Source organism: Vibrio metschnikovii CIP 69.14, from assembly GCF_000176155.1.
Lineage (GTDB): Bacteria > Pseudomonadota > Gammaproteobacteria > Enterobacterales > Vibrionaceae > Vibrio > Vibrio metschnikovii.
On sequence record NZ_ACZO01000004.1, the window covers coordinates 115,343 to 230,685 of the forward strand.

97 protein-coding genes, 1 other RNA gene and 2 pseudogenes (2 of these 100 running past the window's edge) are annotated in these 115,343 nt (G+C 45.2%); 34 read left to right on the forward strand and 66 right to left on the reverse strand.

What is annotated here, in order from left to right:
• A protein-coding gene (locus VIB_RS01645; protein ID WP_004394215.1) for a glycerate kinase crosses the window boundary here: on the forward strand, window positions 1–534 show its 3' portion. The gene continues 612 nt to the left of window position 1, outside the view; only the last 534 of its 1,146 coding nucleotides appear in the window; its start codon lies beyond the left edge, outside the window; its stop codon occupies window positions 532–534.
• A 125-nt stretch (window positions 535–659) separates the two neighbouring features.
• On the opposite strand, the gene VIB_RS01650 is transcribed toward VIB_RS01645, so the two are convergent.
• From VIB_RS01650 to hrpB, 16 genes are all read right to left on the reverse strand, one after another.
• Window positions 660–2,855 carry a TonB-dependent receptor domain-containing protein gene (locus tag VIB_RS01650; protein WP_004394216.1) on the reverse strand — a complete coding sequence of 732 codons (2,196 nt, stop codon included), beginning with the start codon at window positions 2,853–2,855 and terminating at the stop codon, window positions 660–662.
• A 289-nt stretch (window positions 2,856–3,144) separates the two neighbouring features.
• A complete protein-coding gene (locus VIB_RS01655) occupies window positions 3,145–4,539 on the reverse strand; it encodes a HAMP domain-containing sensor histidine kinase (protein ID WP_004394217.1) in 1,395 nt (464 codons plus the stop codon).
• Window positions 4,529–5,212, reverse strand: a complete 684-nt coding sequence (locus VIB_RS01660) for a response regulator transcription factor (RefSeq protein ID WP_040903799.1) — start codon at window positions 5,210–5,212, stop codon at window positions 4,529–4,531. The genes VIB_RS01655 and VIB_RS01660 overlap by 11 nt, the downstream gene beginning before the upstream one ends.
• Before the next feature lie 88 nt (window positions 5,213–5,300).
• Window positions 5,301–6,194 (reverse strand): metal ABC transporter solute-binding protein, Zn/Mn family, encoded by an 894-nt coding sequence (locus VIB_RS01665; RefSeq protein WP_004394219.1) that lies wholly within the window; start codon window positions 6,192–6,194, stop codon window positions 5,301–5,303.
• Between the two features lie 4 nt (window positions 6,195–6,198).
• The gene (locus VIB_RS01670; RefSeq protein WP_004394220.1) at window positions 6,199–7,077 is read right to left on the reverse strand and encodes a metal ABC transporter permease; all 879 of its coding nucleotides are present in this window, start codon (window positions 7,075–7,077) and stop codon (window positions 6,199–6,201) included.
• Window positions 7,077–7,844: a metal ABC transporter ATP-binding protein gene (locus VIB_RS01675; protein ID WP_115152532.1), complete on the reverse strand. Its 768-nt coding sequence runs from the start codon at window positions 7,842–7,844 to the stop codon at window positions 7,077–7,079. The genes VIB_RS01670 and VIB_RS01675 overlap by 1 nt, the downstream gene beginning before the upstream one ends.
• Window positions 7,844–8,776, reverse strand: coding sequence for a metal ABC transporter solute-binding protein, Zn/Mn family (locus VIB_RS01680; RefSeq protein ID WP_040903802.1), 933 nt, complete (start codon window positions 8,774–8,776; stop codon window positions 7,844–7,846). Before VIB_RS01680 ends, VIB_RS01675 begins: the two co-directional genes overlap by 1 nt.
• Before the next feature lie 16 nt (window positions 8,777–8,792).
• Window positions 8,793–9,386: a DUF6162 family protein gene (locus tag VIB_RS17020; protein WP_004394223.1), complete on the reverse strand. Its 594-nt coding sequence runs from the start codon at window positions 9,384–9,386 to the stop codon at window positions 8,793–8,795.
• Complete coding sequence (locus tag VIB_RS01690) at window positions 9,370–9,672, reverse strand: hypothetical protein (protein ID WP_040903804.1); 303 nt, start codon at window positions 9,670–9,672, stop codon at window positions 9,370–9,372. Before VIB_RS01690 ends, VIB_RS17020 begins: the two co-directional genes overlap by 17 nt.
• A gap of 10 nt (window positions 9,673–9,682) precedes the next feature.
• Window positions 9,683–10,504, reverse strand: coding sequence for a DUF4198 domain-containing protein (locus tag VIB_RS01695; protein WP_040903864.1), 822 nt, complete (start codon window positions 10,502–10,504; stop codon window positions 9,683–9,685).
• An 81-nt stretch (window positions 10,505–10,585) separates the two neighbouring features.
• On the reverse strand, window positions 10,586–11,098 hold the full coding sequence (locus VIB_RS01700) for a DUF2271 domain-containing protein (protein ID WP_040903805.1): 513 nt from the start codon (window positions 11,096–11,098) through the stop codon (window positions 10,586–10,588).
• 67 nt (window positions 11,099–11,165) lie between these two features.
• Window positions 11,166–11,792 carry a PepSY-associated TM helix domain-containing protein gene (locus VIB_RS01705; protein ID WP_004394227.1) on the reverse strand — a complete coding sequence of 209 codons (627 nt, stop codon included), beginning with the start codon at window positions 11,790–11,792 and terminating at the stop codon, window positions 11,166–11,168.
• A gap of 237 nt (window positions 11,793–12,029) precedes the next feature.
• The gene (gene acnB / locus VIB_RS01710) at window positions 12,030–14,627 is read right to left on the reverse strand and encodes a bifunctional aconitate hydratase 2/2-methylisocitrate dehydratase (protein WP_004394228.1); all 2,598 of its coding nucleotides are present in this window, start codon (window positions 14,625–14,627) and stop codon (window positions 12,030–12,032) included.
• A gap of 230 nt (window positions 14,628–14,857) precedes the next feature.
• On the reverse strand, window positions 14,858–17,167 hold the full coding sequence (locus VIB_RS01715; protein WP_256593185.1) for a patatin-like phospholipase family protein: 2,310 nt from the start codon (window positions 17,165–17,167) through the stop codon (window positions 14,858–14,860).
• 55 nt (window positions 17,168–17,222) lie between these two features.
• Window positions 17,223–19,604, reverse strand: coding sequence for a penicillin-binding protein 1B (gene mrcB, locus VIB_RS01720; RefSeq protein WP_004394230.1), 2,382 nt, complete (start codon window positions 19,602–19,604; stop codon window positions 17,223–17,225).
• Window positions 19,601–22,063, reverse strand: a complete 2,463-nt coding sequence (gene hrpB, locus VIB_RS01725) for an ATP-dependent helicase HrpB (RefSeq protein ID WP_040903809.1) — start codon at window positions 22,061–22,063, stop codon at window positions 19,601–19,603. Before hrpB ends, mrcB begins: the two co-directional genes overlap by 4 nt.
• Window positions 22,064–22,292: 229 nt before the next feature.
• Here hrpB and sfsA point away from each other — a divergent pair, with 229 nt between their 5' ends.
• From sfsA to panC, 7 genes and pseudogenes are all read left to right on the forward strand, one after another.
• Window positions 22,293–23,039 (forward strand): DNA/RNA nuclease SfsA, encoded by a 747-nt coding sequence (sfsA, locus tag VIB_RS01730; protein ID WP_004394232.1) that lies wholly within the window; start codon window positions 22,293–22,295, stop codon window positions 23,037–23,039.
• A gap of 134 nt (window positions 23,040–23,173) precedes the next feature.
• Window positions 23,174–23,620, forward strand: coding sequence for an RNA polymerase-binding protein DksA (gene dksA / locus VIB_RS01735; protein ID WP_004394233.1), 447 nt, complete (start codon window positions 23,174–23,176; stop codon window positions 23,618–23,620).
• Window positions 23,621–23,777: 157 nt separating this feature from the next.
• On the forward strand, window positions 23,778–24,647 hold the full coding sequence (gluQRS, locus tag VIB_RS01740) for a tRNA glutamyl-Q(34) synthetase GluQRS (RefSeq protein WP_004394234.1): 870 nt from the start codon (window positions 23,778–23,780) through the stop codon (window positions 24,645–24,647).
• A gap of 110 nt (window positions 24,648–24,757) precedes the next feature.
• Window positions 24,758–26,127: pseudogene (pcnB, locus tag VIB_RS01745) on the forward strand (polynucleotide adenylyltransferase PcnB).
• A complete protein-coding gene (gene folK / locus VIB_RS01750) occupies window positions 26,124–26,615 on the forward strand; it encodes a 2-amino-4-hydroxy-6-hydroxymethyldihydropteridine diphosphokinase (RefSeq protein ID WP_004394235.1) in 492 nt (163 codons plus the stop codon). Before pcnB ends, folK begins: the two are co-directional and overlap by 4 nt.
• A gap of 15 nt (window positions 26,616–26,630) precedes the next feature.
• Window positions 26,631–27,425, forward strand: coding sequence for a 3-methyl-2-oxobutanoate hydroxymethyltransferase (gene panB / locus VIB_RS01755; protein ID WP_040903811.1), 795 nt, complete (start codon window positions 26,631–26,633; stop codon window positions 27,423–27,425).
• An 11-nt stretch (window positions 27,426–27,436) separates the two neighbouring features.
• Window positions 27,437–28,318 carry a pantoate--beta-alanine ligase gene (gene panC / locus VIB_RS01760; RefSeq protein WP_004394237.1) on the forward strand — a complete coding sequence of 294 codons (882 nt, stop codon included), beginning with the start codon at window positions 27,437–27,439 and terminating at the stop codon, window positions 28,316–28,318.
• A 126-nt stretch (window positions 28,319–28,444) separates the two neighbouring features.
• On the opposite strand, the gene VIB_RS01765 is transcribed toward panC, so the two are convergent.
• Both VIB_RS01765 and VIB_RS01770 read right to left on the reverse strand, forming a co-directional pair.
• Window positions 28,445–29,215 carry an ABC transporter permease gene (locus tag VIB_RS01765; protein ID WP_004394238.1) on the reverse strand — a complete coding sequence of 257 codons (771 nt, stop codon included), beginning with the start codon at window positions 29,213–29,215 and terminating at the stop codon, window positions 28,445–28,447.
• Entirely contained in the window at window positions 29,215–30,138 is a 924-nt protein-coding gene (locus VIB_RS01770; protein ID WP_004394239.1) for an ABC transporter ATP-binding protein, read from the reverse strand. Before VIB_RS01770 ends, VIB_RS01765 begins: the two co-directional genes overlap by 1 nt.
• Before the next feature lie 263 nt (window positions 30,139–30,401).
• On the opposite strand from VIB_RS01770, the gene can reads away from it, so the two are divergent.
• Window positions 30,402–31,070, forward strand: coding sequence for a carbonate dehydratase (gene can / locus VIB_RS01775; protein ID WP_004394240.1), 669 nt, complete (start codon window positions 30,402–30,404; stop codon window positions 31,068–31,070).
• A 77-nt stretch (window positions 31,071–31,147) separates the two neighbouring features.
• Here the strand turns inward: can and hpt are convergent, their stop codons facing one another.
• Window positions 31,148–31,678: a hypoxanthine phosphoribosyltransferase gene (hpt, locus tag VIB_RS01780; protein ID WP_004394241.1), complete on the reverse strand. Its 531-nt coding sequence runs from the start codon at window positions 31,676–31,678 to the stop codon at window positions 31,148–31,150.
• 386 nt (window positions 31,679–32,064) lie between these two features.
• Here hpt and VIB_RS01785 point away from each other — a divergent pair.
• Window positions 32,065–32,685, forward strand: a pseudogene (locus VIB_RS01785) (LuxR/HapR/OpaR family quorum-sensing transcriptional regulator).
• 104 nt (window positions 32,686–32,789) lie between these two features.
• On the opposite strand, the gene lpdA reads toward VIB_RS01785, so the two are convergent.
• The 7 genes from lpdA to xerD form a co-directional block, all read right to left on the reverse strand.
• Window positions 32,790–34,217: a dihydrolipoyl dehydrogenase gene (gene lpdA / locus VIB_RS01790; RefSeq protein WP_004394244.1), complete on the reverse strand. Its 1,428-nt coding sequence runs from the start codon at window positions 34,215–34,217 to the stop codon at window positions 32,790–32,792.
• A gap of 266 nt (window positions 34,218–34,483) precedes the next feature.
• Entirely contained in the window at window positions 34,484–36,370 is a 1,887-nt protein-coding gene (gene aceF, locus VIB_RS01795; RefSeq protein ID WP_004394245.1) for a pyruvate dehydrogenase complex dihydrolipoyllysine-residue acetyltransferase, read from the reverse strand.
• Window positions 36,371–36,389: 19 nt separating this feature from the next.
• On the reverse strand, window positions 36,390–39,050 hold the full coding sequence (gene aceE / locus VIB_RS01800) for a pyruvate dehydrogenase (acetyl-transferring), homodimeric type (RefSeq protein WP_004394246.1): 2,661 nt from the start codon (window positions 39,048–39,050) through the stop codon (window positions 36,390–36,392).
• Window positions 39,051–39,100: 50 nt separating this feature from the next.
• A complete protein-coding gene (pdhR, locus tag VIB_RS01805) occupies window positions 39,101–39,871 on the reverse strand; it encodes a pyruvate dehydrogenase complex transcriptional repressor PdhR (protein WP_004394247.1) in 771 nt (256 codons plus the stop codon).
• A 303-nt stretch (window positions 39,872–40,174) separates the two neighbouring features.
• Complete coding sequence (recJ, locus tag VIB_RS01810; RefSeq protein ID WP_040903813.1) at window positions 40,175–41,914, reverse strand: single-stranded-DNA-specific exonuclease RecJ; 1,740 nt, start codon at window positions 41,912–41,914, stop codon at window positions 40,175–40,177.
• Between the two features lie 60 nt (window positions 41,915–41,974).
• Window positions 41,975–42,727, reverse strand: coding sequence for a thioredoxin fold domain-containing protein (locus VIB_RS01815; RefSeq protein WP_004394253.1), 753 nt, complete (start codon window positions 42,725–42,727; stop codon window positions 41,975–41,977).
• A gap of 15 nt (window positions 42,728–42,742) precedes the next feature.
• Window positions 42,743–43,651 carry a site-specific tyrosine recombinase XerD gene (gene xerD / locus VIB_RS01820; RefSeq protein WP_004394254.1) on the reverse strand — a complete coding sequence of 303 codons (909 nt, stop codon included), beginning with the start codon at window positions 43,649–43,651 and terminating at the stop codon, window positions 42,743–42,745.
• A 131-nt stretch (window positions 43,652–43,782) separates the two neighbouring features.
• On the opposite strand from xerD, the gene fldB reads away from it, so the two are divergent.
• Entirely contained in the window at window positions 43,783–44,301 is a 519-nt protein-coding gene (fldB, locus tag VIB_RS01825) for a flavodoxin FldB (protein ID WP_004394255.1), read from the forward strand.
• Here fldB and ampD read toward each other — a convergent pair.
• Window positions 44,298–44,843, reverse strand: a complete 546-nt coding sequence (ampD, locus tag VIB_RS01830) for a 1,6-anhydro-N-acetylmuramyl-L-alanine amidase AmpD (RefSeq protein ID WP_040903815.1) — start codon at window positions 44,841–44,843, stop codon at window positions 44,298–44,300. The genes fldB and ampD overlap by 4 nt on opposite strands.
• 108 nt (window positions 44,844–44,951) lie before the next feature.
• On the opposite strand from ampD, the gene nadC reads away from it, so the two are divergent.
• The 8 genes from nadC to yacG all read left to right on the forward strand — a co-directional run bounded on the left by nadC (window position 44,952) and on the right by yacG (window position 52,159).
• A complete protein-coding gene (gene nadC / locus VIB_RS01835; protein ID WP_004394257.1) occupies window positions 44,952–45,842 on the forward strand; it encodes a carboxylating nicotinate-nucleotide diphosphorylase in 891 nt (296 codons plus the stop codon).
• A 282-nt stretch (window positions 45,843–46,124) separates the two neighbouring features.
• Complete coding sequence (locus VIB_RS01840) at window positions 46,125–46,544, forward strand: pilin (protein WP_004394258.1); 420 nt, start codon at window positions 46,125–46,127, stop codon at window positions 46,542–46,544.
• A gap of 14 nt (window positions 46,545–46,558) precedes the next feature.
• A complete protein-coding gene (gene pilB, locus VIB_RS01845) occupies window positions 46,559–48,247 on the forward strand; it encodes a type IV-A pilus assembly ATPase PilB (RefSeq protein ID WP_004394260.1) in 1,689 nt (562 codons plus the stop codon).
• Between the two features lie 18 nt (window positions 48,248–48,265).
• Window positions 48,266–49,492, forward strand: a complete 1,227-nt coding sequence (locus tag VIB_RS01850; RefSeq protein WP_004394262.1) for a type II secretion system F family protein — start codon at window positions 48,266–48,268, stop codon at window positions 49,490–49,492.
• Between the two features lie 175 nt (window positions 49,493–49,667).
• The gene (locus VIB_RS01855; RefSeq protein WP_004394263.1) at window positions 49,668–50,534 is read left to right on the forward strand and encodes a prepilin peptidase; all 867 of its coding nucleotides are present in this window, start codon (window positions 49,668–49,670) and stop codon (window positions 50,532–50,534) included.
• A gap of 5 nt (window positions 50,535–50,539) precedes the next feature.
• Entirely contained in the window at window positions 50,540–51,148 is a 609-nt protein-coding gene (coaE, locus tag VIB_RS01860; RefSeq protein ID WP_004394265.1) for a dephospho-CoA kinase, read from the forward strand.
• A gap of 31 nt (window positions 51,149–51,179) precedes the next feature.
• Window positions 51,180–51,920, forward strand: a complete 741-nt coding sequence (zapD, locus tag VIB_RS01865; RefSeq protein WP_004394266.1) for a cell division protein ZapD — start codon at window positions 51,180–51,182, stop codon at window positions 51,918–51,920.
• Between the two features lie 41 nt (window positions 51,921–51,961).
• Window positions 51,962–52,159, forward strand: coding sequence for a DNA gyrase inhibitor YacG (gene yacG, locus VIB_RS01870; protein ID WP_040903818.1), 198 nt, complete (start codon window positions 51,962–51,964; stop codon window positions 52,157–52,159).
• A gap of 97 nt (window positions 52,160–52,256) precedes the next feature.
• Here yacG and parC read toward each other — a convergent pair whose 3' ends face one another.
• The 6 genes from parC to nudF all read right to left on the reverse strand — a co-directional run bounded on the left by parC (window position 52,257) and on the right by nudF (window position 59,147).
• The gene (gene parC, locus VIB_RS01875) at window positions 52,257–54,530 is read right to left on the reverse strand and encodes a DNA topoisomerase IV subunit A (RefSeq protein WP_040903820.1); all 2,274 of its coding nucleotides are present in this window, start codon (window positions 54,528–54,530) and stop codon (window positions 52,257–52,259) included.
• A 1-nt stretch (window position 54,531) separates the two neighbouring features.
• Window positions 54,532–56,415 (reverse strand): DNA topoisomerase IV subunit B, encoded by a 1,884-nt coding sequence (gene parE / locus VIB_RS01880; protein WP_040903866.1) that lies wholly within the window; start codon window positions 56,413–56,415, stop codon window positions 54,532–54,534.
• A gap of 218 nt (window positions 56,416–56,633) precedes the next feature.
• On the reverse strand, window positions 56,634–57,221 hold the full coding sequence (yqiA, locus tag VIB_RS01885) for an esterase YqiA (RefSeq protein ID WP_004394271.1): 588 nt from the start codon (window positions 57,219–57,221) through the stop codon (window positions 56,634–56,636).
• A gap of 1 nt (window position 57,222) precedes the next feature.
• On the reverse strand, window positions 57,223–58,044 hold the full coding sequence (cpdA, locus tag VIB_RS01890) for a 3',5'-cyclic-AMP phosphodiesterase (protein WP_004394272.1): 822 nt from the start codon (window positions 58,042–58,044) through the stop codon (window positions 57,223–57,225).
• A 16-nt stretch (window positions 58,045–58,060) separates the two neighbouring features.
• Window positions 58,061–58,510, reverse strand: coding sequence for a DUF1249 family protein (locus tag VIB_RS01895; protein WP_040903822.1), 450 nt, complete (start codon window positions 58,508–58,510; stop codon window positions 58,061–58,063).
• Window positions 58,511–58,517: 7 nt separating this feature from the next.
• The gene (gene nudF, locus VIB_RS01900; protein WP_004394274.1) at window positions 58,518–59,147 is read right to left on the reverse strand and encodes an ADP-ribose diphosphatase; all 630 of its coding nucleotides are present in this window, start codon (window positions 59,145–59,147) and stop codon (window positions 58,518–58,520) included.
• Between the two features lie 318 nt (window positions 59,148–59,465).
• Here nudF and tolC point away from each other — a divergent pair, with 318 nt between their 5' ends.
• Window positions 59,466–60,779 (forward strand): outer membrane channel protein TolC, encoded by a 1,314-nt coding sequence (tolC, locus tag VIB_RS01905; protein ID WP_004394275.1) that lies wholly within the window; start codon window positions 59,466–59,468, stop codon window positions 60,777–60,779.
• A 105-nt stretch (window positions 60,780–60,884) separates the two neighbouring features.
• Here the strand turns inward: tolC and hldE are convergent, their stop codons facing one another.
• From hldE to VIB_RS01925, 4 genes are all read right to left on the reverse strand, one after another.
• Window positions 60,885–62,315, reverse strand: a complete 1,431-nt coding sequence (hldE, locus tag VIB_RS01910) for a bifunctional D-glycero-beta-D-manno-heptose-7-phosphate kinase/D-glycero-beta-D-manno-heptose 1-phosphate adenylyltransferase HldE (protein ID WP_004394276.1) — start codon at window positions 62,313–62,315, stop codon at window positions 60,885–60,887.
• 141 nt (window positions 62,316–62,456) lie between these two features.
• A complete protein-coding gene (gene glnE / locus VIB_RS01915; RefSeq protein ID WP_004394277.1) occupies window positions 62,457–65,300 on the reverse strand; it encodes a bifunctional [glutamate--ammonia ligase]-adenylyl-L-tyrosine phosphorylase/[glutamate--ammonia-ligase] adenylyltransferase in 2,844 nt (947 codons plus the stop codon).
• 105 nt (window positions 65,301–65,405) lie between these two features.
• On the reverse strand, window positions 65,406–66,662 hold the full coding sequence (locus VIB_RS01920) for a methyl-accepting chemotaxis protein (protein ID WP_040903825.1): 1,257 nt from the start codon (window positions 66,660–66,662) through the stop codon (window positions 65,406–65,408).
• Between the two features lie 514 nt (window positions 66,663–67,176).
• Complete coding sequence (locus tag VIB_RS01925) at window positions 67,177–68,697, reverse strand: CYTH and CHAD domain-containing protein (protein WP_004394279.1); 1,521 nt, start codon at window positions 68,695–68,697, stop codon at window positions 67,177–67,179.
• A 208-nt stretch (window positions 68,698–68,905) separates the two neighbouring features.
• Between VIB_RS01925 and VIB_RS01930 the strand changes: the two genes are divergently transcribed.
• The 4 genes from VIB_RS01930 to VIB_RS01945 all read left to right on the forward strand — a co-directional run bounded on the left by VIB_RS01930 (window position 68,906) and on the right by VIB_RS01945 (window position 73,117).
• On the forward strand, window positions 68,906–69,586 hold the full coding sequence (locus VIB_RS01930; RefSeq protein WP_040903829.1) for a TIGR00153 family protein: 681 nt from the start codon (window positions 68,906–68,908) through the stop codon (window positions 69,584–69,586).
• A gap of 146 nt (window positions 69,587–69,732) precedes the next feature.
• Window positions 69,733–70,992, forward strand: a complete 1,260-nt coding sequence (locus VIB_RS01935; protein WP_004394292.1) for an inorganic phosphate transporter — start codon at window positions 69,733–69,735, stop codon at window positions 70,990–70,992.
• 230 nt (window positions 70,993–71,222) lie between these two features.
• On the forward strand, window positions 71,223–71,831 hold the full coding sequence (locus tag VIB_RS01940; protein ID WP_004394302.1) for a TIGR04211 family SH3 domain-containing protein: 609 nt from the start codon (window positions 71,223–71,225) through the stop codon (window positions 71,829–71,831).
• A 71-nt stretch (window positions 71,832–71,902) separates the two neighbouring features.
• Complete coding sequence (locus VIB_RS01945) at window positions 71,903–73,117, forward strand: multifunctional CCA addition/repair protein (protein ID WP_004394304.1); 1,215 nt, start codon at window positions 71,903–71,905, stop codon at window positions 73,115–73,117.
• A gap of 99 nt (window positions 73,118–73,216) precedes the next feature.
• On the opposite strand, the gene eno is transcribed toward VIB_RS01945, so the two are convergent.
• The 5 genes from eno to rlmD all read right to left on the reverse strand — a co-directional run bounded on the left by eno (window position 73,217) and on the right by rlmD (window position 80,988).
• Window positions 73,217–74,518: a phosphopyruvate hydratase gene (gene eno, locus VIB_RS01950; protein WP_004394305.1), complete on the reverse strand. Its 1,302-nt coding sequence runs from the start codon at window positions 74,516–74,518 to the stop codon at window positions 73,217–73,219.
• 77 nt (window positions 74,519–74,595) lie between these two features.
• Entirely contained in the window at window positions 74,596–76,233 is a 1,638-nt protein-coding gene (locus VIB_RS01955) for a CTP synthase (protein WP_004394306.1), read from the reverse strand.
• A gap of 221 nt (window positions 76,234–76,454) precedes the next feature.
• The gene (gene mazG / locus VIB_RS01960; protein WP_004394307.1) at window positions 76,455–77,258 is read right to left on the reverse strand and encodes a nucleoside triphosphate pyrophosphohydrolase; all 804 of its coding nucleotides are present in this window, start codon (window positions 77,256–77,258) and stop codon (window positions 76,455–76,457) included.
• Between the two features lie 122 nt (window positions 77,259–77,380).
• Window positions 77,381–79,600: a GTP diphosphokinase gene (relA, locus tag VIB_RS01965; protein ID WP_004394308.1), complete on the reverse strand. Its 2,220-nt coding sequence runs from the start codon at window positions 79,598–79,600 to the stop codon at window positions 77,381–77,383.
• Between the two features lie 65 nt (window positions 79,601–79,665).
• The gene (rlmD, locus tag VIB_RS01970) at window positions 79,666–80,988 is read right to left on the reverse strand and encodes a 23S rRNA (uracil(1939)-C(5))-methyltransferase RlmD (RefSeq protein ID WP_004394309.1); all 1,323 of its coding nucleotides are present in this window, start codon (window positions 80,986–80,988) and stop codon (window positions 79,666–79,668) included.
• A 223-nt stretch (window positions 80,989–81,211) separates the two neighbouring features.
• Between rlmD and barA the strand changes: the two genes are divergently transcribed.
• A complete protein-coding gene (gene barA, locus VIB_RS01975; RefSeq protein WP_004394310.1) occupies window positions 81,212–84,001 on the forward strand; it encodes a two-component sensor histidine kinase BarA in 2,790 nt (929 codons plus the stop codon).
• A 79-nt stretch (window positions 84,002–84,080) separates the two neighbouring features.
• Here the strand turns inward: barA and VIB_RS01980 are convergent, their stop codons facing one another.
• The 17 genes from VIB_RS01980 to rpoE form a co-directional block, all read right to left on the reverse strand.
• Complete coding sequence (locus VIB_RS01980; RefSeq protein WP_040903832.1) at window positions 84,081–84,758, reverse strand: response regulator; 678 nt, start codon at window positions 84,756–84,758, stop codon at window positions 84,081–84,083.
• A gap of 18 nt (window positions 84,759–84,776) precedes the next feature.
• Complete coding sequence (locus VIB_RS01985; RefSeq protein ID WP_004394312.1) at window positions 84,777–87,443, reverse strand: sensor histidine kinase; 2,667 nt, start codon at window positions 87,441–87,443, stop codon at window positions 84,777–84,779.
• A gap of 84 nt (window positions 87,444–87,527) precedes the next feature.
• On the reverse strand, window positions 87,528–88,169 hold the full coding sequence (gene kdpC, locus VIB_RS01990) for a potassium-transporting ATPase subunit KdpC (RefSeq protein WP_004394313.1): 642 nt from the start codon (window positions 88,167–88,169) through the stop codon (window positions 87,528–87,530).
• A gap of 10 nt (window positions 88,170–88,179) precedes the next feature.
• The gene (gene kdpB, locus VIB_RS01995) at window positions 88,180–90,201 is read right to left on the reverse strand and encodes a potassium-transporting ATPase subunit KdpB (protein WP_004394314.1); all 2,022 of its coding nucleotides are present in this window, start codon (window positions 90,199–90,201) and stop codon (window positions 88,180–88,182) included.
• A gap of 2 nt (window positions 90,202–90,203) precedes the next feature.
• Window positions 90,204–91,928 carry a potassium-transporting ATPase subunit KdpA gene (kdpA, locus tag VIB_RS02000; RefSeq protein WP_004394316.1) on the reverse strand — a complete coding sequence of 575 codons (1,725 nt, stop codon included), beginning with the start codon at window positions 91,926–91,928 and terminating at the stop codon, window positions 90,204–90,206.
• Between the two features lie 11 nt (window positions 91,929–91,939).
• Window positions 91,940–92,020, reverse strand: coding sequence for a K(+)-transporting ATPase subunit F (gene kdpF, locus VIB_RS18305; protein WP_083797734.1), 81 nt, complete (start codon window positions 92,018–92,020; stop codon window positions 91,940–91,942).
• Between the two features lie 291 nt (window positions 92,021–92,311).
• Entirely contained in the window at window positions 92,312–92,689 is a 378-nt protein-coding gene (gene acpS, locus VIB_RS02005) for a holo-ACP synthase (RefSeq protein WP_004394318.1), read from the reverse strand.
• A 6-nt stretch (window positions 92,690–92,695) separates the two neighbouring features.
• Window positions 92,696–93,427, reverse strand: coding sequence for a pyridoxine 5'-phosphate synthase (gene pdxJ, locus VIB_RS02010; protein ID WP_004394319.1), 732 nt, complete (start codon window positions 93,425–93,427; stop codon window positions 92,696–92,698).
• Window positions 93,424–94,149, reverse strand: a complete 726-nt coding sequence (gene recO / locus VIB_RS02015; RefSeq protein WP_004394321.1) for a DNA repair protein RecO — start codon at window positions 94,147–94,149, stop codon at window positions 93,424–93,426. The genes pdxJ and recO overlap by 4 nt, the downstream gene beginning before the upstream one ends.
• Before the next feature lie 142 nt (window positions 94,150–94,291).
• Window positions 94,292–95,257 carry a GTPase Era gene (gene era / locus VIB_RS02020; RefSeq protein WP_004394322.1) on the reverse strand — a complete coding sequence of 322 codons (966 nt, stop codon included), beginning with the start codon at window positions 95,255–95,257 and terminating at the stop codon, window positions 94,292–94,294.
• Window positions 95,250–95,927, reverse strand: coding sequence for a ribonuclease III (gene rnc / locus VIB_RS02025; RefSeq protein WP_040903835.1), 678 nt, complete (start codon window positions 95,925–95,927; stop codon window positions 95,250–95,252). The genes era and rnc overlap by 8 nt, the downstream gene beginning before the upstream one ends.
• Before the next feature lie 37 nt (window positions 95,928–95,964).
• Window positions 95,965–96,861 (reverse strand): signal peptidase I, encoded by an 897-nt coding sequence (gene lepB, locus VIB_RS02030; RefSeq protein WP_004394329.1) that lies wholly within the window; start codon window positions 96,859–96,861, stop codon window positions 95,965–95,967.
• A gap of 84 nt (window positions 96,862–96,945) precedes the next feature.
• Entirely contained in the window at window positions 96,946–98,739 is a 1,794-nt protein-coding gene (gene lepA / locus VIB_RS02035; protein ID WP_004394330.1) for a translation elongation factor 4, read from the reverse strand.
• Window positions 98,740–98,852: 113 nt separating this feature from the next.
• Window positions 98,853–99,323 carry a SoxR reducing system RseC family protein gene (locus VIB_RS02040; protein WP_040903838.1) on the reverse strand — a complete coding sequence of 157 codons (471 nt, stop codon included), beginning with the start codon at window positions 99,321–99,323 and terminating at the stop codon, window positions 98,853–98,855.
• Window positions 99,320–100,282, reverse strand: coding sequence for a sigma-E factor regulatory protein RseB (gene rseB, locus VIB_RS02045; RefSeq protein WP_004394333.1), 963 nt, complete (start codon window positions 100,280–100,282; stop codon window positions 99,320–99,322). The genes VIB_RS02040 and rseB overlap by 4 nt, the downstream gene beginning before the upstream one ends.
• A complete protein-coding gene (locus VIB_RS02050; protein WP_040903841.1) occupies window positions 100,279–100,905 on the reverse strand; it encodes a sigma-E factor negative regulatory protein in 627 nt (208 codons plus the stop codon). The genes rseB and VIB_RS02050 overlap by 4 nt, the downstream gene beginning before the upstream one ends.
• Before the next feature lie 31 nt (window positions 100,906–100,936).
• Window positions 100,937–101,509 carry an RNA polymerase sigma factor RpoE gene (rpoE, locus tag VIB_RS02055; RefSeq protein WP_040903842.1) on the reverse strand — a complete coding sequence of 191 codons (573 nt, stop codon included), beginning with the start codon at window positions 101,507–101,509 and terminating at the stop codon, window positions 100,937–100,939.
• 327 nt (window positions 101,510–101,836) lie between these two features.
• Between rpoE and nadB the strand changes: the two genes are divergently transcribed.
• Complete coding sequence (gene nadB / locus VIB_RS02060; RefSeq protein WP_004394336.1) at window positions 101,837–103,441, forward strand: L-aspartate oxidase; 1,605 nt, start codon at window positions 101,837–101,839, stop codon at window positions 103,439–103,441.
• Window positions 103,442–103,446: 5 nt separating this feature from the next.
• On the opposite strand, the gene VIB_RS02065 is transcribed toward nadB, so the two are convergent.
• Window positions 103,447–103,851, reverse strand: a complete 405-nt coding sequence (locus VIB_RS02065; RefSeq protein ID WP_308170713.1) for a protein YgfX — start codon at window positions 103,849–103,851, stop codon at window positions 103,447–103,449.
• On the reverse strand, window positions 103,820–104,080 hold the full coding sequence (locus VIB_RS02070) for an FAD assembly factor SdhE (protein WP_004394337.1): 261 nt from the start codon (window positions 104,078–104,080) through the stop codon (window positions 103,820–103,822). The genes VIB_RS02065 and VIB_RS02070 overlap by 32 nt, the downstream gene beginning before the upstream one ends.
• Window positions 104,081–104,227: 147 nt before the next feature.
• Between VIB_RS02070 and ygfZ the strand changes: the two genes are divergently transcribed.
• The 3 genes from ygfZ to VIB_RS02085 all read left to right on the forward strand — a co-directional run bounded on the left by ygfZ (window position 104,228) and on the right by VIB_RS02085 (window position 106,433).
• Window positions 104,228–105,199 carry a tRNA-modifying protein YgfZ gene (gene ygfZ / locus VIB_RS02075; protein WP_004394339.1) on the forward strand — a complete coding sequence of 324 codons (972 nt, stop codon included), beginning with the start codon at window positions 104,228–104,230 and terminating at the stop codon, window positions 105,197–105,199.
• A complete protein-coding gene (locus VIB_RS02080; RefSeq protein ID WP_040903844.1) occupies window positions 105,192–105,668 on the forward strand; it encodes an aminoacyl-tRNA deacylase in 477 nt (158 codons plus the stop codon). The genes ygfZ and VIB_RS02080 overlap by 8 nt, the downstream gene beginning before the upstream one ends.
• Before the next feature lie 558 nt (window positions 105,669–106,226).
• Window positions 106,227–106,433, forward strand: a complete 207-nt coding sequence (locus tag VIB_RS02085; protein ID WP_040903845.1) for a DUF1107 domain-containing protein — start codon at window positions 106,227–106,229, stop codon at window positions 106,431–106,433.
• 101 nt (window positions 106,434–106,534) lie between these two features.
• On the opposite strand, the gene VIB_RS02090 is transcribed toward VIB_RS02085, so the two are convergent.
• Genes VIB_RS02090 through VIB_RS02100 form a run of 3 tightly spaced genes read right to left on the reverse strand, consistent with a single transcriptional unit; the run spans window position 106,535 to window position 109,559 of the window.
• Window positions 106,535–107,782 (reverse strand): FAD-dependent 2-octaprenylphenol hydroxylase, encoded by a 1,248-nt coding sequence (locus VIB_RS02090; RefSeq protein WP_040903868.1) that lies wholly within the window; start codon window positions 107,780–107,782, stop codon window positions 106,535–106,537.
• An 11-nt stretch (window positions 107,783–107,793) separates the two neighbouring features.
• The gene (ubiH, locus tag VIB_RS02095; protein ID WP_004394343.1) at window positions 107,794–108,972 is read right to left on the reverse strand and encodes a 2-octaprenyl-6-methoxyphenyl hydroxylase; all 1,179 of its coding nucleotides are present in this window, start codon (window positions 108,970–108,972) and stop codon (window positions 107,794–107,796) included.
• Window positions 108,973–108,983: 11 nt separating this feature from the next.
• Window positions 108,984–109,559, reverse strand: a complete 576-nt coding sequence (locus VIB_RS02100; protein ID WP_040903869.1) for a YecA/YgfB family protein — start codon at window positions 109,557–109,559, stop codon at window positions 108,984–108,986.
• A 240-nt stretch (window positions 109,560–109,799) separates the two neighbouring features.
• On the opposite strand from VIB_RS02100, the gene zapA reads away from it, so the two are divergent.
• The 5 genes from zapA to serA all read left to right on the forward strand — a co-directional run bounded on the left by zapA (window position 109,800) and on the right by serA (window position 113,293).
• A complete protein-coding gene (zapA, locus tag VIB_RS02105) occupies window positions 109,800–110,102 on the forward strand; it encodes a cell division protein ZapA (protein ID WP_040903846.1) in 303 nt (100 codons plus the stop codon).
• 22 nt (window positions 110,103–110,124) lie between these two features.
• Window positions 110,125–110,308: non-coding RNA, 6S RNA (gene ssrS / locus VIB_RS17220), on the forward strand.
• Between the two features lies 1 nt (window position 110,309).
• Window positions 110,310–110,900: a 5-formyltetrahydrofolate cyclo-ligase gene (locus VIB_RS02110; RefSeq protein ID WP_004394346.1), complete on the forward strand. Its 591-nt coding sequence runs from the start codon at window positions 110,310–110,312 to the stop codon at window positions 110,898–110,900.
• A gap of 163 nt (window positions 110,901–111,063) precedes the next feature.
• The gene (gene rpiA, locus VIB_RS02115) at window positions 111,064–111,720 is read left to right on the forward strand and encodes a ribose-5-phosphate isomerase RpiA (protein WP_004394347.1); all 657 of its coding nucleotides are present in this window, start codon (window positions 111,064–111,066) and stop codon (window positions 111,718–111,720) included.
• Window positions 111,721–112,063: 343 nt separating this feature from the next.
• The gene (gene serA, locus VIB_RS02120) at window positions 112,064–113,293 is read left to right on the forward strand and encodes a phosphoglycerate dehydrogenase (protein ID WP_004394348.1); all 1,230 of its coding nucleotides are present in this window, start codon (window positions 112,064–112,066) and stop codon (window positions 113,291–113,293) included.
• Between the two features lie 56 nt (window positions 113,294–113,349).
• Here serA and ilvN read toward each other — a convergent pair whose 3' ends face one another.
• Both ilvN and VIB_RS02130 read right to left on the reverse strand, forming a co-directional pair.
• Window positions 113,350–113,844: an acetolactate synthase small subunit gene (ilvN, locus tag VIB_RS02125; protein WP_004394349.1), complete on the reverse strand. Its 495-nt coding sequence runs from the start codon at window positions 113,842–113,844 to the stop codon at window positions 113,350–113,352.
• A gap of 1 nt (window position 113,845) precedes the next feature.
• A protein-coding gene (locus VIB_RS02130; protein WP_040903847.1) for an acetolactate synthase 3 large subunit crosses the window boundary here: on the reverse strand, window positions 113,846–115,343 show its 3' portion. It continues 242 nt past the right edge of the window; 1,498 of the gene's 1,740 nt are visible here — the last part of the coding sequence; the start codon falls outside the window, past its right edge; it ends in the stop codon at window positions 113,846–113,848.

Genomic DNA, 115,343 nt, shown 5'->3' on the forward strand with positions numbered 1-115,343 from the left:
ACGCAGATATTTGGCCCACAAAAAGGCGCAACACCAGAGATGGTTGCGCAGCTTGATACCAACCTTGCCCATTACGCACAGATCATCAAAACGCAACTGGCAATCGATGTCAAAGATATCCCTGGCGCAGGCGCGGCGGGAGGTTTAGGAGCAGCGCTGATTGGTCTGCTTGGTGCAAGCCTACGTCCCGGCATTGAGATTGTCATGGAAGCCGTCAATCTAAGTGATATGGTCAAAGATGCCGATTTAGTGATTACTGGCGAAGGGCGCATTGATAGCCAGACTATTTATGGCAAAACGCCCATCGGGGTGGCACGGACTGCAAAACGTTTTTCGGTTCCGGTAATTGGCATTGCGGGGAGTTTGTCTGCCGATTGCGGCATTGTGCATCAGCATGGGATGGATGCGGTATTCAGCGTAGTACCAGGTTGCGTTGACTTAGCGACCGCTTTTGCCGAGGCGGCGCAAAATATCGAGCTCACTGCACGCAATGTGGCGGCAGTATTGCGTTTGTCTCGCGCGGATCAATCTTAATCGTCGTTAGCCAATGACGATTAAGATTACACCAAGCAGCATGATGTCATGCTGCTTAATAAAAATGCCAGTGATCGTCAGATCACTGGCATTGTCTATTCACGACTTATCACTCAACACGAGACTTAGAAAGTGTAGTTAGCCGAAATCCATAAGCGGCGTCCTTCTAAAATCGCACCTTTGGTCGATTGTTGAAGATGACTGTATTGACTGGCGTAGTAGGTATCACCGTCATACTCATAAGCGGTGAACTTACGAAAATCTTGGTTAAATAAGTTATAAATTGTCGCATTGACACTGAAATTTTTATTGATCCGATAAGCACCACCCAGATCAAACAGGGTATACGCTTTAATATCACCTACCGCATCGTACATCGCTTTATTAGCGGCAGTGAGATCTTCCACTAAACCATTAAAGCGACGACTTTCGCCACGATAATTCACCGCTAACCAAACATTCGCTTGCTCAGTCGCAGCCCAGTTCACTTTCGCACTGGCTTTGTGTTTTGGTGTATCACTCAGCTCGCCAGCAACCTTACCTTTTTCCTTAATTTCCGTTTCGGTAAAGGTGTAGTTCATCGAGAAATTCACGGTGTCGAGCAATGGCATCGCAAAGGCAAATTCAACACCACGACTGTAAGCTTCATCAACGTTAGTTTGTTGGCTAAAGGTATCTTGAGCCCAGTTATCACCATAACTCACGCAGCCAGGACGGTTCGGATTGGTCGATGAGAAACAGTTGTATAATGGCGTACCCGTTGAGATTTTATCATCAAACTGGTTATGGAATAGCGTTACATTGGTAGTAATGCCTTGCTCACCATTGTAGTAAAAACCAATCTCGGTAGTGCGAGTGGTCTCTGGTTTTAGATCCGGAGAACCGATGGTAATTTGTGTCCCTTGCCCAGTAATCCCATTAATGCCACTGTGCAACGCATTCACTTGTGGTGCTTTATAACCGGTACTCACGCCACCTTTGACTGTCATTGTCGGACTCAGGCTGTACACTGCATAGGCACGAGGACTGAAGTGGCTACCAAAGGCATCATGATGATCGTAACGTCCACCTAAAGTCAGGCTTAAAGCATCTGTGATTAACCATTCATCTTCGGCAAACAGTGACCACGTTTTTTGCTCAAAATCTTCGCTGACCATACCGTCAGTCATAGAAGCATTCCAGTACTGCGCTCCCACGGTCAGGTAATGATCATCACCGATGGTCGTATTTAGTTTGGTATCAAACACAATATTGGTGGTTTCTAATTCACGCTGATCTTTGACATTCTTACCTGGGATACCACTCGGACGATTTGGATTCCCCGGAATGGTGCGACCAATGGTCTCAGAAACGTTATACATGACACTCGATTCCCATACCCCTAAATCTACTTGAGAAGTATGACCGAGTGCAAACTGACGGTTTTCATAGCGTAACTCGTCAGCATAACCGCGCCAATTGGTTGCAGTATCATTGTTGCTCAGTTTACGATTTTCTGGAGTACCGTTATCGTAATTCTGACGAGATAAGTCCATATCGAACCATAAGTTATGATCGTCTATCGCAATGTAATCAAAACGAGTACCAAAGGTATAGTTTTCATTATCGACTTTGCTTTGCCCACGGGCGTCTAGCTCGCGACCATCTGCTCCCTGCGCAGTCAGATTGGATTCATTACGTTTATAAAAACTACCGCGAACGGCTAGACCTAGCGTATCAGCGATCAGCGGACCACTGGTATGCAAACTGGTTTTATGAGTATCACCAAATTCACGCTCTTGCTGCCAAGTATAATCTTGGGTGATCGATGTATTCCAAGTGTCGGTTACTTTACGGGTGATGATATTGATAACCCCGCCCATCGCATCTGAGCCGTAGAGCGTTGACATCGGGCCACGGACAATTTCAATTCGCTCAATAGCATTAACCGGCGGCATAACCCCACCAGACATCTCACCAAAGCCATTTGGTGTGATATTTCCCGCAACATTTTGTCTGCGACCATCAATCAAAATCAGCGTATATTCAGACGGCATACCACGGATACTGATGTTCAAACCACCGGTTTTTCCAGTATTACCAAAAACATCAATCCCTTCTTGATCTTGTAGCGCTTCAGCAAGATTAGCAAAACGCTTCATTTCCAGATCAGCACGGGAGATCACACTGATGGTAGCGGGAGCATGAGTCAATTTCTTTTCAAAACCAGAAGCGGTGACGACCATCACTTCATCCGCTTTACTTTCCACTTGGGCCAACACAGGCAAATGACACAGCGAGGCAATCGCCACCGCTAAGCTCGTTTTACGAGTTAACAACATGGTTCTATTCCTTTATCTTTATTGCATAATGCCCATTGTTTGGTCCAAGGAGGCGCTCAACAGCGATAATGATGGCGGCACTCACCATGATTGCCGCATCACGACAGCTTCACGTTGGTTGGAAATAAATGGGCTTGAACTATCACCGGAAGGAATCTAACTAATAATAATTATCAATTGTATTTACTTTACATTCTTTACACTGATAAAGGGAACTTTTCTCAACATCCTAATCGAAAATGATATTGCCCCCTCTCAATTGGATAATATTCTGAAAAAAAGTAAATCGTTAATCGTGACGGTGGCTTAACTCAGAGGGAAGGTAGACAGGAAAGCTCAGCGTAACGACTAAGCCGTGATTATTTTCAGCACTCACATGGCCATGCATTTTCTCAACCGATTGCTGAACAATGGACAAACCTAATCCATAACCATGACGAGAAGATAGTGTCGACATCGTTTGATAAAAAGGACGAAAAATCGCCTCTAATTGCTCACTCTCCACCCCAGGACCATCATCCATCACGATGATTTTGACTTGCCGATCCTGCTTTTTTGTCATCACTGTAATGCAACACTGCTCACCCGCGTACTTAGTCGCATTAGTCAATAAGTTATCCAATATACTGCCGAGTAACACTCGATCGCCCCGTATCCATTCATCTTGTCCACTCGGCACAAATCGCAGTTGCTGAGTGGGTTGTAAATGTGGACGAAACTGCTCGGTTTGCTGACTTAAATACGCCTGCACATCCAACGGTTGTAATACCACATCACAATGAAGACTGCGCAACCGACTAAGCTCAAGAATTTTCTCAATCATTGAATCCATCAACTGAGCTTCTTGTTCAGCGCGCACTAACCATTGAGTGCGCTCTTGGGCAACATCAGTATGGCTGGCTAAATGCAGAGCTAAGGCTTGCCGAGTCAGCGGTGTTTTTAACTCATGGGATAAGGTACGAACCAATTTTCGCTGCTCTTCAATCAATCCTTGGATCTGCTCGGCCATGTTATCGAAATCAGCCGCCAGTTGTTGAAACTCCCACGGGCTATGACCTATCGACTGTGAGACACGCGTTTCCGTGATCCCCTGAGCAACCGCACGACTAGCAGACTGTAAACGTCCCAATGGTCTTTGCAATTGACGACTTAATACCCATGAGATCAAGGTTAAAATTAATAGGCTGAGCAACAGATTCGTTGACCAAAGATAATAGCCCGCTCGCGATGCAGGATGTTGCTGCCATGGTAACTGGACCATCAGCGAATATCCATCGCTCATCGGCACAATGATCATCGGTTTCGAGACTCGAGTCCCCATGGGCTCGGTGAGCTGACGAGCGTTACGCATTTTCATCTGCACATGAGGGTGAATATCTCGCCCACTGACGACATGATTAGTACTGTCTATCACGTACAATAAATAAGGCTGAGACATTTCCCATTGCGCTAACGCCTCTGCACCGAGCTGGCGCTGTTGATTGGCGCTGGTACTTAACTGTTGTAATTCTCGTTGGACTTTATTAGGTAGGGTTAAAAAACGCTCGTAGAGCACCATCTCTACGGCAGTAAAAGAGAGCAAAATCAACAACACACTGAGCGCTAAACTGGCAAAAAGACGCACCACCAATCGCTGGCAAATATGGTTTCCAGAAAAAAGACACCATTGTCTTTTATTGAACATGGGCACTGGCAAATTGATATCCCACGCCTCGCGCGGTACGAATGGTGGATTTTGGCCATCCAGCTTGCGATAGCTTACGACGTATATTACTGATATGCATATCTAAATTACGATCAAACGGACACAACTCTCGTTTTAACACTTGATGCTGGAGCTCAGATTTGGAGATCACTTGCTGCGGATGAGCCGCCAGATAAGTCACTAAATCGAGTTCGGTTTGGGTGAACGGCAGCCGACGTAAGGTATCAATATGCGCTGACAGTTGCCCTGAAAAATTCAGTGCAAAATGATGGGTATGACGCTGTTTCTCTAATGCAACTCGACGTAGTGTCGCTTTGATCAAAGTGAGTAATTTCGGAATACTGAACGGTTTGGTTAAATAGTGATCCGCTCCGGCTTCATAGCCATCGATTTTTGCCGCTTCGTCCGCAAAAGCACTGATCATGACAATCGGGGTCGAAAAACGCTGGCAGATGCGCCGTGCCGCCTGCAATCCATTGAGTTTAGGCATCATCACATCGAGTAACACCAGATCAAAGGGATGGCTGGCGAGCTGAGTTAACGCTTGCTCGCCATCATGGGCACAGATGACTTGATAGCCTTCATTCACCAACACGGATTCGAGCAGTTGGCACATCATCGGATCATCATCAGCAATTAGAATGGTCGGCATGAGCTTAATAATAACAAATAGGAATTGTTATTATTCTATTTATTATTAACTCAAATACAAGCACAACAGCCGATAGCCTTCATACGAGTTAATCTAAATCAATTTGCCAGCGCTGCCAGGGATGTTCAACATCAAATCCTTGCCCTAAACGGCTTAACGGATCGATCACAATATAGCGTGAAAACTCTCCCAATAAGACCTTTAACGCAGGACTCGGCGGACGAGTCGTCAATACCCAAACATCGGATGACGTTTGCAACCATTGTTTTAACTGTTGTTGATCTTGCGTATTCCACTCCAGCTCCGGCTTAAATTGCTGCCCTTGGATTGATAAACTGTAGCCCGCAGCAAAATCGAGCAGTGCTTCATCCAATAACACCACACTTTCGACCTCATGATTGAACAATCGCGCTTGATTAGCAAAAAGCTGCTGCTGTAGTTCACCAGCCACGCGCTGCTGATTCGCCTGAATATTCGCTTGTTGTGAGCTAAAAATTTGCTGTAAATCGAGGCTAATATTATTCAGCATGGTGGTTAAATTGAGTGGATTGAGCCACACATACGGCGAGATCTGTCCTTGTCCATCTCGTAATGATGAAACCGCTGGCGCTCTTGGCGTTAAGGCTTGCGCAGCATCAATGGGCACCAGATGAATATTGTATTGACGCACCTGAGGATAAATCGGATCTTGCGGCCAAATGGAGCGGATGGTCACGACCGCTTTCGCTTCTCTGGCGTACTTGGCCACTTTTTGCTGCTCACTATCAAACCAGCTTTGATGACGCTGCAAGCTAAAGCGAGGCGATGGCAGATAGACAACCTCTATTGGCGTCTGAGCAACCAGCTGCTTGGTTAACCAATAGGTGACCGGCAGAGAAGTTAATACACGGTCTTGAGCTTGTGCTGATAGAGACACCAGCAGCAATGAACTACACAATAGCAACCACAATTGGGTCATGATGGTTCGGCAGTGAGGGTACATAACATTATCCATTCGGTCTTAATACTCGCCATAAGGTGGCGCTGATAAAAAACAGGGTTGAGAGTAAAATAATCGCCGCCCCAGAAGGTAAAGGCCATTGATAAACAACCGGTAAAATGGTCCCGCCAATGCAAGCTAAGGTCGCTAAGCAAGCCGATAGCATCACAAAGCTGGCATTATTGCGAGTTAATAGACGCGCCGTCGCGCCGGGGATCAGCAGCAGGGCGCCAACTAAAATTGCGCCAATCACTTTGACCGAAACTATCGTCACTAGGGTTATCATGATGACAAACAGGTAGTCATAACCGTTGACCAGGTAGCCACGGACTTTCGCGATATCCGGGCTTAAACAAGCCAGTAAGATACGGTTATAACTGAGTAGCAGTACTAACATGATCAAGCTACACACTAGAACCAGCAACATAATATCTTGCCGAGTGACGGTTAAAATCGACCCAAACAACACATTTTCTAATAAATGAATATTAATTTTACGCGCTACGTACATCAGTAGCGCTGCGCCCAATGCCAAGGCTGCGGAGAGAAAGACGCCAACTAAAGTATCGTAAGGTACTTGGGTACGATTACGCACGTAATGCAGTAGTAAGGCAAAAATCAAGCAGAAGCTGAACAAACCAATCATCGGCGATTCGGGACTTTCACCCAATAAAATACCGATAGCAATCCCCGTAATCGCTGCATGGCCCACCGCTTCGGAGAAAAATGCCAAGCGTTTCGCTATCACTAAAGTCCCCAACCCACCAAGCAAAGGGCCTAAAATTACCGCAGCAATTAACGCATTGAGCATAAAAGCGTAGGCAAAGCTTTCCGCTAACCAACCACGTTCAACTCCGGTGATCAGCCATTGTTGTAATGTTTCCATTAAGCCGCTCGCTCTTGTTTGGACGCCAAATGCCCATGCTGACTGTAGTGCTCAAAAAGTCGCTCAATATTATCGGGGTGCAAGACTTGTGCGACCGGTCCCGAGGCGACCAATTGACGATTGATGACATGGACTTGGCCAGGTGTAGTTTGTAAGATGCGCCGTACCGCGCCAATATCATGGTGTACCGCTAATACCGTCACACCTTCGGCCACTAAATCCGCAATCAGTTGCTCTAAGTACTGTACGCCTTGCTCATCCATCCCGGTTGTCGGTTCATCCAAAATCAGCAGCTCTGGCTTATCGAGTAGCGCCTGAGCAAACATCACCCGTTGCAATTCACCGCCTGATAATTGACCCAGACGTAAATGAGCACGACTCGCCATACCAACCCGCTGTAGACTGTTCAAAACCTGCTCGCGATTCGTTCGCTTGTAAGGTGACAGCGCTTGTAAAAACAGCGGTAACCGGCTGATATTGAGCAGCATAAAATCCATCACACTGATCGGTAAACTTGATTCAAATAAGGCTTTTTGAGGCACATAACCCATTTGCTGCTTAGCGCCCAGCGGCCACTCAAGAGCAATACCTCCCTGAAAAGGGGTTAAGCCCATAATTGAACGCAGTAAAGAGGTTTTCCCTCCGCCATTTGGCCCCATAATGATATGGCATTGGCCAGCGGCAAACGCATGATCAAACGGCATTAAAACCTGTTGATTGGCGTAACCCAAACTCAGTTGGCTAAGATGAATTGCCGGTCCCAGCATCATTGAGCTTGCTCGCTCATCTGATTAGCATAATGAATGGCTTGCACTAACGTTTGTGTGTTGTCTTGCATCTCTTTGATCACTTTATCGGCCGTAAAAGGACCATGAGTCATGTGTGAAAACCGGTATAACTTAACGCCAGTTTCGCGCTCAATGGTATCGACAAAGCGATTCGGCATTTCTAGTTCATAAAACAGGACATTAATTCCAGACTGGCGAATTTTATTGATCGTATCTTGTAGCTGGCTGGCACTCGGCTCAACCCCGTGGGCAGGTTCAATCACCGCACTGACTTCAATCCCAAATTCTTGCAGTAAATAGTTATAGGCGTTATGAGTGGTTGCCACTTTTAAAGCTTGAACATTGGCATCAATTAATTGTTGCATCGCCGCCTGCTTCATTTGACGCATCTGGCGCGCAAATTGCCGCGCATTGGCGAGATAAAATTCACCATTATCAGGATCAAGCTGAGCTAAAGCCTGAGCAATGGTATAGACCTTTTGAATCGAGGTTGCGATACCCACAAAAGTATGGGGATTTTTGGCACCATCGCCAACACTCGCGCCCATTGCGGCCAATAAGGGCACTTGTTGATTAGCGTAAATAACTTGAAGATCGGAACGCTGAGCAGCAGCAAGCACTTTCATCGCATAATCATCATGACCGATGCCATTGACCACCAAAACATCCATCTGCTGTAAACGCAGTAAATCCCCCGGTTGCGGTTGATAATTGTGTGGGTTAAAGCCTGCATCAACCAGTGGCAAAATGGTCGCTCTATCTTGGACAATCGTGGCAACATAACTGTAGTAAGGGTGTAGCGTGATACCGATGGTCAATTTATCAGATCCTGCCACCGCGTGACTGGCAAACAGTAAGGAGATCGTTAACAGCGTTCTATGAAAGACGGCTCTAATCTGGCTTGATAACATAACGATTTTTCTCTTATTAATGCGATAGTGAGGCAGACAGCGGCCAACGCTTCCACCCAGCTTGAATCCATGATGAATCAGTAAGTGCTAACCAATCTGATAACTCTCCCACAATTGGCTGAGTAAAAAACCAGACTTGCGCGTCAGCATCAGGGCCTTGGGGGTACCAGATCAAAACATGCCCAACTTGACTAGGGTCTTGCGCCAATCCTAAATAGCCTTGAGCAACCTGCTGCCATTGATGTTCACCCAAATAATGCCAGCTACTATCACGCACAAAAGGCGCAATACCCTCTTCTGCCAGCCATTGCACCGAGGGCCACTGATGCTCTAGATGGTGAAAGAAATGCAGCTCTTGTTCAGCAAGGCTTAGCTCAATCAACAGACTTTTTTGCTTTTCATTGAGATCCTGGGCACGCAGCTCAAAGGATAACGGCGTCGTCGGTGGTGTGACTTCAACGAGTCTGCCACGCAACAACAGTGCCGAGACCAGTAGGATCAACAGCATGCTGCCGAGTACCCACCATGTTTCTTGACTGCCCTTATCCGCCTTGACCTGAACGCGCACCGTCGACGGCGTTGATGAGTGAGAATTAAAGTTCAACGCCATCAATCTCAACAGGTGCTTCATGGCCAGGATCAAACACAATGTAATAGTCACCGTTTGGGATAGTAAACGTCACCTCAGAACGTTGATCGGTTTTTCCAATTTCAATCAGTACATCGTCATAATCAAACATACGTACCGTTTCATTGATGGCCGGACTACTGTCGCTGTATCCCGCTTGGCACAAGATGTGATCGGCCTGTTTTTGGCACTCCATGACTGGAAAATGAGCCCAACTCAACCCACTCAATAAACCACTCGTCAACACAAGCCACTGTTGCCACTTCATTGCATACCTCTTATTTTAAAACCGCTTCAAAAGTTAAATGGATGGAAGAACGCGCTTGTTCAGCAAGTGGATTATCGTCTAAAGGACCGCTAAAACCAGCAATCAATAAATAGCGACCCGCCTGATGTGGCGTGAATTGAATTTTGCCATCCTTATCGCTAGTCAGAATCACCGCTTCTTGTTGATTACGGTACAAAGTGCCATCTTGACGAATTTCTGCTTCTACACCAGCTTGGGGCTGTCCATTAAAGAAAAACTGCAAAATCGCGGTTTCGCCTTCGACAATGTCGGCTGGATGAGTCACAGGAACCAACTCTAAGAATTTCTTTTCTAATTCAAAAACTTGTCTAGATGGTTGATTCACAGTGACATAAGCTTCAGTACGGTTAAACACCAAAACGCTTTGCACATTCTGCGCTCCTTCAGGCAACACTGCATCACGCTCTGCGGCATTGGCAGCAATACGTCGTGGCGTTTGACGAGCTCCGATGGTGTAAGTGGTCATATAAAATGGCTGACCCGTAAGGCTGATTTTATGGGTGCCCGGTTCAGAGAAAAAGAAGTCGAAGCTCGACTTACGCTTATGCTTAGCCACAAAAGCAAAGCGCTCGCGCTGACCACTTGGCGTGATCACCACGCCAGAATCTAATCCTAACGGCTTATCGAAGACAAAAGTTCCGTGTGACGCGCTGGCGTCAGTGGTGATCCAATCACCGTCTTGTGAAGAGACCGTAAACTCACTCGGTAACACCCAACGAGGATGGGCGACCACTGCCGCTGACGCTAAGGCCGCAACCGCTAATAAACCGGTAGAAAATACGCGATACAACATCATTTATTCATTCCTATGTAGTGCTCTTAGTTGAAGAGCCGTCATACTATTAACGACTATCCTTGGATTAAATGGCGATCATTAAGGTTGATAACGTAGCCTGATCACGCCCGTTTCATAAGTAGCATCGAGTTGATACTGCTCAGGCTGAGCATGCAACGTCATTGCTTGTCGCACTACGTCTCGGCCACCGTGCTCACGAACCACTTCGGCATAAAACAGGTAGTCCCCTTGCGCTAATGGCTGACCTTGGTCATCTAAACCATCCCATTGCAAACGGTATTGTCCCGCCGGACGAGTCGCGGATGTCACCGCATCGATCAATGCCCGATCGTAACGGCCCACTTGTCGCCACCAGCGACGAATATCTTTAAGCCAAGTATCTTCTTTTTGCCATAAGGCAACCGTACGCACAGGCTGACCTTGAGCGTCTTCTATCCAAATCGCAACATAAGGTCTGGCGTACATTCCAACGTCCAGTTTTGGCAGTTCAAACTCAATATCCAGCTTACCCAAAGGCGCGGCGAATACATTAACGCTCAGTACACTGAGTCCCAATAACCAAACGTAAAGCCGTCCTCGCTGTTTCTTCATGATCTACCGTCCACAAAAATATCTAAAATAACCATCAATCTAAAATGACTGAGCGCATCAACAGCCTTTAAGGCACCGCCAGCCAATAAATAACAAATGTGATTAACGTACCAAGGCTGCACCAACGTATGGCATAACGCAGTGTGCTTTTCTTTGGCAGTAATAGGGCAAGACCCGATAAGATAAACACCAGCATCAAGAGTGATGAGACATCAATCACCCACTTCCACCACTCACCACTATGACGCCCTTTATGGAGATCATTGAATTTAGCTACCCAGCCATAATCACTGATATCGAGCTCCGCTTCTCTAGAGACCAAATCGATAAACAACGCGGCACTGTAGCCGGGAGCGGTAAAGCTCGCACTCGCTTCACCTTCTTGTAAGACACCATTGTCTGAATCTAGATAGATATCGAGTCGCGACATCTGGCCACGGATTGGCGTATGCTGAGCAAGAAATTGGCGTAATTCCGGTTCATTAATCGCAACTTTGCTTTCAACAAACAATAAATGATGAGGAATAGTGACTCGCCATTCGGATGTCTTAGCTTGAGCTGCCACAAACAGTTCCGGCCGATTAAGCGTTATCCCCGTAACAGCAAAAAACAGCATTAGCCCTAATACCGCCATAGAGACATAAATGTGTAAACGGCGAGCCCAAAGCTGAAAAGTACGGTGCTTATAAAACATGACTGGTCTATTAACGAATAAAACTCCCAGAAAGCTACATGATAAGCAGTCTCATTTTTATTCAATTTACATTATTTACATACAGAACGATAAAAAGAAGGGAAAAATCGGTTATCGAGAAAGTAAAAATTAGGTTTAGCATCCAGCAGCAATAAAAAAGAGCCACCGGAACGGTGGCTCTTGATTGGTCAACAGACGGGTAAACGATAAGATTTAGCGTTTGGGTATATCTCTCTATTATACGGCTTGCTGAACAATCACTGTATCCGCCTTCTTGGTGTAATGAGGCATCAGATGGAAGTTCAAATAGCGATAGGTATCGGCTGCCGTGGCATCAATCTGCTTCGCGTAATCCAAATACTCCGTCATGGTCGGAATACGGCCCAATATCGCCCCAACCGCTGATAGCTCCGCTGAAGCCAGATACACATTCGCTCCAGTTCCCAAACGGTTCGGGAAGTTACGCGTTGAAGTCGACATGACGGTTGATTTATCAGCGACTCGCGCTTGGTTACCCATGCACAAAGAGCATCCCGGAGTTTCAATCCGTACCCCAGCACGGCCAAAGATACCGTAGTAGCCCTCTTCGGTTAATTGGTCGCGATCCATCTTAGTCGGTGGCGCTATCCATAAACGAGTATCGAGCTGACCATTGTATTTTTCCAACAGTTTACCTGCCGCTCGGAAGTGGCCGATATTGGTCATACAAGAACCAATAAAGACTTCGTCGATTTTAGTTCCTGCACAATCAGACAATAAACGAGCATCATCAGGATCGTTAGGCGCGCAAAGAATTGGCTCTTTGATATCGGCTAAGTCAATGTCGATCACATGGGCATATTCCGCATCTTTATCGGCTTCCATCAGCTCCGGATTCGCTAACCACTCTTCCATCGCTTTAATGCGGCGCTCAATCGTCCGGCGATCGCCATACCCTTCGGCAATCATCCATTTAAGCATGGTGATGTTTGAATTCAGGTACTCGGCGATCGACGCCTGCGACAGCTTGACCGTACAACCGGCAGCAGAGCGCTCAGCAGAAGCATCTGACAGTTCGAAAGCTTGCTCAACGGTTAAATGTTCAACCCCTTCAATTTCTAACACGCGGCCTGAAAATTCGTTGATCTTGCCCGCTTTCTCTACCGTTAACAGACCTTGCTTGATACCGAAATAAGGGATGGCATGAACCAGATCACGTAAAGTGATCCCTGGTTGCATCTCACCTTTAAAACGAACCAAAATCGATTCTGGCATATCCAATGGCATGACACCCGTTGCCGCTGCAAACGCCACCAGCCCGGATCCTGCTGGGAAAGAGATCCCTAGAGGAAAACGGGTATGTGAATCCCCACCGGTTCCAACCGTATCTGGCAGTAGCATACGGTTTAACCAAGAGTGAATAACACCATCTCCCGGACGCAGTGAAACGCCGCCACGATTCATGATGAAATCAGGCAGGGTATGGTGCGTATTAACATCGACCGGTTTCGGGTAAGCGGAAGTGTGACAGAAAGACTGCATTACTAAATCGGCAGAAAAGCCCAAACAAGCCAAATCTTTCAGCTCATCACGAGTCATCGGCCCAGTAGTATCTTGCGAGCCAACCGTCGTCATTCTCGGTTCGCAATACGTTCCAGGTCGCACCCCTTTTACGCCACACGCTTTGCCGACCATTTTTTGTGCCAGAGTGAAACCTTTTTTGCTTTCAGCCACAGGCACTGGACGACGAAACACCGTTGAGGGCTCTAAACCCAGTGATTCACGTGCTTTATCGGTTAATCCTCGGCCGATAATCAATGGAATACGGCCACCAGCACGTACTTCATCAATCAAAACGTCCGTTTTTAATTTAAACGTAGCGAGTACTTCACCCGTTTGATGATTGCAGACTTTGCCTTCATACGGATACACGTCAATCACGTCCCCCATATGCAGCTTGGAGACATCCACTTCTATCGGTAAAGCCCCCGCATCTTCCATCGTATTTAAGAAAATAGGCGCAATTTTACCGCCTAGAACATAACCGCCAGCGCGTTTATTGGGGACAAACGGAATGTCATCACCCATAAACCAAAGTACGGAGTTAGTCGCCGACTTACGAGAAGAACCCGTCCCGACAACATCGCCCACATACACCAGTTGATGGCCTTTTTGTTTGAGGGCTTCGATCTGGCCAATCGGTCCGATACTGCCTGGTTGATCCGGATGAATACCTTCGCGCTCATTTTTCAGCATCGCTAACGCGTGGACAGGAATATCAGGACGAGACCACGCATCAGGCGCTGGAGATAAATCATCCGTGTTGGTTTCACCGGTGACTTTAAAGACCGTTAAGGTGATCTTTTCTGCTAAAGCGGGTTTAGACAAGAACCAATCGGCATCCGCCCAAGCTTGCATCACTTGCTGAGCAAAGGTATTGCCTTTTTGCGCTTTTTCTTCAACGTCATAAAAAGCGTCAAACATTAATAGCGTGTGTGATAGCGCCTTAACCGCAATCGGAGCAAGCGTGGTATCGTCCAATAAAGAAACCAGAGGTTCAATATTATAACCACCTTGCATGGTGCCAAGCAGTTGCGCGGCTTTTTCCCGACTAACGAGAGGAGACGTCACCTCACCTTTGGTGACGGCAGTTAAAAAACCCGCTTTAACATAAGCGGCTTCATCAACACCTGGAGGAATACGATTTTCAAGTAAATCAAGGATGAAGTCTTCTTCACCCTGTGGGGGATTTTTCAATAATTCAACAAGTCCAGAAACTTGCTCAGCGTCTAAAGGTTTAGGGACCACTCCTTCAGCGGCACGCTCTGCGACGTGTTTACGGTAGGCTTCAAGCACGACTTTTTCCTCTCATTGCGGTTCACCCCAGTTATTATTAAAAGGTGAGTGAACATCCTTGGAAACTTGGCTCTCCATTGCTGATGTTTTCATTCAAATATGATTGAGAAACCGCGCCCTAGAGGCCAAACTGTGGACAATAGAATAGCAAAATTAACGATAAATTAAAATCTCATCATGTTGACCAACATAGCAAGTTAAGATGAAACTTACTCGCTACCAAGCTGCACTTAAAATGTCGTGCCAATAATAAGATAAAATGAATCGTAATTTTGCTCGGTTCGTCCATAACCGAACATCACTGGACCAATCGGCGAGTCGATACCCGCAAAAACTGAACCCGCGACATATTTAGGTGCCGTATCAATTTTCACATCAGGATCCGACCACACGCCACCATATTCAATTGACGCCCCTAAATAAAATGGCGCATTAAATAAACCAAAATCATTATCAAACCAACGGTAGCGATAGACTAAACTGGTGAATATTTTATTCTGTCCCAGTAAACTTTTACGCGGAATGCCCGATAAATTTAAAAAACCACCAATAGTTTTAGGTTCAACTGGAGTAATTGAGTTTTTACTCCTCACTTCTCCATAATCTAAATTGGCGACTAATGTGTGCCGCCCAATACTTTTTGCCGACATCAACTTAGCGGAAATATCGTATACCGTATCAGAAGAACTATCGACAGGCTCATCAAAATCCTTCACCTTGTCATGTGAGATGAAATATTCAAGATCAATGTAGTTACCTTCACGGGGTAAACTAAAATTATCCAGTGAATCAATTCGATAATTGATAAACACGCCTTGGCGAGTGAAAGTGCCATTGCCATAATCTGGCGCAGTTGATGGTTGAACTTGTCCATCAACATAACGCGCACCCACTCTTAACTGACGCCATAAGGTTTGTTGATAACCAAGCGCCGCCTCTCCAGTCAAGGTCAGATAAGTAATGGGAACATAATTGCGTGTCACGGACAGTCCGGTATTTTCAAAACCATCATCGAATGGTAATTGGCGATTATCATCCCGATAACGCGCGGTAAACGACACAAAGGTTTTTTGGCTGGAGAACAGCGGTGAATAGAGCTCGGCCTCTAGTTGTTTATCCGTTCCTAAGTCCATATTCAACGCTAATTCGGCACCATGAGAACCCAGATCGGTAAAATTCAAAGACGCGCCTAACGAATATTGACTAGTGGTACTAAAATCATCTTCTAAAAAAAAGCGAAAATTTAAGTAATTAGGCCCCCAGCCTTTTTCGTAGACATCAATCAGCAAATGATTTTCTTGGTCAACTTGTTCGTATTGGTAACGGACCAATTTAAATCGGTCTAAGGCATAGAGTCGATCAACGCTGGCTTCGATCTCTTCGGTACTTAACGTCGTATTTTGCGCTAAGTTCAACCTATTTTTTAGCAGTAAGTCACTATAATGAGAGTGGTTACGAATCGCGATATCGTCGACCGTTAGCATATCGCCATATTGTAAGTGTCGCCGGCGCTCCGCTTTGCCATCAATATAATCTTGATATTGAGCACTACTCAAAGCAAGGACTTGTAATTGCTGCTGATGCTCTAGCGCGGTCTGATAGCCTTCAATAAAAGCATCGGGAATTTTATAAAAATCGGTAGTTTCCATCAGCCCAACATTTGGTCTGAGTAAAATATCCTGCTCACTAAGATGAGAAATTTGACGCTCAGTCGTGCGGCGCACAAGGTAATTAGACAGCTGGTTAGCGGCACTTAAAAAGCTGCTGAAAGAGTCTTGCTGTTTATAATCGGAGCTAATGTCCACCGCAATCACCACGTCAGCGCCCATTTGCTTGGCAATATCGACCGGCATATTATTGGTCACGCCGCCATCAACTAACCAACGACCGTCAATATCATAAGGTGGCAAGGCGCCAGGTACTGACATACTGGCCATCATCGCATCGACTAAGTAGCCTTTATCTAATACCACGGGTTGCATTTCAATAATATCGGTCGCTACCGCACGATATGGGATCACTAAATCATCAAACGAGTCTAACTTAGCAAGGTTGCCTGAGGTTTCACGCAAAATACGCAGCATACTTTGCCCTTGCACTACGCCCCGCGGGGCACGAATACCATCCCAACCAAACCCTAAATCAGTGGTTAATTGATAACGGTCTTCGTACTCTTTATCACGCACTCGACGCTGACTGCGGCTGACCCGATCTCGATAGCCCGATTGCCAGTTAACGCTATAAATGACACTTTCAATTTCTTCGGCATCCATGCCTGTCGCATAAAGCCCCGCGACATAGGCGCCCATGCTGGTACCGATAATAATATCGACCGGTATTTTCATCTCTTCGAGCGCTTTAAGCACTCCCATATGGGCGGCGCCTTTTGCGCCGCCGCCTGCTAAAACAAGCGCAATGATCGGACGAGGATGATTGATATCATCGCTAGTAACAACGACATGTTCTGTATGCTCTGCTGATACAAACCAAGGGAACATCGTGGAAAAGATAACCATCACACTAAGCTGAAAACGCTTCACACCTTGTCCTCTCATCCTTAAAAATCAAGCTACTATAAATAAGCGAGATTATAGATTACCACCGAAAGAGATTTTTTAACCACTCTTGAGGGCGGTTGTCACACTGTTTCTTCATTTCACCGGTTCGATCCCAAACTGGCAAGGTAAATTCACTGCCGCAATCGACTTGTAAGGCGCCAGAGGCGGTAGGTTTAAAGCCGATCATCGTAATCCCACTTGGCCACGGCAATGATAAGACTTCAGGCGTGCGCTGACGTAAATATTCGGCATAGACGCGCAGTGCACCACTCGCTCCGGTTAATTGTGTCGGTTGGTTATCATCGCGTCCAAGCCAAATGGTGGTCACTTCACGGCCATCAACGCCGACAAACCAGCTATCACGCCGATCACTGCTGGTACCCGTTTTTCCAGCTAATGCCGCCCAAGCAAACTGATTCGTGAGATATCGCCCCGTACCTTGCTGAACACCTTGTTTCATAGCGTAAGTGGTCAGCCATGCGGCTTGCTCATCCACCACCTGAGAAACTCTCGGGATTGACTGATAAAGCACATTGCCTTGTAAATCAACGACGGAACGTAGCGCAGAAAGTGGCGCTTTTCTACCGGAATTGGTCACGGTTTGATACATTTGCGCTACTTGATAAGGTGTGAGTGAAAATGCCCCTAGTAACATGGCTGGCACAGGACGAATCTCTTGGCTATCGACACCCAATTGCTGCAAGGTTTTTGAGACGTTATCAATGCCTAATGCCATACCCAGTTGCACAGTCGGTACATTGAATGATTTGGCTAACGCTTGATACAAAGGCACATCGCCTCGATATTGACGATCAAAATTGCGCGGTGTCCAAACACTGCCCTCACTGCCTTTTAGACTGATTGGCTTATCCATTAAGGTGGTAGCCAAATGATAGCGATCCGGCTGCGCGAGCGCGGTTAAGTACACAGCTGGTTTGACTAATGAGCCAATCGGACGACTGGCATTGAGGGCGCGGTTAAAGCCATCATAGCCTGTGCGCTTACCTCCGACCATGGCACGAATTTCACCACTGGTCCGATCGACAGCAATCGCCGCCGCTTCTAATTCATTACCCGCTTGCTTGGCTAATACTGGTACTTGTTCCGCAATGGCTTGCTCCAGTTTGGCTTGCGATACCGGATCAAGCGAAGTAAACACTCGTAACCCTTGATCCGCTTGAAAGCGTTCTGCCAATTGCGATCTTAATTCAATCGAAACTTGCTGGAAGTAAGCGGGCTGCCGGCTGGCAATTCTTGGTTGCGGCTGCACATCCAATGGTCTGGCTATCGCTTGTTGATATTGTTGAGCAGTGAGAATGTTTTGATCCATCATTAATCTCAGTACCAGATCACGTCGCTCACGCGCGCGCTCAGGAAAACGTACTGGATGATAAAAAGACGGTCCTTTGACCATGCCGACCAATAAAGCTAATTGATCAATGCGTAACTCTTGCAGAGGCTGACCAAAATACAGGCGCGACGCTAATCCAAAACCATGAATCGCCTCACGACCATTTTGTCCAAGGTACACTTCGTTCAGGTAAGCCTCAAGGATCCGGTCTTTACTGTAGCGATAATCAATGATCAGCGCTAAATAAGCTTCACGAACTTTTCGCCATAAGGTGCGGTCGCTGGATAAAAAGATATTTTTCGCTAGCTGCTGAGTTAAGGTGCTGCCGCCCTGCACCGTTCTTCCCGCTTTAAGGTTGGCAAGCATCGCACGTGCAATCGACCACGGAGAGATACCATCATGCTGATAAAAATAGCGATCCTCGGTAGCGAGCAAGGCATCAACCATCACTTCGGGAAACTGCTCACGACGCAGGAATAAGCGTTGCTCTAACGCATTACGCTCTAACATGCCGAGCATTTTTGGATCTAAACGGAAAAAACCGAGCTGACCTTGGCGCGCTTCTAAAGATTGGATCTGTTGTAAACCGTTTTGATCAAACGTCAACATCACGTGCCGATCCGCTTCTGGTCCATCGGCGAATTCAAAGGGACGACGAATTAACTCAATACGCGTCGCCGAAGACGAATACTCGCCAGCCAAACGAGGTTGATTCACTTTGCGATAATTTAAGATATCCAATTCATTACGCACCTCGGCTAAGGTAATGCTATCGCCCGGTTGCAGAGTCAATACTCGAGCATACATCACGGTAGGCAAATCAAACAATTGGCCTTCAAAGCGCTGTTTAACCACACTATCTAGATACAGCCCAGCAAACAGTAACACGGCCAATAGAGCGAGTGCACACTTCCAAGCGACGCCCCACAATCGTCGCCACCAAGAAGAGATTGCCCGAGGAGCCGTTGAAGAAGAATTGCTTTTGGCAGCCGTTTTTTTCGATGCTTTATTGGTAGGCTCGGCTTTTTTCGAAGCTGGCCGTTTAAGCGGAGTTTTTTTATTGGTCATGAGTTTAGATGTCGTTTCGTTTTTGTCGTCGCACTGTGGTTAGCCGGATCATCCGGCCAAATATGTTTTGGGTATCGCCCTTTCATCTCTTTTTGTACATCACGGTAAGCGCCCTGCCAAAAACTGGCTAAATCACGGGTGATCTGTAGAGGGCGTTGCGCGGGGGATAACAACTCCATTACCACGGCAATCCGTCCTTTCGCTATCAACGGAGAGCTTTTTTCACCAAAGACTTCCTGCATTCTCACCGATAACACCGGATCATGCCCAACTTGATAACGTATTTTTTTTCGTGTACCCGTTGGCAAAAGATGATGAGTGGGTAACCATTCGTCTAATTGCTGATTCAATGGCCAAGCTAAATAGGCATTCAGAGCTTCAATAATCGGTACTTGCTGCAAAGCCTTTCCAGAACGAATACCGATGAGATAAGGCGCTAACCAATCTGCCAGATGATTCAATAACCCTTCATCGCTCATATCAGGCCATGCCTCTTCCGGCAGCCATTGGCAAGCACAGCGCACCCGCGCAAACCATTCTTGGCTAGCACTATCCCAATGTAATACCGAAAGCCCTTGGCGCTGGACAAAATTAAGTAAAGCCTCGGTGATTTTTTCAGATTCAGGGGCAGGAAGCACTTGCCGAGCAATCAGTAACTTACCGAATCGCTGTTGCTTTTCCGCAACAAAGCGCTGGGATTTATCATCCCAATCAACCCACTCCTGCTCGATAAGACGCTCACAGTGATCGGTAACTAATGATTGAATATCAACCTGCAGAGCCGTAAAAATTTGACTTGCTTGCTGCTGGCCACGCAACAAATCCAGCGCAAGCAAATATTGACTACTGGCAAGAGGATGATCATCAAAGGTAAAGGCACCATGACCATTAGCTAAAACATATTGCCCATGACGCCCCCGTTGCTGGGCTAAACGATCAGGAAACGCAAAATAGGCAACACTGGCCAGCAATCGTTCATCCACATCTGAAAGACAAAAACGAGTGCTTAATAGACTCGCTAATGAGCTCGCTCGCTGATCCAATCGGGAAGATTGGCGGTGTAACCGCTGCTGCCAACGATGCAGACTGTGCTGAATATCCAATACTTGCCGTTCAGGCTCCTCCAATAAGGCCGTTAATGCCACAGCCGTCGATAAATAAGCGGGGCTTTGAGTTGCCGCCCAAATGAGCATGGCTGCTAGTCTAGGCTCAACACCTAATTGATGGGCTTGTTTTCCCGCGCTAGTCAGTTGCCCCCGCGTATCCAGTAATTGTAAATCAGCCAACAACGCTTGAGCTTGCTCAAGCGCCGATGGAGGAGGCACATCCAACCATAATAAATCACTGGCTGATTGCGCTCCCCATTGGGCAAGTTCTAAAGCCAGCGAGGCTAAATCACTGTGTAAAATTTCTGGTGGTGGTGTGGATGGCTGCTGCTTCAACTGCGCTTCACTGTACAGTCGCACGCATAAACCAGGCTCTAAACGCCCCGCACGCCCGGCTCTTTGCTGAGCCGAAGACTGACTAATTCTGACCTGTTCTAGGCGAGTAATACCCGTTTTCAAATCAAAACGAGCTCGCCGCTCAAGCCCAGAATCAACCACTAAGCGAATGCCCTCAATGGTTAATGAGGTCTCGGCAATATTGGTCGCTAATACCACTTTACGTTGACCACTCTTGGCAGGAAGCAGAGCTTGTTGTTGCTGCTCAAAAGGCATCTGACCAAATAAGCCATGCACGCTAATCTCGCTAGGCAAGTCGCTGAGCCGCTGTTGTAACTGAGCAATACTGGCCGCACTGGGTAAAAATGCCAGTAACGATCCGCTGTGCTGGGTGAGTAAGCCACGGATCTGCTGCTCCATCACCGCCTGCCAAGTTTGATTGGACGATAGCGGACGATAGTCAACAGTGACGGGATAACTGCGTCCTTGTGATTCAAGGTAACCAGCGCGAGGCAATAGCGTTTGTAATGCAGAGCTGTCTAAAGTTGCTGACATAACAACAATTTTCAAGTCATCACGCAATGCCATTTGCACTTCCAAACTGAACGCTAAGGCGGTATCCGCGTGCAGACTGCGCTCGTGAAATTCATCAAAGATCACTAAATCAATACCACTTAACTCTGGATCGTGCTGAATCATCCGCGTCATGACCCCTTCAGTGACGACTTCTAAGCGAGTCTGTGCACTAACCTGACTCTCACCACGCACTCGATACCCCACCGTTTGACCAACCGACTCACCCAATTGCTGTGCTAAATAATAAGCAATATTACGCGCGGCTAGTCTGCGTGGCTCCAGCATAATAATCTTGCCGTCGATCAGATTAGCCTGCAAAAGTTGTAACGGAAAACGGGTCGATTTTCCTGCCCCAGGAGGCGCTTTAAGGATCACTTGATTTTGCTGTTGGATAGCACGAAGTAATTCAGGAATAACCGCATCGATAGGTAAAGCTGACAAAATAGCGTCCTTCTCAAAAAGCAACGTAGTATTGTACATAAAAACAGTAGTGAAACCCAACTAACTTACTTTCAGTACATTATGTTGTGTCCCGAAAGTAAACCTTTTACAAACAGTAAAAAGCCAGACGCGATAGGCATGATTGATGGTCAATCCGAATCACTCAACGTGCCTTTAGATTGTTTTTAACGTATAAAATAAGCCTTTCCCTTATCAAACTGGTTATCGGATGCAATTTACCCCTGAGCTACACAGCGCCATCTTAATCAAACGCTACAAACGTTTTTTAGCCGATGTCCAATTAGACGATGGCTCAATCATGACTATCCACTGCGCCAACACAGGGGCGATGACCGGCTGTGCTCAACCCGGCAGTCGAGTATGGTATTCCACCTCAAACAATCCTAAGCGTAAATATCCACACAGTTGGGAACTCACCGAAACCCTCTCCTCTCAACAGATTGTGGTGAATACCTTACGAGCCAATCAATTGGCATTGGAAGCGATTGAAAACGGGACGATTAAGGAGCTACAAGGCTACCCTCAGCGACAGAGCGAAGTAAAATATGGCCAAGAAAATAGCCGAATTGATCTCTTGCTTAGTGGTCCAGATTTGCCAAACTGTTATGTAGAAGTGAAAAGTGTCACCTTACTTGATGATCCTTCTCTCAATCATCACGTAGGAAAGCCATCTGTCGGTCAAGGTTATTTCCCAGACGCGGTAACCTTACGAGGACAAAAACACTTACGTGAACTGACCGAAATGGCGAAAAATGGGAGTAGAGCTGTACTTTTATTCACTGTTTTGCATTCAGGGATTGAAAAAGTCTCTATCGCTCACCATATTGACGCGAACTATTCACAATTGTTAACCATGGCTCAAGAAGCCGGTGTCGAAGTACTGTGCTATAAAGCGCAACTTTCACCACGAGAAATCCAATTAGTATCGCCAATCGAGTTTGTGCCTTCACAGTAAAAAAAATGATGACACCTTCACATTGACGATAAGTTTACGATTGAGTATTTGCCTCGGCCCCTTCTTTTTGCTATAGATACCCGCCTCAAATTAACTGCTCTCGCAGTTGACTAGGTGTTAGTAGGAGATGCTGTATGCCAGAATCCAAAAAGAAAACGCTAGGCACCCTAGCCATTGCAGGTGTTGAGCCGTATCAGACCAAACCCGGTGAAGAGTATATGTCGCCGGATCAGATCGCTCATTTTACTAAAATTTTAGAAGCTTGGCGTAACCAGCTTAGGGAAGAAGTCAGTCGCACCGTTCACCATATGCTGGATGAAGCAGCAAACTTTCCCGATCCCGTGGATCGCGCGTCTCAGGAAGAAGAATTCAGCCTAGAATTGCGTAACCGTGATCGTGAACGTCGCTTGATCAAAAAAATTGAAAAGACGCTCGATAAGATCAAAGAAGACGATTTCGGCTTCTGTGAATCTTGCGGTGTTGAAATCGGTATTCGCCGTTTAGAAGCTCGTCCAACGGCAGACTTGTGTATCGATTGTAAGACACTGGCAGAAATCAAAGAAAAGCAGATGATGGGCTAACCACAGTCGCAACGCTGATTGATGATAAAAAAGGAGCACCATGCTCCTTTTTTATTGGCGGTGATTTGCTTACTATTGCAAGCTAGCGCGGTTACTCTGCCGCAGCTATTTCCGACTCAACGGACTGTATTTTTTACTACATTTAACTGTTATCACTATGAATTACATCGGTCGCTTTGCTCCCTCACCTTCTGGTCCACTGCATTTTGGTTCGCTGATTGCCGCGTTGGGCAGTTATTTTCAAGCCAAAAGTCAGCAAGGGAAATGGCTGGTACGCATAGAAGATCTCGACCCGCCACGAGAAATGCCCGGCGCGGCACAATCGATCTTACAAACACTGGAAGCCTATGGCTTAACATGGGATAGTGACGTCGTTTATCAAAGCCAGCGGCACACTCTCTATCAAGAGCAAATCGATGCTTGGCTTAACTCAGGGCAAGCTTATCGCTGCCAATGCACTCGCCAACAGATCAAGCAAAGCGGTGGATTTTATACTGGCACTTGCCGAGAGGTATCCCTCAATCCACATCAGCCTTGTGCGATTCGTCTACGCATGGACCACCCAACTTATCAATTTACCGATATAAAACAAGGTAACCTCACCATTCCTAAGCCATTAGCAGAAGAAGATTTTATCATCAAACGCCGTGATGGCTTATTTGCTTATAATCTCGCCGTGGTCATTGATGATATCGCACAAGGCGTCACTGAAGTGGTCCGTGGTGCCGATTTGATTGAGCCAACCGGGCGACAAATTAGCCTGTATCACACTTTACAACAAAAGCCGATTCGCTACTTACATTTACCATTGGCGATGGATGGTAACGGGAATAAACTCTCTAAACAAAATCACGCCCCAGCGATTGATATTGAACATCCCAAACCGACGTTGATTCGCGCGATGCAGTTTTTAGGCTTTGCGATACCGGACGATGTTATCGATGCTCAGCTCGACGAAATCATTCATTGGGGGAGTCAACATTGGCAAGTCGCGCAGCTCCCTGAAGCGACAAAGATCACACCGTGATTCTCAAACGGCGCTATCTACGCTATTATTAGCCGCAATTCGGCCCATTTAAGCCACAACAGGTGCACCACAACGCTTGAATAGCCAACACCAATCATTGTCAGATGCACATGAATAATAATGAATTAGAAACACGCGAACCTCGCGTATACCCAGAGCTTGCGCTCAACGTAATCACTCGCCAAGAGCATAATATCTCTCGGCAGTTGATTAGCGAAAATGCTTTAAAAGTCTTGTACCGCTTACACGGTGCCGGATTCGATGCTTATTTAGTTGGAGGAGGTGTGCGTGATTTATTGCTCAACCATACTCCAAAAGATTTTGATATTGCCACCAATGCGACCCCAGAGCAGATCCGTCAGCTATTTCGTAATTGTCGCCTGATCGGCCGCCGCTTTCGTTTAGCACACATCATGTTTGGTCGTGACGTGATTGAAGTCGCCACTTTCCGTGGTCATCATCAAGAGATCAATCAACACATCGCAGCGCAGTCAGAAGCGGGCATGCTGTTGCGCGATAACGTGTATGGCACCATCGATGAAGATGCTGAACGCCGTGATTTCACGGTCAATGCGATGTACTACAACATTGCTGACTATAGTATTCATGATTATGCTGGTGGTATTGAAGATCTCGATGATAAGTTGATCCGCTTAATCGGCGATCCACAAACTCGCTATCGTGAAGATCCGGTGCGCATGCTGCGCGCGATTCGTTTCGCCGTTAAATTGGATTTTGATATCGAAGAAGATACCGCCGCCCCGATTGAAACGCTGGCTCCACTATTAAAAGAAATCCCTTCGGCACGCTTGTACGAAGAATCGCTGAAAATGCTGCAAAGTGGTCATGGTTTAGAGACCTATCATTTGATGCGTGAGTACAACCTGTTCCAACAGTTATTCCCGCAGGTTGCTGAATACTTTACTGAAGATTACTCATCACAAACTGAGCAGATGCTTGATTTGGTGCTTGACTCTACTGATTTACGTATCGAAGAAGGTAAACGCATCAATCCGGCCTTTATGTTTGCCGCATTTCTTTGGTATCCAATGGTCACGATCGCTGAACAATTAATGGCATCCAAAGCACTTAATTTTTACGATGCGGTGATGGAAGCAAGCAACGATATTCTCGACCAAGTGGTTAAATCGATTGCGATTCCGCGTCGCCATACCACGACCATTCGAGAAATTTGGCAGATGCAGTTGCGTTTACCTCGTCGTAACGGCAAACGCGCCTTCCGCTTATTAGAGCTCAATAAGTTCCGCGCTGGATTTGATTTCCTTGAAATGCGTGGTGAGATTGAAGGCGGCGACGTGCAAAACTCGCGAAATGGTGGCAAACATTCCAAAATGCTGGTCGTAATATGCGCCAAGCTATGGTCAATGACTTAGACAGTGCGGATAGTGATGGCCCCAGCACTCGTCGACGTAAACCGTCCACTCGTAAGCGCAAACCTAAGGGAAAAACAGCGCTATGACCATCGCTTATATTGCGGTAGGCAGTAATTTAGCGGAGCCCATATTACAAGCCAAACAAGCGATTGAGGCGCTCAAACAGTTGCCGCAATCACAGTTTATTGCAGCCTCATCGCTGTACAGTAGTACGCCAATGGGGCCCCAAGATCAGCCAGAATACATCAATGCTGTTGTCGTAATTGATACTCAGCTCAGTCCATTAGCTCTGCTAGATTGCACTCAAGCAATCGAACAAGAGCAAGGACGTGAGCGTAAAGCTGAACGTTGGGGGCCAAGAACGCTCGATTTAGATATCCTTCTCTATGGCGATGAGATCATCGATTCACCACGCTTAACGGTACCTCACTACGGTATGAAAGTGCGTGAATTCGTACTTTACCCCCTAGATGAAATAGCCCCTGATTTATCTCTCCCTGATGGAACTAAGCTGAGCGATCTACTCTCAGAGGTTGATCGTAATGGACTTAGTATTTGGCACTCGCCAACCTGAGTATAAGGACATCCTATGAAAAAAATAACCATTAACGACCTGATAAACTGGAAACAGCAGGGCCGTAAATTTCCAACGGTAACCGCCTACGATGCGAGCTTTGCTCAATTGTTTGAAAGCCAAGAAATGCCCGTGTTACTGGTCGGTGACTCTCTAGGTATGGTACTGCAAGGACAAAATGATACGCTGCCAGTGACTATTGCCGATATTGCTTATCACACGCGCTGTGTGAGAGCCGGGAGTCCAAATTGCCTACTGATGGCAGACATGCCCTTCATGAGTTACGCAACACCTGAGCAAGCGTGTGAGAACGCCGCTCAGCTGATGCGTGCTGGAGCCAACATGGTCAAGATTGAAGGCGGCGACTGGTTGGTTGAGACGGTCAAAATGCTCACTGAACGCGCTGTTCCAGTCTGCGCTCATTTAGGGCTTACCCCTCAATCAGTCAATATTTTTGGTGGTTATAAAGTACAAGGTCGAGAGCAAGACAAAGCCGATCGTATGGTGAAAGATGCGATCGCTCTACAAGAAGCTGGAGCACAAATTATTTTATTAGAGTGTGTACCAGCGGCTTTGGCAAAAAGAATCACCGAGTTACTTGATGTTCCGGTGATTGGCATTGGTGCTGGTAATAGCACGGATGGACAGATCTTAGTGATGCACGACATGTTCGGTATCTCGGCCAATTATATGCCAAAATTTTCCAAAAATTTCCTCGCAGAGACAGGAGATATGCGCCAAGCGGTCGCCAAATATATGGCTGATGTGTTAAGCGGCGCGTTTCCTGATGATGCACATACTATTGCCTAAAGGAGTAATCCATGCAGACTTTTGCTGATATTTCAGCTCTTCGCGAGCAGATAAAACAGTATAAGCGTGATGGTCGCCAAGTGGCTTTTGTGCCAACCATGGGCAATTTACACGAAGGTCATTTGACCTTAGTTCGTAAAGCTCGTGAATTGGCTGATGTTGTCGTGGTTAGCATTTTTGTCAACCCAATGCAGTTCGAACGCGCCGACGATCTTAATAACTACCCACGCACTTTAGATGACGATCTTAGTAAGTTGAATAGTGAAGGCGTTGAGTTGGTCTTTACTCCGACTGCCGAGACGATCTACCCCAATGGACTTGATAAACAAACCTTTGTTGAAGTCCCAGGGCTTTCTCAGATGCTGGAAGGAGCGTCCCGTCCAGGTCACTTTCGTGGTGTGGCAACGGTCGTTAATAAGCTGTTTAATATCGTTCAGCCTAACATCGCCTGTTTTGGCGAAAAAGATTATCAGCAGTTAGCCGTTATTCGACAAATGGTTCAAGACTTATGTCTAGACATTGAGATCGTCGGTGTCGCTACCGTACGTGAAATGGATGGTTTAGCGATGAGTTCGCGTAATAATTTATTAACCATTGATGAACGTCAACGAGCTCCCGTACTCGCCCGCACGATGCGTTGGATAAGCAGCACCATCCGTGGTGGTCGAGATGATTATCCTTCGATCATTGAAGATGCGATTGATCAATTACGAGCAGCGGATATTGAGCCTGATAATCTGTTTATTCGCGATGCGCAAACCCTATTACCGATCAGCGCAGAGAGTAAACAAGCGGTCATTTTAATGGCGGCTTTTTTAGGTAAAGTCCGGCTGATTGATAACCAAGTGGTTGATCTTAACGCTGATACCAAAAGTAGCAGTGAAGAAGAATAACCCTTGGCCCTCGGTATATTGAGCGCGATTCTCTAAATAAAAAGGTCAACCTGCTAAGGGTTGACCTTTTTATTCGCGCCTTACCTCTCGGTGATAGCCACCGATAATACTCATCGATAATAGTGATTAACTGCGTAATCCTTTACCTTTACTCACTAAGTAATGAGCAATCGAATAAAGGACGATAATAAATACCGCCAAGACGCTAAATGAAGTCACAACATTAACATCCGAAACGCCTAAGAAACCATAACGGAACGCATTCACCATATAAACGATCGGGTTAATTTTCGATACCGCTTGCCAAAAGTCCGGTAATAAACTGATTGAATAAAAAACACCGCCCAAATAAGTCAATGGCGTAAGAATAAACGTCGGGATGATCGAAATATCATCAAAGGTTCGAGCAAAAACTGCGTTAATTAATCCGCCTAAAGAAAACACAATCGATGTCAGAAAAACCGTTGCGCAGATAATACCCCAATGTTCGATTTGTAAATTCACAAAAAACAATGAAACAAAGGTCACTAATGCACCAACCAACAGACCGCGTACCACTCCCCCCATGACGTAACCGGCAATGATCACGTAGTTCGGTACTGGCGCCACCAATAACTCTTCAATATTCTTTTGAAACTTAGCACTAAAAAATGACGAAGCCACATTAGAATACGAGTTGGTGATCACCGACATCATGATAAGACCAGGAACAATATATTCCATATAGCTAAAGCCATTCATCTGACCAATGCGTGAACCGATCAAGTTACCGAAAATCACAAAATACAGGCTCATGGTAATCACGGGAGGCACCAGCGTTTGCACCCAAATACGAGTGAAACGGGTAATTTCTTTGCGCAGTAGACTACAAAAAGCCGTCCAATAAATCGCGTACATTAGTTATCCCCTTGATTGGAATCACGCACTATCGTGACAAACAACTCTTCTAGGCGGTTGGCCTTATTACGCATTGAACGTACGCTAACACCTTGTTGAGTTAACTGTTGAAAAACGGCATTTAAGCCTTGGCTTTTATCCAGTTCAATTTCTAAAGATCCATCAACCATGCGCTGAGAGATCACTTGGGATAACGGTTGCACTTTCTGCTCATCATCGATATCGAGAATAAACGTCTCGACACTCAGTTTACCCAACAGTGCCTTCATGGTGGTGTTTTCAATCAACTCACCACGATGAATAATACCAATATTACGACAGAGCATTTCCGCTTCTTCCAGATAGTGAGTAGTCAGAATAATGGTAATGCCCTGCTGATTAATTTTTTTTAAAAACTCCCACATCGAGCGACGCAGCTCAATATCAACCCCCGCGGTTGGCTCATCTAAAATCAGCAGTTGTGGCTGATGCATCAAAGCTCGAGCAATCATTAAACGCCGTTTCATGCCGCCGGAGAGATTACGAGCACGCTCTTTGCGCTTATCCCATAAATCCAGTTGGCTGAGATAAGTTTTCGCTCGCTCTTTCGCTAAGCTCTTCGGCACGCCGTAATAGCCCGCTTGCTGAATAACAATCTGCTCTACGGTTTCAAAAGGGTTAAAGTTAAACTCCTGCGGGACCAGCCCCAAATACTGCTTAGCCTGTTCAAGATGAGTATCGATATCATATCCAAATACGTTAACTTGGCCTGAGGTTTTATTCACCAGAGAAGAAATAATACCGATAGTAGTCGATTTACCTGCCCCATTTGGCCCGAGTAACGCGTAAAAATCGCCTTTTTTTACCGTTAAACTAATGCCTTTCAATGCTTCAAACCCACCTTGATAGGTTTTACGCAACTGATCAATTTCTAATGCATACATATTAATTACAGACTCTAGGCTATGACGATAACAACATCTCTAGATGTGCTGGCGAGATGACGTTTTTTCAACCCCTTACATTAGGAAATAATAAAATATCCCCCCATCACTACCATTGCCTCAAATAAGCCGTAGAGAACAAGATTATTTTGCATAAAAACCACTATGATAAACTGCTCAGATGAGTAATCTATCTGCTAATTTATCAGAGAATCGTGTAAGCACATTGTGTATAGTTGGCTCAGTTAATAAAGGGAACGAAGATGCCAGTACTTAAACAGCTTTTTGAAAATAACTCTCGTTGGTCAGAGTCAATCAAATCCGAACGGCCAGAATACTTCGCAAAGTTAGCCAAAGGACAGAACCCCGATTTTTTATGGATTGGTTGCTCGGATAGCCGTGTCCCAGCAGAACGCTTAACTGGATTGTACTCCGGAGAGCTGTTTGTTCATCGTAATGTCGCCAATCAAGTGATTCATACTGATCTTAACTGTCTGTCGGTGGTGCAATATGCGGTCGATGTACTAAAAGTGAAGCACATTATTGTCTGTGGTCATTACGGCTGTGGCGGTGTGACGGCAGCGATCGATAATCCTCAATTAGGCCTAATCAATAACTGGCTGCTGCATATTCGCGATTTGTACTTTAAGCATCGTCACTATTTAGAGCAGATGCCAGAGAAAGATCGCTCAGACAAACTGGCAGAAATTAACGTCGCAGAGCAAGTCTACAACCTAGGTAACTCCACCATCATGCAAACCGCTTGGTTACGTGGTCAAGACGTTGAGCTGCATGGTATGGTCTATGGTATTGAAGACGGTAAGCTTGAGTATTTAGGTCTACGCTGCGATTCTCAAGAACTGGTTGACGGAAGCTATCATAAAGCGATGGAGAAGATCCTTAATCCACAACATCAGCTATTGTGTCGTTAAATCATAGCTAGGATGCGCTTTAAGCGATGAGGTAATGCCCACATGATGGTGGGCATACTTTTAGGTGAAGATTGATCTTACTCTTGCGGCACGACTTTACCAATGTAAGGCAAATGACGGTACTTCTGTGCATAATCAATACCGACACCGACCACAAATTCATCAGGAATTTCAAAACCAACCCATTGAACATCGACGTGAACTTCACGGCGTGAAGGCTTATCTAATAGAGTACAAATATTGATGGAGTTAGGCTCACGTAGCGCTAAAAACTCCTTAACCTTGGTTAGAGTATTGCCAGTATCGATAATATCTTCAACCAGTAAAACGTCTTTGCCTTTGATGTCATCATCCAGATCTTTCAAAATTCGTACATCACGCGAACTTTGCATGCTATTGCCGTAACTTGATGCTGTCATAAAATCGACGTGATGAATTTTATCAATCGCACGAGCTAAGTCGGCCATAAACACAAATGAGCCACGTAATAATCCAACCAAGACTAAATCTTCACTCTCTTGGTAATGCTCAGTAATCTGTTTACCTAATTCACGAATGCGTTGCTGAACATCGTGCTCAGAAATCATCACTTCTACTGTATGTTTCATACCTATCTCATGGGTTAGAGCGACATTCGACACCAGTGTGCAGCCTATCGCAGGTTGGTTCGGTAGGTATAATAACATCGCCGACGCGGGGTGTTAACCTTTCACCACCTTACTGCGCATAATTACCCGACTAAAACACCTACCCTCTTTAACGCTCTGTTTTCCCTCGCCTATAAATATCAGAATGATCAACATCATTCGCTAAACCATCAATAAAACTCATTGAATGACAAATCATTTCATAACAAAGCGCACTTTTTACCCACAACGTATTGACCTGAAACATATGCACCATTACACTCATACGGTTTTTTAAACAAATTATAAAAAAATCATTAGCGTAACTAAATACGCAACAACTCAGTCAATTGGCAAGGAAAACAACTATGGACGCATCTATTGAGAAACGCCCTAGAACAAGGCTATCTCCACAAAAACGTAAACAACAACTCATGGAAATCGCGCTAGAAGTCTTCGCGAAACGAGGTATTGGTCGTGGCGGCCATGCTGAGATTGCTTAGGTCTCAGTAGCCACGGTATTCAATTACTTCCCGACTCGTGAAGATCTCGTCGACGATGTTCTCACTTTTGTAGTACGTGAGTTCTCTAACTTTTTAACTGACCATATCGATCTTGATTTGCATGCAAAGCAAAATATGCACAATATCGCGTCGGGTATGGTGAGTTTGGCTATCGACGACTGTCACTGGTTAAAAGTATGGTTTGAGTGGAGCGCCTCTACGCGTGATGAAGTATGGCCACTCTTTATGTCAAGTAATCGTACCAATCAATTGCTAGTGAAAAATGTCTTTTCAAAAGCGATTGAGCGCTCAGAGGTATGCAATAAACATAACCCTGAAGATCTTGCTACCCTGTTTCACGGCATCTGCTACTCGCTATTCGTTCAAGCCAATCGAGCGCGTGATGAGGCCGATATGCAGAAACTGGTTAATAACTATTTAAATATGCTCTGTATCTATCAAGGCGATCGCGCAGTAGCTATCTAGTCAGCTGTATCTTGAATAACGGGAGGATCGAATCCCGTTAACTTCAAGAGATAGCAAAAAGCCGCTGAATCATTCAGCGGCTTTTATTATTCAAAAACGATCAATTACTTTTTCTTTTTGGCTTTCGCGTTTGGCAGGTCAGTAATTGTCCCTTCAAACACTTCTGCAGCAAGACCAACTGATTCATGCAACGTTGGGTGAGCGTGAATCGTGAGCGCGATATCTTCTGCATCACAACCCATTTCAATCGCTAAACCAATTTCACCAAGCAGTTCACCACCATTGGTACCGACAATCGCACCACCAATCACACGATGAGTCTCTTTATCAAAGATAAGCTTAGTCATACCGTCTGCACAATCAGAAGCAATAGCACGACCTGAGGCAGCCCATGGGAAAGTAGCGACTTCGTAGTTAAGACCTTCCGCTTTCGCTTCTTTCTCAGTCTTACCAACCCAAGCAACTTCTGGCTCGGTATACGCGATGGATGGAATCACTTTTGGATCAAAGTAGTGTTTCTTACCAGAGATCACTTCAGCGGCAACGTGACCTTCATGGACACCTTTGTGTGCCAACATTGGCTGACCGACAATGTCACCAATCGCAAAAATATGTGGCACATTGGTACGCATTTGCTTATCGACATGGATAAAGCCACGCTCATCAACTTCAATACCCGCTTTTTCAGCGTCCATCAGTTTACCATTTGGCACACGACCGATAGCAACTAAGACCGCATCATAACGTTCAGCTTCTGCTGGTGCTTTCTTACCTTCCATTGACACGTAGATGCCATCTTCTTTGGCTTCTACAGCGGTCACTTTGGTCTCAAGCATTAAGTTAAATTTGTTCTGAATGCGCTTGGTGTACACCTTGACAACATCTTTATCTGCCGCAGGAATCACTTGATCGAACATCTCAACAACGTCAATCTTAGAGCCTAGAGAGTGGTAAACCGTTGCCATCTCAAGACCGATGATACCACCGCCCATAATAAGCAGTTTCCCAGGAACTTCTCTTAGCTCTAGTGCATCGGTTGAATCCCAAATACGAGGATCTTCATGAGGAATAAACGGCAATTTAATTGGACGAGACCCAGCAGCTACGATCGCATTATCGAAGTTAACCAGTGTCTTACCTTCTTCACCATCAACTTCAAGCGTATTCGGACCAGTAAATTTACCAAAACCATTCACCACGGTTACTTTACGCATCTTGGCCATACCGCCAAGACCGCCCGTTAGCTGGTTAATGACTTTTTCTTTCCATAAACGAACTTTATCAATATCGGTTTGTGGTTCACCGAACACAATACCGTGATCAGCGAGCGCTTTCGCTTCTTCAATGACTTTAGCAACGTGGAGTAGCGCTTTTGATGGGATACAGCCGACATTCAAACAAACACCACCAAGGGTGCTATAACGTTCAACGAGTACGGTTTCAAGACCTAAATCCGCACAACGGAAAGCCGCAGAGTAACCGGCAGGACCTGCGCCCAGTACAACAACTTGGGCTTTAATTTCTTTGCTCATTTCGACCTCTTATAGTCAATATCCCTAACAGGCTGAGTGGAGGGTTCTATCTTGCTTGATAATAAAGAATTTAATCAAACATAATGGTTTAAAACGATTATTTTTCAGACCGCAACAGTTTACAGAGATGTTAATGGTGTGAAAAGTAAATCCATTTAGCCTGTGAGCTAGACGACAATTCGCTGAATAAAAAACACTATATCAGCCAATTACAAGATAATAGTTGAATCAAGGCGGCTGAAAAGCCGCCTTCACTCGCTAACTGCTTATAATACTAAACGACGAATATCGCTTAGGCAGCCATTCAAGTACGTAATAAAGCGTGCACCTTCCGCACCGTCGATCACTCGGTGATCGTAAGACAGTGACAATGGAAGCTGTAAGCGTGGAGCAAATTCTTTACCGTTCCACACTGGCTTAATTTCCGACTTAGATACACCAAGAATACCCACTTCTGGTGCATTGACGATCGGCGTAAATGCCGTACCACCGATACCACCTAGGCTAGAGATAGTAAAGCAGCCACCTTGCATATCGGCAGCGGTCAGTTTACCGGCACGCGCTTTTTTCGAGACTTCAGCCAGCTCAGCTGAAAGTTCATAGATGCCTTTCTTATTAACATCTTTAAACACAGGTACCACTAGACCGTTTGGTGTATCAACCGCAATACCCACGTTAACATACTTCTTGAGAATCAAGCTTTCGCCATCTTCAGACAATGAAGAGTTAAACGCTGGGAAGGCTTCTAGTGCTTTAGCGACCGCTTTCATGATGAACACCAGTGGTGTGATCTTCATACCAGTGTCTTTCTTCGCTTCAATCGCATTTTGCTCTTTACGGAAGTTCTCTAACTCTGTGATATCCGCGTTATCCCATTGGGTAACGTGTGGGATCATTACCCAGTTACGGTGCAAGTTAGCGCCAGAGATCTTCTTAATGCGAGAAAGTGGTTGAACTTCAGTTTCACCAAACTTGCTAAAGTCCACTTTTGGCCAAGGAAGAAGACCAAGCGCTGCACCATCACCTTTGCCAGAAGCGACCGCCGCTGATCCAGATTCAAGGCGTTTTAGCGCTTCTTTAACGTAGTTTTGTACGTCTTCTTTTAAGATGCGGCTCTTACGACCAGATCCTTTCACTTTAGAAAGGTTAACACCGAACTCACGAGCGAGACGACGAACCACTGGAGAGGCATGAGCGTATTCATGATTCTCTTGGAAGTCTGCTGTCGCAGCAGCGCTCGTTTGTGCTACTGGTGCAGCAGCGGCAGCGCTTGGTGCAGAAGCTTGTACAGGAACAGCAACCGCCACTTGCGCAGGAGCCGCGCCAGCCACTTCAAAGACCATGATCAGTGAGCCAGTAGAAACTTTGTCACCAGCGGCCACTTTAATCGCTTTCACTTTACCAGCAAAAGGTGCCGGAACTTCCATCGAGGCTTTATCGCCTTCAACGGTGATCAACGATTGCTCTTCTTCAACCATGTCGCCAACCGCAACCATGATTTCGGTCACTTCAACTTCATCGCCACCGATATCTGGCACTTGAACGTCTTTATCTGCTGCGGCAGCCGGAGCTGCTGGAGCGCTAGCTTGAGCAACAGGCGCTGGAGCCGAAGCACCTGAACCAGCCACTTCAAACACCATGATCAAAGAACCCGTCGTCACTTTGTCACCAGAGGCAATTTTGATCTCTTTCACTGTACCAGCGAAAGGCGCTGGTACTTCCATCGAGGCTTTATCGCCTTCAACGGTGATCAACGATTGCTCTTCTGTTACCACGTCGCCGATAGCAACCATGATTTCAGTGACTTCAACTTCATCACCACCAATATCTGGCACTTGAACTTCTTTCAGTTCAGTAGCGGCAGGAGCGGCGGCCGTAGCAGCAACAGGAGCCTCAGCCACAGGAGCCGCTGCAGCGGCTCCTTCAGCTTCAAACACCATGATCAAAGAACCCGTTGTGACTTTATCACCGACAGTCACTTTGATCTCTTTAACAATACCTGCTTGAAAAGCAGGAACTTCCATTGAGGCTTTATCACCTTCAACAGTGAGAAGCGATTGATCTTCTTCAACCTTGTCGCCAACGCTGACAAGAATCTCAGTAACTTCAACCTCATCGGCACCGATATCCGGTACATTAATTTCGATTGCCATTATTCTTTCCTACCTTCAATTAAGCGTATAGCGGGTTAGTTTTTTCGGTGTCTATATCAAATTTCTTGATCGCTTCAACCACTACCGATTTCTCAACTTCGCCACGTTTGGCCAGTTCGCTTAGTGCTGCAACCACAACATAACCTGCATTCACTTCAAAGTGACGGCGAAGGTTTTCACGGCTGTCTGAACGACCAAAGCCATCTGTACCTAATACTTTATAAGACTCCGCTGGTACGTAAGCACGTACTTGCTCCGCATAGTTCTTCATGTAGTCGGTTGCAGCGATAGCAGGCTCTGTACCCATCACTTGAGCAATATAAGGTACTTTGGCTTCCGCTTCAGGATGAAGCATCGCATCACGCTCACACGCTTGACCATCACGAGCTAATTCGTTAAATGAAGTCACCGAGTAAACATCAGAAGCAACGCCATAATCGTCACTCAGAATTTGTGCTGCTTTGCGCACTTCATTCATGATCGTGCCAGAGCTCATCAACTGAACTTTCGCTTTTGAACCCGTGTAGGTTTCTAGCTTGTAGATACCTTTACGGATGCCTTCTTCAGCGCCTTCAGGCATTGCTGGCATTGCGTAGTTTTCGTTCATTAGCGTCAAGTAGTAGAACACGTTCTCTTGGTCGCCATACATACGACGAATACCATCTTGAATGATCACCGCTACTTCATAAGCGAAGGTTGGATCATAAGAGATACAGTTTGGTACTGTGCTGGCTAGAATGTGTGAGTGGCCATCTTCGTGCTGTAGACCTTCACCATTTAGCGTAGTACGACCCGCCGTTGCGCCCAATAGGAAGCCACGAGCTTGTTGGTCACCCGCCATCCATGCCATATCACCAACACGTTGGAAACCAAACATCGAGTAGTAGATATAGAACGGGATCATCGGTAGATCGTTGGTACTGTAAGACGTCGCCGCTGATACCCATGACGACATCGCGCCTAGCTCGTTGATGCCTTCTTGCAATACTTGGCCTGACGTCGCTTCTTTGTAGTAAGAAACGATATCACGATCTTGTGGGGTGTAGTTCTGACCATGCGGGTTGTAAATACCAATTTGACGGAACAGACCTTCCATACCAAAGGTACGCGCTTCATCAGCAATGATCGGTACGATGTTTTTGGCAATATTCTTGTCTTTCAGAAGAATATTCAACGTACGTACAAACGCCATAGTAGAAGAGATGTCACGCTTTTGCTCTTCAAGTAGCGGTTTGAATTCTTCTAACTCAGGAATAATTAAAGGCTGAGTAAAGTTAGGCAAACGCTGTGGTGTATAACCGTGTAAGGCTTTACGACGCGCATGCAGGTACTCGTACTCTTTTGAACCTTCTTCAAGCGTTAAGTAAGGTAAATCGTTGATCGCTTCATCTGAAATAAGATCTTGTAAACCAAGACGATTACGCATTGTCAGAACATGAGTCATGTCCATTTTCTTCACTTGGTGCGCAATGTTTTTACCTTCCGCCGCTTCACCCATGCCATAACCTTTAACGGTTTTTGCTAGGATAACGGTTGGACGACCTTTAGTTTCTTGCGCATTCTTAAACGCTGCGAACAGTTTTGATGGCTCATGACCACCACGTTTCAGAGCAAAAATCTCATCATCAGTCATATCGGCAACGAGCGCCGCTGTCTCTGGGTATTTGCCAAAGAAGTGTTCACGAACGTAAGCACCGTCTTTCGCTTTGAAAGTTTGGTAATCGCCATCGATGGTTTCATTCATCAATTGCAGTAGCTTACCAGAGGTGTCTTTCGCTAATAGTGCATCCCAGTTGTTACCCCAAATCACTTTAACCACATTCCAGCCAGCGCCTTTAAATAGGCCTTCTAGCTCTTGAATGATCTTGCCGTTACCCATCACTGGGCCATCAAGACGCTGCAAGTTACAGTTGATAAGGAAACATAGGTTATCCAGTTTTTCACGAGCAGCGAAAGAGATTGCGCCGCGTGATTCTGGCTCATCCATTTCACCATCGCCAAGGAAAGCGTAAACGCGTTGCTCAGAAGTATCTTTAAGACCACGACCATCTAGGTACTTAAGGAAACGAGCTTGATAAATAGAGGCGATTGGACCCAGACCCATAGATACGGTCGGGAATTGCCAGAATTCAGGCATCAGTTTCGGGTGTGGGTAAGAAGGCAGACCTTTGCCATCGACTTCCTGACGGAAGTTGTCCAATTGTTCAGCAGTCAGGCGACCTTCAACGAAGGCACGCGCGTAGATTCCTGGAGAAATATGACCTTGATAATAAACGAGGTCACCACCATCTTTTTCGTTAGGAGCACGGAAGAAATGGTTGAAGCACGTTTCATAAAACGCGGCAGAAGACTGGAAAGAAGCCATATGGCCACCCAAATCAAGATCTTTCTTCGAAGCACGAAGAACAATCATGATCGCGTTCCAACGAATGATTGAACGAATACGTTTTTCAATCGTGGTGTCGCCAGGGTAAGCGGGCTCTTGGGCTGCAGGGATCGTATTGATGTAATTAGTGTTGATACCGGTTGGCATATCAACACCACCAAGACGAGCTTTTTCTAGAACTTCTTCTAGTAAAAATTGCGCACGCTCTACGCCTTCTTCACGTACAACGGATTCCAGGGCAGCTAGCCACTCCTGAGTTTCCAGTGCATCTACGTCATGCTTCATGTCAGACATGGCGATCTATCCTTCTGTTGGTTGGATTTATTTAGAACCGCAATGGACCGCTATTGCGGCTCATTACCCTGTTGGATGCGACGGAGAGAACGTTCACGTCGAGACTCTTCTCGGGTCAAATCCAACAATGTTTCTTCGATATAAGCTAAATGTGAGTGTGACATTTCTCGTGCTTTTTCTGGCTGACCAGAAACGATCGCATCCACGATATTAGCTCGGTGCTTAGTTACTTTCTCCTCCGCTTCGGGGCGGCGGCGTAATAATTTAAAATTTTGTAAAATATTTTGCTCAAGCAAAGGCGCAAGGCTACGAACGATATGCAGCAGCACCACATTATGAGTGGCTTCGGTAATCGCTATCAAAAAGGCCATGACCGTGCTGGCTTCTGCTTCGGTATCTTTCAAGTCTTGAACTTCGCTAATTCGCGCCAAACTGGTTTGAATACGAGCAAAATCTTCATCGGTACCACGCAAAGCGGCAAAATAAGCTGAAATACCTTCCAACGCATGGCGTGCTTCCAGTAAATCTAACTGTGTTTCCGAATGACTAGACAATAAATTTAGCAGAGGATCAGAGAAACTTTGCCAGATATGTTCACTGACAAAGGTTCCGCCACCTTGGCGACGCGTCAATAAACGTTTTGCTTCTAAACGCTGTATCGCTTCACGTATCGAAGGACGAGAAACCTCGAACTGTTTTGCCAGCTCGCGCTCCGGAGGGAGTTGCTGCCCTGGGGCTAATGTTCCTTCCACAATCAACCGTTCTAACTCTTGCTCTATCACATCAGAAAGTTTCGGCTGACGAATCCTTTGATAAGCCATAATTTATTGTTCTTCTACTGGTCATTTTTTGCAGGCAATTGGTAATACCAATTTCAAGTTGGGGTAGAAATTAACATAATTAAAACGCGAGTGTCCAGTCAAAAGTTGACCCAAATCATAGAACCAGCCAAGTTAAAACACTTTGATAACAACCGCGCATTAAAACAGCAATAGTATAGGTCAGACCAATTACAAATTAAGCCTAAGTCAATAACCTAATAAGGTCGTAGCGAAAAATAATAGCAATAGAGTGACCGGACTGAGTGTAGGTGAACTCAGTCCGGAATGAGAAGTTGGCGAGGATTATTTGGCTTCTAAGCAATCAATCAGTAACTGTAAAGACTGGTTGCCACGGAATTCGTTAATGTCGATTTTATAAGCTAAGCGTACCGTTTTCACCGAAGCATCGGGCCAACGACGGAGATCAACATTAAAAGCAATACCATCGATCATGATATTGGTTGGATGACCTTTAAATAACGGTTCAAGCATTAATTTTAAGTGTTTTTCACCGACTAATTTTTGGTGGAGAACTTTAAACTCACCGTCAAACAGTGGATCAGGGAAGGCTTGTCCCCAAGGCCCTGCGGATCTTAATAACTCAGCGGTATGCATCGAGAACTCTTCTGGAGTTAACTCACCGTCACTGAGTACGATCCCTTTTAAGCTGGCTTCATCTAACTGCAAAGCCACTTCGTGCTCAAACAGCTGACGAAAACGCGGCAAGTTAGCTTCAGCAATGGTTAACCCTGCCGCCATCGCATGACCACCGAATTTGATAATGATCCCCGGATTCTGGGTATCAATTTTATCTAAGGTATCTCGCATGTGTAAGCTAGGGATCGAGCGACAAGAACCTTTAATTAATCCGTCGCCACCATCGGCAAAGGCAATCACGGGACGGTGGTATTTGTCTTTGACCCGGGAAGCTAAAATACCGATCACCCCTTGATGCCAATCTCGTTGAAATAACACTAACCCCTGTGGCAACGCGCTATTATCGGCAAACTGAAGACGCTCACAAAACGCCAACGCTTCTTGCTTCATCCCTTCTTCGATTTCTTTACGAGTTTGATTCAGGGCATCCAATTCGCTGGCCATACGCCGCGCGGCATGAATATTGTCGGTCAACAACAGTTCAACGCCAAACGACATATCATCCAACCGCCCTGCCGCATTAATCCTTGGCCCGAGCGCAAAACCAAAATCGGCAGCCACTAGTTTTCGCGCATCGCGTTTGGCAATTTCAATTAAGGCTTGGATCCCCGGACGGGCTTTACCTGCGCGAATACGCTGTAAACCTTGATGGACTAAAATCCGATTATTGTCATCCAGCGGAACCACATCAGCCACGGTACCTAATGCCACTAAATCGATCAATTCCATAAGTTTAGGTTCAGGGATGCCGTGTTTAATAAACCATCCTGACTGACGCATATGCACGCACAGTGCCATCATTAAGTAAAACGCCACCCCTACTCCAGCAAGCGCTTTTGACGGAAACGCACACTGCTGTAGATTAGGATTCACCATGGCATCGACCTCAGGCAAGACTTGTCCGGGTAAATGGTGATCGGTGACTAAGACTTGCAAACCATGTTGCTTGGCATAACGTACCCCTTCGATGGAAGAGACGCCATTATCCACCGTCATGATCATCTCTGCGCCCATATGTAAGGCTTGATCAACCACTTCAGGACTGAGTCCATAGCCATCTTCAAAACGATTAGGGACTAAATAATCAACATTACGGCTACCCAGCATTCTCAGCGCTAATACCGACAACGCGCAACTCGTGGCCCCATCGGCATCAAAATCGCCGACAATAATGATCCGCTTTTGCTGCTCAATGGCATTCAATAGGAGTGACACGGCTAGTTCAATCCCGTGCAGACTTTGGTACGAATGCAAAGATTTAGCGCTTTTCTCTAATTGCTCAACACGAGTAATACCCCGATTAAGATAAATACGTTTCAATAAATCGGGGATACTGTCAGGCAATAGGCTTAAATCGACTTCTGGTCTTCTGTGGATCTCGATCATAAAAATAATCAGGCTTGGACATGCCAAGCCTGTTTCCTCGTAATAAACAACGTCGTGAGATTAGCCTTGTTGAAGGCGTTGCAGTAATTGAGCTGCGGGTAAGTAGCCACCGATCATCTCACCGTTTGGTAAGAACATTGCTGGCGTACCTGAAATACCCAGCTCTTGACCTAATTGATAATGTTCAGCAATGGTCTGTTTACATTGAGCGATATTCCCTTGCGGGGTTAACGTTTTGCGCTCAATTTTCACCTCGTGCATGGCTTGCTTCGGATCGCTAGCACACCACATCGCCGCCATTTGATCGGCAACAGGGCCGGCAACGCCTTGACGAGGGAAAGCTAAATAACGGATGGTAATCCCCAAATCATTGTAATCTTTAATTTGGCTATGCAAACGAACACAATAACCGCAGGTCGTATCGGTAAACACACTAACGATATAGCGCTCTTGAGGCGCTTTAAATTCAATTGTGCTCGATGCAACTTGTTGTAGTTTTTGTGCATTAATCGGCGCTTGGCGCTTGGCTAACACATCGACATAACTGCCGTCATCCTTCAATGCGTATAACGTTCCAGCAATAAAATGTTTACCGTCTGGTGAGGCATATAACACGCCACCGGGCGTTTGCACTTCGACCAATCCGCTGATCTCAGAAGCAACGATAGCCGTGACATCAATACCCAATGGGGCAAAACGTTGCTCAAACCCTGCTTTATCCAAACTTGGCGTTTGCTCTTTTGATTCCTGTGCATGGCATGCCATGGTGAAAAATGGTAAAGCAAAAAGCGTCAGACGGTGTAAAACCTTCATAAATAATCCTTTCTTTTAAGCCCTTGGATGGTGCTCACTGTGTATTTGTTTGAGTCGCTCAGTCGCAACATGAGTATAAATTTGCGTGGTCGATAAGTCACTATGACCAAGCAGCATCTGTACCACGCGTAAATCGGCACCATAGTTGAGTAAATGAGTGGCAAAGGCATGACGTAAAACATGGGGAGACAGCTTTTCGACATCAATCCCAGCAATCACGGCATAATATTTAATCCGATGCCAAAAGGTCTGCCGCGTCATTTGTTGCGCACGTTTACTTGGGAAGACCACGTCAGACGTATTGTCGCCCAGTAAATGTAAACGCCCTTGAGCGATAAACGTTTCAATCCATTCAATGGCATTTTCACCCATCGGCACTAAACGCTCTTTACCACCTTTACCGACCACCCGCACCACACCTTGACGTAAGCTGATATTTTCCATGGTTAACGAAATCAGCTCAGTTACGCGCAGCCCCGTTGCATATAACAACTCTAACATGGCTTTATCACGCAACTCCAATGGATCATTAGGATCCGGCGCATTCAACAGCGCTTCGACTTGCTCTTCACTGAGATCTTTCGGTAAACGCTGTGGCAATTTAGGGCTCACCAATAAGGCACTCGGATCGTCACTACGTACTTTTTCACGATGCAAATACTGAAATAAACGACGTAACGCCGAGAGCATTCTTGCTCGTGAGGTTTGTTTATAATCTTGATCGGTTAGCCAGCTCTGATATTCCAATAACCCAGCCAAGCTGATGAAATCTAATCGGTAATCGTGTTGCTCCATCCAGAGCAATAATTTTGTGAGATCATTGCGATAAGACATCAGGGTATTTTCCGCTAATCCTCGCTCCATCCACATCGCATCTAAAAACTGCTCAACCAGTCCATGGTCTGCCGACAATTGCTTTGACACCGCTTCTTCTCATTATTTATTAGATTTAGACCTCAACTTAATACCACAAAATAGTCGCCACTCCTAGGTGGCATCTCTGGTCGAATTGGGTATAGAATTCGTCCATCGTTCTAAACCATGAATAAGATTCTATGAAAATTGGCCTATTTTACGGTTCTACCACCTGTTATACCGAAATGGCAGCGGAAAAAATGCGCGCCATTATTGGCGAAGAATTATTGACCATTCATAATGTCAAGGAGACGCCACTAAGCAAAATGCGTGATTACGACCTGCTGATTTTAGGCATCTCAACTTGGGATTTTGGTGAAATCCAAGAAGATTGGAGTGCAATATGGGATCACATCGATGGCGTACCGCTAAACGACAAGTGCGTCGCATTGTTCGGCTTAGGCGATCAAGAAGGCTATGGCGAGTGGTATCTGGATGCGATGGGGATGCTGCACGACGAGATCCAGAAGAGCGGCGCTAAGCTTATTGGCTACTGGCCTAATCATGGTTACCATTTTGATGCCTCGAAAGCACTGACCGCCGATGGCGAATATTTTGTTGGTTTAGCACTTGATGAAGATTCACAATATGAACTCAGTGATGAGCGCATAGCCAACTGGGTAGAACAAATTCTCACTGAATATCAACAGCTCAATTAAAGCGATAGCTGCTGAAAAAAATAGCGCCAATCAAATACCAATCCTGGATCGGTTTTGCGTTGCGGAGCGATATATTGATGACCGGTGATCCGCTGCTGAGTGATTGCCGGATAATGCTGTTGCAAAGCCTTTGTTAAGCGTACCAATGATTGGTATTGCGCTGAAGTATACGGGACATAATCACTGCCCTCTAACTCGATGCCTATTGAATAATCATTACACCGCGCTTGACCCGCAAAGGATGATTGTCCTGCGTGCCAAGCTCGCCCAGAAAAAGGCACAAACTGCACGACCTCGCCATCACGGCGAATCAAACAGTGAGCTGAGACCTGCATCGTCGCAATGGTGGCAAAAAATGGGTGCGCGCTCGGATCCAATTGACCGGTAAAAAACTGTTCAATATAAGGCCCTCCGAACTGCCCCGGCGGTAAACTGATGTTATGCACGACCAATAGAGAGATGGGTTGTTGCTGAGTGCGCTGATCAAAAAAAGGCGACGGAACATGTCGAGCGACTTGATACCAGCCTGCTGGGTCAATCATCAATTTCACCTTATCGATTACACAAAATCCGTGATTAGTGGCTGAATTTCACGCCTAGTCAGCGTATCATTCCGACTCCGTTCGATAGCATATTAGATTAGATTCGCGATGAAAAACACCCATAACAGCCAACAACGCCTTGATTACCTTAAACAACAGCTTCCCTTAGATATTACGCGTGCGGTACGTGATGCACTAGAAGAAGATCTTGGTGGTAGTGTCGATCCAACGGCAGATATTACCGCCAGCCTGATCCCTGCCGATGCCCATAATGTGGCAACCATTATTACTCGCGAATCGGGTGTATTTTGTGGCCAAGCTTGGGCTGATGAAGTTTTTCGACAACTTGGTGGTGAAGTAGCGATAGATTGGCATGTGCAAGATGGTGACTCGCTCGAACCCAATCAAGTATTGTGCACGCTAAGCGGCCCTGCGCGCGCACTCTTGACCGGTGAACGTAACGCGATGAATTTTATCCAAACCTTATCTGGCTGCGCTACCGTTACCGCCCAATACGTCAAGCAACTGGAAGGCACCTCGTGTCGTCTATTGGATACCCGCAAAACGCTACCGGGACTACGTAATGCCTTAAAATACGCCGTCACTTGTGGTGGGGGCTTTAACCATCGTATCGGTGTATTTGATGCTTACCTGATCAAAGAGAATCATATTATTGCTTGCGGCGGGATCACACCCGCGATCACGACTGCAAAAGCGCTTAATCCGGGCAAGCCGGTTGAAGTGGAAACCGAAAACTTAGCCGAACTCGAAGAAGCAATTCACGCTGGTGCAGATATTATTATGCTCGATAATTTTACTCTGGAGATGATGCGTGAAGCGGTGCGTATCAACGCAGGACGGGCTGCTCTGGAAAACTCAGGTAATGTTACCTTAGTGACCATTCGCGAGTACGCGCAAACGGGGGTGGATTATATTTCAGTTGGTGCATTAACCAAACATATTCAAGCGTTGGATCTCTCAATGCGCCTAAAAGGCTAAAGGTTAAGCGGGTTTTATACCCCTGAAGCATCGCCTCAGCCTATCATCGAATTGATATCAAACCACCATTGCCTCTTTATTAATCCCGATAAACACCAATTGCCACACTGTTTATCGGGATATCTTTAACTGACTCGCAGAATTTCAGCAACGACATTTCAACGCGGATGTAAAAACTGTCGTCTGACTCGAAACACATTTGTGTGACAGTTTTATTAATGCAACCAGACACTTATCCTAATTCGGTCTCAATAACTGACCATACCCAAGGATAATTCAGTCATGAAAACTCACTATACTAAACAACAAGGCTTTACTCTAATTGAACTGATGATCGTCGTGGCGATTATTGGCGTGCTAGCGGCAGTCGCTGTACCTGCTTATAAAGATTATGTCACCAAATCTCAAGCATCCTCTGCTATTGCCACATTGAAAGCACTACAAACCCCGGCTGAACTGCATATTCAAGAGTATGGATCATTAACTGCTCTCGGTGATTTAGGCACTTCGGCAACAGCGAATGGATTAGGCACATTATCAATTGGAGAAGATAAAGAAAGCATCGTATTTACCTTCGATAAGGGTGTATTGGATACCAAGAAAATTACTTTAGAAAGAGATAAGGACACTGGCTGGACATGTAAGGCTGATAAAGAGATAACAGATTTCGACATAAAATCTTGTAACACAACAAAATCATAATTTATCAATAATTTATGCTCACCAATCTCATCGCGATTTTGCGTCAGGCGCAACTACTTAGCCTGACCCAAGAAAAAGCGCTGGTCGAACATATCCAAGCTTCTGGCGCTAGCGCGCCGGAAGCTTTGTTGGATTTAGCGATCTTCGATAGCCAAGAGCTGAGCGAACACATCAGTCAGCTGTTCGCACTGCCGATCCAAAACCTCAGCGATTATGCCTACCCAGAGCTGTGCCAACAGCTCGGATTACGTGAGTTAATCATGCGCTACCAAGCGCTACCGATTGAGAATAATGGCTTGGTACTCACCTTAGCCATGGCCGATCCGACTCATCTGCAAGCAGAAGAAGAATTTCGCTTTGCCACCGGACTCGCGATTGAAGTGGTGTTGGCAGACTATAAAGTACTACAAGGGGCTATTCGCCGCTTATACGGACGCTCATTAGCTGGACATTCTGCGCAAGGCAAAGAGATCAGCCAAGACGAGCTAGCCAGCTTAGTCGATATTTCTGATGATGAGCAGCAACAAGTCGAGGATCTTAGCCAAGATGACTCTCCAGTGAGCCGATTTATTAACCAAATCTTGCTTGATGCGGTGCGTAAAGGCGCGTCCGATATTCACTTTGAACCTTACGAGTCCCTTTATCGAGTTCGTTTACGCTGCGATGGTATTTTGGTGCAAACCCAACAACCCGCCAGCCATTTAGGCCGCCGGCTAGCGGCGCGAATTAAAATTTTAGCGAAACTGGATATCGCCGAGCGGCGCTTGCCACAAGACGGGCGAATTAAACTGCGCCTCAATGCCACCACCGCGATTGATATGCGCGTTTCCACCTTACCCACCTTATGGGGAGAAAAAATTGTCCTACGTTTACTCGATAGCAGCGCCACCAGTTTAGATATTGACAAATTAGGCTACAACGAGATGCAAAAGCAGCTCTATCTCAATGCTCTCAAACAGCCACAAGGGATGATTTTGATGACTGGCCCGACCGGCAGCGGCAAAACCGTTTCCCTTTATACTGGGCTAAGTTTATTAAATCGTGAGCAGGTGAATATTTCTACAGCCGAAGATCCGGTCGAAATCAATCTCCCCGGCATCAATCAGGTACAAGTGCAACCGAAAATCGGTTTTGGCTTTGCTAAGGCGCTGCGTTCTTTTTTACGCCAAGATCCGGACATTGTCATGGTCGGTGAAATCCGTGATGTCGAGACCGCTGAAATTGCCGTTAAAGCTGCTCAAACCGGGCATTTAGTGCTCTCCACGTTACACACTAACTCAGCAGCAGAGACCGTGATTCGCCTGGCTAATATGGGCATTGAACCTTTTAATCTCGCTTCTTCATTAAGCTTAATCATCGCTCAGCGCTTAGCACGCCGTTTATGTCCGAACTGTAAAGTCGCCAAACAACCAAACGTAACGGAACAACAGCAGTTTGACTTATCAGCCGATGACATTCTCTACGCAGCGGATCCGAACGGTTGCAGTGAATGCACCAAAGGCTACAGTGGCCGAGTCGGCATTTATGAAGTGATGGCGTTTAATAGCCAATTAGCTGAAGCGATCATGCAGCGCGCTTCCATTACTCATATCGAAGCCATTGCTAAAGCTAATGGTATGCAAACTTTACAAGAATCTGGAATAGAAAAACTCCAACAGGGGATCACCAGCATTGAAGAGCTGCAGCGTGTTCTTTACTTCTAATCGATTGGATTTCTCGCTATGACGCTATCTAAAGCACAAGAACTGAAAAATTATCGCTGGAAAGGCATCAATAGCTCTGGCAAAAAAGTGTCAGGGCAATTTTTAGCGATCAGCGAATTGGAAGTGCGCGATAAACTCAAAGATCAACATGTGCAGATTCAAAAGATCAAAAAAAGCAGCCTCTCTTTGATCACTCGTCTCACTCATCGCGCCACAAACAAAGAGATTACCCTGCTGACTCGCCAACTCTCGACCATGCTCGCGACGGGGGTCCCCATTGTTCAAGCCTTAAAGTTAGTCGCTGATAGTCATCAAAAAGCAGAAATGAAATCGATCATCACTCAAATAAGTAAAGGCGTAGCAGCAGGGACGCCGATCTCAAAAGCAATGCGTACCGCCAGTAGCCTGTTTGACCCTCTTTACGTTGATTTGGTACAAACGGGTGAACAATCGGGTAACTTGGCGGAAGTTTTTGAGCGCCTTGCCACCTATCGAGAGAAAACCGAACAACTGCGCGCCAAAGTGATCAAAGCGTTAATCTATCCAGCGATGGTGATGTTGGTTGCGCTTGGCGTCTCTTACTTAATGCTTACCATGATTATTCCTGAATTTGAGCTTATGTTTCAAGGTTTTGGTGCCGAGTTACCTTGGTTTACTCAACAAGTACTTAAACTGTCGCATCTGGTTCAAGCCTACAGCTTAGTCTTTGTACTGCTCTGCATTGCCATCGTATTCGGTTTTAAACTTATCCGTAAAAAATCGTTCCAATTCCGTTTAAAAACCAGCCGCTTAGCACTCACTATACCGATTGTTGGTTGTATACTCTGCAAAGCGTCGATCGCCAAATTTAGCCGAACCCTCGCCACCAGCTTTGCGGCTGGAATCCCGATTCTTGATAGCCTAAAAACGACCGCGAAAACCGCAGGTAATCTTCATTTTGAAACGGCTATTCAACAAGTCTACCGAGATACTGCGGCAGGCATGCCAATGTATATCGCGATGCGCAATACCGGCGCTTTCCCAGAATTGGTTCTACAAATGGTTATGATTGGCGAGGAGTCTGGTAAGCTCGATGATATGCTGAATAAAGTAGCAACGATTTATGAATTCGACGTTGATAACACCGTAGATAATTTAGGTAAAATCCTTGAACCGTTAATTATTGTCTTTCTTGGCACAGTGGTTGGTGGGCTGGTTGTGGCAATGTATTTACCTATCTTTAACTTAATGAGTGTATTGGGGTAGTATACTCACTTTCGATGTTTTATCCCCAAATCACTGAAGAAGCAGATTGGTCATGATGAGTGATAAGCTCATCGCCTTGCTAAGCGCTCATTAAATATCAATAGGCTTAGCCCACCTCACGCCTACTCTAAGTTGAAAGGGAATAACATTCCTGCTGCTAACAAGAGCACCCTAAATGGACATTTTTTACTATATACCTTGGCTATTTCCCGCCTTAGCAACGCTATTGGGGTTAATCATTGGTAGTTTTTTGAATGTGGTGATTTACCGCTTACCAACGATGATGCAACGAGAATGGCGTCAAGAATGTGCCGATGCTTTTCCTGACTATGGCATCACACCCCCTGATGGCAAGCTCACGCTCAGTACACCTCGTTCAACTTGCCCTAAATGCCATACGCCTTTGCGCATAAGAGATAATATTCCACTTATCAGTTGGCTCTGCTTGCGAGGCAAATGCGCGCACTGTTCAGCACCGATCAGCGCTCGCTATCCGGCGATTGAGCTATTAACTGCCGTGAGCAGTTTGATCATTGCTCTGCACTTTGGCTTTAGCCCTTATAGTGTGGCACTGCTGCTATTTACTTATGTGTTAATTGCCGCCACCTTCATTGATTTGGATAGTATGTTGCTGCCAGACCAATTGACTCTGCCTTTACTGTGGGCAGGGATCAGCCTAGCACTGTTGAATATTAGCCCACTCTCACTCAATGACGCCGTGATTGGAGCGATAGCAGGCTATCTTTGCTTATGGTCGATTTATTGGCTATTTAAGCTACTGACCGGTAAAGAAGGTATGGGCTATGGTGACTTTAAGTTGCTTGCCGCGCTCGGTGCTTGGTTAGGTTGGCAATTATTACCGTTAATCGTATTACTCTCTTCACTGGTCGGTTTGGTGTTTGGATTGATTCAATTGCGTTTGCAAAAACAAGGCATTAATAAAGCTTTCCCGTTTGGTCCTTACTTGGCGATTGCTGGTTGGCTGGCGATGTTGTGGGGCGATAAACTGATCGCTTGGTATCTACATTCATTAGTAGGATAACGCTCATGACGCTGATTATTGGCCTAACTGGAGGCATCGCGAGTGGTAAAACCACTGTCGCCAATCTGTTTCAAGAACATTTCTCGATTGATATCGTTGATGCCGATATCATTGCTCGGCAAGTGGTTGAAGTCGGTACTCCGGGCCTGAGCGCCATCATCGAGCACTTTGGTGAGGATATTTTACAAGACGATGGCCATTTAAACCGCAGCGCCTTGCGTGAACGAATTTTTGCCGACCCTAAAGAAAAACAATGGCTTAACGCAACGTTACACCCACTGATCAACCAACAAATGGCCGAGCAATTAAAGCTCGTTACATCGCCTTATGGTTTACTCGTTGTACCGTTATTAATTGAAAATCAATTACAATCGATGGTTGATCGCGTGTTAGTGATTGATGTAGATGAACAGACTCAAATTTCGCGCACTATGGCACGAGACAAGGTGGATGAACAGCAAGCTCGAGCGATCTTAGCCGCTCAAGCAACCCGAGCTGAGCGTTTAGTGATGGCCGATGATGTGATTAAAAATGGAGCAAAAAACCGACAACTTTTGCCGCAAATCACAGAATTACATCAAAAGTATCTGGTAATGAGCGGTACAAATCGGTGAGAATACAGGTAAATCAATCAAGGCCAGTTTCATGAGCACACATAAGTTTGAACATCCGCTAAATGAAAAAACGCGCATTTATTTACGCGTCGAAGCGCTGCTCAATCAAATGGATCGAGCCTGTCAAACGGCTGACGGTATTCAGCATCAGTTGCTGTTTCGTTCTCTCTTTGACCTGCTAGATATTTTTGAGCAGATGCAACTGAAAAGTGAATTAGCAAAAGATATTGAAAAACAGCGTCAAACCTACCGACAATGGATTGATATTGACGGTGTCGACCAACAGATGCTGACTAGCCTGTTACAAGAGATTGACAGTGTTCATCGCTGCCTATTAGCCGGCGAACGCTTCGGCCAATCGTTAAAAGATGATCGATTCTTAAGTACCATTCGTCAACGATTTAACCTCCCCGGTGGCTCTTGTTGCTTTGATCTTCCCGCTCTGCATTACTGGTTACACTTATCATCAGAACAGAAGCAACTCGACATAAAACAATGGGTTGCAACCTTGCAACCCCTATCTGATGCGCTTGCATTATGGTTAAAACTCACCCGAGAAACCGGGCATTTCCGAGCACGAATGGCACAAGATGGTTTCTACCAAAGCGACGCGGAAGACGCGAATATTCTCCGTTTATCGATTCCTTTAGAGTACGGCGTCTATCCGATGATTTCTGGTCATAAAAATCGCTTTGCCATTAAGTTCATTGATTTTTCTTCTGGTAAAGCCAGCAGCCGAAATATTCCTTTTGATCTTGCGGTGTGCTGCTAAATCCGTATCCTTCTGATTTGGTTTACCTACAGGATAGTGTCATGTCAAAAAAAATCACCGTGGTAAAGTGCCCCCAATGTGGCGATGATGTGCCGTGGAGCGCGCAAAGTCCTTTCCGGCCCTTTTGTAGTAAACAGTGTCAGATGATTGATTTTGGTACTTGGGCTGATGAAGAAAATACCATTCCTGGTGCACCCGATATGTCAGATAGTGACGGTTGGTCTGAAGAGCCGCTATAAGTCTCTCAGGGATAGAGGTTTAAAATAACCCACCACCCTGAAGTAAATATGAGCATAAAAAAATCCCCAGCAGATTGGCTGGGGATTTTTTATGCTCTTATTCTACAACCAAAGGTTCGGTAGGTTCTGCATCAATCTCTATTTGCGTCACCCGCTGTAATCCTCTCGGTAGCAGTGCCCCTCGGCGGCCTCGCTCACCTCGGAAATTATCTAAATCCGTAGGCTTTAAGCCTAACTTTCGCTTTCCAGCGTAAAGCGTAATCGATGATCCAGACGGAATAGCCAGCAAATGAGAAACCACTTCTTCTCGCGCTTTCGCTTTCGCACTAGGAATATTAATGATCTTATTACCTTTACCTTTGCTTAATTGCGGCAGATCTTTGATTGGAAATAGCAGCATTCGTCCCTGATTGGTCACCGCTAAAATCTCATCATGTTGCAGATCATTGACGGCTTGTGGTGCCAGTAACTCAGAGTTATTCGGCAAATTCACTAAAGCTTTACCACTGCGATTTTTCGATAACAGATCCGAACCTTTACACACAAAACCATAACCGGCATCAGAACCGACCAACCATAGCTGATCGTCTTCACCCATAATTACTTGGCGAATCGAACTGCCTTCAGTAATGTTCAACCGTCCGGTAATCGGCTCTCCCTGACCACGAGCAGAAGGCAGAGTATGTGCTTCTAATGAATAACTACGCCCATCACTGCCTAAAAAAGCCACCTGTTGATTACTCTTCCCGCAAGCATGCGCGAGGTAGTTATCACCGGATTTATAGTTCAAGCTATGACAATCAACCTCATGCCCTTTGGCATGACGTACCCAACCTTTCTCTGAGATCACCACAGTGATCATTTCGTTAGGCATCAGGTCACGTTCGGTTAAGGCTTTGGCCTCCGCACGCTCAACAATCGGTGAGCGACGATCGTCACCGTATTTTTCCGCATCCGCTTTTAATTCTTTCTTGAGTAGCGTGTTCAAGCGTCGCTCAGAACCAAGTAACTCTTCTAATTTAGCGCGCTCTTTATCCAAAGCATCTTGTTCGCCACGAATTTTGACTTCTTCAAGTTTTGCCAAATGGCGCAGTTTGGTGTCTAAAATCGCATCGGCTTGAATGTCGCTAATCCCGAAGCGCTCCATCAAGATGCCTTTGGGTTCATCTTCTTGACGAATGATCTCTATCACTTCGTCAATATTGAGATAAGCAATCAACAAACCCTGTAGGATATGTAAGCGAGCCAAAACCTTATCAAGACGATATTGCAAACGAGCGCGCACCGTTTCACGGCGAAATTCAATCCATTCACTCAGAATCTGCGTTAAGCCTTTAACTTCAGGGCGATTGTTCAGGCCAATCATATTGAGGTTAACCCGAAAACTCTTTTCTAAATCAGTTGAAGCGAATAAATGATTCATCAAAGTATCGCAATCAACTCGACTTGAGCGCGGTACAATCACTATCCGTGTTGGGTTTTCGTGATCCGATTCATCGCGTAAATCTTCCACCATCGGCAGCTTTTTAGCGCGCATTTGCCCAGCGATTTGCTCCAACAGTTTCGCACCAGAGACTTGGTGCGGCAGCGCTGAAATAACGATATCCGAGCCTTCTTTGTGCCATACCGCACGCATTTTGATGCTACCACGCCCGGTTTGATAGATTTTTTCTAAATCAGACGGTGGTGAAATTATTTCCGCTTCGGTTGGAAAATCAGGACCTTTGACATACTGCATCAAGTCAATAAGACTGGCAGAAGGATGCTCGATGAGGTGAATCGTCGCCTCAACGACTTCACGGACATTATGGGGCGGAATATCGGTTGCCATACCAACAGCAATGCCGGTAACCCCATTAAGCAAAATATGTGGTAAGCGAGCCGGTAACATTTTCGGCTCTTGCATGGTGCCATCAAAGTTAGGCTGCCATTCGACAGTGCCTTGGCCTAATTCACCCAATAGCACTTCGGCAAATTTAGACAACTTAGCTTCGGTATAACGCATCGCGGCGAACGATTTAGGATCATCCGGAGCCCCCCAGTTGCCTTGACCATCAACCAGTGGGTAACGATAAGAAAACGGCTGTGCCATCAATACCATGGCTTCATAACAGGCCGAATCGCCATGAGGATGATACTTACCCAGTACATCACCGACGGTTCGTGCCGATTTTTTGTATTTCGCTGATGCCGACAACCCCAGCTCAGACATGGCGTAAATGATCCGCCGCTGAACCGGCTTTAAACCATCGCCGATATAAGGTAAGGCGCGGTCCATAATCACATACATAGAGTAATTGAGATAGGCGTCCTCGGTAAACTTGCGCAGTGGTAACTGTTCTACGCCCTCAAAACTGATTTCACTCGACATTCTATTGTACCTCGGCCATATCACCATTGCGTTGTAGCCAACTGCGCCGATCATCCGCGCGTTTTTTACCCAGCAACATATCCATCATTTCATCGGTCTCTTTATCGTCATCAATGGTTAATTGCACTAAACGGCGGGTGTTCGGATCCATGGTGGTCTCACGTAATTGCAGAGGATTCATCTCCCCCAAGCCTTTAAAACGTTGGACGTTGATTTTGGCTTTTTTACTACTGAGACGTTCGATGATTGCCTTTTTTTCATTGTCATCAAGTGCATAATGCACTTCTTTACCGCAATCAATCCGATACAGTGGCGGCATCGCCACATAGACGTGACCAGCACGAACCAAGGCACGAAAATGACGAGTGAATAAGGCGCACAGCAATGTCGCAATGTGTAACCCATCGGAGTCCGCATCGGCTAAAATACAGACTTTACCGTAACGTAGCGCCTCTAAATCATCATTATCAGGGTCAATCCCCAAGGCGACAGAAATATCATGTACCTCTTGTGAAGCCAGCACTTGATCGGCCGAGACTTCCCAAGTATTAAGGATTTTACCGCGCAGTGGCATGATGGCTTGAAACTCACGGTTTCGCGCCTGTTTGGCACTGCCACCCGCCGAATCCCCTTCGACCAGAAACAGTTCTGTGCGGCTGAGATCTTGCTGAGAACAATCGGTTAACTTACCAGGCAGCGCAGGACCAGAAGCGATTTTCTTACGCACCACTTTTTTACTCGCGCGCATCCGGCGATGAGCATTGCTGATACACACTTCAGCCAATAACTCAGCCAATTGTGGCTTTTCATTCAACCATAAGCTAAATGAATCTTTAACAACACTGGCAACAAACGAGGCGGTTTGGCGAGAAGAGAGCCGCTCTTTGGTTTGCCCTGCAAATTGTGGATCTTGCATTTTTATCGATAAGACATACGCGCAGCGATCGAATACGTCCTCACCGGTAAGTTTGACTCCACGCGGCAACAAATTACGAAATTCACAAAATTCACGCATCGCATCAAGCAGCCCTTGGCGTAAACCATTAACGTGCGTACCACCTTGTGGGGTGGGAATTAAGTTCACGTAGCTTTCGGTAATTAAATCGCCACCTTCCGGTAACCAAATGACCGCCCAGTTTGCGGCTTCTGTCTCGGTTTTAAACTCGCCCGTAAACGGCTCTTCAGGCAATAAGGTATAACCTTTTACCCCTTCGGCAAGATAGTCTTTCAAACCGTCTTCATACAGCCAACGATACTCGTTATTGTTCACTTTATCGGTGAAAGTAATTTCTAGACCGGGGCAAAGTACGGCTTTGGCGCGTAAATTATTGACCAAACGCGAGACGGAAAAATTGGCAGAATCAAAATAACGCGCTTCTGGCCAAAAATGCACCGAAGTACCACGATTACGACGTCCACAAGTCCCAGTGACCGTTAAATCAGAGACTTTTTCACCATGTTCAAAGGCAATGTCATACACCTGACCGTCACGGCGAACCGTCACTTCAACCCGTTTAGAAAGGGCGTTAACCACCGAAATCCCCACCCCGTGTAAACCACCAGAAAATTGGTAGCTTTTATTGGAGAATTTACCGCCAGCGTGAAGCTTACATAAAATAAGTTCAACCCCAGAAACGTTCTCTTCAGGATGAATGTCTACGGGCATACCACGCCCATCATCAATCACCTCTAGTGATTGATCAGCGTGAAGTATCACCTGAACCTTGGTGGCGTATCCGGCCAACGCTTCATCGACACTGTTGTCGATGACTTCTTGCCCAAGATGATTGGGACGCGTGGTATCCGTATACATCCCGGGACGGCGACGTACTGGTTCTAAGCCATTGAGAACTTCGATGGCTCCAGCATTATATTGTTCAGTCATAATACGGAATGCTTTTATCGATAAATGATTGGTAACTTTACTACCCATTAAGGATTTACGCTTGAATTATCCACCAAAAAGCAGATTTGGTGATAAAACACAGCAGCTCAATGGAGCAAGAACAAGACAGACATAGTCTGGAAGAGCCCCTTCGATGTCAAGTGACATCCGTAAGCCTAAGGTAAAATTATGACTTTTCGCGCAGGATGACAGCGAATTTATAAGTGCAGAAAATCGATGATTGCCGACGGATAGCGCTCAAAACCAACAAAACTATGATCACCACCGTCTTCAACCGTCTGGCGAGCATGACGATATTTCTCTACCGCTTGTCGATAATCGAGCACTTCATCACCCGTTTGCTGTAATAGCCAAAAATGCTCAGGATGATCAATCGAGTCAATCTCTAGCGCTTTTAATTCATCAATATGATCAACCGTCAGCAGGTAACGTTGTTGAGTATACGGATTCTGCTGCTCACCAAGAAAATCACGCAGCAATTCATACGGTTTCACCGCTGGATTCACCAATACCGCAGGAACCGTATAGTGCGCATTAAGCCAAGTGGCTAAATAGCCACCTAATGAACTTCCCACCAGACCAATCTGATAATCGGCTTGATAAGACTCCATTAAATTACGTAACTGTTCAGCAGCTTGCTGTGGAAAAGGCGCTAATTTAGGGATAACGACCTTGATATCCGGCCGTTGCTGAGCACAATACTGCTGGATCACCTGAGCTTTGTGTGAAAGCGGTGAGCTGTTAAAACCATGTATATACAGCAGTAGCGAAGAGCGCACACCCATATTAATACCCATTTGAAGTAAAGTCCGGCACAAAGGCTCCGCGTGCTAATCGTTTGACCTGCGTTGTCACTTGACCATCAGCGTGCAATTCAAGCTCACGCCAACCAGGAGAGCATTGATCTAACGCGAAATCATCGGAATTCGGTTTAAACTGTACACACGTTGACGGACTTGCCATTACTTTTACCCCGGCGAAAGTGCGGTCCATATCTTGATGAACGTGACCACACAAAACGGCTCGTGCGTTTTGATGTCGCTGAATGACGCTCCAAAATGCATCACTGTCTTTTAAGGTATGTTGATCAAGCCAAGCACTGCCCACTAACAGAGGATGATGATGCAATAAAATCAACGCATAGCGATCTGGATGTTGAGCGAGTTTTTCATCTAATAGATTCAGTTGGTAATCACTGAGACGGCCATGCGGCACGCCAACGACTTGAGAGTCGAGTAAAATCATTTGCCAGTGCTTCCCAAGCAAGACATGCTCGGGGGCATGCAGTTGTGAAGACGGCATAACACTACCCATGTTGGGTTTATAATCATGATTACCCGGTAACCAAAAGCACGCTTTTTGCAAGGCGCTGATCTCAGAAGCAAAACGCTGATAAGACTCCGCGCTATGATCTTGTGAAATATCGCCAGTAGCAAGCAGAGCATCAAAAGCAACCTTTTGCTCAATAATCGCTTGCACAATGGCATGAAAACTGTCTGCTGTATTCACACTAAGTAAACAACCGTCATCAGCCGCAAACAGGTGCGTGTCCGTGATCTGAACAAGCTTAATATTGTCTGATGGGTCTAAACTGGGCGACACGTTCAAATTGATAAACCTAATGCTATGAATAGTTAATATTAATCGGCGCTCGGCTAATGCCTTGTTTCAAACAGAAGGTGAGCCAATCACCTAAAAAACGGTTGATTTGTGCTTTCTCATCTTTTTGCACCATCTTATGGTTAGGATACTCATAACGAGCCGCAATACGCGTTAATTGATCGCTAGCACACACTTCAGCAACTCGTGCATCGTGATACAGCCTGACAGACATCACAGGTAATGAAAACGTTGAAATATCATCACTTTGACAAATTTCCACCAAAGTTGTGTACTTTGTGACCTCGAGCACTTGTAACTGATAAATCAGATCAGCCGCTTGATAACAACGGACTTCACCTACACTCGCTGGTTTTGGCAGCAGAGCATTGAGTTTTGCGTAATTGGTTTCATAAGTTCGCATCAGATCCGCAAGATCCACATGATACGGCTTAGTGGCTATCGCTCTGCGCATGAGGTTATCAACTCCGCCATTGAGATTGTAATTGCTGATGATGCAACTCTAACCATTGTAGTGCGATTATTGAGGCACCATTCTCAATTTGACCATCTTTGATCCATTGATAAGCTTGCTGACGACTGAGCACATGCACTTTAATATCTTCACCTTCCGTGTCCAAACCATGCACACCTCCCGCCAGTGTAGTATCTACTTCACCAATGTAGACATCGAGTTTCTCAGAACATCCCCCTGAAGAAGGGTAATAACTGGTGATTTTTTCTAATCTTGCCACCGATATCCCAGCCTCTTCGAATGCTTCACGACGTACAACGTCCTGCGCATCCTCACCCGGTTCAATCATGCCTGCGATAATTTCTTTCTGCCATGGCTGATCATGTTCTAGTGCCCCGACCCGGATCTGCTCAATGATCACTACTTCATCACGTTGAGGATCATAAGCTAACAGCGCCGCGGCGTGACCACGCTCGAACATTTCTCGCTCGATCGTCTCACTCCACCCACCTTGGAATAATCGATGCTTAAATTGGTATTTAACCATGCGAAAAAAACCTTGGAACAGTGTCTTTTTTGAGACAATCTGCAGATCATTAACGCTAAACTGGTCTTTTTCTTGGTCTGTGGGTTGCATAGCCATTCCTTCTCGGTGAATCTATTAGTTTACTCATGAAGGTTTACGACTGCCAACGACATTGCTCAACTTTTTGTATAAAAGTTATGTTTTTTTTTAAGTGATTGATCTTTTATCATGATAGATAGCTGATTAAATAAACCTTTTTGTGTAATGAACCATTCGCAAGCTCTGTCACTGGTTAGTTAATACATTAATTTATATTGCACAAGTGGATAATTAAGTGTAAAAAAGTGCAAACTTTCGCATGAAATACCAACAATTTGAGTTACACTCTGTCAACGTAACTCCTTTCATATCTAGGCAGGAATAGGACCGATGAAAAAACTGCTTCCTTTTTTAGTGAGTGCAACCCTTGGTAGCTTTAGTATTAACGCATGGGCCGATGATCTTGCACAAATTTATGATCAAGCAAAACAAAATGATCCGCAATTGCTCAGTGCTGCTGCTCGTCGTGAAGCCGCTTTTGAAGCAATCAATTCGAGCCGTAGTTCGTTGTTACCACAGATTAATTTAACGGCTGGGTATAACCTAACTCGTAGCGATGTTGATGCGCGCGATAGCGATCGCCTATCAGCAGGCATCAGTTTTGCTCAAGAACTGTATAACCGCTCAAGTTGGGTATCATTAGATACTACTGAGAAACAAGCTCGCCAAGCCGATGCACAATACGCCGCCGTACAACAAGGATTGATGTTGCGCGTCGCTCAAGCCTACTTCGAAGTGTTGAGTGCACAAGATAACTTAGAATTTGTCCGTGCCGAAAAAGCCGCGGTGGCACGTCAGTTAGAACAAACTAAGCAGCGTTTTGACGTTGGGCTCTCAGCCATTACGGATGTCCATGATGCACAAGCGCAATACGATAGTGTTTTAGCACAAGAAGTTTTAGCGGATAACACCTTAATCAATAGCTATGAATCTTTGAGAGAAATTACTGGGCAAGGCTATTCGCAATTAAGCATTCTTGATACTCAACGCTTTTCAGCCAGCCGTAATACGGAATCAATGCAGGCATTGATCGAGCGAGCTCAGCAACAAAACTTAGCCTTGCTTTCTTCGCGTATTGCTCAAGATGTGGCAAAAGATAATATCGCTCTCGCCAGTTCCGGTCATTTGCCGTCGTTGAAGTTAAACGGTGGTTATAATTATGCGCGTGAGTCGAATAGCAATAATTCCGCGAATAATACCGATTTTAACGATTTTACCATTGGGCTAAATCTCAATGTTCCGCTGTATACGGGTGGTAACGTAACGTCATTAACCAAACAAGCCGAACATGCGTTTGTCGCCGCAAGCCAAGACTTAGAAGCGACCTTCCGCAGCGTGGTCAAAGATGTGCGCGCCTATAACAACAATATCAACGCTTCAATTGGCGCATTACGTGCTTATGAACAATCGGTGATTTCCGCTCGTTCTGCCCTAGAAGCAACCGAAGCCGGTTTTGAAGTTGGTACTCGGACGATTGTTGATGTATTAGATGCAACGCGACGTCTGTATGATGCCAACCGTAATCTCTCTTCAGCGCGCTACGATTATATTTTGAATCGTCTACAACTTAGTCAAGCAATTGGCTCTCTCAGCGAACAAGATATTCTCGATATCAATGCTGGACTACAACGCGTGAGTCGATAAAGCAATCCCTAAATGAAATAAGGGGCTTCAATTGAAGCCCCTTATTTTTATGCGCTTACGCGCTGAAAACACAGCGATTGGCTATCTCCATCGAGATCACCGTCGTTAACCTTTACCGCCTTTAATCGCCTTGATAATGTCTGTGGTCGAACAGCCTTCTTCGAAATTCAGTACTTTCACTTCACCACCCGCAGCAATCACTTCTTCACCACCAGCGATATCTTCAGGTTTATAGTCGCCACCTTTAACTAAAATGCTTGGTAACACTTCTGAAATTAAGCGCTGCGGAGTATCTTCGCTAAATGGAACCACCCAATCCACGGCACCTAGCCCGGCTAGCACCGCCATACGACGATCGGTTGGATTGACCGGACGCCCTGGGCCTTTCAAACGTTTCACCGACTCATCGGTATTAACCGCTACAATTAAGCGATCGCCAAGCTCTGCTGCATGGTTCAAATAAGACACATGTCCAGCGTGTAAAATATCAAAACAGCCGTTAGTCATGACAACTTTTTCACCGCGGGCTTTGGCTTTTTTGACCGCTTCAATCAGCGCACTTTCACCAATAATGCCAAAATCCGCCTCTTTGCTGCCATGAATGGCTTCAGCCAACTCAATCGTCGATACCGTCGAAGTTCCCAGTTTTCCAACCACAACGCCAGCGGCAGCATTGGCTAAAACACACGCTTCATCCAAAGATTTACCCGCAGCCACCGACGCAGCAAGCACCGAAATCACCGTATCACCAGCACCGGTTACATCAAAGACTTCTTTGGCTTGCGTTGGCAAATGGAAAGGCTCCATACCACGACGCAACAAGGTCATACCATGCTCACTGCGAGTCACCAACAACGCTTGTAGATCAAACTGTTCAATAAGCCCCAAGCCTTTTTCAACCAACTCTTGATCCGACTTAACTTTTCCTACTACCTGCTCAAACTCACCCATATTCGGTGTCAATAAGGTTGCACCACGATAGCGTTCAAAATCAGCCCCTTTAGGATCAATAAACACTGGGACATTGGCCATGCGTGCTTTTTGAATCAACTGCTGAACGTGCTCCAAAGCGCCTTTCGCATAGTCAGATAAAATCACCGCGTTCACGCTCGCCAGAGAACGTTCCATGCGCGACAGGATCAGCTGAGCATCAATATTCTCAAATTTGTCTTCAAAATCAAGACGGATCAATTGCTGTCCACGACTTAACACTCGTAATTTGGTGATGGTGGGGTAATCAGCTAAACCAACGAAGTCACACTGCACATTCAGCGAGGTTAATTTTTCTTGCAGCACTTGTGCTGGCTCGTCAATGCCAGTTAAACCTATGATATGCGCCAAACCACCTAAAGAGGCAATGTTCATCGCCACGTTAGCAGCGCCACCAGGACGCTCTTCGTTATGCTCAACTTTTACCACTGGCACTGGCGCTTCAGGGGAAATACGTCCCGTTGGACCATACCAATAACGATCAAGCATGACGTCACCAATGATAAGCACACCCGCTTTGCTGTAGTCAGGTAGGATTGGTTTCATTATCGATCTTCTCCACTATTAATCTATGGCGCAGTGTAACATAGCCCTCTATCGGCAAACTACTTTGAGTTACCGCTAAGCGGTGTCAGTACGACCAATCTTTATCGGGTTCAGTAGGCAGCGTTTCCTCGCTGACAGCGTTCAGCCTAACCAGTGATGCCAAGTTTCAATCACCCATTCTCGCTGAGCTACCCATTGTGCTTCATCCACATCCGCATCAAGATTCAATAAGTTACGATGATGGATTTGATCTCGCATCTCGGTATACGCGCGAGTTAATGCCTCAGCTGATGCGGGACCCAGTACCGCTTCGTTCATCAGCGATTCAAAAATACGCACATTATCCGACCAACGCGTTAACTTTGGATGCTGGTGACTATAACGTAAGACAAAATATTGCGCGAGAAACTCAATATCGGTGATCCCACCTTGATCGTGCTTTAACATGAAACGTCCGGCTTTTTTGCTGGCCAAGTGTTGACGCATTTTGTCACGCATCTCGACCACTTGCTGTTGCAAAGTGTTTGGATCTCGCGGCAAACAGAGTACAGAATGTCTGACATGATTAAATTTGGCTTGTAAATCCGCTTCACCGTAAATCATTCTTGCTCGGACCAAGGCTTGATGCTCCCACGTCCAAGCCTCTTGATGCTGATAATCGGCAAAAGCGTCTATCGAGCTGACCAATAACCCCGAAGCGCCGGAAGGACGTAGACGGGTATCGACTTCGTACAAAATACCGGAAGCGGTACGGGTCGAAAAAAGGTGAATGATCCGCTGAGCAAGACGCAGATAAAATTGTCGCCCATCAATCGGTTTGATCCCTTGAGTCATGGAAGAAGCCGGACAATCATGAATAAAGACAATATCTAAATCGGAGTTATAACCCAGCTCCCAGCCCCCCACTTTGCCATACCCTACCACAGCAAAGCCTTTACCAGCTTGTTGGGTTAAATGATCCGGCACACCATGTTTGGCACTGACTTGCAACCAAGCTTGATTAACGACGGCATCGACGATGGCTTCAGCTAAATACGTTAAATGATCACTGACTTTCATCACTGGCAACACACCCGCGATATCAGCAGCAGCGATTTTCAATATCCCGATCTGCTTAAATTGACGCAGCGCTTCCATTTGCTGCTCCATGTCCTCTTCTGGAATACGAGCAAGAAAATCACGCAGCTCGGTTTTATAACTACCAAGATCGATCGGATGATAAAGATGCTGCGGATCAATCAACTCATCCAATAAAATCGGGTAACGAGCCAGTTGCTCGGAAATCATCGGGCTGGCTGTGCACAAACGAACCAGTTGATGCAGTGCTGCTGGATATTCATCCAACAGCTCTAAATAGGTGGTGCGCGTGGCAATACTATTCAGTAAATGCAGCACTCGCGCTAAACCAAATTGCGCATCGGGATGAGAGAATATGGCTTGATAAACCTTAGGCATTAAGCGATTTAATACCTCTCGGCCACGTGGACCAATGGTTTTTTTAGCTAAATCCTGCTTAAACGTTAAGCAGCAATGCGCCAAATTCGAAGGATCTTCAATCGCCAACTCCTGCCTAAAAATAGGTACAATCACATCCAGCTTATCTGCCATGTCCCACAGTTCATGAAAATGCTCAGCCGTGGTGCTTTCTTCATCATCATCCTCACCAATCAAAGTGATGAACACTTGATGAACCTGCGTCATATGATGTTGTAACTGGCTAAGTAACGCATCCCAACATTCATAGCCCATCGCAATGGCCAGACGCCATTGATCGTCTTCTTTCTCTGGCAGCGTTTGCGTCTGTTTGTCTTCCATAGCCTGCATTAGGTTTTCTAATCGGCGCAAAAAACGATACGCTGCCACTAATTGCACGACTTGTTCGGTGGTTAATAGTTCAAGTTCGGCAATCGCCTGTAGTGTTTCTAACAATCCTCGCTGGCGCAAACTGGGCTCTCGTCCGCCACGAATGAGCTGGAAAACTTGGGCAATAAATTCAATCTCCCGAATACCACCAGCACCCAGTTTAATGTTATTACTCAATCCACGACGACGTACCTCACTACGGATCATCGATTTCATTCGCCGCAGCGATTGAATCGCACTAAAATCGATATAACGACGAAACACAAAAGGCCGCAGCATTTGCCGTAGTTCTTGATACTGATGATGCATTTCACGGCCCATCACCCGCGCTTTGACCATCGCATAGCGTTCCCAATCACGTCCTTGTTCTTGGTAGTAATCCTCTAATGCGGCGTAGCTCATCACTAAAGGACCACTTTCGCCAAACGGACGCAAACGCATATCAACCCGATAACAAAAACCATCGAGTGTCGGTTGATCAAGCATTTTTATGATCCGCTGGCCTAAACGGGTAAAGAACTGTCCGTTATCAATACTGCGCCTGACGCCTTGAGTTTGACCGTTTTCAGGATAAGTAAAAATCAGATCGATATCCGAAGAGAAATTGAGCTCCCCACCACCTAATTTACCCATGCCGATAATCAGCATCGGTTGAGCCTCACCTTGCGCATTGCATGGCGTTCCCCACTCTTGACAGCACAGTGAATATTGCCATTGATACGTCTCGACGATCAGCGCTTCCGCCAGTTCAGAAAGATGCTCAAGGCTCTGCTCGACAGGCCAAGTGGCTAAAAAATCACGCCAAGCAATATAGACCATCTCTCGATAACGAAACTGACGTAAAATCCGTTGTCCGGTTTGTTCATCAGGGCACGACGTTAATAAAGCCTGTAATCGCTCGCGATAAGTCTCTGCTCTCGATTCACTTTGTAACCAATTAGGAAATTCATCGACCAGCCACTCATCACGAGAGAAGGTCTGGGTGACAAAACGGCTCAACGTGGTCACATAACGAAGTGATTGCTGTAATTCAGACGGCCACTGACTCAGCTTAGGCTGCTCAGCAAGCAACTGTTGGTAGGCGTTATCGGCATGAGTCATTAAGTGTTCGGGGAGCTGCATAAATCATCCTTGTCTCTCATCATCGACTCACTCTATCGCAGTCTGAGATAAATAAAAACGCCCACTAAACAGTGAGCGTCGTTGATATCAATTAATCTGAACCGATCACACCTTGAAGACGGTGATTTTTCGATCCAGCTCTTCAGCATTATTTTGCATTAGCTCAGAAGTTTCCAGCAACTCACTGACTACCGTAACCGATGCTTCGACTAACTCTCTCACATTGGTGATATTTTGATTGATCTCCACCGCGACACTGCTTTGTTGCCCCGCTGCTGTCGCAATCTGTAAGTTCATATCATTGATGAGTTTGACTTGTTGGACAATACCGTCCAACTCTGTGCCGGCATTGGTGATTAATTCAACGCCATCAGCCGCTTCAACGACACTTTTTTCCATTAAATCCACTGCCGAGTTAGCACTGCTTTGTAGATGGCTAATCATATCTTGAATTTCAACCGTTGCCGTCTGAGTACGCTGAGCTAAGTTACGAACTTCATCGGCAACCACAGCAAAACCGCGCCCCGCCTCGCCAGCACGAGCGGCTTCAATCGCGGCATTTAACGCCAATAAATTGGTTTGTTCAGAAATACTTTGAATGGTACCGACCACACTGCCAATCGCAACGACTCGCTCTTCAACTTGGTTTACGGCTGAAGCTGAAGCGGCAATATCTTTTGATAACTGATCAATTTTACGAATGGTTTTTTGAACAAACTGCTGCCCCGTAGCCGCACTATGAGAAGCGGTCTCGGTCAATGAAGACGCACTTTGTGCATGATCGGCGACCGTTTGTACCGTTGACGACATTTGATTCATCGCCGTAGCAATTTGGTCAATCTCATGGAACTCTTCCTGCGCGGAGTCTTTCGTCTCTGACATACTGATCGTCATGACTTCCGTCAAGGTGGTTAATTCTTGTGATGTAGTGATCTGCACTTTAATTAAATCTTGCAGTTGGCGGCGAGTTTTCTCTAACTCACGAGCGACATCACCATACTCATCTTTACAGTCCATAAAAATAGGTTCAGATAAATCGCGTTCAGCCATCTGTTTGATTGACTGACTAAGAAATTGGGTTTGACGTAACATCACTCGCGCGGCAAACATCAGTAATGAAACAAAAGTGACGATCATAAACCCAGTTTGCCAAATGACCTGCACGATATAAGTGTCATAGTGCAATTTGGCAATTTCCGTACTTTGAGTCGCAGCAAGTAAAGAGTCATAGAACAAGCTCGCATCCCACAGTTGCTTGCCGATCACTAAAATCGTACTAAAAAACATTAGCATGACCATTTTAGGGATCAAACGTATGTCTGTGATCACCCGTTCCCACGGTTTAAATGCCATCCTCGCCATGACTGATTCTCCACTCTGTTTTTATGCTCGCCCATCATGGTGTGATGCCCACCTACCACGTATGAATTATTTCGAGCTTCGTATGAAATTAATACTATCAAAAACCAGCGGCTCTCGATGTGTATTACCTCGCGAATTTGCAGATTGATGGTGTGATTTGTCTAAGCCGATGGATTATGCATTACACACTCTTTAATGCAGTATATATCCAACCATCACCGTTTTTATCGGCGACACATCAAATGGCTACAATGGAATAAACCAGCGGTTACGCTATTTGTGAGTTAACTCTAGTTTTTTCAACAAAGAGAGAAGTAACGGAAAGATAGGATGAAAGTGGCACATTCCCGAAGTGAAAGTTCAGAAATGTGCTTGATGAGCGTATACCCAAACGACTTGAAGTTGCAGGTAGGCGGCAAGTGAGTGAATCCCCATGAGCATAGGCAAACGATGTGATTGGGGTGAACGAACGTAGCCAACACCGCTGCAGCTGCAAGTACGAAGGGGATAGGCACTATTCACGCCAATAAGGCGTCGCTTCTATCCCAATGCGACGCGTTTGCTCCATGGCGTGCAAAATCGAGTTTTCTTGACGATTAAGCCAACGGGTTAACTGCTCTTGATCTTGTTCATCTTGTAACAGATCAAGCAGTTGCTCTAACGTTTTTAAGGTTAATAAGTCATCGATACCATGTAATAAATCAATCCATGGCATCCGAAACGCTAAACGCTGCTCGGCATCATATAAACGCGCGAAACTGACCCCAGTATAAAGCGCGCGTATCAAACGATATTGCTGTTCAATGTAATCATCAGCTGAGAGTGCCTCCTCTGGCGGAAAGACCTCAACCAACTCCGCCCACGCTCGGTCAAGCTGTTTGACAGAAAAAGGCCCCACCAGTCGAGCCATTCGCTCACGAGCTTTATCATCCAAAAACGGCTGCCATCCGCGGGTTAAAATCCAACGGCTGAGATCCAGCAATAACGCAGTATAACGGGCACTGTGTAATAATTTTAATGACGCTTCACGTTGAGGTAAGGCTTCTTGGCGCTGCTTAAGCTCGTTGACTAAAAACTTACGGGCATCCAGCTTACGTAACGCATAGCCCTTATCTTTGAGTAAGTCTTCTAGATAGTCATACTGTTTTAACCACGCCAATTCACCATCTAACCATTTAAGTTCTTGACGTAAAATCGCACTGGTTCGGCGTGGAACAATACCACCGTATACGCTGAGTAATTGGCGAATAAAACTGATTGCATGACGAATCTCATGCAAAGCGGCTATCGAGTCTTGTTCGGTATAAATTTGTTCATGGCGATGCCAATGGGCAAGAGCGTGCTCGAGTGAGCGAATAAAGCAAGATTCAACGTTATCATTGCTCTGGGTATTCACCAGTGTAAGCCCTTGCACCTCGTCACCTTCGTACCCCATCGCTAAACGATAACCTTTTGCCGCTTTACTCTGGTTCCCCAACCGCATACCACCTTGTTCAGAGAGGTGACGAGCAAGCAAAAATAGCGCATCTATCTGTCCCGATTTAAGCTCTAACTCAACCTCACAAATCGGCGCTTGTTTATCGCCAGCCTCGACAACGCCTTGATCAAACGCCACTTCAATTTGACTACCATCATTCATGGCGACTAGCCACTGTTCACGGGTGAAATTGGTCGAAAATAAAGCGACCAATTGCGATTGCAGCGTTTCAGCATCACGCCCTTGAGGCCAAATATCTTCAGGATGCAGGGTTAAATCGGGTTGATTACCCGTGTGCTCTGCATTGTATTCAGGTCTTTGATGCAGGCCTGCAACGACTCGTCCTGCAGTTTTGACGGTTTGCACGTACACCTCATCAAAACGACGAATACGTAGCCCAATATCGTGTTGACGTAACCAATGGTCAGCAGAATCAAAATAGGTGTTACCCAGTTGCCGGCAATGGTGCTGAAGCACTTTGGTTTCGGAAATTTTATTACGCAAAACGTCTGAAAAATCAGGAGAAACAAAAAACTTCAGTTCTATCTCGGTTTCCATAGTTATACCTTTCACAGCAGATAGCGACAGGATATTGCCTAATAGACAGCGGGGCAAGTGAGAAATATCGTCCTATTGATGATCTAAAACAGTTTTAATGATTCTATTATTAGGTTACCATGCGCGCCTTTATAGCCAACGCTCAACATTTCACCAGGCTATCGTGGTGTCTGTTCTTTCTCGGTTATAGTAATTAGGTTGAATGACCATGCCAGTAAATACCATTATGGGGTTATTTGCAAAGTCCCCCATTAAGCCTTTGCAACGACACGTTGTGTGTGTCAATGAATGCTGCTCGCACCTGATCAACTTTTTTGAAGTTTGTGCTCAAGGTGATTGGGAAAAAGCCGCAGAAATACGCGCACAAATTTCTCATTTAGAGAAAGAAGCCGACGTGTTAAAACGCGAAATTCGTCTGAAACTCCCTCGCGGTCTGTTTCTGCCGGTTGATCGTACTGACATGCTTGAGCTTCTCACTCAACAAGATAAGCTGGCAAATCTTGCTAAAGACATTTCTGGCCGTGTTTACGGTCGTCAGCTTATTATCCCTAAACCTCTCCAAGATAATTTCCTCGCTTATGTTCAACGCTGTCTTGACGCAGCGACACTAGCACAGAAGGTAATCAATGAACTTGACGAGTTATTGGAAACCGGATTTAAAGGTCGTGAAGTCACGCTCGTGGCGGAAATGATTAATCAACTGGATGTCATAGAAGATGACACGGATAACATGCAGATTCGGTTACGCCAACAGTTAATGGCCATCGAGTCAACCATGAATCCGATTGACGTCATATTCTTGTACAAAATCTTTGAATGGGTCGGCGGTATCGCTGATCAAGCTCAGCGAGTCGGTGCTCGACTTGAACTGATGCTTTCCCGTTCTTAAATCATTTAAGTTAACCAAATAACTAAGAGCCATAATCGTGTTTCCCACCATTCAAGCGCTGACTATATTCTTGCGCTAATGGTTTTTTTCGTGCCTAAAAAGCACCACGATGAGTCTCCGCTTGTTATCAACAACTAGGTATTACGATGGATATCCTTGCGAACTACGGCATTGTCCTGATTATTGTTGCAGCGATCTTCGGTTTATTAATGGCCATTGGTATTGGTGCAAATGACGTCGCCAATGCGATGGGCACATCTGTTGGCTCAAAAGCTCTCACCGTCAAGCAAGCGATCATCATTGCGATGATTTTTGAATTTGCTGGCGCTTATTTAGCCGGAGGCGAAGTCACCGATACGATTCGCCAAGGTGTTATTGACACCACCCTGTTTGCCGATCAACCAGACCTGCTGGTGTATGGCATGATGTCATCCCTGCTCGCCGCAGGTACTTGGCTGCTTGTTGCCTCTTATATGGGCTGGCCAGTCTCAACCACCCATTCAATTATTGGTGCGATTATTGGTTTTGCGACGATTTCTGTTGGTTCAGAAGCTGTTGATTGGAGCTCAGTACAAGGCATCGTTGGCAGTTGGGTTATCACGCCATTTATTTCCGGCTTATTGGCTTACGCTATTTTTGTCAGTGCACAAAAACTGATCTTTGATACAGAAACGCCGCTGATTAATGCCAAGCGTTTCGTCCCCGTTTACATGTTTATTACCACCATGGTGATCGCCTTAGTGACCATTAAAAAAGGCTTAAAACATGTTGGACTACACTTAACCAGTAGTGAAGCTTGGATCTGTTCGATTCTGGTTTCAGGCATTGTCATGGTTATTGGCTATCTGTACATTTATAAGAAATTTGCCGATACCGAAGAGAACCATGGTTTTTCTAATGTTGAGCGTATTTTCTCTGTTTTAATGGTTATTACCGCCTGTGCGATGGCGTTTGCCCATGGTTCAAACGATGTAGCGAATGCGATTGGTCCCCTAGCCGCGGTGGTTTCTACGGTTGAAAGCCTAGGTAATGTCGCCTCTAAAAGTGCGATTGCCTGGTGGATATTACCACTCGGTGGTATCGGGATTGTGATCGGTCTAGCGACACTGGGTCATAAAGTGATGGCTACCGTCGGAACAGGGATCACTGAATTAACACCAAGTCGTGGTTTTGCCGCTCAGTTAGCTACCGCTTCGACGGTGGTACTCGCTTCAGGCACTGGCTTACCGATTTCAACCACTCAGACCTTAGTCGGTGCCGTGTTAGGAGTAGGCTTTGCTCGTGGTATCGCCGCGCTCAATTTAGGTGTGGTGCGTAATATTGTCGCGTCATGGATTGTGACTTTACCCGCCGGTGCTTTACTGGCCGTGATCTTCTTCTATGCGATTCAAGCGGCGTTTACTTAATCGATTCGTCAATCCAATGTAAACGGATTGTCATTATTGACTCAAACGCACAGAAAGGGAGGCTCAGCCTCCCTTCTTTGTTGCGCCGCGCGCAGAAAGTTTTTACTATTTGTAAAACAAACCTTAAGACTGATAATAAAGTCGTACATAACCCTATTGCGCGCCCATCAACAGAATGAGATGATTCAAAGCTCTCACGCGCAATATTGACCATAATTAAGGGATCTACCGTGAAAAAACTCATCTGCATGGTGCTATTTTCTTTATTAGCAGCACCAGCGCTCGCCCAAGACCGTTATGTCGCAGATAAACTGTTTACTTATATGCATTCCGGCCCAAGTAATCAGTTTCGTATTATTGGATCGATTGATGCGGGAGAGAAAGTTAAACTGCTCAACACCAATAAAGAGACAGGTTATAGCCAAATTGTTGATGAACGAGGACGCAATGGTTGGATAGAAAGCCGCTTTGTGACTCGTGAAGTCAGCATGGCGGTTCGCCTGCCATTACTTGAAAAAGAACTCAAAGAAGTGAAGAACCAACTGGCCAATGCTCGCCAAAATGCCGATAGTGAAAAAGCGGGACTGGTCGATTCATTAGAAATTCGTAACAAACAAATCGCCGATCTAGAACAAAGTTATAGCGATATCAGTCAGCAACTGATTGCTTCGCAAACTGAAATCCGTGAACTGCGTGCTCGCCTAGATACCCAAAAAGAGGATTTACTCTTGAAATACTTTATCTATGGCGGTGGCGTTGCTGGCGGCGGCTTGCTGTTTGGTCTAGTGCTACCACACATTATCCCTCGCCGTAAGCGTAATCCTGCCGGATGGGCATAATGACACGATCAACGGTCACCTAAGGTGGCCGTTTTTGTCTTCGCACTTGTTTGTCTCAATAAGGAGCCTCTGTGCAAGTTTATCTCGTTGGTGGCGCGGTGCGCGATCAATTACTCTCTTTGCCAGTACATGATCAAGATTGGGTCGTCGTCGGCAGTAGTCCAGAGCAAATGCGTCAAGCCGGCTATCAAGCGGTCGGTAAAGATTTCCCTGTCTTCTTACACCCTGAGACAAAACAAGAATATGCTCTGGCTCGTACTGAGCGTAAAACAGGATCAGGCTATACCGGATTTGCTTGTTATTACGCCCCAGATGTCAGTCTTGAAGAAGACCTCGCTCGACGCGATCTGACGATTAATGCCATAGCACAAGATAACACTGGCAAGCTGATTGATCCTTATGGTGGCCAGCGTGATTTGCACAATCGTCTCTTACGCCACGTTTCTGATGCCTTTATCGAAGATCCGCTTCGTGTCCTTCGCGTCGCACGATTTGCGGCAAAGTTGGCGCACCTTGGGTTTGTGATTGCTAACGAGACAATGCAATTAATGACACAGATCGCTCAATCTGGAGAGTTGCATCATTTAACCGCGGAGCGCATCTGGCAAGAGTGGCATAAATCGCTTTCGACCGCGAATCCAGAGGTCTTTCTCTCTACACTGCGCGAATGTGGGGCGCTGGCGATCATATTACCTGAAATTGACCGCTTATTCGGTGTACCACAACCAAAGCAGTGGCACCCTGAAATAGATACCGGAGTACACACGTTAATGGTCGCCGCACAAGCGGCAAAGCTCTCTCCATCCATTGCGGTGCGTTTTGCTGCGCAAGTACATGATGTTGGCAAAGGAGTAACACCGCAGAGTGAATGGCCAAGCCACAAAATGCACTGCCATACCGGAGTTAAAATTATTAACGCGTTATGCGAACGTGTCCGCATTCCTAATGAGTGCAAAGATCTAGCATTATTAGTCTGTGAGCAGCATTCAAACATTCATCGAGCGGCAGAGCTTAAAGCGAGCACCAAGCTTAAGATACTCGATAAACTCGATGTCTGGCGTAAACCCGAGCGTTTATATGACGTTTTGCTCTGTTGTCAGGCGGATCACGCAGGTCGATTAGGCTGCGAAGCAAACGCTTATCCGCAACGCGATCTATTTCTTAATGCTTATCAAGCGGCTCTAAGTGTCGAGGTACAGCAGGTGATCGCTGATGGTTTTCAGGGTAAAGCCATTAAAGAAGAGCTTAATAAACGGCGAATACAAGCGATTAGCGCAGCGGCATAAGCCCTACTGTACCGGCCTTGTTCCTATCTTCAATACAAAAAAACGCCCTGCTAGGCAGGGCGTTCTCTAAGCGATGATGCTAAGCCGTATCCAAAAGGATTACGCTTGGCCTTTCACTTCTTTTAGACCGTTGAAAGGAGCACGACCAGCTAGTGCTTCTTCAATACGGATCAATTGGTTGTACTTAGCAACACGGTCAGAACGGCTCATAGAACCTGTTTTGATTTGACCTGCAGCAGTACCTACCGCTAGATCAGCAATCGTTGCATCTTCAGTTTCGCCTGAACGGTGAGAGATAACTGCAGTGTAACCAGCATCTTTCGCCATCTTGATAGCTGCCAATGTTTCAGTTAGTGAACCGATTTGGTTAAACTTGATCAGGATTGAGTTAACAATACCTTTCTCGATACCTTCTTTCAGGATCTTAGTGTTGGTTACGAACAGATCATCACCCACTAATTGTAGCTTGTCACCAAGCAGTTCAGTTTGGTGCTTGAAGCCATCCCAATCTGACTCATCAAGACCGTCTTCGATAGATACGATTGGGAACTTGTTAGCTAGCTCAGCAAGGTAGTGGTTGAACTCTTCTGAAGTGAACGTTTTACCTTCACCTTTCATGTTGTAGATGCCAGCTTCTTTGTCGAAGAACTCAGAAGCAGCACAGTCCATCGCTAATGTGATGTCTTTACCTAACACGTAACCCGCAGCAGCAACCGCTTCTGCGATAACTTCTAGCGCTTCAGCGTTAGATTTAAGGTTAGGAGCAAAACCACCTTCGTCACCGACAGCGGTGTTGTAACCTTTAGATTTTAGAACTTTAGCTAGGTTATGGAACACTTCTGCGCCCATACGTACTGCTTCTTTTAGCGTTTTTGCGCCAACAGGTTGGATCATGAACTCTTGGATATCTACGTTGTTATCGGCGTGCTCACCACCGTTGATGATGTTCATCATTGGTAGAGGCATAGAGAATTGACCAGGGGTGCCGTTTAACTCAGCGATGTGCTCATACAAAGGCATACCTTTAGCGGCAGCGGCTGCTTTCGCGTTCGCTAGTGATACCGCAAGAATCGCGTTCGCACCAAACTTAGATTTGTTTTCCGTGCCATCAAGGTCGATCATCACTTGGTCAATCGTCGCTTGATCTTTGGCGTCTTTACCGACAAGAGCATCAGCAATTGGGCCATTAACCGCAGCAATCGCTTTAAGAACACCTTTACCTAGGAAACGAGACTTGTCGCCGTCACGTAGCTCAAGCGCTTCGCGAGAACCAGTAGATGCACCAGATGGAGCAGCTGCCATACCAACGAAACCGCCTTCTAGGTGTACTTCAGCTTCTACTGTTGGGTTACCACGTGAGTCGATGATTTCACGACCTAGAACTTTAACGATCTTAGACATTAATGTTTCCTCTCATTGAATTTAAATGTCAAAACTAAAAGGATAGCCGCACAACTTAAGCCGCTACCCATATCCTTTTACTTTAATTCACCGCGTTGGAACTGACCGGCTGCTTTCACAAAACCTGCAAATAATGGATGACCATCACGAGGCGTCGATGTGAACTCTGGGTGGAATTGAGCCGCAACAAACCATGGATGAGCTGGGTTTTCAATCACTTCCACTAGTTTCTTGTCTGCTGACAATCCAGACACTTTCAAGCCTGCTTTTTCAATTTTTGGACGAAGATGGTTATTCACTTCGTAACGATGGCGATGACGCTCATGAATCGTCGCGCTACCATAAAGCTCATAAGCTTTGGTGCCTTTCGTCAAGTGGCAAAGTTGCGAACCTAAACGCATGGTGCCGCCCAAATCGGAACTTTCGGTACGCTCTTCTACGTTACCTTCACCATCAACCCACTCGGTAATTAAGCCTACCACAGGGAATGGGGTTTCTTTGTTAAATTCTGTTGAATGCGCGCCTTCCATACCGGCGACATTACGTGCGTATTCAATCAACGCCACTTGCATCCCTAGACAGATACCTAAATAAGGGACATTATTTTCACGTGCATATTGAGCAGCAAGAATTTTACCTTCAATACCACGATCACCAAAACCACCCGGAACCAAAATAGCATCAACACCTTCTAAGATTTCAACGCCTTTGGTTTCAACATCTTGCGAATCGATGTATTTAATATCTACGCTTAAACGGTTTTTAAGACCCGCGTGTTTCAATGCTTCATTAACCGATTTATACGCATCCGGTAACTCGATGTATTTACCGACCATGCCAATCGTCACTTCACCCGTTGGGTTAGCATCTTCATAAATGACTCGTTCCCACTCGGTAAGATCGGCTTCTGGAGCGGTAATACCAAATCGTGCACATACCAAGTCATCTAAACCTTGTGACTTGATAAGCTGAGGGATTTTGTAGATCGAATCAACATCCTTCATTGAGATAACGGCTTTTTCAGGGACGTTACAGAATAGAGCAATTTTCTTACGCTCATTCGCAGGGATCACTCGATCACTACGACAAACTAGAATGTCAGGTTGAATACCAATCGAGAGTAGCTCTTTAACCGAATGTTGGGTTGGTTTGGTTTTTACTTCACCAGCGGCAGCAAGATAAGGCACTAACGTCAGATGCATAAACATCGCCCGCTCACGACCAACTTCGATCGCTAGCTGACGAATGGCTTCCATGAAAGGTAAAGACTCGATATCACCGACGGTACCACCAACTTCAACAATCGCGATTTCATGGCCTTCAGAGCCAGCAAGAACACGATCTTTGATCGCATTGGTAATATGAGGAATAACCTGAATCGTTGCACCTAGGTAATCACCACGACGCTCTTTACGCAATACATCAGCATAAACACGACCAGCAGTAAAGTTATTGCGCTTAGTCATTTTGGTACGAATAAAACGTTCGTAGTGACCAAGGTCAAGGTCAGTTTCAGCGCCATCTTCCGTGACAAACACTTCACCATGTTGGGTTGGGCTCATTGTGCCCGGATCAACGTTGATGTAAGGGTCAAGCTTCATCATGGTCACTTTAAGACCACGAGCTTCTAAAATCGCCGCAAGCGATGCTGCTGCAATACCTTTACCTAGAGAGGATACAACCCCGCCAGTAACAAAAATATAATTTGTTGTCATGTTTAACCTGAAATTGGTTGAATGAGGGAAATGGATTTCTTCTGGACGGGATAAAACTATACCAGAACCCATTTATCGCCACAACGTGAAATCTATCACACTCAGTTTTTTATTTTTTGCTTCAAATCAAACAGATTGAAGTCGGTGCTTTTTCTTTGCTCACCACGGTTGATTAACTCGCTCAAAATGACGCAGTGAGAAGATCCATGCGATACATGGAGTCAACGAACCTTTTTCTCTTGTCGTTTCACTTGCTCCCATAACGCATCTAACTCGTTTAATGTCAGGCTAGTTAGTGGCTGCTCAGCTAATGATGCTAATTGCTCTACGGCTTGAAAACGGCGTACAAATTTATGATTGGCTTTATTTAAGGCCAGTTCAGGATCCTTACCTAAATGACGAACCAGATTAACCGTCGCAAACAGTAAATCCCCAAGCTCTTCTTCTACCTTTTGCTCATCGACGGGCACTTGCAGTACTTCCGCCATCACCTCATCTAACTCTTCCTGCACCTTCTCCGCCACAGGGCCGATACTTGCCCAATCAAAACCAAATTGAGCGCATTTTTTTTGGATTTTATTAGCCCGCGACAAGGCCGGTAACGCCTGTGGTATTGAGTCTAGAATACTTTGTTCTGTTTTGCCTGCTTGCTGCTTTTCTTTACGTTTTTCTGCCTGCCAATGGGCGTTGAGTTGCTGCTCATCGGCAAACTTGGCGTCAGAAAAAACGTGCGGATGTCGGCGAGTGAGCTTTTCATTGACGGTGTCTACCACATCAGAAAACTCGAATAATCCTTGCTCTTTAGCAAGCTGGCTATAAAAAATCACTTGGAACAGTAAATCGCCGAGCTCTTCTTGTAAGTTAGGCCAATCTTGCTGGACTATCGCATCGACGACTTCATAGGTTTCTTCGATGGTATGCGGAATAATCGTTTCAAAGGTTTGTTGTTTATCCCATGGGCAGCCATGCTCTTTATCACGTAACTGCGCCATAATCTGTTCAAGTTGTACAATAGGATGAGACATACTTTCTCTTTACTGATACGTAATAACGAGGCCAATGAGCATCATCGCACCTCGTTATTGATTAAGGGCTAATCAGCGACATGGCGCCATCGCCACTCGCACTGATCGGCGTAGGTCGTGGTTCAGCCCAATCGTTTGACGAGCATAACGTCTTTGATTTGCTCCGTGCGCTTCATGATCCGCTGTAGAACTTCAACACTATTGACCTCTAACTCAAAGTCCATAATCGTCAATTGACGTTTATAATCACTGCGGTTTTTCATGCTGATCACTTTCACTTTCTCGTTAGCCAGTAATGTGGTGATGTCTTTTAATAACCCGCTGCGTTCCATCGCTTCAATCCGTAACGTCAAGCGATAAGTTCCCACAAAACCTCGTCCCCAAACCGTTTCAATGATGCGTTCAGGAGCATGGTGACTGAGTTCTTCAAGCTGCTCGCAATCGCTACGATGTACCGAAATACCGCGTCCTTGAGTGATATAACCGCGAATATCATCACCAGGAATCGGCTGACAACAACGAGCAAGATGGGTCATTAAATTATCCACCCCTTGCACCACGACCGCATCCTTGTGAGTGGTTTGAGTCGTGGTCGTTTTTACTTCACCGGCTAATTTTTCTAAGGCGATCTTATCTTCTTCTTCAGCGGTGGGCTTATTCACTAATGCATTGATATGATTAATGATTTGATTAATGCGCAGATCACCACTGCCAACACCAACGTAAAGCTCATCGGCGCTATTAACATTAAAGCGCTTTAACGCGTACGCTTCGGCATCTTTTAACTTAGCGCCAATTTTTGCCAATTCGTTTTCGAGAATTTCACGCCCCGCTTCAAGGTTTTTCTCTCGGCTCTGTTTACGAAACCAAGCGTTGATTTTGGCTCGAGCCCGACCAGAATGCACAAAGCCCAGTGATGGATTTAACCAATCACGAGAAGGATTAGGCTCTTTAGCGGTAATAATTTCTACCTGATCTCCCATGTGTAATTTATGGGTAAACGGCACAATTCGCCCTGCCACTTTAGCGCCAATGCAGCGATGACCCACTTCTGAGTGAATATGGTAAGCAAAATCGAGCGGTGTTGCGCCCATCGGTAAATCGACGACGTCACCACGCGGCGTAAAGGCATAGACCCGATCGTCAAAGACTTGACTGCGCAGTTCATCAAGCATTTCCCCTGAGTCGGACATCTCTTCTTGCCAATCAAGCAGCTTACGTAGCCAGGTGATTTTTTCATCATAACCACTACGAGCCGTCGATGCGCCTTCTTTATATTTCCAGTGTGCGGCAACGCCAAGCTCAGACTCTTCATGCATCTGCTTAGTTCGGATCTGAATCTCAATGGTTTTGCCTTCGGGGCCTAAAATCACCGTATGAATCGACTGATAACCATTAGGTTTCGGATTGGCCACATAGTCGTCAAATTCGCCCGGCAAGTGTTTATATTTAGTATGCACGATACCTAAAGCGGCGTAACAGTCTTGCAATTTATCAGCGATGATCCGCACCGCACGCACATCAAACAGCTCATCAAACGCGAGGTTTTTCTTCTGCATTTTGCGCCAAATGCTGTAGATATGCTTAGGACGACCACTCACCTCTGCATTGATATTTAATGCTTGCATCTCTTGGCGAAGATCATTGACGAAATCACGGATGTATTGTTCACGGACAATACGCCGCTCAGAGAGCTGTTTAGCGATTTGTTTATAAGTATCTGGTTGTTGATAACGAAACGCGTAATCTTCAATTTCCCATTTTAACTGACCAATCCCCAAACGGTTCGCTAGTGGCGCATAGATATTGGCGCACTCTTTAGCTGCGGCGCGACGCACTTCATCAGGCTGGTCTTTTACTTCACGTAAATTGCAAATTCGTTCTGCTAACTTAATGACTACACAACGAAAATCATCAACCATCGCCAACAACATACGGCGAACATTATCAACTTGTGCCGACGCTTCACTGCCTTGCATGGTGATATTGAGTTGCCCAATCGCTGCCATCTCTTCAACACCATGAATCAACTTGATGATCTCTTTGCCGTAATGCTCTTCGAGTTCTTCTTGATCCAACAAACCGCTGGTGGCAATCGGAAACAGTAGCGCTGCCACTAAGGTGGGTTTATCCATCGACAAGGTGATCAATATTTCGATCATTTCCCGTCCACGCCATAGCAACATTGGACCTTGAGAGTGCCCCTCAAGCCAATGATCACACTGACGATAGACTTCCATCAGTCTCGCCGTCGTTTTGCTATCTTGCTGCAAACTAGCAATCCATTTTTCTAGTTCAAACTGTTCGTCTGGGTTTAAATGTGCGCTACGAACCGCAACCATAGGGATAATCCTAATTTTTAGATTTTAGGGTATCGACTGACTTTCGCTCCCGAAAGTTCAGCCGCTTACCGATTTTTTACAAACAGAGCCATCGATTCTAAATGACTAGTATGAGGAAACATATCAAGCATAGCCAATTTCGCCAAATGATAACCTTGATTGAGTAAGCTTTGGCTATCACGCGCTAAAGTTGCGGGGTTACACGAGACATAAACAATACGTTGAGCCGATAATTGTCCCAACTGTTCAACAATCCCTGCTGCGCCCGCTCGCGCCGGATCAAGCAGTATTTTATCAAACTTTTCAGCCGCCCACGTTGCCTTGGTCATATCTTGTTCCAAATTGGCTTGGTAAAAGGCGCTATTATTGATCTGGTTCAAATGAGCATTCTCACTGGCCACTGAAACCATCTCATCGACGCCTTCAACCCCAACCACATAGTGAGCAATGCGTGCCAGCGGTAAACTAAAATTGCCTAAGCCACAAAAGAGATCAAGCACTCGGTCATTGGCTTGAATCTCTAGCCATTCGATAGCTTGGGCAACCATGCGCTGGTTGATGGATTGATTAACCTGAATGAAGTGAGTGGGCAAAAAATGCATCGTCACTCCCGTCTCTTGATAGTAAGGCGTTTCACCTTGCACATGCTCCAACGGGTGATCATCGGTCAACAAATACAATGCCAATTGATGACGCTGAGCGAATTCAGACAAACGTTGCTTATCGGCACTCGGTAACGGCGCTAAATGGCGCAATAAAAGCACACTGGTATTATCGGCTTTGATCAACTCAACATGCCCCAGTTGTTCTGGCTGCTTAAACCCACTTAGTAAAGGTTTTAACTCAGCTAAGCATTGATTAAGATGAGGTTCAAGGACTGGGCAATCCGTCACATTGACAATACTTTTACTCTGTTTACGCCGAAACCCAACCTGCAATTGCCGTGTTTTTTTATCCCACCATAAACTGAGTCGCGCTCGGCGACGGTAGCCTTTATCTTCATCAATGATAGACGCTGACAATGGTACCGCTTGCTTAGCGAACTTACTCATTAAATGGCTAAGAGTTTGCTGTTTATGAGTAATTTGCGCTTCACGAGAGAGGTGCTGTAAATCGCATCCGCCACACTGCTGATAATATTGGCAAAATGGCACGACGCGCTCGAGACTAGGAGTAAGCACTTTGATAAGCTTCGCCCGCGAAAATTTGCTTTTACTCTCAGTGAGTTGAATCACAACTTCTTCACCAGGCAACGCTCCATCAATAAAAATCGGTTTGTCTTGCTGATACGCAATCCCCGCGCCAAGATGATCCAGCTTAGTCACCATGACTGACTGATGTTTAGATTGAATCGAGGTGTTCTTCTTCGCTTGGAAAAAACGTGCCATGCTCTGTGCCTAAGTGTGATTTATAAAAAGGTTTTTGCCCCAGCATCACTATTCTGTGTGGGGAAGATTGTCGAAGCCATTACTCTTGCATTAAGCTATAGTGGCTTAGCGTTGTGAGCAGACAACCTCCGTCTGACTCAACAACGATAGCGACTTATTGAATAGCTTCGCCACTGTAATGCGGGTTATTTTCCCATATCCACACCACGATGTTTAGACAATAATGACCAAATATGGCTTACGTGCGCGTGTTATTACCCTGACTTTAGCACCAACCTTAATTATTGGGTTACTGCTTAGCGCTTTATTCTCATTCAATCGTTACCACGATTTGGAAATTCAGGTTCTCAATTCTGGCGCAAGTATCATTGAACCGCTGGCGATTGCCAGTGAAGAAGCGTTAAAAAACCAAAGCAGAGAATCGGTACGACGGATCATTAGTTATGCTCATCGTAAACATTCCAAATTAGTACGCAGTATTGCGGTGTTTGATGCTCGCCATGAGTTATTTGTTACCTCCAACTTTCATCCCAACTTTGAAAGCTTGATGTACCCTAAAGAGCAACCGATCCCCGTCCTCGGCAGCGCTCAGCAACATGATAACACCCTGATTCTCCGTACACCGATTTTGGCAGAAAGTCGCCTACTCGAAGATAATACTAACAGCGCGCGCTCGGTACCGGTACTGGGCTATATTGCCATTGAACTGGATCTGTCTTCGCTGCGTCTGCAACAATATCAAGAGATTTTCTCCGCCTGCTTAGTATTAATTATGGGCTTAGTGCTCTCTAGCGTTTTCGCCGTTCGCCTCATGCACGATGTGACTCGTCCTATTACCCATATGAAAAACATGGTTGACCGCATTCGACGCGGCCATTTAGACGTTCGAATTGAAGGGAAAATGCATGGTGAATTGGACTCGCTACGTAAAGGCATCAATGCCATGGCGGTCTCGTTGTCCGAATACCATGTAGAAATGCAACACAGTATTGATCAAGCCACCTCAGATCTGCGTGAAACCCTTGAGCAATTGGAGATCCAAAACGTTGAGCTGGATATTGCCAAAAAACGCGCTCAAGAAGCCGCTCGAATTAAATCTGAGTTTTTAGCCAATATGTCACACGAACTGCGTACTCCGCTCAATGGGGTGATCGGCTTTACGCGTCAAATGCTAAAAACCCAGTTAACCAACAGCCAAACTGACTACCTTCAAACCATTGAAAAATCAGCCAATAACTTATTAACCATTATTAATGACATCCTTGACTTCTCGAAGCTCGAAGCAGGCAAGCTCGCTCTTGAAAATATTCCCTTTGAATTTCAAGAAACCTTAGAAGAAGTGGTTAATCTGCAGGCCACCAGCGCCCATGAAAAAGGCTTAGAAATCACGCTAAAAGTTGATCCAAAGATCCCGTTAGGCCTCGTCGGCGATCCACTGCGCATTCAACAAGTCTTAACCAATTTAGTCGGCAACTCGATTAAGTTTACCGAACGTGGCAACATTGATATCAGCGTCGAAATGCGCTCACAACGGGATGATATGGTTGAGTTGCAGTTTATGGTCCGCGACACCGGAATCGGCATTTCAGAACGTCAGCAGGCCCAGCTCTTCCAAGCCTTTAGTCAAGCGGATGCGAGCATTTCGCGTCGTTACGGTGGCACAGGTTTGGGCTTAGTCATCACGCAAAAGTTAGTCGGGCAAATGGGCGGCGAAATCAGTTTAACCAGCCGGCTGCATCAAGGTTCGACATTCTGGTTTACGCTGCGTTTACCTACGACAACCATGCCAATCAGTGATTGGGTTGATACGCAGGCTTTATTAGACAAGCAACTGTTACTGGTCGAACCTAACATGCAGGCCGCTTCTATTGTTCAGCAACAGTTAGTGCAAGCCGGGTTAACCGTTACCTATCGCTCATCGATGCCTGAAGAATCGGAACACTACGATTATATTTTACTGAATTTATCGCCAACGAAAGAAACCGACAGCACCATCGTGGAGCAATGGATTCAACAAGCGTTGCAATCTGCCCCCCATGTCATTATTGGTACGCCAAGTACCGAGCTGGCATTGGCAGACCAACTGATGAAGCATTATCCGGTACAATGCGTCACTAAACCGTTGTCACGCCGCAAACTATTGCAAACCTTATTAGCTCATCAGCCGACACTACCGACGCCTATCGAGCAACCGCGTGAAATAGATAAGCTGCCCTTGACCGTGATGGCGGTTGATGACAACCCAGCAAACTTAAAACTGATCAGCGCCCTACTGCAGGAAAGGGTTGCACAGGTGGTCACTTGCAGCGATGGAATAAGCGCGGTAGAGCAAGCGACACTGCGTGCTTTTGATATCATTTTAATGGATATTCAGATGCCACATATGGATGGGGTTAGCGCTTGTAAAGCGATTAAACAGTTACCGCTCAATACCACCACGCCGATTATTGCGGTAACCGCACACGCCATGGCCGGAGAGCGAGATCGGCTGCTCAAAGCGGGCATGGACGATTACCTAACCAAACCCATTGAAGAGCATATTTTACAACAAGTACTGGTGCACTGGAGTCCAACCCACTTAACTCATGGTGTAGAGAAACTTCCCTTGAGCCACCATCAAGCAGAGCCGCTCCTCTCGCCCCACTCTACCGCCAATCCATCCTCTTCAATGGTGATTGATTGGCCGCTGGCCTTAAAGCAAGCCGCAGGCAAAGAAGACTTAGCTAAAGAGATGCTACAACTGTTGGTCAGCTATCTTCCTGATGTGATTCAAGTGGTGAATCAAGCACAGCAAGATGATCAGTATGCGTTAGATGATTTACTGCATCACATCCATAAACTACACGGAAGCTGCTCTTACAGTGGTACTCCATCACTAAAAGCCATCTGTGCAACCTTGGAACACATGCTGCGCTCAGGGAGCCAACTCAGTGATATCGAACCAGAATTATTTGAACTGCAAGATGAAATGGAGAAGCTACTCAGCGAAGCGCCACAATATTTACTAACTTAATATAGCTAATTATAAAATATTCACTGAGGTAGTATTAATCAATACGACCTCAGTGAATATCATTGTTAATTATTTACATTTAATTATCAAAACAAAATCTGTAGCCTACACCTGGCTCTGTTCTTAGGTATTTAGGATTTAATGATTCATCGCCTAATTTTTGTCTAAGGTGGCTAATAACAATTCGTAAATAATGAGTATCTTGACTATGACCTGGCCCCCATATTTCTCGCAGTAACTGCGTCTGAGTAATAACACAATTAGGCGATGATGCCAGAATCGACAATACCCCATACTCTTTAGGTGTCAATTCAACTAGCTCATTATCAAACATTACAACTCTACGAGTTAAATCAATCTTTAAACTCCCATCATCTAATACTGCCTGTTGCTCTGGCTTAATATTATCTCTTAAACAAACTCTTATACGTGCTAATAGCTCAACAACGCTAAATGGCTTAGTGACATAATCTTGAGCACCATTATCTAGAGCCTTAACTTTTTCGTTATCTTTGTTCCTAACCGACAATACTATAATAGGAATAGAACTCCAACTACGAAGCTCCTTAAGCACATCTTGCCCATCTAAATCAGGCAAACCAAGATCCAGTACAACTAAATTTGGCTGATGACGTGCAACCATACTTATTCCAATATTACCATTTTCTGCTTCTATAATTTCATAGCCTTCACTACCTAAAGCAACACGAAGCATTCTACGAATTTGAGCCTCATCATCAATCACTACTATTTTCATACTCACAAGTATACAACCTTACTTTATTTCTACAGTCGGATATGCCAGAGGCAGCTCAATCTCAAATCGAGTTCCTCTACCATGAGCTCTATCTTTCACTCTCACTTTACCACCATGAGCACTAATCATTCCTTTGCAAATAGCTAAACCCATTCCTGTATTATTTTTCTTATTATCACCATCGGAAATAACATAAAACATATTAAAAATACTATCTTTCTTATCATCAGGAATTCCAGGACCTCGATCTTCGATAGCAATTATACATGAGTTATTGTCAATATTTAGATGGACAGCTATAGATTCTTTCTCTGGTGTATAACGAGATGAGTTTTCTAATATATTAAATATAGCCTGCTCAATTAAAGCAGCGTGAACATACAGTAAGGGAGCATCTTCTTGAGAAAAATAATTAACTTTAGTGTTTGGGAAATAGCGTCTTAATCTTGATATTACACTAGAAACAATATCATCAATAGAAACCCAATCTCTTTCTATTTTTAGCCCACCATAGCCTAACTTTGTCATATCCAGAAGGTTTTGAATATAACTTTCTAAACGACGACTTTCTTGAAGAATAGTATCTAACATCTCTATTTTTTGAGATTTAATCAATTTGTCATCAAATTCTTTTAATGTTTCAGCAGCCCCCATCATTGCAGACAAGGGAGATTTTAAATCATGGGATACCGATGAAAGTAGCGAAGACCGAATTTGCTCAACTTCTGTTTTTACACGTGATGCTTCAAGATCGGTACTCAATCGAATTCTCTGCCAAGTATTTGATGCTTGGTTTAACATCGAATTTATTAAGTCCTTATCAAACTGCGTAAAATCTCGATGATTTTTTTTCCAACCAATAACAACAACACCAATCGTTAGCTCATGATGAACAATAGGAATGACGGTAACTTGTGAAGCATTCAAAGTATCGGTAAATCGCCCGGCTGGCTTAGCATTTGCTAATGACCAGCTGATCGCCGACTCATCACATGCTTTTAATTTAATATTGATAAACGTTGAAGGAAAAATAATCTCATCATTCTGTTGAGTGACAAACCAACTAGGGGCTTGCACTAGGGAAGATATATTTTTGCAAACTGTAGACCATAATGTTTTTTCACTTTCAACAATGGAAAGCTGCTGGGCCAACTCACGTAAAATTTCCGCATAACGATTAGACTCTTTTAATAAAATAAATTGATTTCTAATACGAGATGCTGTAGGACCACTTACTAATCCAATTATAATTAAAAAAACAAGTGTCGCTATATCATCTTGACTATATACTTTAAATGTTAACAATGGCTCCGTTAACAAAAAATTAAAACTTAAAAATGAATAAATAGCAGCAGCAATAGCTGGCCTCGCTCCTAATTTTAATCCTGTTAATATGATTGATAAAACAAACACTAAAACTAAATTGCCACTACTCAATACTTCTTTAAGGGCAAGTGCTAGTAAAGAAGCTAAACCTACATTAATCAATGCATAAATATGTTTTTTAATACGATTGTAAATTGGATCTATTGGATTAGACTTTACTATTTTTACTTTTGATTCAGGGGAGTGATAAACTGATACCTCTAAAGGTAATCCAGATTCAATCAAACGCTGATATAAACGCTTACGCCAGAATAAATAACGATAACGTTCACCAACTCCAACTAAAACGGTACTTGCTCGTTGGTCAATTAAATAAGAATAAACGGTATCGTAACAACTTGAACCACGCATAATCTCCACTTTAGCACCAAGATCTTTCCCAAGATTCAATGCATCGTTAAGCATTTTTCTTTGTTGAGAGGTCAGCGGACTTCCTTTATCAACCCATACAACGCTCCATAATATTTGACGCCGTTCAGCAATTTTCCTACCTATTCTAATTAGATAACGGTGATCACTATTCGCACTGACCAATACAACAAGATTATCTTGGAGTGTGTAACTTATTTTCCCCTGTTCAGCATCAACCATAGTGTTCCAATGGCTATCAACTTTGGAAATCACTCGCTTCATCGCCAATTCTCGTAATGCCGTTAAATTAGCAATCGAGAAAAAGGTATCTAATGCCAACTTAGCATACTCAGGTAAGTACACTTTACCTTGGTGTAACCTTTCAATTAAAGCAACTGGCGGCAAATCAATAAATCGAATCTCATAGGCATCATCAATGAAGTTATCAGGTACAATCTCACGCACAGTCACACCTGTAACTTGTGCAATGACATCATTTAAACTGGAAATATGCTGAATATTAACCGTTGTATAGACATCAATTCCTGTGGATAACAACTCAGAAATATCTTGCCACCTTCGTATATGACGGCTGCCTGGTACATTGGTGTGAGCTAACTCATCAACTAAAATAAGTGATGGTTTACGTTGCAACGCTGCATCTAAATCAAACTCAGTGAGTAGCGTATGTTGGTAATGAATATTCTTACGAGGGAGGATTTCTAGCCCTTTCATCGTGGATTCAGTTTCTTGTCTGCCATGAGTTTCGACTAATCCAATAACGACATCAACACCGCGCTGTAAACACTCCTTACCTGCATTAAGCATAGCGTATGTTTTACCAACTCCCGGAGCCGCACCAAGGAAAATCGTCAACTTTCCTTGGCTTTCTTTCTGGATTTGACAGAGTAATGCTTCAGCCTTTTGCGAACGATGCTCTTCATGCATAAATAATGATATAACCTCTTAATAATAGAAGCATAAAAACATGCCCATTATAAAAATGGGCATGTTTTATTTTTGACAAGTAACTTAAGAACGAGTAGTTAATCTGTCAAGTGCTAAGTTTAATTTGAGAACATTTACACGTTCTTGTCCAAAGATTCCCCATTGAGGACTCTCTGTATATTCATGAATAACCTGCATCACAACCTCTAATGGTAATTGACGATTCGCTGATATTCTTGCAGCTTGAACTTTAGCCGACGATAAAGAAATATGAGGATCAACGCCAGATCCAGAGGTTGCCAATAGATCCACAGGAATATTTTCTGTAGAAATACCATTCATATTTTGCTGAATGATACTATCTTGTTTAACTCGCTCTCTCAATTCAGGATTACTTGGTGCTAAATTACTCCCACCCGTTTCCATGGGGTCATACCCTACAGCGGTTGGACGTCCATGAAAATATGAGTCTGATACAAAGTGCTGACCAATCAATTCTGAACCAATTAATTTTCCATTTTTTTCTATTAAACTTCCTGATGATTGATAAGGAAAAAGTGCCTGACCTAATAAAGTAATCAACCCTGTATAAACTACACCACAAAGTAATAGAAATACGAAAGTTGCACGAATAGCACATATAATTTGTTGTATCCAGTAAGCTACCATACCAGTTTGTGAAATATTCAACTCTCTCTGAGAATAATAGTTAACATCTGTCTTCATTTTACTTATCCTAATACAGTGTTCCAATCAACATATCTAATGCTTTGATCACAAAAAATGGTAATACCATCCCACCTAAGCCATAAATAAGCATATTATTTCGCAATAATTTGTCGGCGGAGGCAACACTAACCTTGACACCTTTCATTGCCAGTGGAATAAGAGCAGGAATAATCAGTGCATTAAAGACTAACGCAGCGATAACCGCAGTTTCAGGGCTATTGAGTCGTAAAAAATCAAGCATTCCAATCGCTGGAATTGTCCCAGCAAAGATTGCAGGAATAATAACAAAATACTTTGCAACGTCATTGGCTAGTGAAAACGTCGTTAATGCACCTCTTGTTATCAGTAGCTGTTTACCGACTTCAACAACGGACAATAATTTTGATGGATCAGAATCCAAATCAACCATATTACCAGCTTCTTTAGCCGCTTGAGTTCCAGAGTTCATCGCCAAACCGACATCAGCTTGAGCTAATGCCGGAGCATCATTCGTTCCATCCCCCACCATCGCCACTAAACGTCCTTTGGCTTGCTCTTGACGAATTAAAGCCAACTTATCTTCAGGTTTAGCTTCTGCAATAAAATCATCAACACCAGCTTCCGCAGCAATAACACCAGCCGTAATGGGATTGTCTCCGGTTACCATAATAGTTCGAACCCCTAATGCTCTTAATCGAGAGAAACGCTCTGCAACACCAGGTTTAACAACATCAGATAGTGCGACAACACCTAATACACATTCATTTGATGCAACAACTAAAGGCGTTCCTCCTTTTTGAGCAACTCTACGAACTAATGTATCGGTATCCTGAGGCCAGCTGAGATTTTTATCTGCGCTCCACGCTTTGATTGCATCACTCGCTCCTTTTAACTTAAGAGACTTATCGGCTAATCTGAGCCCTGATACTCGAGTTTTAGGAGAAAATGGCAGGAATTCACTTCCTTTAGGTTTAGCATTTATTTGAATACTTTTACTCAAAGCCAAACTTAAGATCGACTTTCCTTCTGGTGTTGGATCATCTAATGAGGCTAATACTGCAGCATCGATAAGAGCCCTTTCCGTCACTCCATCAACAGGTAAAAACTCTGTCGCTTGACGATCACCAAAGGTTATTGTTCCCGTTTTATCGATTAATAAAGTATCAATGTCCCCAGCAACTTCAACAGCTTTACCTGATTTTGCAACAATATTTGCTTTTAATGCTCGATTCATCCCTGCAATACCTATCGCAGGTAATAAACCTCCTATCGTCGTAGGGATCAAACAAACCAATAGAGCAATAAGCATAATATAATCTAATTCACTACCCATAAAGTTTGCCATGGCAGGAAGAGTCATTACGGTCAGAAGAAACACGGCAGTTAATGCTGATAACAATACCGTTAATGCCATCTCATTAGGCGTTTTTTGACGCTTAGCACCTTCAACCAGACCAATCATACGATCTAAAAAACTGTGGCCAGGATCATTAGAAACTTCAAAAATTATTTCTCCCGTCAATAATTTTGTACCACCAATCACACTTGAATGATCAGTACCAGCTTCACGCAGTACGGCTGCGGACTCTCCTGTTATTGCCGATTCATTAACCGTTGCCACTCCTATAACAATATCGCCATCTGCTGGAATATAATCACCTTGAACAACACGAACCCGATCCCCTTTCGCTAAATTTGTTGCAGCAACCCAGTGCTCAAAGTCTCCATCGATACGACGAGCCCTTAATGATTGCTTAGCTGAACGTAAACTAGCTGCCTGACCACGACTTTTCGCTTCAGCAACAGACTCAGCTAAGTTAGCAAACCATACTGTAAAAAATAGGATCAATGTCGTGATAAAAGGCATAATATATGACTTTTCATGGACAAGATTATGAATAGTAATACCGATACAAAGTACGGTTCCAACCCAAACCACAAACATAATAGGATTAGACAGCATTTTTTGTGGCAATAGTTTTTTGAACGAATCGACTAAAATATGTTTCCATTCAATATAAGTATCGTTACTTGCAATAGATTGATTCATAATTAATTCCCTACTACTGATGTCGTTAATTCAAGAGCTTCTCCAATAGGCCCAATAACGGCAGCAGGTAAAAATGATAAAACATTAATGATTAGAATAACGGCGATAAGAGTAGCTGCGAAAGTCGGAGATTCTAAACGCAAACTACCTGCATTTGACGGACTCACTCGTTTTTTAGCTAAAGATCCAGCGATCATTAATGGAATAATTAAAGGTAAATAACGACCTAAAAGTAATACAATTGAGCAGGAAATATTCCACCAAATCGTATCATCTGATAGTCCTTCAAAACCGGAGCCGTTATTCGCAAACGCTGATGTATATTCATAAAAGACTTGAGATATACCATGGAATCCGGGATTGGAATTTCCAGTCAAACTAGGAAAAGTCAGCGTTATTGCAGTAAATGATAAAATCGTCAGTGCTGGTAGTAGAATTAAACTGGATAGCATCGTTATCTCTTTTGTTTCAATCTTACGACCAAATATCTCGGGCGTTCGACCAATCATCAGACCAGAAAGAAAAACAGCTAACCAAACATAGACCATAAAGGTCACAAACCCACCACCAATCCCCCCCCAAATGGCACTGATAAGCATACCGCTCCGAGTGATTAAGCCACCCAAAGGATTAAACGAATCATGCATAGCATTAACGGAACCATTGGAAGTTTGAGTAGTAAAAGTTGCCCATAGTGCCGAAGGTCCTACCCCTAATCGTACCTCTTTGCCTTCCATATTAGGGCCACTTTGACTTAACCCCTGAAAAGCAGCATTTGGCTGAAGTTCGCTATACACTGTTAATGTAATAAAACTAACACTAATGATGCTCATAACGACAAAAGTCATCACTGAAAAAGATTTGCGTCTCATCAATCCACCAGCCATAAAAACGATGGCCATCGGAACCAGTACTAAAGCAATAGTTTCAATCGCATTACTCACTGGTGTTGGGTTTTCTAATGGATTACTACTGTTTGGCGCATACCAACCCCCACCATTTGTACCTAGTTGCTTAATTGCGACCATCGCAGCAACTGGCCCGACAGGTATAGTTTGATGGGTCAGCTCAGATTGAGAATCAATAGTTTGTATCGTTTGAGAAGCAGAAAATGTACTCGGAACACCTTGCCAGGATAATGCCAAGGCAAATACACATGCCAAAGGAATCAAAACTCGTAATGTACCTTTTATAGTATCAACATAAAAATTACCCAGTAGACGCTCCTCGCCCTCTTTGGCGGAATCATTATTAACGCCACCAGTCATAGCCTTGATAATTGCCACACACACAGCTAATCCCATCGCAGGAGTAATAAATTGTAAGGTTACAATCAAAGTTCCTTGCGATAGATAAGTTAATTGAGCCTGTCCCGAATAGTGCTGTTGATTCGTATTCGTTAAAAATGAAATAGCAGTATGAAGCGCTAAATCCCAAGATAAAGGGTCAATACCATCAGGGTTTAATGGGAGTATATGCTGATACTTCAAAATTAGAAAAGCAACAATTCCTAGCATTAAATTACTAACAAGAAAAGAAAACGCATATTGTTTCCATGTCATTAATTTATCAGCATCAATTCCTATTAAACGATAAATCAACCTCTCGATTGGGTTAAATATATGATCAGGAAGATGTTTTTTATACAAAAACACCTTCGTCATATACAACCCTAAAGGTAATGCTAACCCAAACGCTAATAAACAAATTATAAATATTTCTAACATATTGCCCACCGTTAAAATTTTTCAGGGGCATACATTGCCACTGATAAATAAATAAATAACGCAATAGAAAGAAGTAATAGCAACCATTCCATCTCTAGTTTCCTCAATAAATGAACAAAACTAAGATAAAAGGGATTGAAGTAAATTCTCTAGATTACAACATTAAAAAAGCATAAATTATTCGTAAAGATACTCAATAATAAGCCCAAAAGTGTGAGAATGTCTTACGCTGATTTTCGTCAGTATGCGATGGATGGCAGATATCATACAGCTATACCTAAACTAATTGGAGTGACCAGTAGACAGTAGGTAAAGCGCAGATAAATGATGTGATGGAGTAAAACGAACGTAGTCAAAGCATTGACTCAGAAACGAGAGAAACTTTATGACTCAAAAATCACCGTAGCGACAGCATAATGTCGCTCATCGGAAAGCGATAGATGAATGGATGTGACTTGCATGGCTTCGGCGAGTTGCTGCGCTCGCCCATGCAGAATTAGATGAGGTTTACCTTGGGCATCATTGGTAATTTGAAAATCATGGAACGTGACACCATTGGCGATCCCGGTACCTAAGGCTTTGGCCGCCGCTTCTTTGGCAGCAAAACGTTTGGCTAAAAAGCGCGCGGGCTGTTTTAAAGCCGCACATTTAACCTGTTCTTCAGGAGTGAGGATCCGCGCCGCAAAGGCGCTACCACTACGGGTAAGCACCTTCTCAATGCGTTCAATCTCAGTAATGTCTGTGCCTAAGCCAACAATCATCGACAATTAACGACGCACGTTATCCATGATCGCTTTCATATCCGCGACCGCTTTGCTCAAACCATCAAACACCGCTCGGCCAACAATCGCATGACCAATGTTCAGCTCATAAATTTCAGGGATAGCAGCAATTGCCGCTACGTTGTGGTACGTCAACCCGTGTCCGGCATTGACCGTAATACCAAGATCGCTGGCGTAGGCTGCCGCTGCCGCGATTTTTTTCAATTCATTTTGCTGCTCTGTCTCATTAGAGGCTTCTGCATAATGCCCAGTGTGCAATTCAATAAAAGGCGCACCGCATGCTTTTGCTGCGTCAATTTGCTCACGATCGGCATCAATAAATAGAGAAACTTTAATTCCTGCAGTGGTCAATTTTTCGGTCGCGGCTTTCACTTTCTCTAACTGTCCCAGTACGTCTAGCCCCCCTTCAGTGGTCAGCTCTTCACGCTTTTCTGGTACCAAGCAAACAAATTCAGGCTGAGTGTTTAAAGCAATTTCGAGCATCTCATCGGTCACCGCCATCTCAAGGTTCATCCGCGTTTGCAAGGTTTCGCGCAAAATACGCACATCACGGTCTTGAATATGGCGACGATCTTCTCGCAGGTGAATGGTAATGCCATCCGCTCCCGCTCGCTCAGCGATCTCTGCCGCATGCACAGGATCAGGGTAACGGGTACCACGCGCGTTACGTAACGTGGCAACGTGGTCAATATTGACACCTAAAAGAATTGAGCTCATGTTTCTATACTCCGTGCTCTAGATAGCGTTGTTGGTCGGAATAACTCCCGACTTTTTAAAGGTTTGCCGCCAAGATACGGCTTTAAGGCGATACGTGTAAAGCGCTTTGCGGCTTGTAATTGATTTTTGGTGGTAAAGCGTCGCTCACTGATCGCAATCAGCTCATCGCCATAAAAGGTTAAATTATCGCGTCTTACCGATGCAATAAAGCCTTTTTGTTCACGATAACGATAGGTCATCGTCGGAGTGATTGGCTCACCGGTGCCCGCACAATGTAAAAAATCAACGCCATAGCCAAGAGAGGACAATAATGCCAGTTCGAAACGACGCAAAGCTGGCTCAGGATTATCACTTTGTGCTAACTCAGTCAGCGCAAACAAATAATCATGAAATAGGGCGGGACTGGGAACGTCATTCGCTAAGACCCGGCCAACCAATTCATTGACGTACATCGCCGAGTAGAGACTGATGCCACTTAAAGGAAGACCTAAGCTTATCGACTCAGCCTGACGTAATGTCTTCATGGTGCTGTTGCCAGACCATTTCAGCAATAGTGGAGTAAACGGCTGTAAAGCGCCTTTAAGCTGAGAGCGCTTGCCACGAGCCCCCTTCGCCATCAACGTTAATCGACCATACTCTTCACTAAATACATCTAAAATTAAGCTTGATTCGCTATAAGGACGGCGATTAAGGACAAAGCAACGCTGAAAACCATCAATCATAACGACACCAACCACTCCAATCAAAGTACAGCGTAGAAGGCCAAATGTACGATGCAAAGAGCCGCATAAAGCGACTCTGTCTTATTCGTTAAGCTCATTGTGGATCATCTTCTGGTGTGCCGTTTAACTCACCAGAAACGATTTATAAATCGTCAATATAGCCTAATGAACGTAAAGCTCGCTCATCATCAGCCCAACCAGATTTCACTTTGACCCAAGTTTCTAAATAGACTTTACGTCCAAACAACTCTTCCATATCGAGACGGGCTTCACGACCAATGGTTTTGATTTTCTCACCCTTTTTACCAATGACCATTTTTTTCTGGCCAATCCGTTCGACCAAAATCAGGGCATTAATATGGAAACCATCGGTTTCTGGGTTGTAATCAAAACGCTCAATCTCTACGGTAACCGAGTAAGGTAATTCTTCTCCCGTAAAGCGCATTAATTTCTCGCGGATAATTTCCGAAGCCATAAAACGCTGTGAACGATCGGTCACATACTCTTCAGGGAAATGGTGCGTTGCTTTCGGTAAATGATGACGAACATGCTGATGCAGCACATCAATATTTTTCCCCAACTTAGCCGAAATAGGCACAATATCGACAAAGTTCATCAAGCTGGAAAGATCCTGCATGTGTCGCATCACATCGTTACGATCTTTGACGTTATCGACCTTATTGATGCACAGCACGACCGGAAAATTGGCTTGACGCAGTTTATTGAGCACCATCTCATCATCGGCAGTCCAGTGCGTCCCATCCACCACAAACAGTACTAAATTGACATCACTGAGTGAGCTACTGGCAGCACGATTCATTAAACGGTTGATCGCCCGCTTTTCTTCAATGTGCAGCCCGGGAGTATCAACATAAACCGCTTGATAATCACCCTTGGTATCCACACCCATAATACGATGGCGAGTGGTCTGTGGTTTACGTGAGGTAATGGAAATTTTTTGCCCAAGAATATTATTTAACAGAGTCGATTTACCAACGTTAGGTCGACCAACAATAGCGATAAAACCACAGTGTTGGTTATCCGGTGATGAGCTCGGTTGTTGATCTGATGAAAAGTACGCATCAATATCGAATTCTTTATCAGCCATGGTTTAATTGCTCCAGAGCGGTTTCAGCCGCTGCTTGTTCGGCTTTACGTCGGCTAGTGCCTTTACCTATAACTGGTGTGGCAATGCCAGCAACATCACACGATACCGTAAACTCTTGGTTGTGTGCTTCCCCTTTAATATTAGTCACAATATAGATAGGGAGCGGGCTACGTTTACCTTGTAAAAACTCTTGTAAACGCGTTTTAGGATCTTTTTGCGATACGCCGGGTTTGATGGCATCCAATCTCGGCTGATACCAATTTAAGATAATCCCGCGCGCCATCTCAATGTCACTATCCAGATAAATCGCACCGATAATTGCTTCTACGGCATCAGCTAAAATTGAATCACGACGAAAACCGCCGCTTTTCAGCTCGCCTGGACCTAATTTTAAGTAATCTCCCAAGCCAAATTCTCGGCCTAACTCCGCAAGGGTATTTCCGCGTACGAGAGTAGCACGCATGCGGCTCATATCACCTTCATTGATCTTAGGAAAGCGACGATATAATTCGTCAGCAATGACAAAACTTAAAATTGAATCGCCCAGAAACTCAAGACGTTCATTGTGTTTACCATTGGCGCTACGATGAGTAAGCGCCAATTCCATAAACTCGGGATCATTAAATTGATAACCGAGTTTGGGTTCTAATCTACTAATTGGAGAATTCATGCTCTCTCGATGTGTTACGGGTCAGCGAAATGCTGACCTAATTAATGCCACCTATACGATTAAATCGCACTCCGGTTGGGATCCAAGCTGGCAAGATGCTATCTGCAGATCGTTCAAATTCAAAACTGATCCAAATAGCAACGGCTTTACCCACTAAGTTTTCTTCTGGTACAAAGCCCCAAAAACGGCTGTCAGCACTATTATCACGGTTATCACCCATCACAAAATAGTGTCCTTGTGGAACAATCCACTCATTAACACCCGCGCGAGGTTGATAATCTCGAATATTATCCATCCGTAACGGGTTAACTAAAATACTGTGCGCCTGCTGGCCCAACTGTTCATCCATCTGCATTAATGGAATATTATTCTGTACAAATTCGCTTTCAAGCACATTAGATAATTTCACCGTTTGGCAACGGGAATCTTGTTGAGTCTGAATGCAAATCTCTTTCGTAGGGCTGTAGCGAACAATATCGCCCGGCATGCCAACCACACGCTTAATATAGTCAATACTTGGGTTAGGTGGGTATTTAAACACCACCACATCGCCGCGCTCAGGCTTGCCAGTTTCCACTAATTGTGTGCGCCATACAGGATCTTTAAGGCCATAGGCGTATTTTTCAACCAGAATAAAATCCCCGACCAATAACGTTGGCATCATCGAGCCGGATGGGATTTGAAATGGTTCAAAAATAAACGAGCGTAATACTAAGACAAAAGCGATCACTGGAAAAATCGAGACCGCATTTTCTACCCACCAAGGTTGTGGCGCGATTTTGCTAACCACTGCCGCATCAATCCCATTGGTTTCGTTCTGCACTTGAGCTTGTTTTTGTAGACGTTTTTTTGACCACAGCCACTTTTCCAACGCCCAGATGATCCCGGTCACGAGAGTAACGATCACCAAAATGAGTGAAAATGTATTCGCCATTGACTTCCCTTATCTAAAAATACGAAAGTGAAAGGGCCAAGACCCTTTCACTTGAGAGCAAATGCTGAACGCACGAGTAAAAGATTAATCTTTACCTACGTGCAAGATAGCCAAGAACGCTTCTTGTGGTAACTCTACGTTACCAATCTGCTTCATGCGTTTCTTACCTTCTTTCTGCTTCTTCAACAGTTTTTTCTTACGGCTAATATCACCACCGTAACATTTCGCTAATACGTTTTTACGTAACTGCTTAACCGTTGAACGGGCAATAATATGGTTGCCAATCGCCGCTTGAATAGCGATATCAAACATCTGACGAGGAATGAACTCTTTCATTTTCTCGACCAACTGACGACCACGATTTTGAGCAAGATCTTTATGAGTGATGATCGCCAACGCATCGACTTTCTCTCCGTTAAGGAGTACATCGACTCGAACCATGCTCGATTCTTCAAAACGTTGAAAACCATAATCCAGTGATGCATAACCGCGTGATGTCGATTTCAAACGGTCAAAGAAGTCTAAAACCACTTCTGCCATAGGAATATCGTAGGTCAACGCTACTTGGTTACCATGATAAATCATATCCACCTGAGTACCGCGTTTTTCAACACACAAGGTAATAACACTACCTAGATAATCGGATGGCACTAAAATATTACAACGCGCAATCGGCTCACGAATCTCTTCTATGTCATTGATCGCCGGTAATTTAGCCGGACTATCAACGTAGAGTGTCTCTTTATCGGTTTTAAGCACTTCATAGACAACGGTTGGTGCCGTCGTGATCAAGTCCAGATCGTACTCACGTTCTAAACGCTCTTGGATGATCTCCATGTGCAGCATCCCTAAGAAGCCACAACGGAAACCAAACCCTAGCGCCGCAGACGTTTCTGGTTCATAAAACAGTGACGCATCATTGAGGCTCAATTTACCCAAAGCATCACGGAAGTTTTCATAATCATCCGATGAGACAGGGAAAAGTCCTGCGTAAACTTGTGGTTTTACTTTCTTAAAACCCGGTAACGGTTTTTCACTGCCATTCTTAGCAAGCGTTAACGTATCACCAACGGGAGCACCTAAGATATCTTTAATACCGCAGACGACCCAACCTACTTCACCACAACCCAACCCGTTAGTATCAACCTGCTTAGGAGTAAAGATACCAATTCGATCCACGCCCCAGATTTGGCCAGTGCTCATGACTTTGATCTTGTCGTTTTTCTTCAAGCTGCCATTTTTGATACGCACTAAAGAAACCACACCAAGGTAGTTATCAAACCAAGAGTCAATGATCAACGCCTGTAACGGTGCCTCAGGGTCCCCTTCTGGTGACGGTATTTGAGAAACAATTTTCTCTAATACATCATCGACACCTAAACCGGTTTTAGCGGAACAACGAACGGCATCAATGGCATCAATCCCAACAATGTCTTCGATCTCTTCTGCAACCCGCTCAGGCTCTGCAGCAGGTAGATCGATTTTATTGAGGATAGGAACGACTTCAAGATCCATTTCAATGGCTGTGTAACAGTTAGCCAAGGTTTGAGCTTCAACCCCTTGACCAGCATCCACCACCAACAGGGCACCTTCACAAGCGGCAAGAGAACGCGATACTTCATAAGAGAAGTCAACGTGTCCCGGAGTATCAATAAAGTTAAGCTGATAGGTTTGGCCATCTTTAGCGAGATAATCGAGTGTCACACTCTGCGCTTTGATGGTGATACCACGTTCACGCTCAAGATCCATGGAATCAAGAACTTGCTCTGACATTTCACGCGAGGTTAATCCGCCACAAACTTGGATTAATCGGTCAGATAACGTCGATTTACCATGGTCAATATGGGCGATGATCGAAAAGTTACGAATGTGCTTCATAGGCTTGGGATGACTAAACTCTTTGCTGATTAGGGAATAAGAAACGCCACCGAAGTGGCATTTCATTTAAGTTGGCCGATTCTACCCAATTTCGCTAGGCTTCGCACCATAATTTAGGCGATCGGCTCACCAAGGACACGTAGCAAGATCACCTGCTGTGATGAGTCATTTTCTAACTGAGTAGAAAAATATTTTGCGATCACAACACCTAAGCCCATAAACAGCAGTGCGCAAGCGATCACGATGCCTTCCGATGCTCCTAACAATGGCGCAAACCACAGTTCTCCCAATACCGCTCCCACAATCATCATCAATAATGGGACTAAGTAGACCAAGGCTGCCGACTGCAGCAGGCTTTTTTCGGGTAAACCAATCTCGACGATTTGTCCGATGGTGACTGGTTTATCAGTCACTAAGCGCCAAAATAAGGCTTTATTGCCTATCGCTTTTGAGACTATCCCCGTCCCACAGCTTTTAACCGAAGCACACTGGTTACAGCTGGTTTGCTGATCACAACTCAACGCAACGAGATAACCACTGGGTTGGGGCTTTACCTCAGTCACGGTGGCTAGCGCGGTCATCATGGTGAAACCTCAGTACGACTAAACGTGATCGACTGAGCAATACGCTGCGCGGTTGCTGGAGGGATATCACCGACCACAGAAATTTCATTGTCGCCATTAATCACACTGTGTAAGGTACGTCGACCTTGCCGAACCAACTGGCCTTTTAGTGAGTGATCATCACGAACGGAGACATACACAGAAAAATTAAACAGACCGTCGGAAAACATCTGGCTCTCGACTAAACGTTCCGTCATCGCCATCCGATAGCGATTTAGTTCAAGAGGTTGAAACCCATCAGGCTTCCAGCCCACGGTCCAAAAAGTTTGCTGAATATTGCCTTTAGGTAATGACAACACTTCAGGCAGTTGAACCTTATTCAGTCCAGACATCAGCGTAGCTAATTGATCATTAATCGAATAAGAAATGGTACGATACTGTTCAAGCACTTCTCCATCACGATCGACTAAATCGGCACGTAAAGGTAGCGAACTGTGCTCATCTATCCACAATACATAGGAATAGCGCAAACCATCTTTAGGGACAATCCGTAATACTTGGCAGGCGGCCCCAGCTTCACGAGCGCGCCCCATCTTAACAAAATCATAGTATTGACCAAGTTTAGCCACATCACTATTGAGCATCGGGATGGTTGGAGCGACCATCGTGCCGGATTCAATCGTAAAAGGATCAACACCCGGCTCGATGTAGCTGACTTCGTTACCACGGCGAATCACTTCTCGTACAGGACCGCTCAGATAAATTAAATGTGCAAACTGTTGGTCATCTTGCCGTGCGTGACGATACAGCAAAGGCTCGATGCTGTTTTTCTTCAGCAGAATATAAGAGAGTTCATAATTAAGATGCTGACTTGCGTCGTTCATCTGATGCAACAAAGCCTCTGCAGATAATTCCTCTGCAAAGGCCTGAGTTACATGCAAACTGAACAGTGCCAGCACACTGATCAGGATTTTTTTCATTCCACTACCGGTTCAGTTAGGTGAGTGTGAGGGGCTAGATTATCACTGTTTAATCTTAGCTGTAGTTCGTAATCTTGCAGTAACGCATTAATTCGCCGACGCTGCTCTTGCATGCTGGCTTCATTACTGGAGTGTCGATTGACAGAATCACGCGTCAAACTCACTGGCTCAGCACTGCCTGAAAATGGGATCGTCTGTAAAACCGGTATTTGATCATCTTGCGCGCCAACGGTATCGCTGCCACCGTATTGCTGAACACCGATAATCACCGCTAACGACACGCTAGCAGCAATCGCCACTTGTCCAAGCTGGCTAAGCCAAGCAGGTAATTGACGACGAGCTTTTTGCGCTGAAGGCTGATCCTCAAGTCGAGGCTCAGCTGATTCACTTGTTGTGACGGCGCTTAACCGAGTATGAGCTGGTTCATTTTCTAGAGCGAAAGCGACTCTTCCAGCAATATTCCATTCTGAACTCACGGGGGCATCGCCACGCATGACATCACCGATCAAGTGGTAGTTTTTCCACGTATCGAGACTTTCATTATCGTGAGCGATCGTTTGTAACAACGATTTATCGACCACTTCGCCATCCATAAGCGCTGAAAGCTTTTCTTTGTCAGCCATTATTTTCACCATGTTTATTGCTCATTATCGGTTACAAAAGCGGTTTAATCCGCTTTTCGACCGCTTCACGAGCACGGAAGATACGAGAACGCACCGTACCAACGGGGCAATCCATGACTTCGGCGATCTCTTCGTAGCTTAAACCTTCCAGCTCTCGCAACGTCATCGCAGTTTTTAAATCTTCAGGCAACGCCTCTATCGCATTAAACACCGCCTGCTTCAACTCTTTGGACAGCGTAATGTTTTCAGGGTTCGATATTTCTTTTAATGCATTGTTAGTTTCGTAAAATTCAGCGTCTTCAGCATCAATATCATTCGCGGGTGGCCGGCGGCTTTGAGCGACGATATGATTTTTCGCAGTATTGACAGCAATGCGATATAACCAAGTATAAAACGCACTCTCACCGCGAAACGTCGGAATCGCACGATACGCTTTAATAAACGCTTCTTGTGCGACATCGGGCACGTCTCCAGCGTTGCTCACATACCGCGAAATAAGATTGCACACCTTATTTTGGTATCTCAACACCAAAAGATTAAATGCCTGCTTATCTCCGTTCTGAACTCGCTCAATCAACACTTGATCGGTCAGCTGCTCGTTCATTCGAGCGGTTACTCCTATTGTTATCCCCCTACCTTCTCAGATATGGGCTCTAATTATGCAGAATGCTTGCTTGACACCACTGCTTACATGAGCACTATTGTGACTCAATTACACACAGAAAGTTCAATGCCAGGTAAAATTTTCCTTTACGCTGCGCATTATGCTGTAATGAACAACGGATACCTAAGTTAGATTACTTGAGGTATAGGCAGCAAGGTATAAAGATCTTAAAGGTTAGTCACGTGTACAACAAGTAAATACCTTGTCAGCTTTAGTTTAATTTCAAGTGGGCATGTTCCACTTAAAATTCAGGAAGTAAACCATCTTATGAACGACTCTCGAGAACATCAATGCGACGTATTGATAGTAGGTAGTGGCGCGGCAGGCTTATCTTTAGCGCTGCAAGTGGCCGAGCACTGTCATGTGATTGTATTGAGCAAAGGACCTCGTAGTGAAGGGGCGACCTATTACGCACAAGGCGGTATTGCGGCGGTGTTTGACGAATCCGATAGTATCGAATCTCATGTGCAAGACACGCTGATCGCTGGCGCAGGGATCTGCGACCAAGAGACGGTACAATTTATCGCCGAGCATGCCAAAGCGTGTGTTCAGTGGCTGATCGATGGCGGTGTTCCTTTTGATAGAGAAGAGAACGATCCCGCGGGGCAGCCACGTTACCATTTAACCCGCGAAGGTGGTCATAGCCATCGACGTATTTTGCACGCCGCTGACGCCACCGGCATGGCGATGCAAACCTCGCTGCAAGATAATATTCTCCATCATCCTAATATTCGCCTGTTTGAGCGCTACAATGCGCTCGATTTGATCACCGAAGATAAAATTGGTGGCGATGCGGATAAAGTGGTCGGGGCTTATGTCTGGAATCGTAACGATGAACACGTTGAGACGATTCGAGCTAAATTTGTTGTGCTCGCGACCGGCGGAGCATCAAAGGTATATCAATATACCTCAAATCCAGACGTCTCTTCGGGAGATGGTATCGCAATGGCATGGCGCGCAGGTTGCCGAGTCGCCAATCTGGAATTTAACCAATTTCATCCAACGTGTTTGTATCATCCAGAGGCTCGTAATTTCCTGCTTACCGAAGCACTGCGCGGTGAAGGCGCTTATTTGCGTCGCCCCGATGGCAGCCGCTTTATGACCGATTTTGATCCGCGGGCCGAACTAGCCCCACGGGATATCGTCGCTCGAGCCATCGACTATGAGATGAAACGCTTAGGCGCTGATTGTATGTATCTTGACATCAGCCATAAGCCTGCTGAGTTTATAGAGAAGCATTTTCCAACCATACATAGTCGACTGATGGATTTGGGCATTGATATGACCAAAGAACCGATCCCGATTGTCCCAGCGGCTCATTACACCTGTGGTGGTGTGGTTATCAATCAACAGGGCCAAACCGATCTTAAACAGTTGTATGCGATTGGTGAAGTCAGTTATACCGGTTTGCATGGTGCCAACCGCATGGCGTCTAACTCTTTGTTAGAGTGTGTGGTTTATGCTTGGTCTGCGGCGCAGGATATTTTACGTCAGCATCCTCAAGCCCAGATGCCGCCGTCACTACCTCATTGGGATGAAAGTAAAGTGACTTGCTCGGATGAAGAAGTCGTCATTCAACACAATTGGCATGAACTCCGTCTATTTATGTGGGATTACATGGGCATTGTTCGTACCGATAAACGCTTAGCACGAGCTTTACGACGCATTCAGTTATTGCAGCAAGAAACCCATGAATACTACAGTCATTTCCGAGTATCCAATAACCTCCTTGAGCTGCGTAACTTATTGCAGGTCGCAGAGCTCATGGTCCGCTGTGCGATGCAACGCAAAGAGAGCCGAGGGTTACACTACACGTTAGACTATCCGCAACCACTAGAAAAGAGTGGCCCAACCATTCTCTCACCAAGATGATAGCGTCAACGGGAGCCTGAGTGCTCCCGTTTTAAGCGCCCCAGCAACTGACGATAATCCGTTTCAGAACAGCTATCTCGCCATAAAAACACTGATCGCTGTCGACCATAAAAACGAATGAATAATCCTCGATATAATAACGATACACCTTGGTAGGAAAACTCTTGGTCTGCCCATCGCAGCCGTCCGGAAAAATCAATCTCGATCTCTTCTGACAAGGTGACTGGCAGCCAATCTAATAAAGGTGTCTTTAACCAATAACACAGAATAACCACTGCGGCCACGAGAGGGATGGGTGAAATTAATAATGCCCATATCAGCAGCATCAACAGACACCACGCGGTAATATGGGCAAACAGGGAAGGAGTTAAAGCAAGCTTAACGGACTTTGCTGAGATTATAAGCGACAATCTTGTCTACCATGGCAGCGTGACCGAGATTTTCTGAGCGACCATGCCCCATGATCCAAGTAAAAAGATCCGGATCATCGCACTCAAGTAAAGAGACAAAATCTTGCTGTTCTGATTCACTCAAGGCTTCAAAACACTCCTCGAAAAAGGGCATGACAACCACATCAAGCTCTAACATGCCACGACGGCATGCCCATTTCACTCGTGCTTTCTCTTGCGTAGTGTACATCGACTTTCCTCACCTTAGGTAGATTTTCAGCAAGTGTAACAAGCAACCCTCAATACAACTAGTAGCTTAGTCACAGTCCCTATTCAAGCTGACAAAAAACTTGATCCAGATTAACATAGTGAAAATCATTTCAGTTAGGTGAAGGATATGAGCTGGAAAAATACATTTACCCCTCTTTTAGTGACCGCCAACGACCGATTGCCTGAATTGATGGTGACCAATCTCGAACAATGGGCCGCAATCTACGTTTCAGGCATCGACAGTAAACCTTACTTACAAGGACAGCTCACCTGTAATGTGGTTGCATTACCTGCACAACAAATGGTTTACGGCGCCCACTGCGACGCGAAAGGCAAAGTATGGAGCGCTTTTCGTTTATTTCATCATCGAGATGGCTACGCCATGTTCCAACCCGCTTCAGCGGTTGACGTCGAATTACGAGAACTCAAAAAGTACGCGATTTTTTCTAAAGTGGCCATCGAGCAAAGCCAAGATGTCGCTTTAGGCCTGCTCGGGAAACAAGCTGAGCTGCGGCTCAACCAATTCAATGATTGTCGCGATGACGTACGCGTTTTAGAGCAAGGCACAGCGGTGAAAATCAGTGCTCAACGTTGGTTACTGTTAATTAAGCCTGATTCCGTAGAAGCATTACTGGAAAGCATGCCGGCCCAACGTGTCAACTCAGAGATCTGGACTCGTTTTGAAATTCAAGAAGCACTGCCGATCGTCACTCAAGACCAGCAAAATGAACATATCCCGCAAGCGTTAAACTTACAGGCTTTAGGTGGCATCAGTTTTAATAAAGGTTGCTATACCGGGCAAGAAACCGTAGCAAGAGCCAAATATCGTGGGATCAACAAACGGGCTTTATGTCTGGTCGCCGGTGATATCCATCAGCCGTTAAACGCCGATCAAAGCATAGAATTAGAGCGAGCGGTTGGTGATAACTGGCGCAGTGCTGGAGTGCTCATGGCTCATTACTCGTTTGCCGATCAACGTGCTATCGGGCTTATCGTTCTGCCTAATAACCTAGAGGCTGATACTCTGTTACGCATCAAGTCTCAGCCAGAGACACGTTGGACACTGCAACCTTTACCTTATTCACTGGATAATGCTTAAACCACTTTCAACCCCAATCATCCGCTATCTAGAGCAACAAGGAATCGATCATCAGCTGCTGCACCATCAGTCAGCCGCAATCAGCATCGAAGATGCCGCACATCAGCGCGGCATCCATCCCAGTCAAATGGTCAAATGTCTTTTATTGCGCGACATGAGTAACCGCTTAGCTTTAGCTTGTGTACCAGGTGATCGCTCTGTCGACCCTAAGCTAGTTCGCAAAATATTGGATTGGCGAAGAATGACTTGTGTCGACCGATCTCAAGTTGAAGCGTTAACAGGCTATACGATAGGGACCGTCACTCCATTATGCTTGAGCCTATCGCTGCCGATTATTTTTGATTATTCATTAATGCAACGCACGCTGGTAACCATCAGCAGTGGCTCAGCGTATGCTGGGATAGCGTTAGCACTGAATGACTTAGTGAAATTATGTCAACCTCAATTTGCAGATATTGTTCGCGATTAGCGCTATTCATGGTCAAAATAGTGTGATCACAGCTAAATTATTCAGTGTATCCACGTGAATATTAAATCACTTTTCAATCATAAATAGTTAATGGTGTGATTTTCAGTTACCCTAATTTTACTGATGAAGGTCAGTCCGTTCACTTGATATCAAAGTACCGATTAAGTGTTCGGTAGCATCGTCAGTAAAAAGTGATTAGCAGGGTTTGCCTGTAACTCGCTTTGTGTGTAATGCATCTGTGATTATTTAGCCCGCAACCTTGCGGGCGTTTTTTACAAAAAAATCACTCACCTATCACTCGTTTTTATTTTCTTCCGCTATTCTTATTACTGTCATATTCATTTGGCTCAATAGGTGCCACAAAAAATCATTACTGCTGTCGATACCTAAACCATGGTCTATCCTATCGCCAAATGATCATCAACCGAAACGGGATAGGTAGTACGGCAAATTATTAAACTCGTCAGTCAATGCAGTAAGTATAGCTGCCTTCATCACACTATTTTTCTGTGATTTAACTTATACTTACTAACATGGAAACAAAGAAAGGATCGAAATATGAGACTGTTTAAGCGCTATACACCCAGTATGATTGCTAAGCACGTAAGTCGTCTTTTTAAAGGAAGAATCTATATCTACGGTGTCGGTCGATTTGAGTTTGACCATGGAAAACTGATTTTACCTGAACGTGCTGAACAACGACATTTCCAGACCGTCAATGAGGTCAACCAAGAAATCCGTCGCTTACGTTGTGCTTACGCTTAATTCACTCATTACCTCATTCATCGAAAAAGGGTTGGCTCTAAGGCCAACCCTTTTTTTATGCGTCATCGACACGCGAAACTATGGTTCAGTGAACCAATTGGCTAACTCAATGGATTATAATCACGGTGATAATCCGTATGAAGGCCCTGAGCGATTTTAGGTAGTTCACCTTTTAAACCAAGCGCATGCATCATCATCATCTGCTTCCCTCCGGGAAGCTGACTCGCCAAATGCATGCCCATACCACGCAGCCATTTCTTGGCAGGATGACTCCCAGAAAATAATTCTTTAAAACCTTGCATACTAGCAAGCATTTTGGCGGCTTCTGCTTTACGCCAGCGTTCGTAAGGTCGTAAATGGCGATGATGACCAATATCAAATCCTTGCTGCCAAGTCGTCAGTATATGCTCAGCTAAACTCGCCGCATCAAGTAGCCCCAAATTAACGCCCTGCCCAGCCAGAGGATGAATAGTATGCGCCGCATCACCCACTAATGCGATACGCGACCTAGCAAAATCACGAGCATAACGCGCCGTCAAAGGAATCGCATGTCGTATTCCGACGATTTCACACCGCCCAAGACGAGCGTCAAACTCAACCGTCAGTGCTTTATTAAATTCCAGATCATCTAGCGCCATCAATTGCTGCGCACGACTCGCTTCGGTTGACCACACAATCGAACTCATGTGCTCTTCACTCATCGGCAAGAAGGCTAACGGTCCTTGCGGGGTGAAAATTTGTCGAGCCATCGCCTGATGCGCCAGCTCAGTACGCACGTTAGCAACCACAGCATGATGCCCGTAATCCCAATACGTTAAGGGGATGTCGACTTGGCGACGCACCCAAGAGTGAGCCCCATCCGCACCCACGACCAGTTTCGCGGTCAACGCGTGGCCATCACTGAGAGTCAGCCACGCTTCATTCTCGCCAATAGCCAATTGTTGGCAATTGGCTGGCATATATAAACTGACATTGGCTTGTTTTTTTACTTCATCCAGCAGTGCCAACTGAATGACTCTATTTTCAACAATATGTCCAAGGTTGGGCTGGTTAATCTGCTGCGCAGAAAACGCTATCCGAGCGAAGCTATCTTGCTCCCACACTTCCATACCCAAGTAAGGCTTCGCTCGACGAGCGAGGATACCCGACCACACGCCAAGGTTTTTCAATACCGTTTCACTCGCGCGGCTCAAAGCAGACACTCGAACGTCTGGCAAAGCATCAAGCTGAGTGTCGGGGGCTTTACTTTCAATGATCGCGATTCTCAAATCGGAATCTTTTAGCGCTGCCGCAAGTGTTAACCCAACCATACCGCCACCGACGATGGCAATATCCACACTTTGCATCATATTCATTACCTTTATCCTAAAGTGCGATTGAGCAAGGGGGTTTTTAGCAAGGGAAGCATTTCCATCGCCATTAATCCCAGGTTACGTCCCACTCGTAATGTCAGCCAATCATTAGAAAATAGATGAACTAATGTCGACGTTAATTGAATCGTTGCTTGTCGATCCGTTTCACGGCGCTGACGAAACGTCGCTAATTGACGATAGTCCCCCATCAACCGAGTATCTTCTTCGCTAAGCACTTGCGCCAGCGTGGCAATATCTCGGATCCCCAAATTAAAACCTTGCCCGGCAATCGGATGCAGCGTTTGCGCCGCATTACCAATGGTGACAAATCGATGCGCGATAGTCTGGGGATGATAACGTAGGAGTAATGGGTAGGTAGAACGCTGTCCAACCTGTAAAAATCGTCCCAAACGCCAACCAAACGTCGCTTGTAATTGGGTAAGAAACTCACTGTCTGAGACATGCTGCATCCGTTCAGCTTGCTCGGCAGATAAGCACCAGACTAACGATAAACGATTATCACTCATGGGTAATAGCGCTAAAGGCCCAGATGAAGTAAAACGTTCAAAGGCTCGTCCCTGATGTGCCTGATCAGAAAGTACATTGGCAATTAAGGCCACCTGTTCAAAATCATGCTCTTGGCGAACGAATCCTATTTGGGAACTAGATGTCGACAGCGCACCATCGGCGGCAACCAATAACTTGCCTACAATTCTCTGCTGATCAGATAAGGTCACGCTAACCTGTTCCGACGTCCGCTCAACATGCTCAACGCTGAGCGGACAATAGTAAGTTATATTATCGCAGGCGTTAATTTTCTCAGCGTACTGTTGACCGACTTTAGACAGTTCCACAACATACCCTAAAGCATCTAAACCAAGATGGGCAGAATCGAAGTTAACCATCCCAGCATGAGAGCGGTCAGAAACGTGGATCTGGGAGATTGGTGTTGCAAAAGGATATAAGCTGTCCCACACCCCCCAGTTTTTTAATAATTCTACCGTGCCATGAGCCAATGCAATCGAGCGAGAATCAAACCCAGGATGTGCATGATGGTCGGTTTGAAACGGTTCGATGATGGCGATCGATAGGGGCTGCTGACTTAACGCATTCAGCGCTAATGCCAATGTCGAACCCGCCATTGCACCACCAGCAATAATCACATCAAAAGATTGCAGCTCTCTCACAGCTCCCTCACTTAATGCACAATAGGTTTGGTATCAGGATTCACGGTCCCTTTAAACTCGATGTACAACATAAACACACACGCTTTGATATGTTCAATCACATGCTCAAGTAACTGCGCTTGCTGATCGAGGTCATCCTCTTCATCAATACCTAATTTTGCAATCTCTTCTAAATCTTGCAGTGCTTCTTTGGCATGTGCAGATAAACCGGACATCGTAACGGCCATTAAACCCAGTCCAGAAATGAAGTGATTAACCCAATCAGCGACGCCATCCGCAAACTGAAATAAGGCATTCGTATCATCGGTGATCGGTACCAACAAGGTTAACTTAAAATCGTCACTGGCGAGCTCGGCTTGAGTCGCTAACAGTAACTGTTTCGCTTTTTCTAATGCGCTCGTCGGCCAGCCCATGCCATCATTGGTATAATCAAAAAGCAGCGGCTGCCAGCTTTGATCGTTCAAAGTTAAGCCTCCGGCTAACATCCCTGCGATCAAACCATGCAGTTCAGCTGGATTTATCGCTAACGATGCCGCTTGGAGTTCGCTGGCTAGTTGGTTATAACTGGGAAACGTTGTATCGCTCATGGTCACTTCATCATGGTAAATAATTGCCATCCTATCACTTCAAGGTCATCGGGAAAATCCTCAGTGTAGGGTTTGTGCTTCGCTTTAACGCAAATTGGTTAATAAGTCGGTGTTTGCTTTACCAATTACTATTTATCCACGTGAAAAGCTTGAATCTTGTGACCACTTTACCTATAGTTTGCCCCTCGATGGTTGCTCAGATAGAATCATCATTAGTTACGCGAATAGAGTTCACTTATCATGAGTAATCAAGCGGTTGACGTTGAAATTTTAGGCAAAACAACGCGTGTCAATTGTCCCTCTGGACAAGAAGCATCGTTAATACGTGCCGCACAAGATCTCGATCAACGATTGAAAGATATGGCTGAACGTACTAAGGTAACTAATGAGGTTAAGCTACTTACCATTGCCGCTCTCAATATCTGCTATGAGCTACAAACGGAACGGCAAAAGCAGAATGAACAACAGCAACAAATCAGTGAGCGAGTGGAAGAGCTGACTGCATCGCTACAAGCAGTACTCAATAAAGTACCACACGGATAGTGTTATTTTTATCTGCACAAGTTTTACCCTGGAGTGTTTGTCAGAGGATGTACGTCCCTGAGCCGATAAGCAACACATAAGGGTTGGTACTTGGTCACTATTGAGCAGGCTCGGCTTGTACCGAGAAGCCTACGGTAGCCATTGCTAATCCGCCTTGAACCAGCTGGTTCAAGGGCCACAGTCCTCAACGGCACTCTGGGGTTCCTAATGTTACACACCCGTCAACAGCTGCGTGGATTGATTCGTCAACGACGCAATCAACTGTCTCAGGCCGAGCAGCAACAAGCCAGTCAAGCCTTAATCCAACGCTTTATCGAGCTTCCTGAAGCGCAAACAAGCCAGCATATTGCCCTATATCTGGCTACTGATGGCGAATTAAATACTCAACCTCTGATTGAATGGTTATGGGCCCAAGGTAAATATGTTTATCTACCGGTATTGCACCCATTTTCTCCCGGTCACCTTCTTTTTTTACGTTATCAACCGACCACGCCCATGGTGCGTAATCGTTTTGCGATTCTTGAGCCGCGACTCAATCAACAGCTGATTCAACCACTGAAACAGCTGGATCTGATTTGCACCCCGTTAGTAGCCTTTGATGCTCATGGTCAACGCTTAGGGATGGGCGGAGGATATTATGATCGCACTCTCGCTAATTGGTTTGTAACTGGGCAAGGAGCCACACCGATTGGTCTTGCGCATGACTGCCAATATCTAGAGCAATTACCTCACGAAAGTTGGGATGTCCCATTACCTAAAATCGTCACTCCCACCCGACTTTGGCAGTGGAAAGCGTGATCAGCGTAAACATAAACGACTCGATAGTTGCCTTCTCTCAGTACAGCTGAACACCATTTGAGTATATAATCTCGCCCTTATTCCCCCTTTATGGTTAATGTATTGGCAGGGTTACTTGTTCAATACCAATCAACATTCAATGACTCACAATCAGGAGATAGGCATGACTCAAGATGAAATGAAAAAAGCCGCCGGCTGGGCTGCACTTAACTATGTCAAAAAAGGCAGTATTGTTGGTGTCGGTACAGGCTCAACTGTTAATCACTTCATCGATGCCTTAGGCTCTATTAAGGATGATATTCAAGGCGCAGTCTCGAGCTCATTGGCTTCAACAGAAAAACTCCAAGCACTTGGTATCAAAGTTTATGACTGTAATGACATTGAAGCATTAGATGTTTACGTGGATGGGGCTGATGAAATCAACGCTCAACGCGAAATGATTAAGGGCGGTGGTGCGGCCTTAACGCGAGAAAAAATTGTTGCAGCGATTGCTAAACAATTTATCTGTATCGTCGATGGCAGCAAAGCTGTTCCCGTGCTAGGGAAATTTCCACTGCCAGTTGAAGTTATCCCAATGGCACGTAGCTACGTTAGCCGTGAATTAAGCAAATTGGGTGGAAAACCTGTCTATCGTGAAGGGGTGATTACTGATAACGGCAATATTATTTTGGATGTGCACGATCTGCACATTACTCAAGCCAAAGCGCTGGAAGATAAAATTAACTCGATTACCGGCGTCGTGACCAATGGTTTATTTGCCCATCGCGGTGCCGATGTGGTGATCACGGGAACCGAGCAAGGTGCCAAAATCGAAGAATAAAATTGAGAAAATCACCACCTTTTTGGTTATTTGATTACAAACGGCACCTTGTGTGCCGTTTTTATTGCTTTTCATTAAAGAATATTCTCGCTTATTCCGTAATTTTCTTACCCAAACCGGAAAATATTTGTTAGTTTATTGGAGCAAAGACACACAAGGAAAACGTTTGCGTTGAATAAAACAAGTCCAATAATTGACGTTTGATACCCAAACCATTTGAAAAATAGCTCTATGACCGATTTATCACGCAATCATCAACAACGTGAAGCGGTGACTTCAAACGGAATGGGGATACTTGTGGTTCACTCAATAAGCCCATTTCCCATATTTAAGGACGAGTATCATGGCCAAAGTTTCACTAGAAAAAGATAAAATTAAAATCTTACTGCTGGAAGGATTACACCCTTCCACCGTCGAAGTTTTACAAGCTGCTGGTTACAGCAATATTGAATATCACAAAGGTTCGCTCGAAGAAGCCGAGCTACTGGAAGCCGTCAAAGACGTCCATTTTATCGGTATTCGCTCGCGAACCAATCTCACCGAGTCGGTGATTAACGCCGCTAATAAGCTGGTTGCTATCGGTTGTTTTTGTATTGGCACCAACCAAGTTAATTTAAAGGCCGCAGCCCAACGTGGTATTCCGGTATTTAATGCTCCCTTTTCTAACACACGCAGTGTGGCCGAATTGGTTTTAGGCGAAATCCTCTTGTTGTTGCGCGGTATCCCAGAGAAAAATGCTTTGGCTCATCGTGGCATCTGGAAAAAAAGTGCCGACAATTCCTATGAAGCGCGCGGTAAACGCTTAGGGATTATTGGTTATGGTCATATTGGTACTCAGCTCGGAATTATTGCTGAAAACCTCGGTATGCATGTCTATTTCTATGACATTGAGAATAAACTCTCTTTGGGCAATGCCACTCAAGTACATACCATGAGTGAGCTACTCAATAAGTGTGATGTTATCTCTTTGCATGTCCCAGAAACGCCGGAAACCAAAAATATGATGGGCGTAGAAGAGTTCGCCCGCATGAAACCAGGCGCTATATTTATCAACGCAGCTCGGGGTACCGTGGTTGATATTCCGGCACTGTGTGGCGCTCTTGAATCTGGCCATATTGCCGGAGCCGCGATTGATGTTTTCCCAACGGAGCCGGCGTCAAACAAAGAACGCTTTGAGTCACCACTCACTGCATTTGATAATGTCCTTCTTACCCCACACGTTGGCGGTTCAACTCAAGAAGCGCAAGAAAACATTGGTATCGAAGTCGCTGGTAAGCTCACCAAATACTCAGATAACGGCTCAACCCTATCGAGTGTTAACTTCCCTGAAGTATCACTACCTCAGCATCGTGATTGTTCTCGTTTATTGCATATCCATGAGAATCGCCCCGGTATCCTAACCCAAATCAACACCATTTTTGCCCAAGATGGGATCAATATTGCCGCGCAATATTTACAAACTAGCGCCAATATTGGCTATGTGGTTATCGATGTCGAAACGGCACGCTCGGAAGAAGCCTTAATCAAGCTTAAGGCTATCGATGGCACCATTCGTGCGCGTATTCTTCATTAATCGAACCATACAACGAAAAAACCAGCCGAGGCTGGTTTTTTCGTTTTTAGCTTGCCTTAACCGCGCAGCGCTCGCTCGCCACGAGTCATGCCAACCACACCGCTTCGCGCCACTTCAATCACTTCCGTGACTTCGGTGATCGCCGCGATAAAGGCGTCCAATTTATCGCTGGTTCCGGTTAATTGAACCGTATATTGCGCAGCAGTCACATCAACAATCTGACCACGAAAGATATCAGCCGTGCGCTTAACTTCAGCCCGAGCAAAACCGCTGGCTTTGACTTTAACCAACATCAATTCACGCTCGATATGCTCAAACTCCGAGACTTCTTGCACTTTCAAAACATCGATCAATTTATGCAGTTGCTTTTGAATCTGCTCTAACTGCATCTGATCCGATTTCGTGGTGATGTTCAAACGCGACAATGTTGCATCATCTGTGGGCGAGACGTTTAACGTTTCAATGTTATAACCACGCTGAGAGAACAAGCCAACCACACGAGAAAGCGCACCAGGCTGGTTCTCTAACAGTAAGGAAATGATATATCTCATTTTAGGTTCTCTCCGTTCTGCTTAACCACATTTTATCCATGCCTTCACCCTTAATTTGCATTGGGTAAACATGCTCGGTCTCATCAACGTTAATATCAACAAACACTAAACGATCTTTCATCGCGAGCGCTTTAGCCAGTCCTGATTCCAGTTCATCAGGAGATGAAATGCGCATCCCAACATGGCCATACGCTTCCGCTATCGCGGCAAAATCAGGGACTGAACTCATGTAAGAGTTAGAGTAGCGGCCTTGATAAATAATATCTTGCCACTGTTTGACCATGCCTAAAAAACGGTTATTGAGGTTGATGATCTTGACCGGAATACCATACTGCAATGCGGTAGAAAGCTCTTGGATATTCATTTGAATACTGCCATCACCCGTCACCACCACCACTTCTTCCTCTGGAAGCGCAAACTTAACACCAAGCGCCGCGGGTAAACCAAACCCCATCGTGCCAAGACCACCAGAGTTAATCCAGCGACGCGGCTTATCAAATGGATAGTAAAGCGCAGCAAACATTTGATGCTGACCAACATCAGAGGCTACATAAGCATTGCCTTCGGTAAGCCGAAATAAACTTTCGATCACTTGCTGAGGTTTGATACGTTCGGCAGAAGTTTCATAGCGTAAACATTGACGCTCTCGCCACTGCTCTATCTCTTGCCACCACAAGGCCAATGCTTGATGATCATTAGCTTCTTCTTGCTCGTGCAATAATTTGAGCATGGTCGTTAAAACTTGTTCAGCTGAGCCGACGATCGGTAAATCAACTTTGACATTTTTTGAGATAGAAGATGGATCAATATCGATATGCATGATCTTGGCATTGGGACAATATTTTTCCAAATTATTCGTCGTACGATCATCAAACCGAACTCCGACCCCAAAAATTAAATCCGCATGATGCATCGCCATATTGGCTTCATACAAACCATGCATACCCAACATGCCTAAACTATTTTTATGGGTACCAGGAAAAGCGCCCAATCCCATCAATGTACTGACCACAGGAAGATTGAGCTGTTCGGCTAAGGCTCTGATAGGTTTATCGGCTTGTGAAATGATCGCCCCACCACCGATATACAGTACCGGTTTTTTAGCAGCGAGCAGCGCTTTCAAGGCTTTTTTAATCTGCCCTTTATGACCAGCAGTCGTTGGGTTATAGGAGCGTAGATGGATAGAATCTGGGTATTGATAGGGTAATTTAACCAAAGGGTTCATTACATCTTTGGGAATATCAATCACCACAGGACCAGGACGTCCAGTGGCAGCGATGTAAAACGCTTTTTTGATCGTTTCTGGGATATCTTGCGCTTTTTTAACTAAAAAACTGTGTTTTACAATCGGCCTTGACACACCAACAATGTCACACTCCTGAAAAGCATCATTACCAATTAAATTGGTGGCAACGTTACCAGAGATAACAATCATTGGAATGGAATCCATATACGCGGTGGCAATACCGGTGATGGTATTGGTCGCACCAGGTCCAGAG

Excerpts from the sequence above, each read along its gene's own strand:
- VIB_RS01650 (WP_004394216.1), bottom strand. The coding sequence starts at position 2,855 with ATGTTGTTAACTCGTAAAACGAGCTTAGCGGTGGCGATTGCCTCGCTG.
- VIB_RS01655 (WP_004394217.1), bottom strand. The coding sequence starts at position 4,539 with ATGTTCAATAAAAGACAATGGTGTCTTTTTTCTGGAAACCATATTTGC.
- VIB_RS01660 (WP_040903799.1), bottom strand. The coding sequence starts at position 5,212 with ATGCCGACCATTCTAATTGCTGATGATGATCCGATGATGTGCCAACTG.
- VIB_RS01665 (WP_004394219.1), bottom strand. The coding sequence starts at position 6,194 with ATGTACCCTCACTGCCGAACCATCATGACCCAATTGTGGTTGCTATTG.
- VIB_RS01670 (WP_004394220.1), bottom strand. The coding sequence starts at position 7,077 with ATGGAAACATTACAACAATGGCTGATCACCGGAGTTGAACGTGGTTGG.
- VIB_RS01675 (WP_115152532.1), bottom strand. The coding sequence starts at position 7,844 with ATGCTGGGACCGGCAATTCATCTTAGCCAACTGAGTTTGGGTTACGCC.
- VIB_RS01680 (WP_040903802.1), bottom strand. The coding sequence starts at position 8,776 with ATGTTATCAAGCCAGATTAGAGCCGTCTTTCATAGAACGCTGTTAACG.
- VIB_RS17020 (WP_004394223.1), bottom strand. The coding sequence starts at position 9,386 with ATGGCGTTGAACTTTAATTCTCACTCATCAACGCCGTCGACGGTGCGC.
- VIB_RS01690 (WP_040903804.1), bottom strand. The coding sequence starts at position 9,672 with ATGAAGTGGCAACAGTGGCTTGTGTTGACGAGTGGTTTATTGAGTGGG.
- VIB_RS01695 (WP_040903864.1), bottom strand. The coding sequence starts at position 10,504 with ATGTTGTATCGCGTATTTTCTACCGGTTTATTAGCGGTTGCGGCCTTA.
- VIB_RS01700 (WP_040903805.1), bottom strand. The coding sequence starts at position 11,098 with ATGAAGAAACAGCGAGGACGGCTTTACGTTTGGTTATTGGGACTCAGT.
- VIB_RS01705 (WP_004394227.1), bottom strand. The coding sequence starts at position 11,792 with ATGTTTTATAAGCACCGTACTTTTCAGCTTTGGGCTCGCCGTTTACAC.
- mrcB (WP_004394230.1), bottom strand. The coding sequence starts at position 19,604 with ATGACCAATAAAAAAACTCCGCTTAAACGGCCAGCTTCGAAAAAAGCC.
- sfsA (WP_004394232.1), top strand. The coding sequence starts at position 22,293 with ATGCAATTTACCCCTGAGCTACACAGCGCCATCTTAATCAAACGCTAC.
- dksA (WP_004394233.1), top strand. The coding sequence starts at position 23,174 with ATGCCAGAATCCAAAAAGAAAACGCTAGGCACCCTAGCCATTGCAGGT.
- gluQRS (WP_004394234.1), top strand. The coding sequence starts at position 23,778 with ATGAATTACATCGGTCGCTTTGCTCCCTCACCTTCTGGTCCACTGCAT.
- folK (WP_004394235.1), top strand. The coding sequence starts at position 26,124 with ATGACCATCGCTTATATTGCGGTAGGCAGTAATTTAGCGGAGCCCATA.
- panB (WP_040903811.1), top strand. The coding sequence starts at position 26,631 with ATGAAAAAAATAACCATTAACGACCTGATAAACTGGAAACAGCAGGGC.
- panC (WP_004394237.1), top strand. The coding sequence starts at position 27,437 with ATGCAGACTTTTGCTGATATTTCAGCTCTTCGCGAGCAGATAAAACAG.
- VIB_RS01765 (WP_004394238.1), bottom strand. The coding sequence starts at position 29,215 with ATGTACGCGATTTATTGGACGGCTTTTTGTAGTCTACTGCGCAAAGAA.
- VIB_RS01770 (WP_004394239.1), bottom strand. The coding sequence starts at position 30,138 with ATGTATGCATTAGAAATTGATCAGTTGCGTAAAACCTATCAAGGTGGG.
- can (WP_004394240.1), top strand. The coding sequence starts at position 30,402 with ATGCCAGTACTTAAACAGCTTTTTGAAAATAACTCTCGTTGGTCAGAG.
- hpt (WP_004394241.1), bottom strand. The coding sequence starts at position 31,678 with ATGAAACATACAGTAGAAGTGATGATTTCTGAGCACGATGTTCAGCAA.
- lpdA (WP_004394244.1), bottom strand. The coding sequence starts at position 34,217 with ATGAGCAAAGAAATTAAAGCCCAAGTTGTTGTACTGGGCGCAGGTCCT.
- aceF (WP_004394245.1), bottom strand. The coding sequence starts at position 36,370 with ATGGCAATCGAAATTAATGTACCGGATATCGGTGCCGATGAGGTTGAA.
- aceE (WP_004394246.1), bottom strand. The coding sequence starts at position 39,050 with ATGTCTGACATGAAGCATGACGTAGATGCACTGGAAACTCAGGAGTGG.
- pdhR (WP_004394247.1), bottom strand. The coding sequence starts at position 39,871 with ATGGCTTATCAAAGGATTCGTCAGCCGAAACTTTCTGATGTGATAGAG.
- recJ (WP_040903813.1), bottom strand. The coding sequence starts at position 41,914 with ATGATCGAGATCCACAGAAGACCAGAAGTCGATTTAAGCCTATTGCCT.
- VIB_RS01815 (WP_004394253.1), bottom strand. The coding sequence starts at position 42,727 with ATGAAGGTTTTACACCGTCTGACGCTTTTTGCTTTACCATTTTTCACC.
- fldB (WP_004394255.1), top strand. The coding sequence starts at position 43,783 with ATGAAAATTGGCCTATTTTACGGTTCTACCACCTGTTATACCGAAATG.
- ampD (WP_040903815.1), bottom strand. The coding sequence starts at position 44,843 with ATGATTGACCCAGCAGGCTGGTATCAAGTCGCTCGACATGTTCCGTCG.
- nadC (WP_004394257.1), top strand. The coding sequence starts at position 44,952 with ATGAAAAACACCCATAACAGCCAACAACGCCTTGATTACCTTAAACAA.
- VIB_RS01840 (WP_004394258.1), top strand. The coding sequence starts at position 46,125 with ATGAAAACTCACTATACTAAACAACAAGGCTTTACTCTAATTGAACTG.
- pilB (WP_004394260.1), top strand. The coding sequence starts at position 46,559 with ATGCTCACCAATCTCATCGCGATTTTGCGTCAGGCGCAACTACTTAGC.
- VIB_RS01850 (WP_004394262.1), top strand. The coding sequence starts at position 48,266 with ATGACGCTATCTAAAGCACAAGAACTGAAAAATTATCGCTGGAAAGGC.
- VIB_RS01855 (WP_004394263.1), top strand. The coding sequence starts at position 49,668 with ATGGACATTTTTTACTATATACCTTGGCTATTTCCCGCCTTAGCAACG.
- coaE (WP_004394265.1), top strand. The coding sequence starts at position 50,540 with ATGACGCTGATTATTGGCCTAACTGGAGGCATCGCGAGTGGTAAAACC.
- zapD (WP_004394266.1), top strand. The coding sequence starts at position 51,180 with ATGAGCACACATAAGTTTGAACATCCGCTAAATGAAAAAACGCGCATT.
- yacG (WP_040903818.1), top strand. The coding sequence starts at position 51,962 with ATGTCAAAAAAAATCACCGTGGTAAAGTGCCCCCAATGTGGCGATGAT.
- parC (WP_040903820.1), bottom strand. The coding sequence starts at position 54,530 with ATGTCGAGTGAAATCAGTTTTGAGGGCGTAGAACAGTTACCACTGCGC.
- parE (WP_040903866.1), bottom strand. The coding sequence starts at position 56,415 with ATGACTGAACAATATAATGCTGGAGCCATCGAAGTTCTCAATGGCTTA.
- yqiA (WP_004394271.1), bottom strand. The coding sequence starts at position 57,221 with ATGGGTGTGCGCTCTTCGCTACTGCTGTATATACATGGTTTTAACAGC.
- VIB_RS01895 (WP_040903822.1), bottom strand. The coding sequence starts at position 58,510 with ATGCGCAGAGCGATAGCCACTAAGCCGTATCATGTGGATCTTGCGGAT.
- nudF (WP_004394274.1), bottom strand. The coding sequence starts at position 59,147 with ATGCAACCCACAGACCAAGAAAAAGACCAGTTTAGCGTTAATGATCTG.
- tolC (WP_004394275.1), top strand. The coding sequence starts at position 59,466 with ATGAAAAAACTGCTTCCTTTTTTAGTGAGTGCAACCCTTGGTAGCTTT.
- hldE (WP_004394276.1), bottom strand. The coding sequence starts at position 62,315 with ATGAAACCAATCCTACCTGACTACAGCAAAGCGGGTGTGCTTATCATT.
- glnE (WP_004394277.1), bottom strand. The coding sequence starts at position 65,300 with ATGCAGCTCCCCGAACACTTAATGACTCATGCCGATAACGCCTACCAA.
- VIB_RS01920 (WP_040903825.1), bottom strand. The coding sequence starts at position 66,662 with ATGGCGAGGATGGCATTTAAACCGTGGGAACGGGTGATCACAGACATA.
- VIB_RS01925 (WP_004394279.1), bottom strand. The coding sequence starts at position 68,697 with ATGGAAACCGAGATAGAACTGAAGTTTTTTGTTTCTCCTGATTTTTCA.
- VIB_RS01930 (WP_040903829.1), top strand. The coding sequence starts at position 68,906 with ATGCCAGTAAATACCATTATGGGGTTATTTGCAAAGTCCCCCATTAAG.
- VIB_RS01935 (WP_004394292.1), top strand. The coding sequence starts at position 69,733 with ATGGATATCCTTGCGAACTACGGCATTGTCCTGATTATTGTTGCAGCG.
- eno (WP_004394305.1), bottom strand. The coding sequence starts at position 74,518 with ATGTCTAAGATCGTTAAAGTTCTAGGTCGTGAAATCATCGACTCACGT.
- VIB_RS01955 (WP_004394306.1), bottom strand. The coding sequence starts at position 76,233 with ATGACAACAAATTATATTTTTGTTACTGGCGGGGTTGTATCCTCTCTA.
- mazG (WP_004394307.1), bottom strand. The coding sequence starts at position 77,258 with ATGTCTCATCCTATTGTACAACTTGAACAGATTATGGCGCAGTTACGT.
- relA (WP_004394308.1), bottom strand. The coding sequence starts at position 79,600 with ATGGTTGCGGTTCGTAGCGCACATTTAAACCCAGACGAACAGTTTGAA.
- rlmD (WP_004394309.1), bottom strand. The coding sequence starts at position 80,988 with ATGGCACGTTTTTTCCAAGCGAAGAAGAACACCTCGATTCAATCTAAA.
- barA (WP_004394310.1), top strand. The coding sequence starts at position 81,212 with ATGACCAAATATGGCTTACGTGCGCGTGTTATTACCCTGACTTTAGCA.
- VIB_RS01980 (WP_040903832.1), bottom strand. The coding sequence starts at position 84,758 with ATGAAAATAGTAGTGATTGATGATGAGGCTCAAATTCGTAGAATGCTT.
- VIB_RS01985 (WP_004394312.1), bottom strand. The coding sequence starts at position 87,443 with ATGCATGAAGAGCATCGTTCGCAAAAGGCTGAAGCATTACTCTGTCAA.
- kdpC (WP_004394313.1), bottom strand. The coding sequence starts at position 88,169 with ATGAAGACAGATGTTAACTATTATTCTCAGAGAGAGTTGAATATTTCA.
- kdpB (WP_004394314.1), bottom strand. The coding sequence starts at position 90,201 with ATGAATCAATCTATTGCAAGTAACGATACTTATATTGAATGGAAACAT.
- kdpA (WP_004394316.1), bottom strand. The coding sequence starts at position 91,928 with ATGTTAGAAATATTTATAATTTGTTTATTAGCGTTTGGGTTAGCATTA.
- kdpF (WP_083797734.1), bottom strand. The coding sequence starts at position 92,020 with ATGGAATGGTTGCTATTACTTCTTTCTATTGCGTTATTTATTTATTTA.
- acpS (WP_004394318.1), bottom strand. The coding sequence starts at position 92,689 with ATGATTGTTGGCTTAGGCACAGACATTACTGAGATTGAACGCATTGAG.
- pdxJ (WP_004394319.1), bottom strand. The coding sequence starts at position 93,427 with ATGAGCTCAATTCTTTTAGGTGTCAATATTGACCACGTTGCCACGTTA.
- recO (WP_004394321.1), bottom strand. The coding sequence starts at position 94,149 with ATGATTGATGGTTTTCAGCGTTGCTTTGTCCTTAATCGCCGTCCTTAT.
- era (WP_004394322.1), bottom strand. The coding sequence starts at position 95,257 with ATGGCTGATAAAGAATTCGATATTGATGCGTACTTTTCATCAGATCAA.
- rnc (WP_040903835.1), bottom strand. The coding sequence starts at position 95,927 with ATGAATTCTCCAATTAGTAGATTAGAACCCAAACTCGGTTATCAATTT.
- lepB (WP_004394329.1), bottom strand. The coding sequence starts at position 96,861 with ATGGCGAATACATTTTCACTCATTTTGGTGATCGTTACTCTCGTGACC.
- lepA (WP_004394330.1), bottom strand. The coding sequence starts at position 98,739 with ATGAAGCACATTCGTAACTTTTCGATCATCGCCCATATTGACCATGGT.
- VIB_RS02040 (WP_040903838.1), bottom strand. The coding sequence starts at position 99,323 with ATGATGACCGCGCTAGCCACCGTGACTGAGGTAAAGCCCCAACCCAGT.
- rseB (WP_004394333.1), bottom strand. The coding sequence starts at position 100,282 with ATGAAAAAAATCCTGATCAGTGTGCTGGCACTGTTCAGTTTGCATGTA.
- VIB_RS02050 (WP_040903841.1), bottom strand. The coding sequence starts at position 100,905 with ATGGCTGACAAAGAAAAGCTTTCAGCGCTTATGGATGGCGAAGTGGTC.
- rpoE (WP_040903842.1), bottom strand. The coding sequence starts at position 101,509 with ATGAACGAGCAGCTGACCGATCAAGTGTTGATTGAGCGAGTTCAGAAC.
- nadB (WP_004394336.1), top strand. The coding sequence starts at position 101,837 with ATGAACGACTCTCGAGAACATCAATGCGACGTATTGATAGTAGGTAGT.
- VIB_RS02070 (WP_004394337.1), bottom strand. The coding sequence starts at position 104,080 with ATGTACACTACGCAAGAGAAAGCACGAGTGAAATGGGCATGCCGTCGT.
- ygfZ (WP_004394339.1), top strand. The coding sequence starts at position 104,228 with ATGAGCTGGAAAAATACATTTACCCCTCTTTTAGTGACCGCCAACGAC.
- VIB_RS02080 (WP_040903844.1), top strand. The coding sequence starts at position 105,192 with ATGCTTAAACCACTTTCAACCCCAATCATCCGCTATCTAGAGCAACAA.
- VIB_RS02085 (WP_040903845.1), top strand. The coding sequence starts at position 106,227 with ATGAGACTGTTTAAGCGCTATACACCCAGTATGATTGCTAAGCACGTA.
- VIB_RS02090 (WP_040903868.1), bottom strand. The coding sequence starts at position 107,782 with ATGATGCAAAGTGTGGATATTGCCATCGTCGGTGGCGGTATGGTTGGG.
- VIB_RS02100 (WP_040903869.1), bottom strand. The coding sequence starts at position 109,559 with ATGAGCGATACAACGTTTCCCAGTTATAACCAACTAGCCAGCGAACTC.
- zapA (WP_040903846.1), top strand. The coding sequence starts at position 109,800 with ATGAGTAATCAAGCGGTTGACGTTGAAATTTTAGGCAAAACAACGCGT.
- VIB_RS02110 (WP_004394346.1), top strand. The coding sequence starts at position 110,310 with ATGTTACACACCCGTCAACAGCTGCGTGGATTGATTCGTCAACGACGC.
- rpiA (WP_004394347.1), top strand. The coding sequence starts at position 111,064 with ATGACTCAAGATGAAATGAAAAAAGCCGCCGGCTGGGCTGCACTTAAC.
- serA (WP_004394348.1), top strand. The coding sequence starts at position 112,064 with ATGGCCAAAGTTTCACTAGAAAAAGATAAAATTAAAATCTTACTGCTG.
- ilvN (WP_004394349.1), bottom strand. The coding sequence starts at position 113,844 with ATGAGATATATCATTTCCTTACTGTTAGAGAACCAGCCTGGTGCGCTT.